This window comes from Cupriavidus sp. 10L43_2 (assembly GCF_056395265.1).
This window is the reverse complement of the sequence record NZ_JBFTJE010000013.1, coordinates 54386-166058: the sequence shown is the minus strand read 5'-3', so window position 1 is coordinate 166058 and position 111673 is coordinate 54386. Positions and strand designations below refer to the sequence as shown.

Sequence of the window (111673 nt, the reverse complement as noted above, 5' to 3'; positions counted from 1 at the left end):
CGGCGACGCGCGCGCGGCCCGGGGCGCCCTCGCCATCAACATTGCCTTCCCCCTGCGACTCGACCTTGGCCCGCCATTGCTGGATGCCGAGGTAGATCAGGTAGGCCGCGCCGATGGTCTTGACCACCACGAACGCCTCTTCGGAGGCCAGCAGCAGCGCGCCCAGCCCGCCGCCCGCGATCAGCAGGATGATCACCAGGCCCGTTTGCAGGCCCATGATCGTCGTCGTTGTCTTCTTCAGCCCGTACGAGAGCCCGTGGCTCATCGACAGCACGGCGCCCGACCCCGGCGAAATCGCGATCACCCAGCACGCGGCGAAATACGCCAGCCACACTTCCCAACGCATCTTGTTCTCCTTGGAACGTCAGTCAACTCACAGAAATCGGTCAGAACGGATGGAATCCGGTCAGGAACTGCTCCACCTGCTCGGCCTGCCGCGCGTCACGGGCGGCGTCGCCCGACTCGAGCACGACGGCCTGATACGCGCGCGTGCCGGACGCCACCAGCCGCGCGGTAAGCCGGCGCGGCGATTTGTCCTGCGGCGAGACGCCGGTTACGGTCAGCTCCACGCCCTCCAGCGCCACGGGCGGCTTGGCGGCCGACGTCACCGTGATCGCGCGCGTGCGCGCCGGGGCCTCGGGATGGGCGCCGAGGTTGGCCACGAGGCCGGCCTGCATCGACGCCAGCGCCTCGCGGCGCAGCGCGGCGTCATCGGCGGGCAGCGTGACCACGCCCACGGCGAACAGCGTGTCGTCGATGCGGGACGCTTCCATCGTCATCGGCAGCTTGCGCCCGGCAATCGCCACGTCACGCGCGGCGCTGGTCGGCTTGCCGGGATAGAGCGCGGCGTACCGGCCATCGTCGGACAGGATGGTGCGCCAGTCATAGCGCGGCGAGCAGCCGGCCAGCGCCGCCAGCAGCACGAGGACAAGGGACGGCAGGATGGCGTGGGGAAGCGAACGGAGCGGTCGGCGGGGTTGGCGGAGCATGGAGAACATTCTTATCAGGCGACGGGGCTGACGGGTGCGTCTTTGACCACTCGCACGCCCGCTGGCGCAAGCCGGTATTATCCGGGAAGCCGCGCGCGACCGCTCGTCGCCGCATCGATTTTCTGCGAGTTTCGCCCCGAGTTTGGCCCCGTCTTCTATGCGTCCACGCCTGTCCACCCTTCGTGCCCTGCCCTGGCTCGCGGCCCTGCTGTTGGCCAGCGGCGCCGCCAACGCGGCGGGCCACCTGCCTGCCGTGACCGACGTGGCCGCCCAGACCGCCGCCGCCGCCAAGGCCGGCGAGCCGCTGGTGGTGCTGGTCAGCCTGCCCGGCTGCAGCTACTGCGAGACGGTGCGCCGCAACTACCTCGCGCCGCAGGCCGCCGCCGGCGAGATCGCCGCGCGGGAAGTGGACATGACCGCCGACACGCCGATGCGCGACATCGACGGCACCATGACCACCGCCAAGAAGTGGGCGCGTGCTCACAATGTGTCCGTGGCACCGACCGTGCTGTTCCTCGACGCCAACGGCCAGCCCGTGGCCAACGCGCTGCTGGGCTTGCAGGGCGATTTCTACGGCGCCTACCTGGAGCAGGCGCTGGACACCGCGCGCGCCAAGATCGCCCGGAAGTAGAATAGCGACGTTCTTCGACGATTTTCCGCCGATCCATCTCACGGGACTGCCTCCCATGTCTGACTCCACCGTCTCCACCGCACCGAAGCGCCGCCCGATCGTGCCGATCGCCGTCGCCGTGGTCATCCTCGCCGTGCTCGGCTTTTTCGGCTTCCGCGCGCTGGCGCCGGCCAGCACCGTACCCGCCGCCACCTTCACGCTGCTCTCGGGCGAAAAGGTCAGCACGGCCGACCTCAAGGGCAAGGTCTACCTGATCAACTTCTGGGCCACGAGCTGCACCACGTGCGTCAAGGAAATGCCCGACATGATCAAGACCTACCAGCAGTTCAAGGACAAGGGCCTGGACTTCGTGGCCGTGGCGATGAACTACGACCCGCCGATGTACGTCGCCAACTTCGCCAAGACCCGCGACCTGCCGTTCAAGGTGGCAATGGACTCCGACGGCACGGCCGCCAAGGCCTTCGGTGACGTGCAACTCACCCCGACGACCTTCGTGGTCGACAAGAACGGGAAGATTCTCAAGCGCTACGTCGGCGAGCCCGAATGGGAGTCGCTCCACAAGCTGCTCGACGGCGCGCTGGCCAGCGCGGCCTGAAGCGCCCAAACGTCCGCCGTCGGCGGACATCGCTGACTGACAGAAGGCACCCCATGTGGGTGCCTTTCTTTTTTTGCGATCGGCTGCGCCCGCTCAAGTCGGATTCACTCCAGTTTGGTCAAGCTGATGCCCTCGCCGCCGCGGGCGGTCACCAACCATGGTTGATTCGTTATAGAATCAATTCTGATCAAATAAAGGGTCATGACGCCGAACTACAAGAAGCCTTTCAGCCAGTTTGTAAAAAAGGCGCATAGGCCACTTCAACTGACCATCGAGGATGAAGTGGAAGTCGTTTGCAACAACCCGGAAGTCGGCCAAGCGAAAGTGGCGGATCTGGCGGGGATCTGGGTCCATAAGTTCAAGTTCAACCGCCAGGAATACTTGATGGCCTACCGGCCGCCCACTGAAGCGCAGAAAGCTGCCGGCATCGACATTGAACTGTTGCTGATTGATTTTTACCAAGTGGGCTCGCACGAGAATTTCTACGCCGAGTTGAAGATGTATCTGAAAGCAGAGAGGAAATCGTGAATATTGCAACCGCAGAAGAACTGATGAGGCATCTTGGCGAGATGCCTGCGCAGGAGCGGCTGAAGTTTTTCGCCATGGTCGGTCAACGTGCGTTCCGCGACGAGAATCTGAGCCACGAGGAGGTCTTCGGCCACCTGGCAGAGGACGACTTCACGGCAGCCGAAGCGGCGGAATATCTTGAGATCTCGATGGCCACCTTCCGCCGCTTCGTGCGCGATGGGAAGCTGACTTCGCATGCAACGGTCGGCCGTAGCCAGTTATTTTCCGTAGCGGATCTGAAGGCATTCAAGCGGCAACGCAACGCGATCAAGGGCTGATTCCCCAGGGCGCCGGCGAATTGCGCCCAGCACCGCACTCTTGTGTTGTGGGGCCCTCACGACCCGCTTGCCTCCCCAGGCTGTATGGATATACAGTGAGCGCCAGAATTTTCTCAGCCGCCCCTGCCCCTGCCCGTGTCCCCGGATCCTGTTCTCGAAGCCGACGCCCCCGACGTCCCTGCTGACGTCCCTGCCTACCTGACCCGCCTGAACCCGGAGCAGCGTGCGGCGGCGTCGCATGCCGGGGATGCGCCGCTGCTGATCATTGCCGGCGCCGGCTCGGGCAAGACCAATACGCTGGCGCATCGCGTGGCGCACCTCGTGCTGGGCGGGGCCGATCCGCGGCGCATCCTGCTGCTCACGTTCTCGCGCCGGGCTGCCGCCGAGATGGGTCGCCGTGTGGAGCGCATCGTCGATCAGGCGCTGGGCACCAGTACCGGGGCGGGCCGGGCCGCGCTGCAATGGTCGGGCACCTTCCACGCCATCGGCGCGCGGCTGCTGCGCGAGTACGCCGAAACGCTGGGGCTGGCGCCCACCTTCACCATCAGCGACCGGAGCGACTCGGCCGACCTGATGCACGTGGTGCGGCACGACCTCGGCCTCTCGGAGCAGACCTCGCGCTTCCCGCGCAAGGAAACATGCCTCGCGATCTATTCGCGCGTGGTCAACACCCAGCTCCCGCTGGAAGTGATCCTCAAGACGCAATTTCCCCGCTATGCGATGTGGGCGGACGCGCTCAAGGCCCTGTTCGCCGGCTACGTGGCCGCCAAGCAGAAGCAGCAGGTGCTCGACTACGACGACCTGCTGCTCTACTGGGCGCAGGCGCTGATCGAGCCGTCGCTGGCGCAGGACATGGGCGCGCGCTTCGACCACGTGCTGGTGGATGAATACCAGGACACCAATGCCTTGCAGGCGTCGATCCTGCTCGCGCTGAAGCCGGACGGGCGCGGCCTGACCGTGGTCGGCGACGACGCCCAGTCGATCTACGCGTTCCGGGGCGCCACCGTCCGCAACATCCTCGATTTTCCGCAGCATTTCTCGCCGCCCGCGCATCAGGTGACGCTGGCGCAGAACTATCGCTCCACCCAGCCGATCCTGGCCGCCGCCAACGCTGTGATCGGGCTGGCCGCAGAGCGGTTCACCAAGGATTTGTGGTCGCTGCGCGAGTCGGCCGAGAAGCCGGGCGTGGTGGTGGTCAACGATGAAGCCGATCAGGCGCGCTACGTGGTGGAGCAGGTGCTGGCGCGGCGCGAGGCCGGGCTGACGCTGATGGCGCAGGCCGTGCTGTTCCGCGCGGCCGACCACAGCGCGCAGGTCGAGATCGAACTGGCCCGCCGCAACATCCCGTTCGTGAAGTTCGGCGGCCTGAAATTCCTGGAATCGACCCACGTCAAGGACGTGATGGCCGTGGTGCGATGGCTGGAGAATCCGCGCGACCGCATGGCCGGCTTCCGCACCCTGCAGTTGCTGCCCGGCGTGGGCCCGAAAACCGCCGCGCGCGTGCTGGAGGGGCTGGAAGCGGCCACCGAGCCGCTGCTGGCGCTGGAGGCCTTCGAGCCGCCGCCCGCCGCCGCGCCGGCCTGGGCCGAGCTGATCGCGCTGGCGCGCGGGCTGATGGCGCCCACCTCGCCGTGGCCGTCGGAGTTCGAGCAGGTGGTGGCGTGGTACCTGCCCCATCTGGAGCGGATTCACGACGATGCCGCCGCGCGGCAGGCCGATCTCCAGCAGATCGAGCGGATTGCGGCCACCTATGCTTCGCGCGAGCGCTTCCTGACCGAGCTGACGCTCGATCCGCCGAGCGCGTCCAGCGATGAATCCGGCGTGCCGTCGCGCGACGAGGACTACCTGATCCTGTCCACGATCCATTCGGCCAAGGGCCAGGAGTGGAAGGCGGTCTACGTGCTCAATGCGGTGGATGGCTGCATGCCGTCCGACCTCGCCACGGGCACCACGGAAGAAATCGAGGAAGAACGCCGGCTGCTCTATGTGGCGATGACGCGCGCCAAGGACCACCTCGACATCGTGGTGCCGCAGCGCTTCTACGTTCATCAGCAGGTGGGATTTGGCGACCGCCACGTCTACGCGTCGCGCACGCGCTTCCTGCCGAACCGGGTGATGCCGAACTTCTACAGCCGGTCCTGGCCGCCCCCGCCGATGCCCGGCGACGCGCCGACCAAGGCCCCCCTGCCCCAGGTGGACCTGGCCAGCCGCATGCGCGATATGTGGAAGTAGCCGGCCGGGATCAGACGAGTTCGATGCCGGCCTGCCGCACCACGTCCAGCAAGGCGCCGTCGCGCAGCAGCGCGGCCACGGCCTCGATGTCATCGGTCATATAGCGATCCATCGCCAGGAACGGCACGCGTGTCCGCACGAAGTGGAACACGGCGCGGCCCGCCGGCGCCAGTTGCTCCACAGCGCCGGCCAGTTCGGCGGCCTGGCACGCGGCCAGCAGCTCGATGGCGAGGATGTACTGGTTGTTATCGAGGATGCGGCGCGCGTTGCGGGCCGCGATCAGCCCCATGCTCACCACGTCCTGGTTGTCGCCGTTGGACGGCACGCTCTGGATGCTGGCCGGGCTGCAGATCGTCCGGTTCTCGGCGATCAGCGCCGTCGCCGGGTACTGCGCGCCAGCAAACCCGCACGACAGCCCCTCGTTGGCGGCCGCCAGGAAGGCCGGCAGGCGGTTGTTCAGGTGCGGGCTCAGCAGCCGGTTCAGGCGGCGCTCGGACACCACGCCCAGCTGCGTCGCGGCGATGGCGAGGAAGTCCATCGCGAACGCCACCTGCTGGCCGTGGAAGTTGCCGCCGTGGAACAGCGCGCCATCATCGAAAAACAGCGGGTTGTCGTTCGACGAATTGAGTTCACGCTCGACCACCGTGGCGCAATGGTCCAACGTGTCACGCACGGCGCCGAGCACCTGCGGGATGCAGCGCAGCGTGTAGGCCTTCTGGATAAAGACGCCGGTGCCGGTGTTCTTCTCGTCGCCGGCGCGCGTCTTCATCTCGGCGGACAGCTCGCCATGACCGGCCAGCCGGTCGGAATCGGCCAGCAGCGCGCGCATATTGGCGGCGGAGCGGATCTGGCCCGGGTGCGGCTTGGCGATGTCGTGGCCGTGGGCCATGAAGGCATCGGCGGAAGCGGACAAGCCCTCCAGCGCAAGCGCGGCGATGATCTCGGCCTGCGTGATCTGGGCGCGCAGCGTCTCCAGCAGCAGGCAGGACACGCCGGTCATGGCCGAGGTGCCGTTGATCAGCGCCAGCCCTTCCTTGTAGGCCAGCGCGATCGGGGCGATGCCATGCTCGCGCAGCACCTCGGCAGTGGGCGCGGTGCCGCCATCGGCGGTCAGGACCTTGCCTTCGCCGATCAGCGTGATCGCCACGTGCGAGAGCGGCGCGAGGTCGCCGCTGGCGCCGAGCGAGCCCACCTGCGGCACGGCCGGCGTGATGCCGGCGTCCAGATACTTCAGCAGTTGTTCGATGACCAGCGGGCGCACGGCCGAGTAGCCGCGCGAGAGCGCGTTGGCGCGCGCCACCATCATCGCCCGCACTTCGTCGCGCGAGAACAGCGGGCCGACGCCGGCGCAGTGGCTGCGCAGCAGGTTTTCCTGCAGCGCGCGGCCGTGCTCGATATCGACCCAGTTATGGACCAGCTCGCCGAAGCCGGTGGAGACGCCGTAGATCGGCACATTGGCCGACGCTACCTGCTCGAAGCGCGCGCGGGCTTCGCCCACCTTGTCGAGCACGGCGCCCGGCACTCGACCGGGGCGGCGGCCACGCGCCACGTCGACAACGGCGGGCGCGGTAAGGTGATGGCCGTCGATGTCGGCGGCAGGCAAGGCGGAGCGGGTGACTTCGGACATGGGGCGGATCAGCAATCACAGGGGCGCACGAGGCGAAGGGCCCCGAGTGTACCAAGCCCGTTACAGTCCGTAGCGCTTGATCTTGTCGTACAACGTGGCCTTGCCGACCTGCAGCAGATCCGCCGCCTGGCTCACCGCGCCGCCGGTGCGCGCGAGCGTATCGGCGATCACGGCGCGCTCGTAGTGCTCCATGCGCTCGCGCAGCGGTGCGGAGTCGTCCGCGACGTCCGGCTTGCCGCTCACGCCTTCGGGCACGCCCAGCACCAGCCGGTCCGCCGCGTTGCGCAACTCGCGCACATTGCCGGGCCACGGGCGCTGCATCAGTGACTGGCGCTGCATCTCCGAGAGGATCGGCGCGGGGCGCTGGTAGCGCACGGCCGCCACCAGCATGAAGTGCTCGAACAGCGGCACGATGTCCTCGCGGCGGTCGCGCAGCGGCGGCAGCGGAATCGTCACCACGTTGAGCCGGTAGAGCAGATCCTGGCGGAAGGCGCCCTGCGCTACCAGCCCCTCCATGTCGCCCTTGGCCGCCGCCACGATGCGCACGTCGATCGGCACCGAGGTGTTCGAACCCAGCCGCTCCAGCGTGCCCTCCTGCAACACCCGCAGCAGCTTCACCTGGAGCGCCAGCGGCATGCTCTCGATCTCGTCCAGGAACAGCGTGCCGCCCGACGCATGCTCCAGCTTGCCCACGCGGCGCTTGCCCGCGCCGGTGAAGGCGCCGGCCTCGTGGCCGAACATCTCGCTCTCGAAGATCGCCTCGGGCACCGCGCCGCAATTCAGGGCGATGAAGGGCGCGTCGCGCCGGGTGGACAGCGCGTGGAGGCTGCGCGCCACCAGTTCCTTGCCGGTGCCGGTTTCGCCGTTGATCATCACCGGCACATCGGTGGGCGCCACGTTGGCGATCAGGTCGCGCACGCGCGCCATCGCCGCCGAGCGGCCGATGATGCGCGTGCCCGCCGCCGGGCCCGCCAGCTGGCGGCGCAGCGCCACGTTCTCCAGTTCCAGCGCGCGGCGCTCGAGGGCGCGGCGCACGGTGTCGGTCAGGCGGTCGGCCCCGAACGGCTTCTCGATGAAGTCGTAGGCGCCCTCGCGCATGGCCTGCACGGCCATCGTGATGTCGCCGTGGCCGGTGACGAGGATCACCGGCACGCCGGGCGCGGCGTTGCGGCAGTGGTGCAGCAGGTCGAGCCCGCTCGCGCCGCCCAGCCGCACATCGGTCACCAGCACGCCGGGAAAGTCGGCGCTGAGGTGCGGCATGGCCGCCTCCGCCGAGGGCAACGCCAGTACCGCGAACCCGGCCAGTTCCAGGCTCTGCGCCGTGGCCTGTCGCACCAGCGGCTCATCCTCCACAAACAGCACGCGCAATCCGTCTTGCATCGCCATCCCTTATTCCTGCTTGCCTTCTCAGGCAGTGGTGGCGGGCTGGTACGCCCGCCGCAAAGTCACCACGAATTCAGCGCCGCCGCCATCCGCGTTCTGCGCCGCCAGCTGGCCGCCGAACTCGCGCACGATCGACGAGGAAATCGCCAGCCCCAGCCCGAGCCCCTGGCCGATCTCCTTGGTGGTGAAGAACGGCTCGAACAGGCGCGGCAGCACATCGGGCGCAATGCCGGGGCCATTGTCGCGCACGGACACGCTCACCGCCTCGGGGGCGACGTACACCGTAATGTCGATGTGGCCGGCCTGCCGCGCTTCCGGTCCCTCGCCGGCAATCGCGTCCAGCGCATTGCCGACGAGGTTCAGCAGCACCTGCTCCAGCTTCAGTTCGTCCGCCCAGACGGCGATCTCGGCGCCGTCGGCCCCTTCGGTCTCATCGCCCTCCAGCCCGCGCACGGTCAGCCCCACGCCGGCCAGGCGCGGCGCCATCAGTTGCAGCACGTGGTCGATGGCCGCGCGCACGCGCACGGCGTGGCGCCGGGGCCGCGCCTTGCCGGCGAACAGCTTGAGCTGGCCGGTGATCTTGCCCATGCGGGTAGTGAGATCGGCGATGGCGCCGAGGTTGCCGGTGGCGGCGTCCAGCTGGCCGCGCTCCAGCAGCACGCGGGTGTTGTCCGAGAACGTGCGCAGCGCGGCCAGCGGCTGGTTCAGCTCGTGCGTGATGCCGGCGGCCATCTGCCCCAGCGCGGCGAGCTTGCTGGCCTGCACGAGTTCGTCCTGCGTGGCGCGCAGCTCGCCTTCGGCGCGGGTACGCTCGGCCACCTCGGCTTCGAGCTGTTCGTTGATCGCCATCAGGTCGGCCGTGCGGGCCTCCACGCGGCGTTCGAGTTCGTCATAGGCCGCTTCGAGCATGCGGCGGCTGTATTGCATGTCGCGCGCGCGCTGGCGGCGCTGGCGCAGGTTCACCAGCAGCAGGCCGACGCAGGCGTAGGCCAGCGCCGCGCCCACGGTGGCGCCGCGCGCGCTGGCCAGCACCGGGTCCAGCGGCGCCATGACCTGCATGGTCCAGCCGGCCGGACCGACATCGCGGCTGATCTCCAGATAGCGGTCGCCCCGGTCGGCGGTGAGCCCGATGCCGCCGGCCGGGCTGCCGGCCTCGCCATCGGCGCCCAGCCGCACCAGCCGCGCGTTCTCGCCCAGCACGGTGTCGCCGAGCCAGCGCGTGACCGGCGAATCCAGCGCCAGCAGCGGCAGCGGCGTGACCGCCTGATCGTGGTACTGGCGGGTGTTGTGCAACTCGGCCTGGAGTTCGGGCGGCAGCGTGCGCAGCGTGCGGTACTGCCAGGCCGGCACGGATGAGAGGAAGATCACGCCATGGTCGTCGGCCACCATCAGCGGCTCCGCCCGGCCCGCGCCGGCGCGCTGGAACCACTCCAGGTTCAGCTTGACCACGGTCACGCCGATGACCTTGCCGCCCGACTCGATCGGCTGGGCGATGTAGTAGCCCGGTTCGTCGCTGGTGATGCCGATGGCGTAGAAGCGGCCCACCTCGCCCCGCGCCGCGCGCTGGAAGTACGGCCGGAAGCGGTAGTCGGTGCCGACGAAGCTGCCCGGCTCGCCGTGGTTGCTGGCAGCCAGCGCCATGCCATTGGCGGCAATCACATAGGTGGCGGAGGCGCGCGCGCGCCGGTTCACATCGACAAGATAGTCATTGACCGCGGCAATCCGTGCGGGGTCCTGGGGGGCGGCCAGCAGCCCGCGCACCGAGGGATGCAGGGAAACCAGCGCGGGGAGGAATTCGTAGCGGTCGAGGGTGGACTCGAGCGTGGCGGCGTAGCGCTCGGCGCGCATGGCCGTGGATTGCTGCAGCGCGGAGATCCCGCGCTGCACCGACAGCAGCCAGGTCAGCCCGCAGAGCAGCAGCAGGCCGGCCAGCAGGGCGCCGGCAAAGCCATACCAGCGCGGGCCGGGTCCGGGCGCATGCACGGAACCCGGCGCCGCAGGGTCATGTACGGCTAGAAAATCGTCGGAATGAGGCATCGGCGCGCACGAAGGGTCTCGCGCCGATGATACCCGTTGCCGGGACAGGTCAGCGGGCCGCGTCGGCCAGTCCGACGGTGTCATCTTCGCCACGCAGCACGCGGTTCAGGCGGGCACGATCCAGTTCCTTTTCCCAGGCGGACACCACCACGGTGGCCACGCCGTTGCCGATGATGTTGGTCAGCGCGCGGCATTCGCTCATGAAGCGGTCGATGCCGAGGATCAGCACCATGCCGGCCACCGGGATGGTCGGCACCACGGCCAGCGTCGCCGCCAGCGTGATGAAGCCCGAGCCGGTCACGCCGCTGGCGCCCTTGGACGTCACCATGGCCACGGCCAGGATCGTCAACTGCTGGAGCAGCGTCAGCTCGATGCCCGTCGCCTGGGCGATGAAGACCACCGCCATCGTCATATAGATATTGGTGCCATCCAGGTTGAACGAGTAGCCCGTGGGCACCACCAGCCCCACCACCGACTTCGAGCAGCCCAGGCGCTCCATCTTCTCCATCAGGTGCGGCAGCGCGGCCTCGGAGGAGCTGGTGCCCAGCACGATCAGCAACTCTTCCTTGATATAGGCGACGAAGCGGATGATCGAGAAGCCCGTGAACTTGGCCACGGTACCCAGCACCACCAGCACGAACACGATGGCCGTGAAGTAGAACGTGCCGATCAGCTTCAGCAGCGGCACCAGCGAGCCCAGGCCGTACTTGCCGATGGTGAACGCCATGGCGCCGAACGCGCCGATCGGGGCCACCTTGGTGATCACGTGGACGATGTGGAAGAACACCTTCGAGACCTGGTCCACCATCTCATGCACGATCTTGGCGCGGTCGCCCAGCACGGCCAGGGCCGAGCCGAAGAACAGCGAGACCAGCAGGATCTGCAGGATGTCGCCATTGGCGAACGCGCTGAAGACCGTGTCCGGGATGATGTGCATGAAGAACTCGGTCGTGCTCTGGCCGTGGGCCTTGGACACGTATTGCGAGATCGACTTGGTGTCCAGCGTGGCCGGATCGATGTTGAAGCCCACGCCCGGCTTGAGCGCGTGCGAGGCCAGCAGGCCGATCAGCAGCGCGAAGGTCGAGACGATCTCGAAATACAGCAGCGCCTTGCCGCCCACGCGGCCTACCTTCTTCATGTCGCGCATGCCGGCGATGCCGGACACCACGGTACAGAAGATGATCGGGCCGATGATCATCTTGATCAGCTTGATGAAGGCGTCGCCCAGGGGCTTCATCTCCACGCCTGTGTCGGGCCAGAAATGGCCCAGCAGGATGCCCACGGCAATCGCGAACAGCACCTGCACGTACAGGATCTTGTAGAAGGGTTTCCTCATGATGTCGTCCTCGGTGTTTTTTGACCGGTGCCGGGCGCTCGGGGCGCCCGCTATGCACGCCTGGCGGATTGCGGCGCGTCTGAAGGTAACTATTTGCAACAGACGTGCCACCGAGGCACTTGTCCGCAAGCCATTGATTTGGAATGACTTTCGATTTTCCGGACGGCCGACGGGTCCGGCTTTCCGGAATTCCGGACCGGGCCGCTCCGGGTTTCCGGAAGCCGATGCGACGTGGGGATCGCCTTGCAAGGGCATATCGCATCACATTTAGCCAAATCGGCCGATGCAGCGGGGCCCGATCGCCCGCCCCATTCCGGAAATCCGGGCAGCCCCGCATGGCGGAACGCGGAGTCTGACGACGTATAATTCCGTGCTTCCCTAACGCCATCGACGCATCCGCCCCCGCGAGCGCGCCCGAGCATGAGCAGCTACTACCAACACCACGTCTTCTTTTGCCTGAACGAGCGCGACGACGGCAAAGCCTGCTGCACCGACCACAATGCCAAGGCGATGCAGGAATACGCGAAGAAGCGTTGCAAGCAGCTTGGCATTTCCGGCGCCGAAGGCCGCGTGCGGATCAACAAGGCCGGCTGCCTGAACCGGTGTGAACTCGGGCCCGTGCTGGTGGTCTACCCCGAGGCCGTCTGGTACACCTTCGTCGACGAGCAGGACATCGACGAGATCATCGACAGCCATCTGGTGAACGGCAAGCCGGTCGAACGCCTGATGCTCGACCGCTGATCCGCCTCCGCCGTGCCCGCCGGGTCCGCCCGGTTTTTTTGTTGCCCGGTTTTTTTGTTGCCCGTCTTCGTCCCGCTTTCACTCCTGCTCCTGCCACCATGAACGCGCATACCCAGGTCACCACGATTCCCGGCCCCGTCGGCGCCATCGATATCTCGATCGACCTGCCGCAGGGCATGCCCGTGCGCGGCCTGGCGCTGGTGGCGCACCCGCACCCGCTGTTCGCCGGCACCAAGGACAACAAGGTGGCGCAGACGCTGGCGCGCACCTTCGTCGCCCTCGGCTACGCCACGGTGCGGCCGAACTTCCGCGGCGTGGGCAACTCGGCGGGCGAGCATGACCAGGGCATCGGCGAGCAGGACGACCTGCTGGCCGTGGTGGACTGGATGCGCACCCAGACCGCGTGGTCCCCGGACGCCGCCACGCTGCCGCTGGCGCTGGGCGGGTTCTCGTTCGGCAGCTTCGTGCAGACGCACGTGGCGCGGCGGCTGGCCGAGGCCGGCACGCCGGCGCAGCGCCTGGTGCTGGTGGGAACCGCCACCAGCCGCTGGGACGTGGCGCCGGTGCCGGCCGACACCATCGTCATCCATGGCGAGCAGGACGAGACCGTGCCGCTGGCCAGCGTGCTGGACTGGGTCCGGCCGCAGGAACTCCCGATCATCGTCATTCCTGGCGCCGACCATTTTTTTCATCGCAAGCTGCATCTGATCAAGCAGCTTGTCGTCAACGCGTGGGACCGGTGATCCGTCCCGTCCGCGCAACCCTCATCCGTTGGAATTCGCACCTATGAACAGAGCCACGCCGCGCTTCGCGTCCGCCCTTGCCCCCGTCGCTATTGCCGTTACTGTCGCGCTCGCCGCCCCTRCCGCCGTGCTGGCGCAGGGCGTGCCGACCCCGCAGGTCGCCGCCAAGTCCTGGATGCTGTACGACGTGACGAGCGGCCAGGCGCTGGCCTCGCAGAACGCGGACCTGCGCATCGAGCCGGCCTCGCTGACCAAGATCATGACGGCCTACCTGGCCTTCCAGGCGGTCAAGGAAAAGCGCCTGACGATGGACCAGACCGTGGTGCCGACCAACGTCGTGCTGAAGGTGAAAAGCGACGAATCGCGCATGTTCATCGAGCCGAACAAGCCGGTCAGCGTGCAGGACCTGCTGATGGGCCTGATCGTCCAGTCCGGCAACGACGCCGCGCTGGCGCTGGCCGAGGCCGTGGGCGGTTCCGAGGAAGGCTTCGTGGCGATGATGAACCGCGAGGCCCAGCGCATGGGCCTCAAGGGCACGCACTTCACGAACACGGACGGCATCCCCGACCCGGAGCACTACACCACGGCGGTGGACCTGGCCACGATGACCACGCGCCTGATCAAGGACTTCCCCGAGTACTACGGCATGTACTCGCAAAAGGAGTTCACCTATAACAAGATCAAGCAGCCGAACCGCAACCGCCTGCTGTACATCGACCCCACCGTGGACGGCGTGAAGACGGGCCACACCAAGTCGGCCGGCTACTGCCTGATCTCGTCGGCGCAGCGCCCGCTCGCCAACGTGCCGAACGGCAACCGCCGCCTGGTGTCGATCGTGATCGGCACCACCAGCGAGCAGGTGCGCACGCAGGAAAGCCTGAAGATCCTGAACTACGGCTTCCAGTTCTTCGACACCCTGCGCCTGTACGACAAGGGCCAGGTCCTGGCCACGCCCGAGATCTACAAGGGCGCCGCCGGCACGGTCAAGATCGGCGTGTCCAACGAGACCTTCGTCACGGTGCCCAAGGGCACGGGCAGCCGCCTGAAGCCGGTGCTGGAGCGCCAGGAACTGCTGCTGGCCCCGATCGCGGTCGGCCAGCAGGTCGGCACGGTCAAGCTGATGGACGGCACCACGAAGGTGGGCGAGTTCCCGGTGGTGGCGCTCGAGGACGTGCCCGAGGCCGGCTTCTTCGGCCGCCTGTGGGACACCATCCGCCTCTGGTTCAAGCGCAAGTAATCCGCACACACGCGAGAGCACGAACATGACGACCGATTCGAACGATGGTCAGCAGCCCGGCGGCATTCCGCCGCAGGCCTCGCTGATCGAGTACCCGAGCGACTTCCCCATCAAGGTCATGGGCGCGATGCAGGACGGCTTTGCCGAGGCGATCGTGACCCTGGTGCAGGACTTCGACCCGAACTTCCACGCCGGCAAGATGGAGATGCGTCCGTCGCGCAACGGCAATTATCTGGGCCTGACCGTGACGGTCTGGGTGACCAGCCGGGAACAGCTCGACGACCTGTACCGCGCGCTGACGTCGCATCCGATGGTGAAGGTGGTGCTGTAAGCGCATGAACGCCATCACGCTCAAACCGGGCAAGGAAAAGTCCCTGCTCCGCCGCCACCCCTGGGTGTACGCCACCGGCATCGCCTCCACCGAAGGCCGCTGCGAGACCGGCACCACGGTGGTCATCCGCGCCGCGGACGGCCGTTTCCTGGCACGCGGCGCCTACAGCCCCGAGTCGCAGATCCGCGCACGGGTGTGGACGTTCGACGAGAACGAGCCGGTCGACCACGCGCTGTTCAAGCGCCGCGTGGCCGCCGCGGTGGCCCATCGGCGCCAGTGGGTGCGCGATACCGACGCGGTACGGCTGATCTTCGGCGAGGCGGACCGCCTGCCCGGGCTGGTTGTCGACTATTACGGCAGCGGCGACAAGGGCCAGCTGGTCTGCCAGTTCAATTCGGCCGGCGTGGAGCAGTGGAAGGAGGCGCTGGTGCAGGCGCTGGTCAAGGAGACCGGCTGCCCGAATGTCTACGAGCGCTCCGACGCCGCCGTGCGCCAGCGCGAGGGCCTGCCGCTGGTGACCGGCGTGCTGGCTGGCGCCGAGCCGGACCCGGAGCTGTCCGTGACCGAACACGGCGTGCGCTACTACGTGGACGTGCGCAACGGCCACAAGACCGGCTTCTACGTCGACCAGCGCGACAACCGCAAGCTCGTCGGCGATCTGGCCGAAGGGCGTGAGGTGCTGAACTGCTTCTGCTACACGGGCGGCTTCTCGCTGGCCGCGCTGCGGGGCGGCGCCACGGCGGTGACGTCGATCGACTCGTCGGGCGAGGCGCTCAAGATCGCCGCGAACAACGTCACGCTGAACGGCTTCGACGCTGAACGGGCGACCTGGCTCGACGCCGACGTGTTCAAGACGCTGCGCGAGTTCCGCGCCGAGGGCCGCCAGTTCGACCTGATCGTGCTGGACCCGCCCAAGTTCGCCCCGTCGGCGCAGCACATCGACCGCGCCGCGCGCGCCTACAAGGAAATCAACCTTGTCGGCATGCAACTGCTGCGGCCGGGCGGCCTGCTGTTCACGTACTCGTGCTCAGGCGCCATCAGCATGGAGCTGTTCCAGAAGATCGTGGCTGGCGCGGCCACCGATGCCCGCTGCGACGCGCGCATCCTGCGCCGGCTCTCGGCGGGCACCGACCATCCGATGTCGGCGGCCTTCCCGGAAGGGGAATACCTGAAGGGCCTGCTGCTCGAGAAGGTGTGACAGGGGCCGAGGGCGCCCGGGCACCCCGGTATAAACCCTCGGTTTTGACTTCTGACGGTCATATTCACCGTCTATGCTTCGTCTCGCGGTGAGGCATTGGCAGGTGTCTCACTGCCTCTTCTTATCAGTCTTCGTGGTAATTGCCCCGCCTACCCGGCGGGGCATTTTTTTGTCCGTCTCTCCTGGCGGAATGGAAGCGGGCCTCTAGGCCGGGCGGCCGTCCGGGCGGCGCCATCCGGAGCGAAAGTCCCTATAATCGAACGATCGTTCAATTTGCGACCCGATCAGAGGAGACCCCATGCCCGCCGCCACGACCTTGCCGCCGATCCTGCAGAACCTGGCCCTGCCCGTCATCGCCTCGCCGATGTTTATCGTCAGCTATCCGGAACTGGTGCTGGCGCAGTGCAAGGCCGGCATCGTCGGCTCCTTCCCCGCGCTCAACGCACGCCCGGCGGAGCTGCTCGACGAATGGCTCACGCAGATGCAGGAAGACCTGGCCGCGTTCCAGGCCGCGAACCCGGGCAAGCGCGTCGGCCCGATCGCCGTGAACCAGATCGTCCATGCGTCCAACGCGCGGCTGGAGCACGACGTGAAGGTCTGCGTCGACCACAAGGTACCCATCTTCATCACCTCGCTGCGCGCGCCGGTCAAGGAAATGATCGATGCCGTGCACAGCTATGGTGGCATCGTGCTGCACGACGTGATCAGCCTGCGCCACGCCGAGAAGGCCATCGAGGCGGGCGTGGACGGCCTGATCCTGGTGGCGGCTGGCGCCGGCGGCCATGCCGGCATGCTGTCGCCGTTCGCGCTGGTGGGCGAGGTGCGCAAGATCTTCGACGGTCCCATCGCGCTGTCCGGCTCCATCGCCACCGGCGACGCCGTGCTGGCCGCCCAGGCCATGGGCGCCGATTTCGCCTACGTGGGCACGCGCTTCATCGCCTCGCAGGAAGCCCACGCGAGCGCCGAGTACAAGCAGTCGATCACCAGCGCGGCGGCCTCGGACATCGTCTACACGAACCTGTTCACGGGCGTGCACGGCAACTACATCCGCGAGAGCATCAGCAATTCGGGGCTCGACCCGGACAACCTGCCCGTGGCGGACAAGACCAAGATGGACTTCTCGAGCGGCAGTTCCAAGACCAAGGCGTGGAAGGACATCTGGGGCGCTGGCCAGGGCGTGGGCCAGATCGAGGACATTGCCACGGCCGGCGAGATCATCGCGCGCATGAAGGAAGAGTACGACGCCGCGCGCGCTCGGCTCGGACTGGTACGATAGGGGCGTTTTTTCGCCCCCGCTCCTTTTCGCCCCTTCCTTTGCACCCGACCGACTCCGAACGCCCCGCCGGCGACACCCGCCGGCCCCGCTCCCCAGGCAACGCCAGCGACGCGCTCACGCACCGTGAGCGCGTGATCCGGGCATTCTGGGTCACCTGCGGCGTCGTGTCGCTGGTGCTCGGCTTCATCGGCATTTTCCTGCCGCTGCTGCCCACCACCCCGTTTGTCCTGCTGGCGGCCGCCTGCTTCGCGCGCGGCTCGGAGCGCTTCCACGACTGGCTGATCTCGCACCCGCGCTTCGGCCCGCTGGTGCGGGACTGGCAGGCGCATCGCAGCATTCCGCTGCGCGCCAAGTGCCTGGCGCTGTCGATGATGTGGATTTCGATGGGGACCACCGCCTGGCTGCTGCGCGGGCGGCCGGTGTCCTCGCTGACGCTGCTGGCGGTGGGCACCGCCGTGACCATCTGGATGGTGCGGCTGCCGACCCGGCCCCGGGGTGGGTATGGTGAGGCGGCGGAGCCGCCCCAATCCCCTCAGTCGTAACTGCGCGCGTCCTCGATCACCTTGCCATCCTGCGGCAGCGACCCTGCCGCCACGAAGCGCACCTCGCCGCGCAGGCGCATGACGTCGCGGATCGAATCGGCAATGGCGTGCGCCAGTCCGTCGTCCTCGCGCGTGGCGTCGCAGTGCAGCGTCATGGTGTCCGCGCCGACCATGCCGGTCACCACCAGCCTTGCGGCGCGGATCTCGGGATGGCGGCGCACCACATCCGCCACCTGCCCGGGATGGACGAACATCCCCTTGACCTTGGTGGTCTGGTCCGCGCGCCCCAGCCAGCCCTTGAGCCGGATATTGGTGCGCCCGCATGGGCTGGCGCGGTGCGAGGAGTCGCTGACGATGGCCGACAGGTCTCCCGTGCCGAAACGGATCAGCGGATAGTCGCCGTTGCCGAGCACCGTCACCACGACCTCGCCGGTCTCGCCCTCGGGCATCGGCTGCGTGCCGCCCGGCTCGACGATCTCCACCAGCACGCCTTCATCGACCACCCAGCCGTCGCCGCCCTCGGTTTCGTAGGCGATCAGCCCCACGTCGGCGGTGCCGTACATCTGGCGCACGGTCACGCCATGGTCCTGCAGCCATGCGCGCAGCGGCGGCGGGCAGGCTTCGCCGGTGACTAGCGCCTTCGACAGGCTCGCGCACGGCAGCCCCAGCTCGGCGCCCCGCTCGATCAGCAGCTTCAGGAACGATGGCGTGCCGGCATAGGCGGACGGCTGCAGCGCCGCCATGGCCTGCACCTGCGATTCGGTCTGGCCGACGCCCGCCGGGAACACGCAGCAGCCCAACCGGTGTGCGCCCGATTCCATCATCATGCCGGCCGGCGTGAAGTGGTACGAGAAGGTGTTGTAGACCAGCTCGCCGGCGCGGAAACCGGCCGCGAACATGGCGCGCGCGATGCGCCACCAGTCATCGGCATGGCCGTCCGGCTCATGGATCGGCCCCGGAGACTGGAACACATGCCGCAGCCCGCCGATGGGCGTAGCGTTGAGGCCACCCAGCGGCGGCGCGGTGCGCTGGCGGGCGGTCAACTCCGACTTGCGCGTCACCGGCAGCGCCGCCAGCGCGGCGCGGGAGGTGAGGTCGCGCGGGTCCACATCGCACAGCACCTCGGCGAAGTAAGGCGCGTGGGCCTGCGCGTGCGCCACCTGGCGCGCGAGGGCGGCCAGCAGCGCGGCCTCGCGCTCGGCCGGCGTGCGCGTTTCCAGCGAATCGAAATAGTCAGCCATGGTGCGGGAGGGGTAGGAATTCAGGCCAGCCAGCGCTTGCGGCGCCGATAGCTCTTCACATCGCGGAACGACTTGCGCGCGGCGCCATCGGCATCGTTGGCGGCCACGCCCAGGTAGAACTCCTTGACGTCCTCGTTGGTGCGCAGCGATTCGGCCTCGCCGTCCATGACCACGCGGCCGTTCTCCAGGATGTAGCCGTAGTCGGCGTAGCGCAGCGCCACCATCGTGTTCTGCTCGGCCAGCAGGAAGCTGACCTTCTCACGCGTGTTCAGGTCGCGCACGATCTCGAAGATCTCCTCGACGATCTGCGGGGCCAGGCCCATGGAAGGCTCGTCGAGCAGGATCATCGCCGGCTTGGCCATCATCGCCCGCCCGATCGCACACATCTGCTGCTCGCCGCCCGAGGTGTAGCCGGCCTGGGACTTGCGCCGCGTCTGCAGGCGCGGGAAGTAGGTGTAGATCTTCTCCAGCTCGTGGCGCGTGTCTGCGCGCGACAGCCCGCGCGTGTAGGCGCCCGTGAGCAGGTTTTCCTCGATGGTCAGGTGGGCGAAGCAATGGCGCCCCTCCATGACCTGGATCACCCCGCGCTTGACGAGGTCGTTGGGCGTGAGCTGGTCCACGCGATTACCGCGATATTCGATGGAGCCCTTGGTCACGTCGCCGCGCTCGGCGTGGAGCAGGTTCGAGATCGCCTTGAGCGTGGTGGTCTTGCCGGCCCCGTTGGCGCCGAGCAGCGCCACGATGCGGCCCTCGGGCACCTCCAGCGAGACCCCCTTGAGCACCAGGATCACGTGGTCGTAGATGACTTCGATGTTGTTGACGGATAGCAGGGACATGGATGGACACCTCAAATGCCGCTGGTTTTGCGCTCCCCTCTCCCGCTTGCGGAAGAGGGGAGACAACCGCAGGCCGCGCTTACGACTTCGCGCAGGCCGGCGTAATGCCCTTCTCCTTCGCGTACTGCGCCGCGTTGGCCTTGAACAGCGGGTGGATCAGCGCCTTGTTGCCCTCGATCCAGTCAGACACCACCACCCACTTGGCGCCATCCCACTGCTGGATCTTCACCTTGCCGGAGCCCTCGTGGTTGTCGCAGCTCGTCTTGATCTCGGGCAGCAGGCCGGTGGCGCCCAACTGCTGCAGGCGCGCGTTGGTCACGTTCAGGTTCTCGAAGGCCCAGCGCATCTGGTCGCCGGACATCATCTTGCCCTTGCCGAACTTGTCCTGCGCCACGCGGATCGCCTCCACGGTCACCACGGCCGCCGAAACGCCGCGGTTATAGAGCACCGAGCCGACCTTGTTGCGGTCCTGCATATTGCCCTTGCCGGCGCCGTACACCACCTTGTCGATGTCGGCGATCAGCGGCACGTTGCGGCCCGCCACGTTCCACGTCGCGCTCATGTAGCCCTTGGCGGCGTCGCCGGCCGGCACGGTGTCTTCCTCGGAACCAGCCCACCAGGAGCCGATCATCTTGTCGCGCGGGAAGCCCACCTTCTGCGCCGCCTTCAGCGCGGTCTGGTTCATCACGCCCCAGCCCCAGAAGATCACGTAGTCCGGATTCTCCTGGCGGATCTTGAGCCACTGGGCGCCCTGCTCGTTGCCGGGGTGCGCCACCGGAATCTCCACCAGGTTGAACTTGTTCAGCCGCGCCTCCGCCTGCAGGGCGACGATCGGCTCCTTGCCGTAGGCCGAGTCGTGGTACAGGTAGACGATCTTCTTGCCGTTGAGCGAGCCGCCGCTCTTGGTGGCCAGGTACTTGACGATGGCCGACACCTGCATCTGGTACGTGGTGACCAGCGGGAACGCGTACGGGAACACCGAGCCGTCCACGGCGTCCGTGCGGCCGTAGCCCATCATCACCAGCGGCACCTTGTCGGCGGCGGTCTTGTCGACCAGTGCGTAGGAGATGCCGGTGGACATCGAGTGGTACGCGGTGCCCTTGGTCGTCGCGTTCTTCGACTTGAGCCGCTCGTAGCACTCCACGCCCTTGGCGTTGTTGTACTCGGTCTCGCACTCTTCCCAGCTCAGCTTCACGCCGTTGATGCCGCCATCCTTGAGGTTGACGTAGTTCAGGTAGTCGATGAAGCCGCCGTAGAACGACTGGCCGTTGGCGCCGTAGGGCCCCACGCGGTAGCTCGGCAACGCCACGAACTGCTCGTTGGCCTGCGCCAGCGCCGGCAGCGACGGCGCCAGCAGCGCCGCCGCCACACCAACCACCAGGGCGGCGCGCTGCACATTGCGAATCAGGGTTGTCATGACAGTCTCCTTGACCTTTCGCCTCGTAGACGGGCGTTGTTATGGGCTACGACGATGAATCAATGCGGGAACGGCCAGAGCCGCAGCTTCTCCTTGGCGATCTGCCACAGCCGCGCCAGCCCGTGCGGCTCCACGATCAGGAAGAAGATGATCAGCGCGCCGAACACCATCAGCTGGATGTGCGACACCGTGGCGTTCGTGAACGGCAGGTGCAGCAGCGCGGCCAGGCCGGGCAGCACGTTGTCGAGGAAGATCGGCAGCAGCAGGATGAACGCGGCGCCGAGGAAGGAGCCGAGGATGCTGCCCACCCCGCCGATGATGATCATGAACAGGATGCGGAACGAGAGGTCGAGCGAGAAGCCGTCCGGCTCCACCGAGCCGAGGTAGCAGAACGCATAGAGCGCGCCGGCCACGCCGCAGTAGAACGAGCTGACCGCGAAGGCGAGCAGCTTGGTGCGCATCAGCGGAATGCCGATGACCTCGGCGGCCACGTCCATGTCCCGCACGGCCATCCAGGCGCGGCCGGTGGCCGAGCGCACCAGGTTCTTGGCGACGAAGGCCAGCACCGTGACGAAGGCGAGCACGAACAGGTACTTGCGCACCGGGGTGTCGATGGTGAAGCCGAACAGGTCCAGCCGCTGCGCCGTGATCACGCCCGACGAGCTGTTGTTCGACAGCCAGGGAAACTTGGTCAGCGCCCAGACCACGAAGAACTGCGCCGCCAGCGTGGCCACGGCGAGATAGAAGCCCTTGATCCGCAGCGAGGGCAGCCCGAACGCCACGCCCACCAGTGCCGCCGACAGCCCGGCCAGGAGGAAGGTGGCCAGCACCGGGATGCCTTCGATCCGCAACTGGAAGTTGTACGCCGCGTAGGCGCCCACGGCCATGAAGGCCGCCGTGCCCAGCGAGAGCTGGCCGGCATAGCCGGTCAGGATATTCAGCCCCAGCGCCGCGAGCGAGAAGATCAGGAACGGGATCAGGATCGCGTTGAACCAGTATTCCGAGGCGGTGAACGGCACCGCGACGAAGGCCACTGCCATCAGCACGGCAAAACCGATGCGGTCCTGGCGGATCGGGAAGATCTGGCTGTCGGCGATGTAGCTGGTCTTGAACTGCCCGGCTTCACGATAGAGCATGGTGTCGGTCTCCGGACGGGTTACACGCGGTCGATGTGCTTCTCGCCGAACAGCCCTTCGGGCCGCACCAGCAGGAACAGCAACGCGAATACATAGGGGAACCAGCCTTCGATGCCGCCGAAGTTGCCGCCGAACATCGCCTGGAACACGGGCGGGATGTAGATCTCGGCCAGCTTCTCGGAGGCGCCGATGATCAGCCCGCCGACGATGGCCCCCGGCACCGAGGTGAAGCCGCCCAGGATCAGCACCGGCAGCGCCTTGAGCGCGGTCAGCGTCAGCGCGAACTGCACGCCGTTGCGCGAGCCCCAGAGCATGCCCGCCACCAGCGCCACGAAGCCGGCCACGCCCCAGACGATCGCCCAGATGTGCTGGAGCGGAATGCCGAGCGAGAGCGCCGCCTGGTGGTCATCCGCCACCGCGCGCAGCGCCCGCCCCACCTTGGTGTACTGGAAGAACAGCGCCAGCGCGGCCACCAGCACGGCGGCAATCGCGGCGGCGGCCAGGTCGAACTTCGAGATAACGATGTTGAAGCGGGTGAGGATGGCCTCGATCGGCTCGTCCACGATGCCGAGGTTGATCGGCCGCACCTCGTTACCGAACAGCAGCGGCCCGAGCCCCTCCAGGAAGAACGACAGCCCGATGGTCGCCATGAACAGCGTGATCGGCGGCTGGTTGACCAGCTTTCGCAGCACCAGCCGCTCGGTGCTGATGCCCACGATGATCATGACCACGAAGGCGCCGATGAACGCCGCCCACATCGGCATGCCCTTGTCCATCAGCCCCACCACGGCCAGCGCGGCGAAGTAGACCATCGCCCCCTGCGCGAAGTTGAACACGCCGGACGCCTTGTAGATCAGCACGAAGCCCAGCGCCACGAGCGAGTACATCAGCCCGGAGAGCAGCCCGCCGATCAGGATTTCGAAGAAGAAGGTCATGATGGGGTCCGATGCTCAGTGCGAGGTGCCGAGGTAGGCGCGAATCACGTCGGGGTTGGCCTTGACCTCCTCGGGCGTGCCGTCGCCGATCTTCTTGCCGTAGTCGAGCACGACCACGCGGTCGGAGATGTCCATGACCACGCCCATGTCGTGCTCGATCAGCACGATGGTGGTGCCGAACTGCTGGTTCACGTCGAGGATGAAGCGGCACATGTCCTGCTTCTCTTCCACGTTCATGCCGGCCATGGGCTCGTCCAGCAGCAGCATCGACGGCTCCGCCGCCAGCGCGCGCGCCAGCTCCACGCGCTTCTGCAGGCCGTACGGCAGGCGCCCCACCGGGGTCTTGCGGATGGCCTGGATCTCGAGGAAGTCGATCACCTCCTCCACCTTGTGCCGGTGCCGGATCTCCTCGGCGCGCGCCGGGCCCCACCACAGCGCGTGCGCGAACAGGCCGGTGCGGAACTGGGTGTTGCGGCCGGTCATGATGTTGTCCAGCACGGTCATGCCCTTGAACAGCGCGATGTTCTGGAACGTGCGCGCGATGCCCTGCCGCGCGGCGGCGGTCGGATGCATCTGGCGCCGCTCCTCGCCCCGGAACACGATGCGGCCCTGCTGGGGGTGATAGACGCCGTTGATCACGTTCAGCATCGAACTCTTGCCGGCGCCGTTCGGGCCGATGATCGCGCGGATCTCGTGCTCGCAGACATCGAACGAGATGTCGGTCAGCGCCTTCACGCCGCCGAACGCGAGCGAGATGTTCTGGAGGTCCAGGATCACGTCGCCGCGCGTGCGGGTGTGCAGGGTGGAGTCCGGCTCCAGCGCGTCGCCGGTGCGGAGCCCCTCGTGCTGCACGCCATCGGCGTGCCCCGGCGCGGTGATCGTGCCTGCCGGCGCCATCGTGCCCGTGGCGTCCACGCGCCATGCCATCTGCGTCATGCCATTCCCCTGTTCATGCCGCGCGCGCGCCGCCCGTGGGCGGGAAACGCTTGACGTCCACCAGCTTCAGCGTGGCCGAGACACTGCCCTCGCGACCGTCCTCGAACTTCACGCGCGTCTCGATGAACTGCTCGGGCTTGCCCGCGTACAGCGCCTCGACCAGCACCGCGTATTTCTCGGCGATAAAGCCGCGCCGCACCTTGCGCGTGCGCGTCAGTTCGTCGTCGTCCGGGTCCAGCTCCTTGTGCAGGATCAGGAAGCGCGCCACCTGCGAGCCGGCCAGCATGGCGTCCGCCGCCAGGTCGGTGTTCACCTGTTCCACGCATTCGGCGATCATCGCGATCACTTCCGGCTGGGCGGCCAGGTCCACGTAGCCGGCATAGGCCAGGTGGCGGCGCTCGGCCCAGTTGCCCACCGCATCGAAATCGATGTTGATGAAGGCGCAGACCGATTCGCGGTCCGTGCCGAAGGCCACCGCCTCCTTGATGTACGGGAAGAACTTGAGCTTGTTCTCGATGTACTTCGGCGCGAACATCGACCCGTCGGCCAGCTTGCCGACGTCCTTGGCGCGGTCGATGATCTTGAGGTGGCCGTCGGCGTCGATCACGCCGGCGTCGCCGGTCATGAAATAGCCCTCGTCGTTGATGGCCTCCCGCGTGGCGTCGTCACGCTTGTAGTAGGACTTCAGCAGCCCCACGCCGCGCACCAGCACCTCGCCGTTGTCGGCGATGCGGATCTCCATGCCCGGCGCGGCCGGGCCGACCGAGTCGAACTTGACCTGCCCGTCCGGCTGCAGGCACACGTAGGCGCAGGTCTCGGTCTGGCCGTAGAACTGCTTCAGGTTCACGCCGATGGAGCGATAGAAGCGGAACAGGTCCGGGCCGATCGCCTCGCCAGCGGTGTAGCCCACGCGGATGCGGCTCATGCCGAGCACGTTGCGCAGCGGGCCGTAGATCACCCATTCGCCCAGCGCGTAGCGCAGCCGGTCCGCCAGTGGCACCGGGCGCTTGTCGAGGATGTCCGCGCCGCAGCGGCGCGCCACGCCCATCGCCCAGTCGTACAGGCGGCGCTTGACCCAGCCAGCGTCCTCCATGCGGATCATCACCTGCGTCAGCAGCCCTTCATAGATGCGCGGCGGGGCGAAGTAGTAGGTGGGGCCGATCTCGCGCAGGTCCGTCATCACGGTCTCCCGCGACTCCGGGCAGTTCACCGTGAAGCCCGCGACCAGCGCCTGCGCGTACGAGAACAGGTTGTCGCCCACCCAGGCCATCGGCAGGTAGGAGAGCACGTCGTCGGCGGGGCCGAGCTTGTCGAACTGGCAGCCGTTGCGCGCCGCGCCGATCAGGCCGCCGTGCGAATGGCAGACCCCCTTGGGCTTGCCGGTGGTGCCGGAGGTGTAGAGGATGATCGCGGTGTCATCGGGCTGGCCGGCCTGCACCTGCTCATCGAAGAATCCGGGGTGCGCGGCATCGTACTCGCGGCCGATCTCCTGGAGGCGTTCGTAGGAGAGCAGCGAGGGATGGTCGTAGTCGCGCAGGCCGCGCGGGTCTTCGTAGATCAGATGGCGCACGGCGCGGCCGCGCGCGGCGAGCTGGGCCTCCACCTCGAGCAGCTTGTCCACCTGCTCCTGGTCCTCGACCACGGCGAACTCGATCTCGGCGTCTTCCAGTACATAGACCATCTCGTTGGCGATGGCGTCCTGGTAGAGCGGCACCGGCACGCCGCCGAGCGCCTGCGCGGCGGTCATCGCCCAATAGAGACGCGGGCGGTTGTCACCCACCACGGCCAGGTTCATGCCCCGCCGGAACCCAAGCGCGGCCAGCCCGCAGGCGAGCGCGCGGACCTCGCGCGCGGCTTGCGACCAGCTATATGTCTGCCAGATGCCGAGATCCTTCTCGCGATGGGCCGGATGGTCCGGCCGCTGCGTGGCGTGCGCCAGCAGGCATCGCGGGAAGGTCGTTGCCGACGATTCCTGCATCGCTGTCTCCTCTCCCCCAGGGGGCGTAGGGGCCACGCCGGGTATCAAGCCGCCGGACCGGTCGCTATACTGGGCGCCAAGCGGCGCTTCTCGCACCGCATCATGCCGCCAAGCCTTGTGACATCAGGCCGGGCCGGTTCCGTAGTGATCGTAAGATAGCCGATGCCATCCCCCCGGGTTGTCACGCCGATGACAATTCCGGGTTAATCCCTACGGGAGCACCGAGTGGCGATTTCCCATGATTTCATCGACCGTTGCGCCTGGGCCGTGGACCTCAGCCCGGCCCAGCGCGAGCGTGTCAAACGCGTGACTACCGTGCGCGAGTACAGCCAGGGCGACTATGTCTGCCACAAGGGCGACCTGGCCGAACACTGGCTGGGGGTGGTGGAAGGCATCATCAAGATCACCACGGTGTCGCCCTCGGGCAAGTCAGTGACCTTCACCGGCGTGCCGACCGGCGGCTGGTTCGGCGAAGGCGCGGTGCTGAAGTCGGAAATCCGCAAATACGACGTGATGGCGCTGCGCCGCTCGCGCATCGCGTTCATCCCGCGCGAGACTTTTCAGTGGCTGCTGGATACCAGCCTGCCGTTCACGCGCTTCCTGCTGATGCAGTTCAACGAGCGGCTCGGGCAGTTCATTGCGGCGGTGGAGTACGAACGGCTGCTGGACATCGATTCGCGCGTGGCGCGCGCGGTGTCGTCGCTGTTCAACGAACACCTGTATCCGGGGCTGGGGAATACGCTGGAGATCTCGCAGGAGGAGATCGGCCTGCTCGCCGGCATCTCGCGGCAGCGCGCCAACCAGGCGCTGAAGGTGCTGGAACAGCAGGGGCTGGTGCGGGTGGACTACGGGGTGATCGAGGTGCTCGACCTGGAGGGATTGCGGCAGTACGGGGAGTGAGTCCCCCTCCCGCTGGGGAGAGGGGGCAAGGCTATCGACTTACTTGCTGTACACGTAAACCCCACGCCCGGTCTTGCGGCCGAGGTAGCCGGCGGCGACCATCTCGCGCATCAGCATCGCCGGACGGTACTTCGGATCGGCGAACTCGGTGTAGAGCACTTCCATCACCGCCAGCATCGTATCCAGGCCAATCATGTCCGCCAGCGCCAGCGGCCCGATCGGATGATTGCAGCCCAGCTTCATCCCCTCGTCGATTTCTTCCGGCGACGCCAGGCCCTCGCCCAGCACGCAGAACGCCTCGTTGATCATCGGGCAGAGAATGCGGTTCACCACGAAGCCCGGGCTGTTCTTCACCGTGATCGGATACTTGCCCAGCCGCTTGGCCAGCGCTTCGACGTCCGCATGCGTGGCATCGCTGGTCTGCAGGCCGCGAATCAGTTCCACCAGCGCCATCATCGGCACCGGGTTGAAGAAGTGCATGCCGATGAAGTGGTCCGGGCGCGAGATCGCCGCAGCCAGCTTGGTGATCGAGATCGACGAGGTGTTCGACGCCACGATCACGTGCGCGCCGACGATGCTGTCGATCTGCTTGAGAATCTTGAGCTTCAGCTCATGGTTCTCGGTGGCAGCCTCGATGACGATATCGGCCTTCTTGAGGTCGTCGTAGGCGGTGCTGCCGTGGATGCGTGCCAGTGCCGCCGCCTTGTCGGCCTCGGTCGCCTTCTCCTTCTTGATCAGCCGGTCCATGCTGCCGGCCACCGTGGCGATGCCCTTCTGCACGGCGGCGTCGCTGATATCGACCATCACCACGTCCAGGCCAGCTACTGCGCAGGCCTGGGCGATGCCGTTGCCCATCGTGCCGGCACCGACGATGCCTACTGTCTTGATTGCCATGTCGAACTTCCTTGTGTCGTTACGTGTATCCGGGAATGAAATCGGGACCGATCAGGCCGGCAGCTTCGCCAGCGCCGCGATTACGCGCTCGGCGTGCTCCTTGAGCACGGCCATGTCCTGCTGCTCGCGCGCATGGCCGCGAATCGGCTGGTCCGCGTAGCGCGGCACGATGTGGAAATGGATGTGCGGCACGGTCTGCCCCGCCGCCACGCCGTTGAACTGGGTGATGACCATGCCGTCCGGCTGGAAGGCCTCGCGCACGGCACGCGCCACGCGCTGCGTGGACTTGATCGCCGCCGCCGCGCCGGCCTCGGACAGGCCGAACAGGTCCACTGCCTGCTCCTTCGGCACGACCAGCGCGTGGCCGTCGGTCTGCGGCATGATGTCCATGAACGCGATGGTGTCCGCGTCCTCGTAGATCTTGAAGCACGGGAGTTCGCCACGCAGGATGCGGGCGAAGATGTTCTGGTTGTCGTACATGGGATCAGGGCCCTCCTTCTGCGTGGCTTGGACCCGCGCAAGGATGACGCGCGGCAACCTTCGAGTGTAGCGCAGCGCGCGCCTACACAACGTCTCCATCAATGGGAATCGTAGTTCGATGAAATCAACGTCCTTGCTGATCTTCCGCAGCAAGTGAACGTTCACGCATTTTCAGTGCCCCGGTCAGCGTTTAAGGTGCAATGCCATGGCAACCGAGGGATTCATCGATGGCACACGCGATCGGCCGTACTGCAGGGTGGAAGGGAACGCTTCGTCTGGCGCTGCTGGCGGGGCTGTGCCTGCCGCTGACAGGGTGCACCGAAGACCAGATGGGACTGGACATTCTTGGATACAACCATACCGACCGCAGCATCTACAGCTTCGGCTGTCAATGAGTATGGCGGCGGCTACTTGGGAGCACACACCGGTGGTGGAAAATTTACGTGTTGCATGAGCATTCCGCGTGCCTACAAGCCAGGCATGACGGTAACCGTCTGGTGGAGCGATTGGGGTGGGGAAAACGCCATGGAGCGCGTCGTGGAAGTGCCACGGTATGGCCCGGATGAAGGCGGACATTTTGCCGTGCATTTCCTGCGTGGCGGCGAGGTCAAGGTGTTCGTCACCATGATGGGCCTCGGGCATCCGGACTATCCGCTCAAGGGTGAGGATGCCGAACTGTGACAAAGACTCTATCCATGCCTGCCAATACGCGTCATCGCCGCGAAACGAAATGGTTCCCCTCAGTCTGGCGTCTTTGCCTATTGGCCGGGCTGTGCTTGCCACTGACAGGATGCATCGAAGACCAGATGACGTTGAATCTGGTGGGCTACAACCATACCGACAGGAGCATCCACCGCTATGGCGTCAATGAATATGGGGGCGGTCACCTGCAAGCGCACCGGGGCGGTGGAGGGTTCACCTGCTGCATCAGCATCCCACGCGCCTACAAGCCCGGCATGACGGTAACGGTCTGGGGGAGCGATTGGGATGGAGAGAACGCCATAAAGCGCGTCGTGGAAGTGCCACGGTATGGCCCCGACGAGGGCGGCCGGTTCGCTGTCCATTTCCTGCGCGGCGGCGAGGTCAAGGTGTTCGTCACCATGATGGGCCTCGGGCATCCGGACTATCCGCTCAAGGGTGAGGATGCCGAACTGTGACAAAGACTTCGTCCATGCCTGCGAATGTCCGGTATCGCCGCGAAACGAAATGGTTCCCCTCAGTCTGGCGTCTTTGCCTATTGGCCGGGCTGTGCCTGCCACTGACCGGGTGCACCGAAGACCGGATGACGTTGAATCTGGTGGGCCACAACCATACCAACAGGAGCATCTACAGTTTTGGCGTCAACGAATATGGCGGTGGCTACCTGGGAGCACACCGCGGCGGCGGGGGACATACCTGTTGCATCAGCATTCCACGCGCCTACCGACCTGGGATGACGGTCACTGTCTGGTGGAGTGACTGGGGTGGGGAAAACGCCATGGAGCGCATTGTGGAAGTGCCACGGTATGGACCAGATGAAGGCGGTGCATTTGCCGTGCATTTCCTGCGCAGCGGGGAGGTCAAGGTGTTCGTCACCATGATGGGCTACTGGCATCCCAACTATCCGCTCAAGGGTGAGGATGCCGAACTGTGACAAAGACTTCGTCCATGCCTGCCAATACGCGTCATCGCCGCGAAACGAAATGGTTCCCGTCAGTCTGGCGTCTTTGCCTATTGGCCGGGCTGTGCCTGCCACTGACCGGATGCACCGAAGACCAGATGACGTTGAATCTGGTGGGCTACAACCACACCGACAGGAGCATCTACCGCTTTGGGGTCAACGAGTATGGCGGTGCGTACTTGGGAGCACATCGTGGCGGCGGAAAATTCACCTGTTGTACAAGCATTCCACGCGCTTACAAGCCGGGTATGACGGTAAAGGTCTGGTGGAGCGATTGGGGTGGAGAAAACGCCATGGAGCGCGACGTGGAAGTGCCACGGTATGGCCCCGACGAGGGCGGCCGGCTCGCTGTCCATTTCCTGCGCGGCGGCGAGGTCAAGGTGTTCGTCACCATGATGGGCCTCGGGCATCCGGACTATCCGCTTAAAGGCGACGAAGCCAAATTGTGAAGTACATCCGAGCCTGAGCAATATGCCATACAACCTTACGATACCTGCACCGATGCCTGCGAATGGACAGCGCGAACTTTCGCTACGAGAAACGATGCAGCGAGCGCGGGTAATGGCCTGTGTTTTCAAGCGGGACCCGGCGCAGTGCCAGGGCCAGGTGTTTGTCAGTCTGTTCTTCGATGGCACGGGCAACAACAAGGATTGGAAGGAGCCCGGGCTTGGCTGCACACAGGCCGAGGCGAATAAGCACAGCAATGTCGCGCGCCTGTATGACGCTCGCGTGGTGGCCCCGGAGGATGGCATCTTCGGCTACTACATTCCCGGCGTGGGAACGCCATTCGAGCAAATTGGCGACTATGGCGGTCCGCTCGGTTTGGGGGCGGGACTTCGGGGCGCGAATCGCATTCACTGGGCGATTCTCAGTGTGCTTGACTCGGTTCATTTGAATTTGACTGGAACCCGCATGCTCCCAGATCACGTGATGAGAGCCGTCGTATCAGGCATGAGCTATGACCCGAATGATCCCATGCGCAAGCTCGCGTTCAAGACCTGGGAGAACAAACTGGCGAAAGTGGTGGCAGACCGCGAGCGCAAGGTCACGCGGATCAATGTCGCGGTGTTCGGATTCTCTCGCGGCGCCGCCGCAGCCCGCGCATTCGCCCATTGGCTGTTCGAATTTCTTGCGCAGAAAGATGGCGTCTACCGGCTGGCTGGCATACCGATTCGCATCCACTTCATGGGCCTGTTCGATACGGTCGCTGCAGTCGGCATCCCCGACGGCATTCCGGGCGCCGACGGCCATGGTTCCTGGGGTGCCCATATGGCCATCCACCCCGCCATCGAACAATGCGTGCATTTCATCGCCCTGCACGAACAGCGCGGCAGCTTTCCGCTGGAAATGGCGCGTGGCAAGCAGGTGGCTTACCCCGGCATGCATTCAGACGTGGGGGGCGGCTACCGGCCCGGTGATCAAGGCAAGGCGATGCCGGATTGGGGATTGTCACCGCAGTTATCGCAGATACCGCTGATCGACATGCACCACGCGGCGCTCGTCGGCGGTGTGCCGCTGTTGTCATCCGATGAAATCCAGGAGGACCCCGGCCTCGCCCGGGCCTTCCATTGCTCCCCGGACCTGATCGCCACCGTCAATGACTTCTATGCGACCTGTGGCATCGCGCCAAGTGCCACCGGCAAGCCGGCAACGCAAGCCTTCCTCGAGGCGCATACCCATCAGTACCTGCAATGGCGCAGCGGCCTGCACTTGCCGGGCCAGGCGCTGGAGCGACGCCGCTTCTACCAGCGGGCGAGAAAGGACCCCGACCAGATCGACCTGCGTGAAGGGGCCGAGGACTTTGCCACCCACCACCGAAGCTTGCGCGTGGCGATGCGTCCGCCTATTCCCGCAGGAGGCCGCGTAGGCCCGAGCATCGCCAACGCGCCGCGCGTGGATGCCGCCACGGCTCGCCTGCTGGCAGCACTGGAAGCGCCGGGCGCCCTGCCACCAAGCGTGCACAAGCTCATGGACGACTACATCCACGACTCGCGGTGCGCGTTCCGACCCACCGGAAAGATGGAGTCCACGGCGCGGACAAACGGCTACTTCCGCTACCGCACCTTCTTCTAGCGTTGCGTCGGCTGCCTGCATCCACTCCTACATGTTGCGCCGATACTGCCCGCCGACCTCGAACAGCGTGTGCGTGATCTGCCCTAACGAGCACACGCGCACGGCGTCCATCAGCACTGCGAACACGTTCTGGTTGGCGATCACGACCTGGCGCAGCCGCTCCAGCATCGCCGGGGCGTCCGCCGTGTGGCCCTGCTGGAATTCCGCCAGGCGGTTCAGCTGGCTCTGCTTCTCCTCCTCGCTCGAACGCGCCAGCTCCAGCTTCTGCGGCGTCGGGTCCCCTTCCGGATTGCGGAACGTGTTCACGCCGATGATCGGCAGCGTGCCGTCGTGCTTCAGCTGCTCGTAGTACATCGACTCCTCCTGGATCTTGCCGCGCTGGTAGCCGGTTTCCATCGCCCCGAGCACGCCGCCGCGCTCGGCGATGCGCTCGAACTCCTGCAGCACGGCCTCTTCCACGAGGTCGGTCAACTCCTCGATCAGGAAGCTGCCCTGATTCGGGTTCTCGCACTTCGCCACGCCCCATTCGCGGTTGATGATGAGCTGGATCGCCAGCGCGCGGCGCACCGATTCGCCGGTCGGCGTGGTGATCGCCTCGTCATAGGCGTTGGTATGCAGCGAGTTGCAGTTGTCGTAGATGGCGATCAGCGCCTGCAGCGTGGTGCGGATGTCGTTGAAGTCGATTTCCTGCGCGTGCAGCGAGCGTCCCGACGTCTGGATGTGGTACTTGAGCTTCTGGCTGCGATCGTTGGCGCCGTACTTGTCGCGCATCGTCACGGCCCAGATGCGGCGCGCCACGCGGCCCAGCACGCTGTACTCGGGGTCCATGCCGTTCGAGAAGAAGAACGACAGGTTCGGCGCGAAGTCGTCGATATGCATGCCGCGCGCGAGGTAGGCCTCCACGTAGGTGAAGCCGTTCGAGAGCGTGAACGCGAGCTGGGAGATCGGGTTCGCGCCGGCCTCGGCGATGTGATAGCCCGAGATCGACACCGAGTAGAAATTGCGCACCTGATGGTGGACGAAGTACTCCTGGATGTCCCCCATCACCTTCAGCGAGAACTCGGTGGAAAAGATGCACGTGTTCTGGCCCTGATCCTCCTTGAGGATGTCTGCCTGCACCGTGCCGCGCACGTTCTGGAGCACCCAGGCGCGGATCTTCGATTCCTCGTCGGCGGTCGGCTCGCGGCCGTTGTCGACGCGGAACTTGTCCAGCTTCTGGTCGATGGCGGTGTTCATGAACATCGCCAGGATGGTCGGCGCGGGTCCGTTGATGGTCATCGACACGGACGTGCTCGGGCTGGTCAGGTCGAAGCCGTCGTAGAGCACCTTCATGTCGTCGAGCGTGGCGATGCTGACGCCCGAGTTGCCGACCTTGCCGTAGATGTCCGGGCGCAGGTGCGGGTCTTCGCCGTAGAGCGTGACCGAGTCGAACGCGGTGGAAAGGCGCTTGGCGTCCATCCCTTCCGACACCAGCTTGAAACGGCGATTTGTGCGGAATGCATCACCCTCGCCAGCGAACATGCGGGTGGGGTCCTCGCCCTCGCGCTTGAACGCGAACACGCCGGCCGTGTACGGGAAGCTGCCCGGCACGTTCTCGCGCATCAGCCATTTCAGGATCTCGCCGTCGTCCTCGAAGCGCGGCAGCACCACCTTGCGGATCTTGGTGCCGGAGAGCGTGGTGGTCACCAGCCCCGTGCGGATCTCCTTGTCGCGGATCTTCACCACGTATTCGTCGCCGCTGTATGCCTGCTGCATCTGCGGCCACATCGCCAGCAGCTTGCGCTCCACGGCGCCGAGCGCGGCGTCACGGTCGGCGGCCAGCGTGTCCAGCGCGGCGGTATCGCCGCTGGCGTCGGACTGCTTCAGCATCGCCCCGGCGGCACGCAGTTGCTGGCGCTCGCGCGCCAGCCGGCTCTGCTCGGCCACGCGGCGATGGTAGGCGCGCACGGTGTCGGCCAGCTCGGCCAGATAGCGGCTGCGCGCCGGCGGCACGATCACGTTCTGGCCAGTCGAGATCCGCCCGCTGGTGGCCGGCAGCACGCCGGGCTTCAGCGCCAGGCCACGCTCGGCCAGGGCGGCGGCCAGCCCCTGATAGAGCATCGTCACGCCGTCGTCATTGAAGCGCGACGCCTGCGTGCCATAGACCGGCATCTCGTCGGGCTTGCTGTGCCACTGCTCGCGGTTGCGCTGCACCTGCTTGGCCACGTCGCGCCAGGCGTCCTGCGCGCCCTTGCGGTCGAACTTGTTGATGGCGACGAAGTCGGCGAAGTCGAGCATGTCGATCTTCTCGAGCTGGCTCGCCGCGCCGAACTCGGGCGTCATCACATAGAGCGACAGGTCCACGTGCGGCACGATGGCCGCATCGCCCTGCCCGATCCCGGACGTCTCCACGATCACCAGATCGAAGCGCGCCGCCTTGCAGGCGGCAATCACGTCCGGCAGCGCCTGGGAAATCTCCGAGCCGGCCTCGCGCGTGGCCAGCGAGCGCATGAAAACGTGCGGATGGTTGATCGCGTTCATGCGGATGCGGTCGCCCAGCAGCGCGCCGCCGGACTTGCGCCGCGACGGGTCGATCGAGATCACCGCGACCGACAGCGCGTCCTGCTGGTCCAGCCGGAAACGGCGGATCAGCTCGTCCGTCAGCGACGACTTGCCGGCACCGCCCGTCCCCGTAATGCCGAGTACCGGCGTGGTGGCGGTCTTCGCCTGAGCATGGAGGGTCTCGACCAGCGCCGGGTCGGCGCGGCCGTTCTCGAGCGCGGTCATCAGCTGGGCCAGCGCGCGGCGGTCGCCGCCGGCCACGGCATCGAGCGAGGTGGGCGCGTAGCGGGTCAGGTCGATGTCGCAGCGCTGCACCATGTCGGCGATCATGCCGGCCAGGCCCATGCGCTGGCCGTCCTCGGGACTGTAGATGCGCGCCACGCCGTAGGCCTGCAGTTCGCGGATCTCGTCCGGCACGATCACGCCGCCGCCGCCGCCGAACACCTGGATGTGCTCGCCGCCGTGCTCGCGCAGCAGATCGATCATGTATTTGAAGTATTCGACGTGCCCGCCCTGATAGCTGGAGATGGCGATGCCCTGGGCGTCTTCCTGCAGCGCGGCGGTCACCACCTCGTGCACGGAGCGGTTGTGCCCCAGGTGGATCACCTCGCAGCCGTGGGACTGGAGGATGCGCCGCATGATGTTGATCGAGGCGTCGTGGCCATCGAACAATGACGCGGCGGTCACAAACCGCACCTTGTTGGTCGGCGAAGCGGGCGTGGTGGGCGAAATGGGGCCCTTGCCCGTGGCTGCGCGCGGCTTGGGCGCCGCGGTCCTGCTCACATCGGAAAGATCAGTCATTGTCTCCACCGCTCGGATATGTGGCTGGCGTGCCACGCGCCGGCGGTTCTGACGACCGCACTGACGGGGCCGGACGATTATATGACGTTTACGTTAACGTAAGGCAAGGCGGGCAGGAAGGCTGCGCGCCGAGGGTCATGGCGGCATCCTCGCATGGCGGGAGGGATTGGACTAGCGGGGTTGGCCCGGATGGATCGCGGCAGGCACTTGCCCGCCGCGCGGCGTTGCGGAGGCTCAGGCGTGGATCTGCGGGCAGTCGCCGAAGGCGTCCGTCTTGCGGGCGCGCCACCGGCGCAGCAGTTGCCGGGCGATGGCGGCGGCACGTTGGAGCGAGAGCGGCGCGGGGGTCTCGGCCAGTTGGAAGCGGGCCAGCAGCGACTCGCCCGACAGCCAGACCTGCGCGCCCTCGGGTAGCGCGAAGATGTCGCCCGGCCGCAGCCAGATATCGGCGGCCTGCCCTTCGATGGTCAGCCACAGCCGGCCTTCGAGCACGGCAACGCTCTGGCCATGCCGGACACGCCAGCTCACGGGCTTGCCCGGTTCATCGAGTTCAAAGGTCCTGAGTTCACGCATGGGGGTCTCCTCGTTCTGCCCGACGGAGCGGCGTCGAAGGACAACGCGGACGCCTCCGCCACGCTTCCATTATTCATGGCGAGGATTACAATCCCATGCACAGTTCCGAACAGTTTTCGATGAACTGTTCAGTAGTTTTTGCTGACAGTTCGCCGCCACCCCCCGCCGCCCCCGCCATGAAGCTCGTCCTCGACCCCTCCACCGGTGTACCGCTGACCGAGCAGATCGTGCTCGCCGTCAAAGCCTGGATCAGCTCGCGCGAGGCACTGCCCGGCGCCCGCCTGCCATCGATCCGCCAGTTGGCCGCCGAACACAACATCAGCCGCTTCCCGGTTATCGAGGCCTATGACCGACTGGTCTCCCAGGGGCTGCTCGATTCCCGCCAGGGCTCGGGCTTCTATGTGGCGGACAGCACGCTGGCCGGCCGCAGCGGCCGGGGCTGGTCCGACCCGAGCCTGGCCGAAGACCTGTCGGTCCATATCATCGACCAGTTCCACCACCCCAGCGGCGCGCTGAAGCTGGCTGGCGGCTTCGTGCCCGAGGAATGGCGCGATGTGGAGGGGCTGACGCAGGCCATCCGCCATATCACCCGGCATGACATCGACAGTGTGATCCACTACGCCACGCCGCTCGGCCACCCGGAGCTGCGCAAGCAAGTGCTCACGCGCGTGCGGCAGGTGGGCGTGCAGGCCGAGCTGTCGCAGGTGCTGATCACCACTGGGGCCAGCCAGGCGCTCGACCTCGTCGTGCGGCACCTGCTCAAGCCTGGCGACACCGTGTTCGTCGAAGACCCCGGCTACTACAACCTGTTCGGCCTGCTGCGGCTGCACGGCGTGCAGCTGGTGGGCGTGCCGCACACCCCGAACGGCCCCGACCCGGAAGCCTGCGAGCGCCTGCTGCGCGACCACAAGCCCAAGCTGTTCTTCACCAACAGCATTCTCCAGAACCCCACTGGCTCCACGCTGACGCCCCCGGTGGCGTTCCGCCTGCTCGAACTGGCGCGCAAGCACAACTTCCGCTTCGTCGAGGACGACATCTTCTCGGACTTCCAGCTCACGTTCACCGACCGGCTGGCCACGCTCGATCAGCTCGAGCACGTCATCTATATAGGCRGATTCTCAAAGACCGTGTCGGCGGCGCTGCGCGTGGGCTACCTCGTGGCCGACAAGGCGCTGGTCAAGGACCTGATCGACGTGAAGGTGTTGACCAGCGTGGCCGGCTCGCATTTCGCCGAAGCCGTGACGGCGACAATGCTGGAACGCGGCGCCTATCGCAAATATGTGGAGCGGCTGCGCGTGCGCACCCGCGAGGTCACCGCCGATGCGGTGAAGATCCTCGGCGAGAGCAACTGGGACGTGTTCTGCGAGCCGGCGGGCGGCAACTTCCTGTGGGCCCGGCCGCGCGGCATGGCCGACTCGCGCGACCTCGTCACGCTCGGCGAGCAGTACGGGATCGCGCTGGCGCCGGGGCACTTCTTCCGCCCGGCCGGCGAGACCACGCCCTGGGTGCGCATCAACTCGGCCTATGCCGGCGAGGCGCGCTCGCGCGCGTTCCTGGCCGATGCCGGATCGCGAGACAGCTAGGCCTCCGCGTCGCCGCCGTGGTTGTGCAGCACGGCGTTGCGGCGCGAGTAGGCGAAGTAGACCACCAGCCCGAGCGCGAGCCAGCACAGGAAGGCGACCCACGTCAGCCATTGCAGGTGCGCCATCAGGAACAGGCAGAACCCCACCGCCAACAGCGGCACCACGGGCACGCCGGGGCAGTGGAAGCCGCGCGGCAGGTCCGGCCGGGTGCGGCGCAGCACCAGGATGGCAATCGAGATCAGCGTGAAGGCTGCCAGCGTGCCGATATTGATCAGCTCGGCCAGCACGTTCAGCGGCACAAAGCCGGCGATGGCGGCGAAGATCAGCCCGACCGTCCAGGTGGCGACGAACGGCGTGGCGTGCACGGGATGGACGGCCGAGAGCGCCTCGGGCAGCAGCCCATCGCGCGACATCGCAAAGATGATCCGCGTCTGCCCGTAGGTCATGACGAGGATCACCGTGGTCATGCCGAGGATGGCGCCGAGATCGACAAACCCCGCCACCCAGTTCTGCCCGGCGTACTGGAGCGCCAGCGACACCGGGTGATCGACCCCCGCGAACTTCGCGTACGGCACGATGCCGGTCATGATGGCGGCCACCACCACATAGAGAATGGTGCAGACCGCCAGCGAGCCGATGATGCCGATCGGCAGGTCCCGGCGCGGGTTGCGCACCTCCTCCGCCGCCGAAGTCACCGCGTCGAAGCCGATGAAGGCGAAGAACACCAGCGCGGCGGCGTTGAAGATGCCGGTCATGCCGAACGGCGCGAACGGCTCCCAGTTGACCGGCCGCACATGCCACACGCCGACGACGATGAACAGCAGCACCACGCTGACCTTGATCGCCACCATCACGTTATTGAGCCGCGCCGACTCGCGCACGCCGTAAGACACCACCCAGGTAATCGCCAGCATGATCAGCACGGCCGGCAGGTTCAGCATGGTCTCCACACCGGGCACCGCCCCCGGCGCCGCCGTGAGCGCCACGGGTAGCCGAATCCCGAATCCGGCCACCAGCGACTGGAAGTACCCCGACCACCCCACCGACACCGCCGACGTGGCCAGCCCATATTCGAGCAGCAGATCCCACCCGATCATCCACGCCACGATCTCCCCCAGCGTCGCGTAGCTATAGGTATAGATCGACCCCGACACTGGGATGGCCGACGCAAACTCGGCATAGCAAAGCGCCGCAAACCCGCACGCCATCGCCGCGATCACGAACGACACCGTCAACGCCGGCCCCGCCGTGAGCGCCCCGGTCCCCGTCAACACGAAGATCCCGGTGCCGATGATGGCGCCAATCCCCATCATCACCAGATCCACAGGCCCGAGCACCTTGCGCAACCCGTCGTGCGCGCTGACCTCGAGCATGGCATCGATGTTCTTGGTGCGAAACAGACTCATGGCGAGGGCTCCGACGGGGGTGGGTCAGATCATTGTTGTGCTTGGGGACGGTTTGGGGAAGGGGAATATCGGCTGGGTCTCTCGCACGCATTGACTCCCTCTGATGACATTTTCAACATTTCAGTGCGTTGCGCTATGTACTATTGGCCCATGCTGACCCTTGACACAGACGACTTCAAGCTTCAAATCAGGCCGGTTTCCGCGCGGCGTGAAGAGCCGGGAGGCCCCTATCTCGAATGGATCGATGTCCGGATCGACTTGACTGCCCCGGGCATTCGCGCCGAGGGGGCATGGAGTGTCATGCCTGGGGAATTGCGGCAGTTTCAACAACAGCTGGAGACCATGCAAACCCAACTCCAGGTGGGACAAACAGCCGAGTTGGCAGGTGTTGAAGCTGGCTTTTCGCTGATATTGCGAACGCTTGATCAAGGGCAGATCATTGGCGACTGGCGGTTTCAGCCAGCACCACCCGTTGGCGCATGGATTACAGGGCAATGTGGGCTGGATCAGTCCTTCCTAGGCGAACTTCTGCGAGGGATCGACGCGCTTCTGTCCTTTTCTGGTTGAGCCATCTAGGCTGCCTCAATAAGAAACTGCGGAGTCCACACACCCGCCATTCCGCACTTCTCACCATCACTTCGCCACCGGCATCATGCAGCGCGTGTAGAACCAAGCCAGCCTCAGGCCACTGCAACATTTTCGTTACGAACCCGCGCGGTTTGAGATATCTCAAATGTGTCTGGCCGTTGAACAGCTAGCGTCGATCCTCCTTTTCTGACAGGAGGTAGGTTGCAATGGCTCAGTTGGACGAGATGGAAGGCGTGCGCGTAGTCCTGAGCGCGCCGCAGTTGGCTGCGGTGCTTGCGCATCGCTCGATCAGCCCCGCTGAAACGATGAGCAACCGCCTGTGGGGCGGCCTGGACATCGTCGGCGGCGTGCTGGAGATGGTCGGTGCCGGGGTGCTATGCATCGCACCGGAGCCGACCGGGGTCACCAAGGCAGGTTGCATCGCCTTTGGCATGCATGGCGCCGACACCGCCTGGCGGGGCATGCGGCAGGCATGGCCCGGGCGCGACACGGCAACCCTGACCCAGCGGGGCGCCGCCAAGCTGGCCCACACAATGCGGGCGCCGCCCGATATGGCCAACAACATCGGGCTGTCGCTGGACATCGGCGTAGGCTTCGGGCTTGCGGGGATGTTGAAGGCCGCGCGGGTGGCGAGCATTACGCTGGGGCGCATCAATTTGATGCAGCATGAAGCGAAAACTGCGGGCGGCTTGGGCGGGCATACGATCCTGAAACACATCGGGCAAACTGAAGCCCAATTGCGCGCCCGTTTGGTACGGGAGTCGAAGCGGGGTAGGGTATCGACATTCACCAATCTGCACACTGCCGAATGGGCGATTTCCGACGTCATGCGTCGGGAGCAAAATCGAATAGCGGGATGGGCCGCCACCGGAAAAGGCCGACTGGTCCTCACATCTAGCTTGGGGAAACCTGTAGGGAAAGTGCTGTTTCGGAATTCAGGCAAGATGCATGACGCCACTAGCGTTACTGTAGTGCTGGAACCCGTCAGCTACAACGACATGCCGTTCTATATAGTGACGGCCTATACCGGACTTTGACTCCAGATGGCGACACCCAAATACCCTCAACTTTGGCACCTTATCATCGGCTACTTTAACGAGGACGCGGACATGTGGGGAGAAAATATCGAGGAAATCGTCGAGACCTACATGCGTCAATCGGATCCTGACATGCGCAAGAGCGTGATGCGCGAGATAGAAAACATAAAGGCAGACCACCCTTTCGATCTGGATGCAGCGTTTGAGAATCTGTTTGGCGGTGAGCCTGACCCGGCGTTATGGGGTTACACCACGCAATCATTCCTGAATGAGATTGCAAGGGTGCTTCGACAATAAAAAACGGCAGGGTCAAAATCCTGCCGTTTCGCACTTCTACGACCTTTCCCTACACCCTCACTTCGCCACCGGCATCGTGAATTCGGCGCCCTTGCCGATACTGTCGGGCCAGCGCTGCATGATGCTCTTGTAGCGCGTGTAGAACCGCACGCCTTCCTCGCCGTAGGCGTGGTGGTCGCCGAACAGGGAGCGCTTCCAGCCGCCGAACGAGTGCCAGGCCATGGGGACTGGAATTGGCACGTTGATGCCCACCATGCCCACCTGGATCTGGCGCGAGAACGCGCGGGCGATGCCGCCGTCGCCGGTGTAGCACGACACGCCGTTGCCGAATTCGTGGCGGTTGATCAGGTCCACGGCTTCGGCGAAGTCGTGCACGCGCACCACGGACAGCACCGGGCCGAAGATCTCTTCCTTGTAGATCGTCATGTCCGGCTTCACGTGGTCGAACAGCGTGCCGCCGACGAAGAAGCCGCCGTCGTGGCCGTCCACCTTGTGGCCGCGCCCGTCCGTGACCAGCGTGGCGCCTTCGGCCTCGCCCTTGGCGATGTAGCCCTCGACCTTGGCCTTGTGCACGCCAGTCACCAGCGGGCCCATTTCGGCGTCGGCGTCCATGCCGTTGCGGATCTTCAGCGCGCGGGCGCGTTCGGCTAGGCGCGGCACGAGCTTGTCGGCCACGTCGCCCACCGCCACCGCGACCGAGATCGCCATGCAGCGCTCGCCGGCGGAGCCGTAGGCGGCACCGATCAGCGCGTCCACGGCCTGGTCCAGGTCCGCGTCCGGCATCACCACGAGGTGGTTCTTGGCGCCGCCCAGCGCCTGCACGCGCTTGCCGTGCTTGGTGCCTTCCGTGTAGATGTACTCGGCGATCGGCGTGGAGCCGACGAACGACAGCGCCTGCACGTCCGGGTGGGCCAGCAGCGCGTCCACGGCGGTCTTGTCGCCCTGCACCACGTTGAACACGCCATCGGGCAGGCCGGCCTGCTTGAGCAGGTCGGCGATCAGCAGGCTTGGCGAGGGGTCGCGCTCGGACGGCTTGAGCACGAAGGTGTTGCCGCAGGCCAGCGCCACCGGGAACATCCACATCGGCACCATCACCGGGAAGTTGAACGGCGTGATGCCGGCCACCACGCCCAGCGGCTGGCGCAGGTTCCAGTTGTCGATGCCGCCGCCGATGTTGTCGGTGAAGTCGGTCTTGAGCAGGTTGGGGATGCCGCAGGCGAACTCCACCACCTCGATACCGCGCGTGACCTCGCCCTTGGCGTCCGAAAACACCTTGCCGTGCTCGCGCGTGATCAGCGCGGCCAGGTCGTCATGATGCTTGTCCAGCAGTTCCTTGAACTTGAACAGGATGCGCGCGCGGCGCAGCGGGGCCAGTTCGGACCATGCCGGAAACGCTGCCTTGGCGGCGGCCACGGCGGCACCGACGTCTTCGGCGCTGCCCAGCGCCACGCGCGCAGCCACCTCGCCGGTGGCGGGGTTGAATACCTCGGCGAAACGGCCGGTACCCTCGGCGGCGGCGCGGCGGACGCTACCGCCGATGTAGTGATGGATTTCGGCGATCTGCCGGTTTTCAGCGATGTTCACTGCGTCTTCCTCTCAGTCTGTCTTGGCGAGCCCCTGTACGGGCTTATTGCACGTCGTTCAGCACTTGCCTGACGGTATCGAACAACTGGTCGATCTCTGCCTCGGAAATGATCAGCGGCGGCGAGAACGCCAGGATGTCGCCGGTGTAGCGCACCAGCACGCCGCGCTCGAGGCATTTCAGGAAGGCCTCGTAGGCGCGCGCGCCCGGTTGGCCGGGGCGCGACTCCAGCTCCACGCCGGCCACCAGCCCCAGGTTGCGGATGTCCTTCACATGCGGCGCACCGCGCAGGCCATGCACGGCCGACTCGAACTTCGGCGCCAGTTCGGCGGCACGGCCGAACAGGTTGTCACGCTGGTACAGGTCCAGCGTGGCGATGGCCGCCGCGCACGCCAGCGGATGGCCGGAATAGGTATAGCCGTGCAGCAGCTCGATGCCGTTCGGCGCCCCGGCGTTGACCACGGTGTCGTGCACGTCGCGGCGCACAGCCACGGCGCCCATCGGCACAGCGGCGTTGTTGATGGCCTTCGCCATCGTGATCAGGTCCGGCGTCACGTTGAAGCGCTCGGCGGCGGTGGCGGTGCCAAGGCGGCCGAACGCCGTGATGACCTCATCGAAAATCAGCAAAATGCCATGCTTGCTCGTGATCTCGCGCAGCTTCTCGAGATAGCCGACCGGCGGCACCAACACGCCTGCCGAACCCGCCAGCGGCTCGACAATCACGGCGGCCACGTTCGAGGCATCGTGCAGCGCGATGATGCGCTCGAGTTCATCGGCCAGATGGGCGCCCCACTGCGGCTGGCCCTTCGAGTACGCAGCCTCGGCGATGTTCAGCGTGGCCGGCAGGTGGTCCGTGCCCGGCATCAGGTTGGCCGACCAGGTCTTGCGATTCGGGCCGATGCCGCCCACGGCCATACCGCCGAAGCCCACGCCGTGGTACCCGCGCTCGCGGCCGATGATGCGCGTGCGCTGGCCTTCGCCCCGCGCGCGGTGGTAAGCCAGGGCGATCTTCAGCGCCGTATCGACCGACTCCGAACCCGAGTTCGTGAAGAAAATGCGATCCAGCGTCTTCGGCATGATCGCGGCCAGCTTGGTGGCAGCCTCGAACGAGAGCGGATGGCCCATCTGGAACGGCGGCGCGTAGTCCAGCGTGGCGGCCTGCCGGGCGATGGCATCGACGATCTCCTTGCGGCCATGGCCGGCGGCCACGCACCAGAGGCCGGCACAGCCGTCCAGGACCTTGCGGCCGTCGTGGGTGGTGTAGTACATGCCGCTGGCCGAGGCCAGCAGGCGCGGGGCGGCCTTGTACTGGCGATTGGCGGTGAACGGCATCCACAGGGCATCCATATCGGGGATCACGGTCTTGGCGGCGTCCATACTTTCTCCTCAGCAATCAGGGGTAGGGGGCGCGGAGCGAAGCGCCCCGGCACGGATTCCGGCAACTCTACCGGCGCGGTCGGGCCGCACGAATATACGGTCGGGAGATCGCTGCCTTACCGTACAGTGTAGACAGCCTCGACTGTACAGATAGCGGATTGGGGCGCGAAGCCACGCGGCGGCCCCGATCGACGGTGATACGGCGCTTCACCGCTGCACCGCACCAATGGGAAAGGTGCCCGGTCGCGCGGCGTGGCAGCCAGTACACTGTACAGGTTTCGCGCCCTGTCGAGTGCCTGATGCTTAACCTGAACCTCGTCCGCAGCCGCCGTGGCGGCGACACCCTGACCGAACAGATCGTGGCCGGCATCGTCGCGCTGGTGGACCGCCGCGCGCTGCGTGCCGGCACCCCCCTGCCCTCGGTGCGCCGCTTTGCGCAGCAGCACAACGTCAGCACGTTCACGGTGGCGGAAGCCTACGGCCGGCTGACCGCGCTGGGCTACCTCGCGGCGCGCCCCGGCTCCGGCTACACGGTGGCGCACCGCCACGCGCCGGCCGGCCATGCCCGCGCGCCCCACTGGGAGGCGCCGGGGCTCAACGCCGCCTGGCTGCTTTCCGATGTGTTCGCCGACCATTCCGTGCCGATCAAGGCCGGCGCGGGCTGGCTGCCGGGCGACTGGCTCAACGAGGAAGGGCTGCACCAGGCCATGCGCAGCGCCGCGCGCGTGCCGGCCGCGCAGGTCTCGGGCTACGGCCATCCCTATGGCTTCGCGCCGCTGCGCGAGCACATCGCCGCGCATATGAGCCAGTACGGCATGCCGGTGCAGGCGCAGCAGGTGGTGCTGACCCAGGGCGCCACGCAGGCGCTGGACCTCGTGGTGCGCACGCTGCTGCGCCCTGGGGACACGGTCCTCGTGGAAGCGCCCTGCTATTGCAATCTATTGCAGATCCTGCGGCTGGCCGGGTTGCGCGTAGTGGGCGTGCCGCGCACGGCGGCCGGGCTCGATACCGACGCGCTCGAAGACACCATCCGCCAGCACACCCCGCGCGCGCTGTTCGTCAACACGGTGTTGCAGAACCCCACCGGCGCCAGCCTGACGAGCATGAACGCCTTCCGCGTGCTGCAACTGGCCGAACAGCACCGGCTGCTGGTGGTGGAGGACGATATCTACCGCGAACTGGCTCCGGCCGGCTCGCCGATGCTGGCGGCGATGGACGGCCTCTCGCAGGTGGTCTACGTGAACGGATTTTCGAAGACCATCACGCCGTCGCTGCGCGTGGGCTACCTCGCGGCGAGCCCGGATCTGGCGAAGGCTTTCGCGCGGACCAAGATGGCGGTGGGACTGACCTCGTCCGAGGTCACGGAGCGACTGGTGTATTCCGTACTGACCAGCGGCCACTATGGCCGCCACGTGGCGGCTTTGGCCGAACGGCTACGCGCGCAACAGGATCGCGTGACGGAAAAGATGGAAGCGCACGGGCTGGAGGTGCTGCTGCGGCCCGAAGGGGGGATGTTCGCCTGGGCGCGGCTGCGGGGCGACGACGCGCCGCCCGCAAGCCGCCTCGCCACGCTGGCGCTGGACCACGGCATCTGGCTGGCACCGGGCTCGTACTTCGAGCCCGATGAGACCGATTCCCCGTGGATCCGCTTCAACGTGGCGACGAGCGACGCCCCGGCATTGTGGACATTCTTCGAGGCCTGCCGCGCCGGCCAACTGCCGCGCGCGGCCTAGCCTGAGACGCCTCAGAAGCGGTAACGCACGTACCCGGTGTAGAAGTTGCTGCCCGGGTTCGGCCCCTTGATGCTGGCGTTGGAGATGTGCTGGAAGCGGAAGCCCGCTTCCGTGTTGGCATTCTTGCCGAAGCCCACGCCGATACCGACCATGTCGGAGAACTGGAACGCCGTGCCCGAACGGTGTTCGTCGGACGTGCCGGTGTGGGACTGCACGCGCAGCCCCACCGACGCCTCGGCGAACGGCACGAAATAGCCACCGCGCTTTTCCACGCGCAGGATCGGCGATACGCCAAACTCGAACAGGTTCTGCTGGTTGGTGCCGCTACGTGCATCCCATCCGGCGACGTTGAATTCGCCCTGCAGGCGGAACAGCCAGCCTTGCGGATTGCCGTACTGGATCGGGGTGTTGAAGTTCAGCCCGAGTTCGTATTTGTTGATGTTATGGCCGGGATCACGGCCATAGGCCACGTGCACGGCGGGATGGCTCCAGCCAACCAGTTCCTCGGCGCTGGCGGCCGACGTGGCGCCCGCGGCCAGCGCGGCAACGGCAAGAGTCCGGGTGATAAACAGGGTACGAGCGGAGAGGGCGGAATGCATGCGGCGTTCTTGTTGTTCTGTCTTCATGAGGAGGACTACGAAGAGAGATGGCTCGACAACACAACTCGGCGCGATTGACGGACCCTGCCCGCTTCCGAGAAGGAACGCGGGCGATCAGGCCCAGAGTCGCTCGACCAACCAGCTCGCGGCAACGCAAATTCCGAGCCAGACGGCGAGGCAACCTGCAATAAATCGGTACGTCATTGTGGAAAGGGACTTCTGAGGGGGTCTTGGAATGGAAATGTGCGCGGATTATACATCCATCCGTGAATGTATGTTTGCCTCGAACTCTGCCGAGTCAAACACTGCGCAGTCAGACCATGCCAAAAGTCCTCAGTTCGCCATAATGCCAGTGAGCGGCGAACCGTGCACTGTGCCGAGCGCGGCGGATCGTACAACACACTGTTCCCCCGACGCACACAATCTGTGCCGATAACGACGCCCGTCAGCCGCGCAGGAACGGCAGCACTTCCGCAAGTAGCTGTTCCGGCACTTCCTCCGCAATATAGTGACCGCTCGGCAAGGCATGACCCGTCACCCGGCGGGCCACCTTGCGCCACTCCTCCAGCGGCTGGAAGCACTTGCCGACCGCACCGTCGGCGCCCCACAGGGCCAGCATTTCGCACTCCACCTGGCGTCCGGCCTCGGCGTCGGCGCGATCATGCTCCAGGTCGATGCCGGCGCTGGCGCGATAGTCCTCGCACAGGCCGTGGGCGGCGCCGGGCAGCTTCAGGCAGCGCAGGTACTCGGCCAGCGCGGCCTCGGTGAACGGGGCGAGGCCGGCGCTGCGCGAGCCCATGGTCTGGCGCAGGTAGAGGTCGGGGTCGGCCTCGATCAGCGTTTCGGGGAACGGGGTGGGCCGGATCAGGAAGAACCAGTGCCAGTAGGCGCGCGCGAAGGCTTCCGAGGTCTGGGCATACATCGCCAGCGTCGGGGCGATGTCCAGCGTGACGAGCTTTTCCACGGCCTGCGGGTGGTCGAGCGCCAGCCGGTGCGCCACGCGTGCCCCGCGATCATGCGCCAGCACGCGGAACCGCTCGAAGCCGAGCGCCCGCATCACCGCCATCTGGTCGGCCGCCATGGTCCGCTTGCTGTAGTTCGCGTGATCCGGCAGGCCGACGGGCTTGTCGCTGTCGCCATAGCCACGCAGGTCCGTGGCCACCACCGTGAAATGCCGGGCCAGCTCGCCAGCCACCTTGTGCCAGATCACATGCGTTTGCGGATGGCCATGCAGCAGCAGCAGCGGCGGGCCCTCCCCGCCGACCACGGCGTGAATCGCCACGCCCTGGCTGTCGATCCGGTGTGTTCTGAATCCTTCAAACATCGGCTGTCTCCTTGGTCCTTGATGCGTCGATGCGTCAATGTGGCAAGCCGTGCCATGGTAGTCGCCGCGCATGGGATGCGCATCGGCGGGCAGTGTAATCGCGGAATCCATCGCTATAATTGCGCGAACCGAACTTCATTCGTGCGCTCGATTCACGAATTGCCGCCACCCATGGACACCTTCTCGGATCTCGCCTTCTTCGTCCTGCTGGTCAAGCGCGGCAGCCTCGCCGGCGCGGCGCAGCAGCTTGGCGTCACGCCCTCGGCCGCCAGCAAGCGGCTGGCGGCGCTGGAGGCGCGGCTGGGCGTGCGACTGCTCAACCGCACCACGCGCCGGCTGTCGGTCACGCCCGAGGGCGAGTCCTACCTGGCCCAGGGCGGGCGCATCCTGGCCGAGCTGGAGGAACTCGAACAGGGCCTCGGCGGCAGCCGGGTGGCGCCGCGCGGGCTGCTACGGGTGAACGCGACGCTCGGATTCGGCAGGCGCCACATCGCCCCGCTGGTCAGCGACTTCCTGCAGGTCTATCCCGATGTCGAAGTCCAGCTGCAACTGACCGACCGGGCGATGAACCTTGCCGAGGAAGGCTACGACGTCGGCATCCTCCTCGGTGACCTRCCCGATGCGCGGCTCAACGCCCGCCTGCTCGCGCCGAACCGCCGGCTGCTGTGCGCGTCGCCGGCCTACCTCGCGCGGCACGGCGAGCCGGCCTCGCCGCGCGCATTGCAACAGCATCGTTGCATTGTGATCCGCGAGAGCGAATCGGCCTACGGCACGTGGCATCTCCAGTCGGCCGGCCGGCAGGAGACCGTGAAGGTGCGCGGCCATGCCGCGACCAACGATGGCGAGGCGGCGGCGAACTGGGCGCTCCAGGGGCATGGCATCGTGCTGCGTTCGGAGTGGGAGGTGGCGCCGCTGCTGCGCTCGGGCCGGCTGCGGCAGGTGCTGGCCGACTGGGCCTCGCCGCCGGCGGACATCTACGCCGTGTATCTCACGCGCGACAAACTTTCGGCCCGCGTGCGTGCCTTTGTCGACTTTCTGGCCGAACGGCTCGGCGCGTACGAGCAGACCGCGCCCTATCACGGCTGGTAGCCGGCGCGGCTACCCCTGCCGGCGGCAGGGTGGCGGGTGACCGGGCGCGCCATGACTGGTACGCTTGGGCAGCGCCCCCCAAACCACTCCAGACTCCCTCCCGACATGCACACGCACGATCTGTCCGCGTGGACCCATTCCCACGTCTTCAATGCCGGCAATCCGGCAGCCGAGCGCAGCACGCGCCTGGTCATGTGGATCACGCTCGCCACCATGGTGGTGGAGATTGCCGCCGGCCTCTGGTTCAACTCGATGGCCCTGCTGGCGGACGGCTGGCACATGAGTTCCCACGCGCTGGCGATCGGCCTCTCGGCCTTCGCCTACGCCGCCGCGCGCCGGCTGGCCAACGATGCCCGCTTCACCTTCGGCACGTGGAAGATCGAGGTGCTGGCGGCCTTCGCCAGTTCCATCGTCCTGCTGGGCGTGGCCGCGCTGATGATCGCCGGCTCGGTCGAACGGCTATTCACCCCGCAGGCCATCCACTACCAGGAGGCGATGGCCGTCACCACCATCGGCCTGCTCGTGAACCTGGGCTGCGCGTTCATCCTCGGCGGCGCGCACCATCACGGGCACGATCATGGCCATGCGCATGCGCACGATCACCACGGACATGCCGATCACCATCATCACGACATCAACCTGCGTTCGGCCTATATCCACGTGATTGCCGATGCGGCCACCTCGGTGCTGGCCATCGTGGCGCTGGCCGGCGGCTGGTGGCTGGGCTGGAGCTGGCTCGATCCGGTGATGGGGCTGGTGGGCGCGGCGCTGGTCGGTCGCTGGGCGATCGGGCTGATGCGGCAGAGCGGCACGGTGCTGCTGGACCGCGAGATGGACCACCCTGTTGTGGACGAAGTGCGAGAGGTGCTGGCCGAGTTCCAGCACGGAGAAGACGGCACGCGCGTGACCGACCTGCACGTCTGGCGCGTGGGCCGCGAGCAGTTCGCCTGCATCGCCAGCCTGGTCACGCACGACGCCACGCTCACGCCGCAGCGCGTGCGGCAGGCGCTATCGATCCATGAGGAGCTGGCCCACGTGAGCGTGGAGATCAGCCTGTGCGATGACGGGGCACCGCGCCGGGCGGCCCGTCATCGTCATCCGCACTAGTCGAAACCCGTCGAATTACGGCAGCAGCAGGATGGCGCCGGTGGTCTCGCGGCGCTCGGCGGCCTCGTGCGCGCGGGCGACCTCGGCCAGGGGGAAGCGGGCGCCGATCTCCACCTTCACCTGGCCGGTGGCGATGGCATCGAACAGGTCCTTCGCATTGGCGCGGAAGCGGGCCGGGTCCGCGTTGTGCGGGAACACCGAGGGCCGGGTCAGGAACAGGCAGCCCTTCTTGTTCAGGATTTCCGGCTCGATGGCCGGCGCCGGGCCGGACGCCCCGCCGTACAGCACCACCAGTCCGAAGGTCTGGGCGCAATCGAGCGAGCCCATGAAGGTGTCCTTGCCCACGGCGTCGTAGACCACGGTCACGCCCTGGCCGCCGGTGGCGTCGCGCACCTGCTTGACCCAATCCGCCTGCTTGTAGTCGATGGCGATGTCGCAACCCGCCGCGCGGGCGCGCTCGCACTTGGCCGGGCCGCCGGCCGTGCCGATCACGCGCGCGCCGAGCGCCTTCGCCCAGCCGGCCAGGATCTGGCCCACGGCACCGGCGGCGGCGTGGACCAGGACCGTGTCACCGGGCTTCACGGCGTGCGTGTGGCGCACCAGATATTGGGCGGTCATGCCCTTGAAGATCACGGCGGCAGCCTGCTCGTCGCTGAGGTTGTCGGGCAGCTTGACCAGCTTGTCCGCCGGCACGTTGCGCGCTTCGGCGTAGGCGCCGAGGCCGGCGTTCATGTACGCCACGCGATCGCCCACGGCGATGTCCGTCACGCCCGCGCCCACCGCCTCCACCACGCCGGCCGCCTCGTGGCCGAGCCCCGTGCCCACCGGCAGCGGATAGGTGCCGCGGCGCTGGTACACATCGATGAAGTTGAAGCCGATGGCGGTATGCCGCACGCGCGCCTCGCCGGCCGCCGGCGCCGGCAGCTCGACCGGCGTGAGCTGCATCACTTCGGGCGCGCCGAATTCCTGGAGGCGGATGGCACGGACAGTGGTCGTCATGGGGTCTCCCTGGTCAGGCTTGCAGAATTGGAGCCCCGATTATTGTCGCTTTTGTAAAACCTTGCCGAAGGCGGGCCAATCAAGGAAAAACCATCAGGTCAGCACCGCGCACATGCACAACGCGCTGGTGTTGCGCAGGCGCTGGAATTCCTCACTCTCGAGGACTTCTGGGGGCAGCTTGGAGGCGTGGATCAGCGAGAAACCGTAGCGGGCGAAGTAGCTCGGGCAACTCGAGGTCAGGAGCACCGCGCGGCGCGTGCCGTTGGCGCGGGCACGCATCATCACCGCGGTGACGAGGTGGCTGGCCACGCCCTGGTCGCGCCATTCGCGCAGCACGGCCACCGAGCGGACGATGGCCGTATCGCCGAAGCGCTCGGCGCAGGCGCAGCCGACCAGCTCCGACTCCATCAGGGCCACGTGGAACTCGCCCACCAGACGCGGCAGCTCGTCCACCGGCAGGTTGCAGCGCTCGAGCACTGCCGCGATGGCAGGCATATCCGACGGCTGCGCCGCACGCACTCGCAGATCTTTAATCATCGGGAGCCTCTGTTTCTCTCATCGTCTGGGGACGGAAACGCCATGGAAGCCCTGCATGGTGAACCCTGCCTCACGTGCTGACACTTGGTGCACGCGCGGCAAAACATTATCGCAATCGGGGCGCTATATCCACAGGGAAACTCCGCGTTGCGGCGTACTCAACGCTTGCGGCGTATCTGCCTGCGGAACGAGCATGAAATGCGCCAGCGGCTCGGCGTTATCCGCCAAATGCCCGGCAGAAAATGATAGTCCTTCCAGATGACAGATTGGTCAGATCCGGCGAAGGCAATGAACGAGGGAGAACAGGAGGGAAAGCAGGAGGGAAAGCAGGAGGGAAAACGGCAGGAAGGAGATGGAGGCGGGGATACGGAATCGAACCGTCGTAAACGGCTTTGCAGGCCGTCGCATCACCACTCTGCCACCCCGCCCCGGAGTCTGGACGCCCTGGCGGGCGCCTTGCATTCAGTGTCCGGGGCGCAGTGTAGCCGAAGATCTGGAACTCTGCAGAGCGCCTGCCTGCCTGCCTGCCGTCTAGGCGTGGGACTCGCCCAGCTCGCCCATCGCGGATTGCAGGTAGTTCTGCACGCCGACCTTGCGCACGAGTTCCAGCTGCGTCTCGATCCACTCGATGTGGTCCTCGGTGTCCGAGAGGATATCGGTCACCACATCGCGCGACACATAGTCGCTAATCGACTCGAAGTACTTGATGGCATCCTTGCAGCTCGTCTGGGACAGCAACTCCACCTTCAGGTCGCCGCCGAGCATCTCCTCGACGTTCTCCCCGATGAGCAATTTGTCCAGATCCTGGAGGTTGGGCAGGCCGTCGAGCATCAGGATGCGCTCGATCAACTTGTCCGCGTGCTTCATCTCCTCGATGGACTCCTCGTACTCATGCTTGCCCAGCGCGCTCAACCCCCAGTGCCGATACATGCGCGCGTGCAGGAAATACTGATTGATCGCGGTCAGCTCGTGACGCAGCTGGCCGTTCAGTAACTGGATGGCTTTCTTGTCGCCTTTCATGACATTGACCCCAAAACGCCTGCACACCACGGTGGACGATTTTCATGTTAATAGCCGAGGCTAGAAGATCAAGCATACATAGGGAAAATCGCGTTAATAAATCCCTTGCCAGACGGGGCTTTACGACACGATGCGGATGATTTTGCGGATGATTGCGATTCCGATTCAGCTACCTTTCGGCACGCGCGAACATAATCCCCAATGTAAAAGGCGCCTCCCTAGGAAAGCGCCTTCGTGCCGATCCGGAAGCGGTTATTCGCCGCTCGCGCGATAGCGGTTACGCAGATCGCGGATCAGGTCGTGGTTACGCAGCACCCCCTGGTACTGGCGCTCGATCAGCGCGCGGATGTCGAAGCTCAGGTCGGTTTCCTGGAGCGCATCGCCATACTTCTTCTTGGCGACGTCTTCGCCCTTCTCGGTTTCCTCGAGGATGGCGAGGTCCGTGCGGTCGGCCACCGCGCTGCGCAGGCTCACCCAGCCGCGATGCAGCGCACCGGCCACGCTGCCGTGGTCCTCGGGCTTGCCGCCGAGGGCCATCACCTGGCTCTGCAACTCGCGCACCGCCGCGCCGCACTCGGTGGCACGGCTTGAGAACAGCGTCTTCAGTTCCGGATTCTTGGCGTCCTCGGCCGCCTTGCGGAAGCCCTCCTCGCCATCGCGCGAGACTTCGATCAAATCGTTCAGTACGGAAACGTTGTTGTCAGCCATTGTTGGACTCCTCTCACATCGGAGGCGCGCCGTGAGGCCACGGCGGCACATCGCGTGGAACATCCCGCGCCATGCCGAGCATGGCGCGGACCTTATATCCACGATAGGAGAGTGGACCCGGACAAGCTGTCGGGAGGCTGCGCAAGCGGTTGTCGGCCTTCGCCTACACCCGCTGAATCAGTCCAGCAGGTGACCCATGCGGGACCGCTTGGTGGCGAGGTATTTCTCGTTTTCGGCGTTGGCGGGCACGATGTGACGCATCTGCTCCGTCACGGCCAGGCCGGCGTCTTCGAGCGCCCGGATCTTGATCGGGTTGTTGCTCATCAGGCGGACCGACTTCACACCCCACTGGCGCAGCATGTCCGCCGCGAACGCGTAGGTGCGGCCGTCGATGGCCTGGCCGAGCGCGAGGTTGGCGTCGACCGTGTCCAGCCCACCGTCCTGCAGCGCATAGGCGCGGATCTTGTTCGAGAGGCCGATGCCCCGGCCTTCGTGGCCGCGCAGGTAGAGCAGGATGCCGCGGCCTTCCTCGGCAATCTTCTGCATGGCGAGGTCGAGCTGCTCGCCGCAGTCGCAGCGGCACGAGCCGAAGACGTCGCCGGTCAGGCATTCGGAATGCAGGCGGACGAGAACGTTCTCGCCCGAGATGTCTCCCATGGAGAGCGCCAGGTGTTCGGTGCGGCTGTCCACGCCCTGGAAGGCATGGGCGGTGAATTCGCCGTAGCGGGTCGGCAGCCGTGCGGAGCCGATCAGCTCACTTTCTAGGTCTTTCATATTCCTGTGATCGCGGGGGGCGCCGTGGGGCCCGGGCGCGCATGATGCGGGCCGGGACAGGCGCACTGCGCGCCACCCTAAGGGGGCTGTGGCGCGCGGCATGCCGGCAAGGATACCGCGAAACGCCTCTCGCTATAGGTATCGCTACAGGTACCCCTATGCCGAGCGGGCACTCTCGGGCGACGGCGGGGTCGCCTGACGAGTGCCCCTTAGGACGCTTTCGCGCCGCCTGCGCTCAGGCGGGAATGCGCATCGCGTCCGGCCGTTGCCACCAGCGATGCTGGCCCACGGCATCGAGGAATTCCCGATGCCGCGCCGGGTCCTCGGTCTTGGCGATCACCACGCCCGGCCCCGCGAAGCCGCCGGCCAGCCCCGCGCAGCGCGCGGCCTCGGCCACCATCACGGCGCCCGAGCCGCCCGCGCCCACGGCCTTGCAGTGCTTGTAGGCCTCCTTGATGAACAGCAGCGCGTCCGGATCCGGCTCGGCGGGGGGCTTGGCCACGTCGGGCACGTACACCGCATCGAACAGCACCGAGCCGACCGACGACAGCGCATGGTCCACCGGCAGCGCCGCGCCCTTCGCCGTAGTCACGCTCGCCGCGCGCGGGCCGATGATCTTGAGATTGGCGCGCGCCGCCTCGGCCAGCTTCCTGAGCGAGGCGATGGCCGCGTCGTCCACGCCATCGTTGACCAGCACGGCGATGTTGCGGCCCGTGATGTCGCCCTTTGGCTGGGCGTCCAGGCTCAGCGCGGGCGAGGCCGGTACGCCGTAGTCGTTGATCTGCACGTTCGGCCCGACCGGCTCGACGGGAATCCCGAGCTTCTGCGCCACGCGCTCCGCCAGTTCCACGGCGATATGGTGGATCTGCCCCACCACGCGCGCCCGGATGGCGGGGTCGAAGACCTTTGAGAGTTCGAACGCGTACGCATCGACGATCTGCCTTTTTTCGACGTCGGACTGGCTGCGCCAGAAGAGATTGGCCTGCGAGAAATGATCGGCGAAGGTCTGTGCGCGCATGCGCACCTTCACCGCGCCRTCCTCGGCGGCGGCAGCGAAATGCCGGTAGGCGTCGGCATCGCCGGCCAGGAACGGGCAGCCGCCGCTGACCGAGTTCGGCTGGTAGCTCTCCTTACCCTGCACCACGGTCTGCCGGCCGAAGCCGTCGCGCTGGTTGTTATGCACGGGGCAGAGCGGGCGATTGATCGGAATTTCATGAAAATTCGGCCCGCCGAGCCGCGTGAGCTGGGTATCGGTGTACGAGAACAGCCGCGCCTGCAGCAAGGGATCGTTGGTGAAATCCATGCCCGGCAGGATGTGGCCCGGGTGGAACGCCACCTGCTCGGTTTCGGCGAAGAAGTTGTCCGGGTTGCGGTTCAGCACCATCCGCCCCACGCGCCGCACCGGCGCCAGTTCCTCCGGAATGAGCTTGGTCGGGTCCTGGAGATCGAAGCCGAACTTGAGCATGTCGGTCTCCGGCACCAGCTGCACGCCGAACTCGTATTCGGGAAACTGGCCCGCCTCGATCGAATCGTAGAGGTCGCGCCGGTGGAAATCGGGGTCCTTGCCGTTGATCTTGACCGCCTCATCCCAGACCAGCGAATGCGCGCCGCCCACCGGCTTCCAGTGGAATTTGACCAGCGTGCCCTGCCCCTCTGCATCGACAAAGCGGAACGTATGCACGCCAAACCCCTCCATCGTGCGGAAACTGCGCGGGATGGCGCGGCCGGACATGGTCCACAGCACCATGTGCATCGACTCGGGCTGGAGGGACACGAAATCCCAGAACGTGTCATGCGCCGACGCGGCCTGCGGGATCTCGTTGTGCGGTTCCGGCTTCACGGAATGGACGAAATCCGGGAACTTGATGCCGTCCTGGATAAAGAACACCGGGATGTTATTGCCGACCAGGTCGAAGTTGCCCTGCCGCGTATAGAACTTGGTGGCGAAGCCGCGCACATCGCGCGCCAGATCGGCGGAGCCGCGCGAGCCGGCCACGGTCGAAAATCGCACGAACACTGGGGTCTTCTGGCCAACCTCGGTGAACAGCGCGGCGGTGGTCACGTCAGCCAGCGACTCGGTCAGCTCGAAATAGCCATGGGCAGCCGCGCCGCGCGCGTGGACTACGCGCTCGGGAATGCGCTCGTGGTCGAAGTGCGTGATCTTCTCGCGCAGGTGGAAGTCCTCGAGCAGCGTGGGGCCGCGCAGGCCGAGCTTGAGCGAGTCGTCGTCCTGCGGAATCTGGAGGCCCTGGTTCGTGGTCAGCGTGCGGTCACGGTTCGAGACGAGATTGCCGACCGAGTCCGAACCCAGCTGCTTTGGCCGCTCGGCCAGCCGGTCCGCCACGGCGCGCTCGTAGCTGCCGTCGTTGTTGTTGCCGATGCCTTGTGGCTTGGGCGGCGTGGTGTCGCCTTTCTTGCCGGGTGGCTGGGCGGCGGACGGTGCGGTCTTTTTCGTCATGTGGGGTCCCTCGGTGGCGTTCGGTGGCTGGGTATCGCGGATTGGAGCCGATTGGAGCCTATGGCTTCCGCAGATACCGTGCCACCGGGGGCTCGGCGCGCACCGGCTCCCCGCCAGGCCGCGCCACGTCTGGCAAGCCGGGATTGGGGGCGACAAAAAAAAAGCCACGGTGCGTGCACACCGTGGCTTCCTTTTACATCCGGCTTGTAAAACCGCTTGCCGTGTCTTGCTCTCCGGGCGGCGGCCCCGCCTTATTCCACCGTCACCGACTTAGCCAGATTCCGAGGCTTGTCCACGTCCGTCCCGCGTGCGCAGGCCGTGTGGTAGGCCAGCAGTTGCAGCGGCACCGTGTGCAGGATCGGCGACAGCGCGCCGTAGTGCTCGGGCAGGCGGATCACCTGGATGCCATCGGACGACTGGATATGCGTGTCGGCATCGGCAAACACGTAGAGCCGGCCGCCGCGCGCGCGCACTTCCTGGATGTTGGACTTCAGCTTCTCCAGCAGCGCGTCGTTCGGCGCCACGGTCACCACCGGCATCGCCTCGGTGACCAGCGCCAGCGGGCCGTGCTTCAGCTCGCCGGCCGGGTAGGCTTCCGCGTGGATATATGAGATTTCCTTGAGTTTCAGCGCGCCTTCGAGGGCGATCGGGTAGTGCAGGCCCCGGCCCAGGAACAGCGCGTTCTCGCGGCGCGCGAAGTCTTCCGACCAGGCGATGATCTGCGGCTCCAGCGCCAGCACGCCATGCAGCGCCACGGGCAGGTGGCGCAGGTTGGTCAGCGCGGCTGCCTCTTCTTCCTCGGTCAGCCGGCCGCGTACCTTGGCCAGCGCCAGCGTCAGCATGTACAGCGCGGCGAGCTGGGTCGTAAACGCCTTGGTCGAGGCCACGCCGATCTCGGTGCCGGCGCGCGTCAGGAAGCGCATCTCGGTCTCGCGCACCATCGCGCTGGTCGCCACGTTGCAGATGGCCAGCGTGTGGGTGTGGCCGAGGTCGCGGGCATGGCGCAGGGCGGCCATCGTGTCGGCGGTCTCGCCCGACTGGGAAATCACCACCACCAGCGCGCGCGGGTTCGGCACGGTGTCGCGGTAGCGGTATTCGCTGGCCACTTCCACCTGGGTCGGGATCTTCGCCACGGACTCGAGCCAGTACTTGGCCGTGCAGCCCGAGTAGTAGCTGGTGCCGCAGGCCAGGATCAGGATGTTGTCGATGTCGGGAAATACCTCGGCCGCCTTCTCGCCGAACAGTTCGGGCGCGATGGCGACGATGCCTTCCAGCGTGTCGCCCAGCGCGCGCGGCTGCTCGAAGATTTCCTTCTGCATGAAGTGGCGGTACGGGCCCAGCTCGACGGCTGCCGCGTGGGCTTCCACCACGCGCTCCTCGCGCACGACTTCCACGTCGTTCACGTCGCGGATGGTGGCGCCGGCACGGGTCAGCTCCACCACATCGCCCTCTTCCAGATAGACGATGCGGTTGGCGGTGCCGGCCACGGCCAGCGCGTCGGAGGCCAGGAACGATTCGTTCTCGCCCAGCGCCACCACCAGCGGCGAGCCGGCGCGCGCGCCCACCACCACGTCCGGGTTGTCCTTGGCCACCACGGCAATCGCGTAGGCGCCGTGCAGGCGCTTGGTCACCACGCGCACCGAGCCGAACAGGTTGCCGCGCGTGGCGCTGCTCGGGTAGGTGTAGGCCTGGTGGATCAGGTGGGCGACCACCTCGGTGTCGGTCTGCGACTCGAAGCCGTAGCCCACGGCGCGCAGTTCGTCGCGCAGCGGCTCGTAGTTCTCGATGATGCCGTTGTGCACCAGCGCGATGGTCTCGTCCGAGAAATGCGGGTGGGCGTTGACCGTATCGGGCTTGCCGTGCGTGGCCCAGCGCGTGTGGGCGATGCCCAGCGTGCCGGCCAGGCCGGACGACTGCGTCTGCGTGTCCAGATCGGCCACGCGCGACACGGTGCGCGCGCGCTCGAGCATCTCGTCGCGCACGATGGCCACGCCGCACGAGTCATAGCCGCGGTACTCCAGGCGACGCAGGCCTTCGATCAGGACCGGAACGATATTGCGCGTGGAAACCGCGCCGACGATGCCACACATCTTGTGAACCCCCCGTTTGGGTTGCCTCGCGCCGCGCGCCGCAACCCGCTGAATGATGATGGCCGGCCCTCCCCGGGCCCGGCCTGACTGACGTTGACTGACTTAGCTTACTGCTTCGGCTGCTTCACCGGGCGCTGCCATGCGTCCAGCGTCATCTGCTTGGCCCGCGAGAGCGTGAGCTTGCCGGCTGGCGCGTCCTTGGTCAGCGTGGTGCCCGCGCCGATCGTGGCGCCACGGCCCACCGTCACCGGCGCCACCAGCTGCGTGTCCGAGCCGATGAACGCGTCGTCCTCGATCACCGTGCGGCTCTTGTTCACGCCATCGTAGTTGCAGGTAATGGTACCCGCGCCGATGTTGACGCGCTGGCCCACCGTGGTATCGCCCACATAGGCCAGATGGTTGGCCTTGCTGTGATCCCCGACCTGGCTGTTCTTCACCTCGACGAAGTTGCCGATATGCACATCCTCGCCCAGCTCGGTGCCGGGGCGCAGCCGCGCGTACGGCCCGATCCGGCCCGCCGGCCCGATCTTTGCTTCCTCGATGTGACAGAACGGTTGCACGCGTGCGCCGGCGCCGATGGTGGCATTCCGGATCACGCAATGCGCGCCGATGTGCACGCCATCGTCCAGATGCACGCGGCCTTCGAACACGCAGCCGACGTCGATGGTCACGTCGCGTCCGCACGTAAGCTGGCCGCGCACATCGATGCGCGCGGGGTCCAGCAGCGTCACGCCGGCCTCGAGCAGGCGCTGTGCGAGGTTGCGCTGGTGAATGCGCTCCACCTCGGCCAGCTGGACCTTGCTGTTGACGCCCAGCGTCTCCCACAGGGCCGCCGGCTGGGCGGAGACGATCTCCACGCCCTCGGTGGCGGCGCGCTCGATGGTGTCCGTGAGGTAGTACTCACCTTGCGCGTTGTTGTTGCCCAGCGTGGCAAGCCAGCGGCGCAGGTGGCCGGTCGGGCAGACGATGATGCCGGTGTTGATCTCGCGAATGGCGCGGATCTCGTCGCTGGCATCCTTCTGTTCGACGATGCGCACGATGTTGCCGGCGGCGTCACGTACGATGCGGCCGTATCCGGTAGGATCGGGCATCTCGACGGTGAGCACGCCCATGCGCTCGGCGCCGGCCGCATGGACCAGGGCCTCGAGCGTGGCGGCGGTGGTCAGCGGCACGTCGCCATAGAGCACCAGCGTGGGCTGGTTGTCATCGAGCATCGGCAGCGCCTGCATCACGGCGTGGCCGGTGCCAAGTTGCTGGGTCTGGTCGGCAAACGCCACGTCCGGCGCAGCCACGGCCTCGCGCACGTGCTCCGCACCGTGGCCAACCACCACGACGAGGCGCGACGGCGAAAGCGTGCGCGCGGTGTCGAGCACATGGGCGAGCATCGGCCGCCCGGCAACCGGGTGCAGGACCTTGGGCAGGGCGGAATTCATCCGTTTTCCCATCCCTGCGGCAAGAATGACGATATTCACAAGGAGGTCCCTAAGTGAGTGTGTCTGATAATAAGCGCGAAAACCCGTACCAAGCGATCTCTTCAATCCCTCCAAACCCTTGTCAGGACTGGGCTGGCGGGCGATCTGCGAGGCGGGAAAACATGCGCGGCGATTTTAGCATGGCGCCTTGCGCCCGACCGCCGGTGGTTTCCGTTTTTCACATTTGGCGACGGCGCATTTTTGCAGGATTTGCAGCATTTACCGTCGTCCTGGCGCTGGGTGGCTGTAACGCCATGAAACTCGGCTATCAGCAGGGTGACCGGCTCGCCTACTGGTGGGTAGACCGCTACGTGGATGTGACGGACGACCAGGAGCCGCCCACCCGCGAGGCCATCGCCCGGTTCTTCTCCTGGCACCGCCGCGCCCAGCTCCCCGAGATCGCCAACGTGCTGACGCGGGTCAAGAGCGAGGTGGCCGGCCCGGTGGACGCGTCGATGGTGCGCCACGCGCGCGAGGACACCCAGCGGCTGGGCCGCCAGGCCTTCGAGAACGCCATACCCGACCTGGCCGACCTGATGCTGACGCTGACGCCGGAGCAGATCCAGCGCATGGAATCGAAATTCAACGAAAGCAACGCCAAATATCGCAAGGAATTCCTGAAATCGGACCCGCAGGCTCGCTCGAACGCCCGTTTCGACAAGGTCATGGACTACGCCAAGCTGGTCTACGGCAAGTTCTCGGACGATCAGGCGCAGAAGATCCGCGCCGCGATGGGGCCGTACATGCAGGGCGCCGACGCCCGCTATGCGGAGCGCGTGAAGCGGCAGCAGGAATGGCTGGGGATTGCCCGGGAGGTCTCGACGACCCATCCGCCCAAGTCGCAAGTGGAGGACATGCTGCGCAAGTACGCCGACCACTGGCAGCGCCCGGCGGCCGAGCGCGCGCAGATCCGGCAGGCTAACGAGGCCGGGGTGGACCTGACCGTGACCATCGCCAACCTGACCACGCCGGAACAAAAGGCCCACGCGGTGGACCGCTTCCAGAAATGGATCGACGATACCCGCGCGCTGATGCGCGAGGCGGGTCCGTCGCAGGCGTCTAAATAAGAGGGGTGGCCGGGGTATCGGCGCTGGGTGCCTTCTCGGCCAGCTTGTCGAAGCGGACGAACTCCATCCGGTTCGGCTCGGCGCTGCCGGTGAAGGTCAGCGCCTGCTGGGTGAAGGTGGTCTCGCCGAACAGCGAGGCCTCGTCCACCTTGGCCAGGCCGGTGGCCAGCCCGGTGAACGGGAACAGGTCGGTATCGGCCAGGTGGGACGGCACCACGTTGCGCAGCGACGCGAAGATATTGTCGATGCGGCCCGGGTTCTCGCGCTCCCAACCCTGCAGCATCTCGCTGACCTTCTTGCGCTGCAGGTTCTCCTGCGAGCCGCACAGGTTGCAGGGGATGATCGGGTAGGCCATCGCCCGCGCGTAGGACGCAATGTCCTTTTCCGCGCAATACGCCAGCGGCCGGATCACGATGTGCTGGCCGTCATCGGTCGACAGCTTGGGCGGCATCGCCTTCATCTTCCCGCCGAAGAACATGTTCAGGAAGAAGGTCTGGACGATGTCGTCCCGATGGTGCCCCAGCGCAATCTTGTTGGCGCCCAGCTCCTTGGCCGTGCGGTAGATCACGCCCCGGCGCAGCCGCGAGCACAGCGAGCAGGTGGTCTTGCCCTCGGGCACCTTCTCCTTGACGATCGAATACGTATCCGCCTCGACGATCACATATTCCACCCCGGTGGACTTCAAATACTCGGGCAGGATGTGTTCCGGGAAACCTGGCTGCTTCTGGTCCAGGTTCATCGCGATCAGCTTGAAGTGGATGGGCGCGCGCTTCTGGAGCGCCATCAGGACCGACAGCATGGTGTACGAGTCCTTCCCGCCACTCATGCAGACCAGCACAGTGTCGCCGTCCTCGATCATGCCGAAGTCGCCGATGGCTTTGCCGGCCAGCGACTGAAGGCGGGTTTCGAGGCGATAGAAGTTAGCGGAGTGACTCATAAGACATACCTGATGCGGGGCGCGGGCCTTGGGAAGCCCGTCGGATGGCCCTGTCGGACGGGCCCGTATTCTACTTGACGTGGAACACCTCGACGCCGACCGAATCGCAGTCCGGGTAGACATCGGGCTTTTCCGTGGAAACGCGCACCGCGCGCACCTTCGGATGCTTCAGCATGGCACGTGCCACGTCATCGCACAGGGTTTCCTGCAGGTGGATGTGGCCCTGGGCCATGCGCGCGGCCACGGTACTGCGCATGAAGTCGTAGTCCACCACTTCCTCGAGCTTGTCGGCCTGCGGCGTGCTCTGGTCCAGCGGCACGAACAGGTCGATATTGACCAGCACGCGCTGCTCGCCCTTCTTCTCGAATTCGTGCACGCCGATATTGATCTGCACTTCATAGTTGCGCAGGAACATGCGGCGGCAGCCTTGCAGGCTGGGGTGGGAAAGCGCGGCGAAGGTCATGGTGGGGCGTCGGGCAGGTGCTGCGGTAAATCGGAAAATGCTTAAAAACGACCGGGGATTGGGATCACTCGGTCAGGAACATCACGTCGCGGGCCAGCGGCATCAGGTGCTGGCCGCCATCGACATACAGGGTGGTACCGGTCACGGCGTGGGCGCCAGCGAGGTAGGCCACGGCCTGGGCGATGTCGTCCGGCGTGGACGACTTGCCCAGCGGCGTCATGCCGTGCGCGCGGACGAAACCGGGGTCGGACTGGTCGCCGGACACCAGCGTGATGCCGGGCGCCACGCCCACCACCCGCAGCCGGGGCGCCAGCGCCTGGGCCAACTGCACCGTGGCGGTCTGCAGCGCGGCCTTGGACAGCGTGTACGACAGGAAGTCCGGATTCAGGTTGTTGAGCTTCTGGTCGAGCAGGTTGATCACCACGCCGCGCTGGGCGGTCTGGTTGCCATCGGCGCCAAGCGCCTTGTGCATCTCACGCGCCAGCAGCAGCGGCGCGGCCACGTTGGTGCGCATATGGGTGTCGAGCGAGGCGTAGGAGAAGCTCGTCGCCACGTCGTACTGGAACAGCGAGGCGTTGTTGACCAGACAGGTCGGTACGCCCAGCGCGTCGGCGCAGGCCGCGACCAGCTTGCTGGTAGCGGCTTCGTCGGACAGGTCGGCCTGCAGCACGGCGGCGCGGCGGCCCAGGCCGCGGATCTGCGTGGCGAGGGTCTCGGCTTCGTCGCGCGAGCGATTGCAGTGGATCGCCACGTCCCAGCCTCGCGTGGCAAGTTCCAGCGCGATGGCACGGCCCAGGCGGCGCGCGCCGCCGGTCACGAGGGCGACGCCGCGCGCGGCGGCAGGGTGGGCGCCGGAGGCGCCAGCAGTCAGGGAATCTGGCATTGCTACAATTCGCGGTATGCAGAAAGTCGCTAGTCTACCCCTTCCCCCCGCCGACGCGCTGGACGCCTCCGCGGCCCTGACCACCTGTATTGGCGACGCCATCGAGGCCGCCGGCGGCTGGATTGGCTTCGATCGCTACATGGCGCTGGCGCTCTACGCCCCCCGGCTCGGCTATTACAGTGGCGGCGCCGCCAAGTTCGGCCGCGATGCCCGGGACGGCAGCGACTTCATCACCGCCCCCGAGTTGACCCCCTTCTTCGCCCGCACGCTGGCCCGCCAGTTCGCACCGCTGATCGCCCTGGACCTGCCGCGCGTGCTCGAATTCGGCGCCGGCACGGGCCGCCTCGCGGCGGACCTGCTGCTCGCCCTGGAAACCGAAGGTGCGCTGCCCGAGACCTACCAGATCCTCGAATTGTCGGGCGAGCTGCGCGTACGCCAGCAGGAAACGCTGGCCGCCCGCGCGCCGCACCTGGCTAGTCGCGTGCAGTGGCTGGACGAGCTTCCCGCGCAGTTCGAAGGGGTCATCGTCGGCAACGAGGTGCTGGACGCCATGCCAGTGCGCCTGTTCGCGCGCCTGGACGGCCGCTGGCACGAGCGCGGCGTGGCGCTGGCCGACGGGAAGTTCACGTTCGAGGACCGTCCGCTGGCAGACAACGCCTTCCCCGACGCGCTACGCGCGCTGCCGGGCGACCACGACATGGTCACCGAGACCCATGCCGAGGCCGAAGGCTTCACGCGGGCGGTGGGCGCCATGCTGACGCGCGGCGCGGCGTTCTTCATCGATTATGGCTTCCCGGCGGCCGAGTACTACCATCCGCAGCGCGCCGAAGGCACGCTGATGTGCCACTACCGCCACCACGCGCACCCCGATCCGTTCCTGTATCCCGGGCTGCAGGACATCACCGCGCACGTCAATTTCACCGGCATCGCCGAGGCGGCGGTGGACGCCGGGCTGTCCGTGGCCGGCTTCGCCTCGCAGGCGCGCTTCCTGATGAACGCCGGGATCACCGAGTTGCTGATGGAGCTGGACCCGACCGACGCCCGCGCCTTCCTGCCCCATGCCAACGCGGTGCAGAAGCTGCTGTCCGAGGCCGAGATGGGCGAGCTGTTCAAGGTGATCGTGCTGACGCGCGGTCTGGACGACGCGCTGCCGCTGGCAGGCTTCGCACGCGGCGACCGCGTTCACGCACTCTGAGGAACAGCCGCCATGCTGCGCTGGACATTCACCATCTTCCTCTGCGTGATCGTGCTGTCGGCCTCGCTGCCGTGGCTGCAGAAGATCGGCCTGGGCAGGCTGCCCGGCGACGTGCGCTTCCGGCTGTTCAAGCGCGAGTACGTGCTGCCGTTCGCCTCGACCATCCTGCTGTCGCTGATCGCGCTGGCGATTGGGAAGCTGCTGTAGGCGTAGCCCTTCAGTCGGGCTCCGCGCCCAGCCCCAGCTTCTCCGCCACCGCCGCGATGCGGGCCTTGTGCACGCGTTCCTTGATCAGGTCCGGCCGGTCCGCGCAGGCCTTGGCGATGGCGCCGGCATCGACCGAGGCCGCCGCTGCCCGTGCCGCCATCAGGCGTTCGGTCTGCGGATAATCCCGATCCTCGAAACCTAGCCGACCACGCGCGTCGGCCTCGCAGGCCGTCAGGGCCTCCGCGAAGCGGTCCGGCTTGCGCAGCGCGTCGCAGCGCTCCACCAGCCGGGTCAGCGCGGCGGCGCCGAATTCCATCGATCGATGGATGTTGCCGTGCTCGCGCGCCACCAGCACCGCCAGGTCGCGGCAGTCGTTCGGCACGCGCAGCCGCTCGCAGACCGCTTCGAGCAGCTTCACGCTGCGCTGTTCATGGCCGATGTGGCGCGGCAGCACGTCTGCCGGCGTGGTGCCCTTGCCGAGGTCGTGGACCAGTGCCGCGAAGCGGATCGGCAGCGACGCGCCGGTCGCGGCTGCATGATCGACCACCATCATCACGTGCACGCCCGTATCCACCTCGGGGTGATACTCGGCGCGCTGCGGCACGCCCCAGAGCCGGTCCAGCTCGGGCAGCAGCCGCGCCAGCGCGCCACATTCGCGCAGCACGTCGAACATCCGCGACGGCTTCGCCTCCATCAGCCCGCGCGCCAGTTCCTGCCACACCCGCTCCGGCACCAGCGCGTCGACCTCGCCCGCCTCGACCATCGCGCGCATCAGCGCCACGGTCTCGGGCGCCACGGAGAAGTCATGGAAGCGCGCCGCGAAACGCGCCGCGCGCAGGATGCGCACCGGGTCTTCGGCGAAGGCATCGGAGACATGACGGAACAGCCGCGCGTCCAGATCGCGCTGGCCGCCGTACGGGTCGATGATCGGCCCGACGAGCTGGCCGGCATCGTCCACGGCCTGCGCCATCGCGTTGACGGTCAGGTCGCGCCGGACCAGATCATCCTCGAGCGTGACGTCGGGCGCGCAGTAGAACGCGAAGCCCTTGTACCCCGCCGCCGTCTTGCGCTCGGTACGCGCGAGGGCGTACTCCGCCTTGGTGCGCGGATGCAGGAAGACCGGGAAGTCCTTGCCCACGGGCTTGTAGCCGGCCGCCTCCATCTCGGCCGGCGTGGCGCCGACGACCACGTAGTCGCGGTCCTGGCTCGGCTTGCCCAGCAACTGGTCGCGGATGGCGCCGCCCACGGCATAGACCTGCATGAAATTCCTAGTGATGGATGATGATGGCGTCCGGATGGTCCGGCACGGTGCGGTACGGCTCGTCGTCGGCCAGGAAATCGCGTTCCTCGCGCGCGGCGGCGATCCATTCTTGCATGGCCGGCAGCGCGAGGATGAAATCGGCGTATTGCTTGGCCGTCTCGGGCAGGTGGATGCCGTAGGTGGCGAAGCGCGAGACCACGGGCGCGTAGAACGCGTCCGCCACCGAGAAGGTGCCGAACAGGAACGGGCCCTCGGCGCCGAAGCGTGTGCGCAGGTCGGTCCAGATCGTGGCGATGCGCTCCACCTCGCGCTGCACGGCCACGTTCCAGCCGCAGCCGGGCAGCACGGCAGTCACGTTCATCGGCAACTGGTTGCGCACGTTGGCGAAGCCCGAATGCATCTCGGCGCAGACCGAACGTGCCAGCGCGCGCGCGGCGGGGTCAGCCGGCCAGAGCGCCTTCTCRGGGAAACGYTCSGCCASGTATTCCGAGATCGACAGCGAATCCCAGACCGTGACGTCGCCATCCACCAGCGTCGGCACCTTGCCGGCCGGCGAGTACTGGGCGATCTGCGCCGCGAAGCCGGGCGTGCCCAGCCGCACGGGAATCTCCTCGAACGCGATGCCAGCCTGGCGCAGCAGCAGCCAGGGGCGCAGCGACCAGGACGAGTAGTTCTTGTTGCCGATGACGAGTTTCATCGCGATTCCTTGGGGGGCGGGGGGGAGGGAAAATGGCCTGAACCGATGATTCTAGCGAGTGGGCCGCGCCGCCTCCAAATGAATTGCGCTCGCAAGGCTGTGAGCGCAAGTCACATCGGCGTCAGAGGGAGCGATGTTGGGGGTCAGCGGTGCACGCTCTCCCGCATGGCCTGGAGCGCCGCCTCGCGGTTGCGGCCACCCAGCACATCGGTCATCACGGACTCCAGGCTGGCCGGTTCCAGGCCGAGTTCAGCCGACATCGGCGCGTGCAGCACGTTGTCCAGGCGCATCGAGTCGAGGTTGTCGCGCGACATGACCGGGCCGCCGGGCATGTGTTCGAGCACGGCCGCCTGCACGCGCGCCAGCGCATCGGGCAGCGCGATGACCGGGCGCGGATGGCCCGACGCCCGCCCGGCGAAGCGCACCAGTTCCTCGAGCGTGTAGACCTGCGGCCCACCCACCTCGTAGACCTGGCCGACCGTAGCCGGGTTGACCATCGCGCGCAGGAAGGCCTCCACCACATCCATCACGAACACGGGCTGGAAGCGCGCCTGGGCGCAGGCCAGCGGCACCACGGGGGCCATCTGCTGCATCTGGGCGAACAGGTTCAGGAAGTGGTCGTCCGGGCCGAACACGACCGACGGCCGCATGACGGTCCAGTCGAGCCCGCTCTCGCGCACCATGCGCTCGCCCTCGCCCTTGCTGCGCAGGTACATCGACGGCCCCTGCGCGTCCGCGCCGAGCGCGCTCATATGGATCAGCCGGCGAACGCCGGTGCGCTGGCAGGAGGCCACGATCTGGCGCGGCAGGTCTACGTGCGCGGCGGCGAACTGGGGGCCATATGGGTCGCCCCGGTCGCCATGCAGTACGCCGACGAGATTGACGACGATGCCGTCCACGCCGACCGAGCCAATGGCGTCGTCCAGCGCGGCGGCGTCGGCCAGGCCCAGTTCGCAGACTTCCACGCGCGGCAGCAGCAACAGGTGCTGGGCGTGCTCGGCACGACGCGAGCCCACCAGGATGCGCTCTGGCGCGATGGGACTGTCGGGATTGGTGGCGGGATTGCGCGGCACCCCTGAGGCGGAGGCCGCGCCGGCAAGGCGGGAGACGAGGTGGCTGCCGATGAATCCGGCGCCACCGATCACGAGGACATTACTGGTCAGCATGGTGGGCTCCGTGACGGTCACGTAACGCTGGCATCTCTCGATGCGCGCCCGGAGTCACGGCGCCTCCTGCTGGCCCCGCTACATCAAGGCAGGCTGGTGGTCGTGACCGAGGACGGCGCGACCGTTCCCAGGCGGTCTTTGAGAGACTGGGGCCGGCCGCTCATCAATGCAGCATAGTACGTAGCGTTGGAAAGCACATTCTTGACATAAGTTCGCGTTTCCGTGAACGGAATCGTCTCTGCAAAGATCGCGCCTTCTACCGGCCGGGAGAGGCTGCTGCGCCAGCTCTTGGGCCGTCCCGGGCCAGCGTTGTAGCCCGCCGAGGCCAGCGTCCACGAGCTGTCCAGGTCCGTCAGCACCATGCTCATGTAATTTGTACCGAGCAGGATGTTGATATTGGGGTCACTCATCATCGACGGCGAGAAGTCGGTCATGCCGATCTTGCGCGCCACGAACTTGGCCGTGGCCGGCATCACCTGCATCAGGCCATGCGCGCCGGCCGAYGAGCGCGCGTTCATGATGAAACGCGATTCCTGGCGGATCAGGCCATAGGCCCAGGCCATGTCCAGGCCCACGTCGTCGGTGGCCCGCTGCATGATGTCCCGGTACGGCATGACGAAACGCAGCGAGAAATCGTGCTCCGCCTTGGTGCGGTCGGCCGTGTTGACGGTGCGGTCGAGCAGTTCGATCTTGCGCGCGTACTCGGCGGCGGCCAGCAGTTCGCGGTCGCTCATGCTGCGCAGCTCCCAGTTCCACTCGCGATTGCCTTCGAAGCGCAGGTTCAGGTCATAGAACTTCTGCGCGCGCACGAAGCCGGGCCGCGTGCGCATGGCCATCGCCTCGGCATCGGAGACCGTGGTGCGCGGCGGCAGCGTGATGCGGTTGCCGAGTTCCTCGGTGGCAAGCTGGCCGTAGAAGTTGAACTGGCCAGCGATGGTCTGGAACTGCGTCTGCGCGTCCGCGGTGCGGCCATCGGCCTTGAGCGCGCGGGCGTACCAGTAGATCCACGCCGGGTCCTTGGCGCGCATCTCGGGGCGCATCAGCTCCACAGCCTGGCGCACCTGCTTCCAGTCGCCCTGGCGCAGCGCGGCGCGCACGCGCCATTCCTGCGATTCATCGGACAGCCACTGGTTGCCGCCCAACGTCATCTGGTTCTTGTAGTAGCCGGCGGCCTCGGGCATCAGCTTCTTGGCCGCGTACTGGCCGATCACGCCCCAGCCGGCGCCCTGCTCGTCGCGCGACAGCGTGCCGCCCGAGGCTGTCAGGTAGGCCGCAGCCTGGGCCGGATCGTTGCGGGCCATCTTGACGACGGTGGCCAGCGTGTCGCTATCGACCCGTGCATCGGGCACGGTCGCGGCGATCCTTGCCGCCAGCGTCGTGAAATTCAGTTCGAGCGCCTGGCGTGCCTGGAACGCCACGTCGCTGCGCTGGATCTGCTGGCTCTGCGCCAGATAGCTGATCAGGTCGACGCAGCCCTCGCCGTAATAGCGCGGGTCCGCCAGCACCGCGCGCGAATCGGCGGCCACGTTCTTGCCCTTGAGCGCACTCGACAACAGCGCGTAGCACTCCACCTGCGTGTCGTCCTTCAGCACGAACTGTGGGTATTCGACGTCGAAGTTGGCCCAGTCGCGCTTCTTGCCCAGCACCAGCAGCCAGTCATTGCGCATGCGGTCGGCAATCGCCTCGCCCTGGTAACGCTTCAGGAACACGCGCACCTGCTCGTCGGGCGCGTCGATGCGGGCCAGGCCGCTGGCATCGAACAGCTGCGGCTTGATGCGGAAATACTCCACATACGACGGAATCGGATAGTCGACCAGCGTGGCCGAGATGGCGGCCGTGCGGTCCACATCGTTCTTGCGGGCAGCCTCGCGCAGCGCGACAAAGGCATCGTCCGGATTGCTGGGGATGGTCAGCGCGGCCGGCTGCGGCGCCGGGCGCTTCTGGGCGTAGGCCGGCGTGGCCAGCAATGCACCTGTCAACGCCCCCAGTCCTGCCAGCCACGCGGCGCGTTGCGCACGGCGCAGATATACTCCCTTCGGCATTCTTGCTATCCCTTGTTGGTCCGCGCGCGGCGCCGGGGTACCCGGTCGCGCCCCGCGCGTGTTGGTATTCGGATGTCGATCCATCGATCGATCGCGGTGCCGGCCATTATTGCACGCCATGCAGCCTGAACAGGCCCCAGACAACGGGGCAGAAAACCTGCCATTCCTCGAAGAGCGCCGCGCGCTGCGCCGGCGGCTGCTCGCGCTGCGCGCCAGCCTGCCGGATCGCGCCGAGGCCGACGCGCGCATCGGTGCCGCCCTGGCGCCCCTGCTCGAACGCCTGGGCGCGCGACGCGTGGGCTTCTATTGGCCGATCCAGGGCGAATTCGACGCACGCGCCGTCATCGTGCAATGGCTGGCCGGCATGCCGGGCCGCCAGGCCGCGCTGCCGGTGGTCACCCGCCCCGGCACGCCGCTGGACTTCCACGCCTGGACGCCCGAGACGACAATGCGCGCCGGCCACTACGACATTCCCGTGCCCGATGGCACCGAGGCCGTGTTGCCCGACGCGCTGCTCATTCCCTGTGTCGGTTTCAGCCGCGATAAGTTCCGCCTCGGCTACGGCGGCGGCTTCTACGACCGCACGCTGGCGGCCCTCGCAGAAACGCCGGTGTCCATCGGCATCGGCTTCGCGGCCTGCGAGATTCCCTTGCAGGCGCAGCCACACGACCTGCCGATGGACTGGATCGTCACCGAAGGCGGCGCGTTCTAAGCGTCCTCCTCGGCTAGCAATTCGTCCACCAGCGCACGCATCTTGCGCCAGTGCGACCCCTCCCAGAACACCCGCCGGCAGTGCGGGCAGGTGACAAAGCGCGTGTGCCGCGCCAGCACGCCCTCGGGTACGCGGCCGTCCACTTCCGACTTGTCGATCCGATGCAGTGGCACATTGCAGTCCAGGCACAGCGAGAACGGACGCGCACTGCGGGCCAGGTCGAGCCGCCGGAAGACCTCGCGCACCTGGAGCGCCGACTTGATCGCCCGTACATAGCAGCCGTGCGTCACGCCGCGCCGCTTGAGCAGTTCGCGGTCGCGCGTGAGCACGATGCGGCCCTCCTCGGCGGCAATCCGCGCGATCTCGCTGTCTTCGAAATGGTTGTCGTAGAGGGTATCGAAGCCGGTCATGCGCAGCAGGTGCGCCAGGCCGCCCAGATGGGCATCGGCAACGAAACGGGTCTCGCGCAGTGGCTGATCGCGCACGCGGAGCAGGGGCGAGATGTCGAAGGCTTCGAAGGTGGGATAGACGGCCACGCGGTCGCCGTCCTGCACGGGGCGGTCGAATGCCACCGATTCGCCATTGACCAAGATCAACTCCACCTCGGTGTGCGGCACGCCGAGCGCCTCGATCATGTGCTTGACCGTGGCCGCGCGGGCGCAGGGCACGACGATGTCCTGGTGGCGTCGGGTGCGCGCCAGGAAATCGTTCAGCTCCTCGTAGAAGCGGAAGGTGGCGGTGACGGTGGCGGGAACCATGGGGCGCAGTATGCCCCCATGACCCCGTCCGATGGAAGTTACAGCTTCAGCCGTTCCCAGACCGCCTTGGTGGCGCCGGCGGCGTTGAGCGTGTAGAAGTGCAGGCCCGGCACGCCGGCGGCCAGCAGGCGGTCGCAGAGCCCGGTCACCACGTCCAGGCCGAACGCGCGGATGGACTCCCGGTCGTCGCCGAACGACTCCAGCCGCTTGGCCACCCAGCGCGGCACTTCGGCACCGCACATTTCCGAAAAACGCATCAGCTGCGAGTAGTTCGTGATCGGCATGATGCCCGGCACGATCGGTACGTCCACGCCCAGCGCGCGCACTTCGTCGACGAAACGGAAGTAGGCGTCGGCGTTGTAAAAGTACTGCGTGATCGCCGAATCGGCGCCCGCGCGGACCTTGCGGACGAAATTGTCGAGGTCGTGGCGCGGCGACTTCGCCTGCGGGTGGTACTCGGGGTACGCCGCCACCTCGATGTGGAACCAGTCGCCGGTCTCGGCGCGGATGAATTCCACGAGTTCGTTGGCGTATCGGAATTCGCCGATTTCGCCCATGCCGGACGGCATGTCGCCCCGCAGCGCCACGACATGGCGGATGCCGCCGTCGCGGTACGTCTTCAGGATCTGGCGGATGCTGTCGCGCGTGGAACCCACGCACGAAAGGTGCGGCGCGGCCTCGATGCCATCACGCTGGATCTCCAGCACGGCGTCCAGCGTGCCCTGCTGCGTGGTACCGCCGGCGCCGAACGTCACCGAGATGTACTTGGGTTGCAGCGGAGCCAGCTGCGCGCGCGTGTTGCGCAGTTTCTCCGTGCCTTCCGCCGTCTTCGGCGGGAAGAATTCGAAGCTGTAGTAGCGGTCTGTCATGCGAATAAAGTCTCAGTCGCGGTCGCCGAGCAACAGGCTCGACAGCACCCACGAGATCACGCTGTACAGGATGGAGCCCAGCAGCGCGGCGCCGAAGCCCTGCACCACGAAGCCCGACAGCAGGTTGCCGACGAACAGGAACAGCAGCGCGTTGATGACGAAGATGAACAGGCCCAGCGTCAGCAGCGTGACCGGCAGCGTCAGAATGACCAGGATGGGCCGGATCAGCGTGTTGACGAGGCCCAGCACCAGCGCGGCGATCATCGCCGAGCCGAACCCGCCCAGCGAGATGCCGGAGATGACGCTTCCGACCAGGAACAGCGAGGCGGCATTGATGATCCAAACGGCCAACAGTCTCATTGCGACTCCTTTTCCAGGTTGCCTGTCGATTTCCCCCCTCCCCCGCGAACGGGAGAGGGGGGGGACACCTCCCGCCGATCAATAGCGGTAGTGGTCAGCCTTGTACGGGCCTTGCTTCTGCACGCCGATGTAAGCGGCCTGCTGCTCGGTCAGCTCGGTCAGTTGCGCGTTCAGCTTCTTCAGCTGCAGGCGCGCGACCTTCTCGTCCAGGTGCTTCGGCAGGGTGTACACGCCCACCGGGTACTTGCCGGTGTCACGCTCGGCCCACAGTTCGATCTGGGCGATGGTCTGGTTGGCGAACGAGCTGCTCATCACGTACGACGGGTGGCCCGTGGCGCAGCCCAGGTTCACCAGGCGGCCCTTGGCCAGCAGGATGATCTTCTTGCCGTCCGGGAACACCACGTGGTCCACCTGCGGCTTGATCTCGTCCCACTGGTACTTTTCCACCGAGGCGATGTCGATCTCGTTGTCGAAGTGACCGATGTTGCAGACGATGGCCTGGTCCTTCATCTTGGCCATGTGGTCGTGCGTGATGACGTGGTAGTTGCCGGTGCAGGTGACGAAGATGTCGCCGTGCTCGGCGGCGTAGTCCATGGTCACCACGCGGTAGCCTTCCATGGCAGCCTGGAGCGCGCAGATCGGGTCGATCTCGGTCACCCAGACCTGGGCCGACAGCGCGCGCAGGGCCTGGGCGCTGCCCTTGCCCACGTCACCGTAGCCAGCCACCACGGCCACCTTGCCGGCGATCATCACGTCCGTGGCACGCTTGATGCCGTCCACGAGCGATTCCCGGCAACCGTACAGGTTGTCGAACTTGCTCTTGGTCACCGAGTCGTTCACGTTGATGGCCGGGAACTTCAGTTCGCCGCGCTGTGCCATCTGGTACAGGCGGTGCACGCCGGTGGTGGTTTCCTCCGTCACGCCACGGATGGCGGCCAGGTTACGGCTGTACCAGCTCGGGTCCTTGGCCAGCTTTTCCTTGATGGCGGCGAACAGGTAGGTTTCTTCCTCGCTGGTCGGCTTGGCGATCAGCGACGCGTCCTTCTCGGCACGGGCGCCCAGGTGCAGCAGCAGCGTGGCGTCGCCGCCGTCGTCCAGGATCATGTTCGGCGTGCTGCCGTCGGTCCAGTCGAAGATGCGGTGCGTGAAGTCCCAGTATTCCTTGAGCGACTCGCCCTTGAACGCGAAAACCGGCACGCCGGACGCGGCGATGGCGGCGGCGGCGTGGTCCTGCGTCGAGAAGATGTTGCACGAGGCCCAGCGCACGTCGGCGCCCAGTGCCACCAGCGTCTCGATCAGCACGGCGGTCTGGATGGTCATGTGCAGGGAACCGGCGATGCGGGCGCCCTTGAGCGGCTGCGCGGCGGCGAATTCGTCACGGATGGCCATCAGACCCGGCATTTCGGTCTCGGCGATGGCGATTTCCTTGCGGCCCCAGCCGGCCAGGCCGATATCGGCCACGAGGTAGTCTTGCTTGAGTTCGGTCACAGCGTTCATGTTTCACTCCGGTGAAGAGTGGCACGCAGGTGACGAGGGGGGACAACGGCCGCATCCCGCGCGAATTGCGGAACGGGCGGATAGGTCGACTCGCCTCCGTGCGGACCACGGATCAGCGAGCGCCGTTGAAACATTCCGAGCCTGGCGGATGAGGGCCATCCGTTGCAACGCTCCTCGGAGTGGCGGTATTGTAGCGTGCCTGTCCGCGCCTGCGGCGCGAGAAACGGACTTTTTTCCCGTCTATTCCTCTTCCAGCCTCCCTGCCATCCTGCCCGCCCACATGCTTTCCACGCCACCCCGCACGCTGACCATCGCCGGTTCCGACTCCGGCGGCGGTGCCGGCATCCAGGCCGACCTGAAGACTTTCAGCGCACTCGGCTGCTTCGGCATGAGCGCGATTACCGCCATCACGGCGCAGAACACGCTCGGCGTGACCGGCGTGCACGCCATTCCAGCCGACATGGTGGCCGCCCAGATCGATGCCGTCGCCACGGACATCGGCGTGGACGCGGCCAAGACCGGCATGCTCGGCACGGCCGCCATCGTCGAGGCCGTGGCCGATGCGGTGGACCGCCACGGTATCCGCCAACTGGTGGTGGACCCGGTGATGATTTCCACGTCTGGCGCCACGCTCTCGGACGACGCCACCAGCCAGGCCATGGTGCGGCTGCTGTTCCCGCGCGCGCTGGTGGTCACGCCCAACCTGCCGGAAGCCTCCTACCTGCTCGGCCGCCGCATCGCGCGCCGCGCGGACATGGAGACCGCTGCCGCCGACCTGCTCGCGCTAGGCTGCCAGGCCGTGCTGCTCAAGGGCGGCCATCTGGAAGATGATCGGGACGATGGCCCGCACGGCCGGGGGCTCGACGACCTGCTGATGCTGGCCGATGGCACGGTGCGCGTGTTCACCCATCCGCGCATCGACACGCCGAACCTGCACGGCACCGGCTGCACGCTGGCGGCCGCCATCGCTGCGCAACTGGCCCGTGGCGACGCACTCGCCGATGCCATCAGCACCGCGCTGGACTACGTGGCGCAGGCCATCGCCGCCGGGGCCCGGCTGCGCATCGGGGCCGGGAACGGCCCGCTGAACCATGCCTTCGCGCCGCGCGCGCTGGGTTGAGGACCGACCATGCAGACTTTGAGCGATATCGACCTGCGCACCGATCCGGCCGCGGCCCGCTATATCAAGGAGGAAGTCGTCCAGGTGACGTTTGCCGCAGAGCCCGGCGAGCTGGTGAGCCGGGAAGGCCCCAACCGCTACCAGCCCGGCGACGCCATCGTGACCGGCGCCACGGGCGACCGCTGGGTGGTCTCGCGCGACCGCTTCGACGCGCGCTACCTGCCGGTGGACGGCGGTGGCTGGCGCAACCGGCCGGTGCCGGTGCTGGCGAAGGAGATGACGGTGCCGTTCGCCATCGCGCGCTCGGCCGGCGGCGATGTGCTGACCGGCAAGGCCGGCGACTGGCTGATGCAATACGCGCCCGGCGACTATGGCATCACCGAGCGCGCGCGCTTCCTGGCGGTGTACCGCCGGATGGAGGATTAGTTGCCGCCGGCCAGCTGCACGAGCTTGAACGCGGCGCGGGCCACGCACACCACGGTGCCGGCCGCGTCACGCGCCTCGCCTTCGCAGAAGGCGATCTTGGCGCCGCGCCGGATGCAGCGCGACTCGAAGGTCAGTTCACCGCGCGCGGCGGCCAGGAAGTGCGTGGACATGTCGATGGTGATCACGCCCACGTCGAGCGGCGAGTAGGACCGCGCCGCGCCGCTGAGCGTGAAATCGAGCACGGCCATCAGCGTGCCGCCGTGCACATCGCCCCGGCTGTTCACGAGCGCCGGGTTGGCCGGCAGGCGCGTGCGGCACCTCCCCTCTTCCATATGTTCCGGCTGCAGGCCCAGATGCCGCATCAGCGGAATGTCGATGCCGAAATACGGCTTTTCCGGGGTGCCAGGGGCGACGGGCTTGATCTCGTTCACGGCTGTTTCCTCTCTGCTCCGGGTTCCGTATGGCGGAACCTCGATCCATTGTGTTCGGTGGAGCGGAGAGGATATGCGGATTTCAGGGGCCGTGCCAGCCGGCTGGGCGGTCAGCGCCCAAACAATGCGGTGAGCGAGGCCACCGCCGCCGGCACGTCGCTGGCCTCGGTCACCGCGCGCACCACGGCGGCGCTGCCGACGCCCACGTCGAGCACTTCGCGCAGATTGCTCCCGTTCACTCCGCCGATGCCCACCAGCGCGGGCACCACCGGCTGCATCAGCGCCACATAGGCCCGGAAGCGGCCCATGCCCTGCGGCGCGGTCGGCATGACCTTGGTCGTGGTCGGGAAGATCGCCCCGAGCGCCAGATAGCTGGGGCCGATGGCGGCCACGCGCAGCATCTCGGCGTAGCCGTGGGTGGACACGCCCAGACGCAGCCCGGAGGCGCGAATCGCCTCGAGATCGGCCTCGTCGAGGTCTTCCTGACCCAGGTGGATGCCGTAGATGCCGCTGTCGCCACCCATCGCCGCATGGTGGTCGAGCGCCACGCGCCAGTGATCGTTGATGAACAGGCGCGATGCCTGCCCCTTGGCGGCCTTGGCGGCGCGGGCCACTTCGGCCTTGACCGCCGCCGCGTCGTCCGACTTGAAACGCAACTGCACGGTCGGCACGGCCAGCGGCACCAGCCGCTCGATCCACTCCGCGCTCGGCACTACCGCGTACAGGCCGAGGTCCGGCGGGCACGGCGCGAAGGGCTTGGGCGATGCGTCGGGCGAGGCCAGCGCGGCGTGGCGCACGCGTGGGAAGCGGGCGAAATCGGTCGGCCAGTCCTGGCGGCCCGGCTGCCACGCGCGGGCGATGCACAGCGCGTCGTGGGCCGGGAAGTGCAGCGCCAGCGCCGCCAGCAGCACGGCCACGAAGGCCGGCGGGTGCGGCGTATCGCCGTCGTCGTCATCGGCCTGGGCGGGGGCATCCAGCACCCAGGTGCCCATCGGCGAACGCACGGTGTCGATCCAGCGGCCGCCTTCGCGGTCGGTCTCGATCAGCACCGCGCCGGCTGCGGTCAATTGGGCGATGGCGTCCGCCGTGGCTTCGCCATCGCCCAGCACGACGTCGTGGCGGCGCGGCGCGGCCGGGGCGTTGGCCAGTGGCCATGCACGCCACGGGGCGTCGTCATGGCCGAAGGTGGCGCCAAAGCGGGAAATCAGGGTGTCGAACAGCGCGGAGTCGATGGCCGCGGCCACGCCGGGGCGCGTCATGCGCGGTCCTCCGCGCCTTCGGCGTGCCAGAACGGCATGCCGACCACCGGCGTGCTGGCCTGCGCCACGTCGCGCTCGGGCATCGGCCCGGCCAGATAGGCGGTGCGGCCGGCCTCCACGGCCAGCGCGAATGCGCGGGCCATGTTCACCGGGTAGGCGGACTGTGCGACGGCGGTGTTCAGCAGCACGCCGTCATAGCCCCACTCCAGCACCTGCGCCGCATGCGACGGCAGGCCCAGCCCGGCATCGACGATCAGCGGCGTGTCCGGCAGGCGGTCGCGCAGCGTGCGCATGGCCAGCGGATTGGCGGCGCCCCGGCCCGTGCCGATCGGCGCAGCCCACGGCATCAGCGCCTGGCAGCCCACGTCCAGCAGGCGGCGGCACAGCACCAGATCCTCGGTGCAGTACGGCAGCACCTTGAAACCTTCCTTGATCAGCGTCTCGGCCACGGCGGGCATGTTCAGCGTGTCCGGCTGAAGCGTGTAGTCGTCGCCGATCAGTTCCAGCTTGATCCAGTCGGTCTCGAAGACCTCGCGCGCCATCATCGCCGTGGTGATGACTTCCTGTGCCGTGAAGCAGCCGGCGGTATTCGGCAGCACCGGCACGCCCAGATCGCGCAGCATCTGCCAGAACGCCTGGCCGCCGAGCGTCTGGCCATCACCGCCGCCCACCGCACTCTGGCGGCGCAGCGCCACGGTGATCATGGCGGGACGGCTGGCTTCCACGGCCGCCTGCAGCGTGGCCGGCGACGGATAACGCGCGGTGCCGAGCAGCAGGCGCGAGGCGAAGGATTCGCCATAGAGCACGAACGGGTCGCGCAGGGTTTCAGCGGGTTCGAAAGTCATGATGGATCAGCCTCCCGTCACGGGTTGCACGAGGTCGATGTGGTCGCCCGCCGCAAGCGGCGTGGCGGCATGGGCGGTGCGCGGCACGAACTGGCCGTTGACCGCCGCGGCGAACGGGGGCGCGATGGCAGCCGCTGTCACCGCGTCCGCCAGCGTGGCGGCCTCGGGCAGGTTCAGCAGCTTGCCGTTGAGCATAATTTCCATGATCTGGGCGGGTTCTGGGCGTGTTCCTAATGCAGCAGGCTGCCCAATCCGGGCACCGCCGTGCCGCGCACGTGGGCGGGCTCCTCGACGGACTGGATCAGGCCCGGCCAGCGCAGCGACGCCGGCACCGCGTGCGCGGCCGGGTCGCCGGCCAGCAACGCGCGCACCACGGCGCAGGCGGCCTCGGTCACGGCCGGCGCAATCAGCCAGCCATGCCGGTACAAGCCATTCACACGCACCACGCGCGCCTGCTGGTCCACGCGGATCGCCGGCAGGTGGTCCGGCCGCGTGGGCCGGCGCTGCACGTTCAGCTCCAGCACGCGGGCCTCGCCGAACGCGGGGTGCAGCGAGTGCGCCGCCGAGAGCAGTTCCAGCGCGGAACGCACGCTCATCGGCGAGTCGTCCTCGCTCTCGATTTCGGTCGCGCCGATCACGTACAGGTCGTTCGGCTTGGGCGCGATATAGATGGGGTAGCGCGGATGCAGCAGGCGGATGGGCCGATGCAGCTTCACGTCGGGCGCGTGCACGCGCACCACCTCGCCGCGCAGGCCGCGCAGGCCGGGCTTGACCACGCCGGGCTCGGCCGTTGGGTCGCACCACGCGTCGCGCGCGCCCAGGCCGCGGCAGTCCAGCACCACGTTGGCGCGGATGTCGAACTGGGGCAGCAGGTCGATATCGACATCGCCAGCCTCCCAGATGCAATGCACGCCTTCCTTGACCGCGCAGTCGAGCAGCGCGCGCAGCGCGCCACGGTTGTCCAGCTGGCCTTCGCCCTTGAGCAGCAGGCCCTGCGGGAAGCGCCCGGCCAGCTCCGGCTCCACGGCAGCCACGCCGGCGCCGTCGAGCACGGCCAGCCGCTCCCGCACCAGTTCCGGCGGCGCCACGGCGCGCATGCGGCCCGTGAACAGCGACACCTCGCTGCGGTCCCGCGCGTGCCAGACCACCAGCGTGCCGTCTTCCTGGAAGAACACGGGCTCGGGCAATTCCTGGATCCAGGCACGCCACAGGTCAACGCTGGCCATGCCGAGATCGACGATACGCCGCTCCGCGATGGCCGACTCGGCCAGCGGGGCAAGCATGGCGGCGGCCACATGGGCGGCCGCGCCGGTGCCGTCGGGGCCGCCACGCTCGACCAGCGCCACGCGGGCACCGGCACGCACCAGCAGCCAGGCGCACAAACGCCCGGCCAGGCCGGCGCCAAGAATGGCGACATCGAAGGACTTTACTGCTGTCATGGGTGTATTCGCCGCGGGCGCCCGGGTGGGGGTGGCGCCGCGCGGTCTCCAGTTGAATTACGAGTAAATCTTCGAGCCGGACTTCACGAACTCGATCGATTTCTCCTCCATGCCGCGCTCGGCTGCGGGCAGCGATGCCGCGTAGTCGCGCACTTCCTGGGTGATCTTCATCGAGCAGAACTTCGGGCCGCACATCGAGCAGAAATGCGCGATCTTGGCGCCCTCGGCCGGCAGCGTGGCATCGTGGAACGAGCGCGCGCGCTCCGGATCGAGGCCCAGGTTGAACTGGTCTTCCCAGCGGAACTCGAAGCGGGCCTTGGACAGCGCATTATCGCGCAGCTGCGCGCCCGGCCAGCCCTTGGCGAGGTCGGCGGCGTGGGCGGCAATCTTGTACGTGATGATGCCCTCGCGCACGTCTTCCTTGTCCGGCAACCCCAGGTGCTCCTTGGGCGTGACGTAGCACAGCATGGCCGTGCCCATCCAGCCGATATTGGCCGCACCGATGCCGCTGGTGATGTGGTCGTAGCCGGGGGCGATGTCCGTCACCAGCGGTCCGAGGGTGTAGAACGGGGCCTCGTAGCAGTGCTTGAGTTCCTCGTCCATATTGGCCTGGATGCGCTGGAGCGGCACGTGGCCCGGGCCTTCGATCATCACCTGCACGTCATGCTCCCACGCCTTGGCGGTCAGCTCGCCCAGGGTGCGCAGTTCGCCGAACTGGGCGTCGTCGTTGGAGTCCGCGATGCAACCCGGACGCAGGCCGTCGCCGAGGCTGAACGACACGTCGTAGGCCTTCATGATTTCGCAGATCTCGTCGAAGTGCGTGTACAGGAAGTTTTCCTTGTGGTGCGCCAGGCACCACTTGGCCATGATCGAGCCACCGCGCGAGACGATGCCCGTCACGCGGTCGGCCGTCATCGGCACGTAGCGCAGCAGCACGCCGGCGTGGATCGTGAAGTAGTCCACGCCCTGCTCGGCCTGCTCGATCAGCGTGTCGCGGAACATCTCCCAGGTCAGGTCCTCGGCGATGCCGCCGGTCTTGTCCAGCGCCTGGTAGATCGGCACCGTGCCGATGGGCACCGGCGAGTTGCGCAGGATCCACTCGCGCGTCTCGTGGATGTGCTTGCCGGTGGACAGATCCATGATGGTGTCAGCGCCCCAGCGGATCGACCAGACCATCTTTTCCACTTCCTCGGCCAGCGAGGAGGTCACGGCCGAATTGCCGAGGTTGCCGTTGATCTTGACGCGGAAGTTCCGGCCGATGGCCATCGGCTCCAGTTCCGTGTGGTTGATGTTGGCGGGGATGATGGCGCGGCCGGCGGCGATTTCCTTGCGCACGAACTCCGGGGTCATGTCCTCGGGGCGCAGCGGCAGGTTCGCGCCGAGCGCGTTGCCCGGATGCTGGCGCAGCAGGGCCTTGTACTCGGGCTTGTCGTAGAGCGCCTGGAGGTTCAGCGACTCGCGCAGCGCCACGTATTCCATTTCCGCCGTGATGATGCCCTGGCGCGCGTAGTGCATCTGCGACACATTGGCGCCCGCCTTGGCACGGCGCGGGTTGGTCAGCTGGGCAAAGCGCAGGTGCGCCGTGGCCGGGTCATTGGCGCGGTCGCGGCCATATTCGGACGACAGGCCCGACAGCACCTCGGTGTCGCCGCGCTCCTCGATCCAGCGGGTGCGCACGCCGGGCAGGCCGGACTTCAGGTCGATATGGATGTCCGGGTCGCTGTACGGGCCCGAAGTGTCGTAGACGGGGATCGGCGGATTCGCCATCTCGCCCTTGTCGGTGCGCGTGGACGTCTGCAGGATCGTGCGCAGCGGCACGCGCAGGTCCGGACGGCTGCCGGTCAGGTAGGTCTTGCTGGAAGCCGGGTAGGCGAATTTCTGGTCGAGATCGCTCTCGAGCGATTCAAACGATGCGGCGGGGGCAGTGCGGGCCATGGGTGTCGTCCTCTCTCTTGCGGGGGATGGACGAAACCAGGAGCCCTGTGAGCCCGCTACGCGGCAGAGCCGGCGGCGAGGTCCCGTTGCGGGACAGGAGCTGTTCGGTATTCAGTGAAACTTCCCACGCCGGTACTAGCCGGATCGGGTTCGAAGGGACTCTCTCAGCCGCACGGCCCATCCGTACGGCACCCCTGTTTCATCCAACGGGGTGAATTTAAGCACAAGCCCCCGCCCGGCGCCACCCGGAATTTCGTTGCGACTGCCGTGCATGATGGTATCGACTGGATATCGACTGACCAATGCTGCGCTGCACGATGGCCGACGATGTGGACGTCCCAGCGCATTTGCCCGGGGAATGCGCGCGTTTCCCGAACGCGGCAGTTGCCGTACCATCGGCCGTACCATCGACGCAGCCCGCCCCATCTCCAGGAGCCGCCATGTCCGATTCCAGCGCAGCGACCCACGCCGTGTTCAATCAGGTGCCGGACCTCTCCGGCTACAACCTGTTCGAGACCGACCCCGGCCTGCGGGCCGCGCTGGAACGGCTCGGTGGCGGATGGCACGCCGGCGCGCTCGGGGCCTTCGGCGCCCGGCTCGGGGAGCCTGAGGTGCAGGCCTGGGCCGCCGACGCCAACCGCCTGACGCCGGAACTCCACACCCACAGCCGCACCGGCGAGCGCATCGACGCGGTGACCTTCCATCCATCCTGGCACGCCCTGCTCGGGCTGCTGCGCGGCCAGCAGTTGCAGGCGCTGCCCTTCGCCCAGCCGCGCCCCGGCGCCTGGGCCGCGCGCACGGCCGGCTACTTCCTCCAGGCCCAGGTGGAGTCGGGCTCGCTCTGCCCCACCACCATGACGCTGGCCAGCATTCCGGTGCTGCGCAAGGAACCCGCGCTGTTCCGCGACCTCGAACCCCGGCTCTATGCCGCCGAGCACGACGCCCGCGACCTGCCCTGGCGCGACAAGACCGCCGTGATGATCGGCATGGGCATGACCGAGAAGCAGGGCGGCTCCGACGTACGCGCCAACACCACCGTCGCCCTGCCCATGCGCGGCGAGGGTCGGGGCGCCGAATACGCGCTGACGGGCCACAAGTGGTTTTTCTCCGCGCCGATGTGCGACGCCCATCTGGTCGTGGCGCGCATGGGTGGCCCCGAGGGGCCGCTCTCGTGCTTCTTCGTGCCACGCTTCCGTGACGATGGCAGCAAGAACCCGATCGAAATCCAGCGCCTCAAGGACAAGCTCGGCAACCGCTCCAACGCGAGCAGCGAGGTCGAGTTCCGGGGCGCCACGGGCATCCTGATCGGCGAGGAAGGCCGCGGCATCCCCACCATCATCGAGATGGCCACCAACACCCGGCTCGACTGCGTGATCGGCAGCGCGGCCCTGCTGCGCGCGGCGCTGGTGCAGTCGCTCCATCACGCGCGCCACCGCATGGCGTTCGGCAAGCTGCTGGCCGACCAGCCGCTGATGCGCAACGTGCTGGCCGACCTCGCCCTGGAGTCCGAGGCCGCCACGCAGATGATGATGGCCCTCGCCCATGCCTTCGAGCATGCCGACGACGACCCGCTCGCCGCCGCGTGGAAGCGCGTGGTCACGCCGGCCGCCAAGTTCTGGATCTGCAAACGTGCGCTGGAAGCCACTGGCGAGGCCATGGAGGTCTGGGGCGGCAACGGCTATGTCGAGGAAGGCCCGATGGCGCGGCTCTACCGCGAGGCGCCGGTCAATTCGATCTGGGAAGGCTCGGGCAACGTGATGTGCCTGGACGTGCTGCGCGCCCTGCAACGCAATCCCGACGATGGCGCGCGCGTGCTGCAGGACCTCGCCCGCCTCTCCCACGGCCATGCGGCGGTGCGTGCCGAGTTGGCCTCGCTGCAGGGCATGCTGCGCGAGCCTGCCGATCAACTCGAAGCGAGCGCGCGCCGCTTCGCACAGGGGCTGGTGCTGACCGCGCAGGCGGCGCTGATGATCGCCCATGCGGACCCGGAATCGGCCGAACTGTTCGTCGCCAGCCGGCTCGGGCGGCAGCACGGGCGCGTGTTCGGGACGTTAGATGCCGATCCCGTCACATTGCAGCGCGTGGCGGATCGGGCGTGGCCGGCTTGATGGCGGAACTGCCCGTTTTTGTCCGGAAATCGCACTAGGAAATGGCGCAGCGCATCAAAAGCCGCTTCAGGGGTAGCGAGGGGCGCCGTAAACGTTGAGGCGACGGGCTACGAGCCTGCCTGCATTCCAGTCGCCACTCCGAGCACTGCGACAAAGCATGTGCCGTCCACACCCCATGAATATCAGTCAACGCCTGCTTCTCACGCTGTCCCTCGCCGTGTTCGCCCTTATATCTGTCGGCTTCGGCGGCATCTGGCAACTCAATCGATCCGAAGACCGCCTCGAATACTTCAACGACAACACGCTCGCCAGCGTACGGCACCTGAACGGCGTCTATGACGCCGTGGCGTCGATGCGCGTGTTGCTGCATCGCCACGCGATGACCGACGACAACGTCGCCAAGCAAGAGGCCGAGGTCTCGCTCGACAAGGCCAGCAAACGTTTCGACGAACTCATCGCCACCTATGAGCGCGAAGACATCTCCGACGACGCCGACCGCAAGCTGCTGGAGGCGGACCGCGAGGCCGCGAAACAGTATCGTGCCGAATTCGCCACTTTCCTCGATCGCTCCAATAACAACGACTACGCGGCCACGCAGAAGATGCTGACCGACGGCACGCTGAATGCGTCGTATCGGGCACTTCGCAAGGCTATCGACACGCACGTCGAATACAACACCAAGATGGGCGACGCCGCCGTGGCCGAGAACAAGGCCCAGCACACCCACGTGGTGCGGCTGTTCCTGGTCGTCATCGCGCTCGTGGTGGGCTTCATCGTCTTCATGGCCGTGTCGCTCTATCGGCGCATCAAGCACAGCCTGGCCGACATCCAGGGCACGCTCGAGCACGTGAGCCAGACGCTGGACCTCGACCATCGCGCGCCGGTGGCGCGGATGGACGAGATCGGCCAGACCGCGCACGCCTTCAACGCGCTGATCGAGCGCGTGGCGCAGACCCTGCGCGAGGTGCGCCAGTCCACCGATTCGGTCGGCGTGGCCGCCGGGCAGATCGCGGCCGGCAATGTGGACCTGTCGTCGCGCACCGAGCAGCAGGCGGCGTCGCTCGAGGAAACCGCGTCGAGCATGGAAGAACTGACCACCACCGTGCGCCAGAACGCCGAGAACGCGCGCCAGGCCAGCTCGCTGGCGGCCAACGCCGCCGAGGTGGCCGACGCCGGCAACCAGGCGGTGCAGCAGATGGTGGACACGATGGGCGCCATCAGCGGCAGCTCCGAGCGCATCGCCGAGATCACCAACCTGATCGAGGGCATCGCCTTCCAGACCAACATCCTCGCGCTGAACGCCGCCGTGGAAGCCGCCCGCGCCGGCGAGCAGGGCCGTGGCTTCGCGGTCGTGGCCGGCGAGGTGCGCAGCCTGGCGCAGCGCTCGTCCAGCGCCGCCAAGGAAATCAAGGAGTTGATCGAGGCCTCGGTGAACACCGTGCGCACCGGCTCGACCCAGGCCCACGGCGTGGGCGGCACGATGACCGAGATCCGCCAGGCCGTGAAGCGCGTGTCGGACATCATCTCGGAGATCGCCGCTGCCTCGCAGGAGCAGAGCGCCGGCATCGAACAGGTGGGCCACGCGGTGGGCCAGATGGATCAGGTCACGCAGCAGAACGCSGCGCTGGTCGAGGAAGCCGCCGCCGCCGCCCAGTCCCTGGACGAGCAGGCCGGCAAGCTGCGCGACTGCGTGGGGCAGTTCCGGATGGCCGGCTGACGTTCGACCGGCTTCAGTCCGCCGCCACGCCAGCGACCGACTCGCGGATACGCAGCGTCACGCGCGGCGCGTAGCGGATCAGGTCGTGCGCGCGCTCGCCGATCATGATGGCGGGCGCGTTGGTGTTGCCGCCGACCAGCGTCGGCATGATCGACGCATCGACCACGCGCAGCCCCTCCACGCCGCGCACCCGTAGCTGCGGGTCCACCACCGCCAGCGGGTCCATGCCCATGCGGCAGGTGCCCACGGGGTGGTAGATCGTGTCCGCCTGGCGGCGGATCAGCGCGCGCACGGCGTCATCGTCGCTGCCATCGAGCCGCAGGTCCGCCGAATACAGCTCCCGGCCGCCAAACGCGGCCAGCGGGGGCTGGTCGAAAATGGCGCGCACGATGCGCAGCCCGGTGACCATCCCTTCCATGTCTTGTGGATCGGACAAGTAGCGCGGATCGATGGCCGGCGCCTCGCGCATATCCGCCGACACCAGCCGCACCACGCCCCGGCTGCGCGGGCGCAGCAGGCAGACATGGCAGGAATAGCCATGCCCGCGATTGACGCGGCGCATGTGGTTGTCCGCCATCCCCACCACGAAATGCAGTTGCAGGTCCGGCTCGTCGAGGTCCGGGCGGCTGCGCACGAAGGCGCCCGCCTCGGCGAAATTCGACGTCATCATGCCGGCGTTCTCGCGGCGGTAGCGCCGCATCTCGGCCAGCAGCCGCCAGGCCCCGGCCAGCGAGATCCCGAACAGCGCCGTGGCCGCCACGCGCTTGTGCAGGATGATGTCGAGATGGTCCTGGAGGTTCTCGCCCACGCCGGGCAGGTCGTGCACCACGGCCACGCCGTGCCCGCGCAGGTGCGCCGCCGGGCCGATGCCGGACGCCATCAGCAGCTGTGGCGAGCCGAACGTGCCGGCGCTGACGATGACCTCGCGGCGCGCGCGCAGCACCACTTCCACCCCATCGCGCCGGGCCAGCACGCCCACGGCGCGCCGCCCTTCGAACAGGATCCGCAGCACCTGCGTGCCGGTCAGCACATGCAGGTGCGAGCGCCCGCCGTTGCAGGCGCGGTCGCGCACGTTGCCGCCGTGCAGGTAGGCGCGCGCGGCGTTCCAGCGCTCGCCGTTGTGCTGGGTCACCTGGTACCAGCCGGCGCCCTCCTGCTCGTCGCCATTGAAATCGTCATTGCGGGGCAGGCCGGCAAGTTCGGCGGCATCGAGGAAATGCTGGCCGAACGGGTTGGGCGAACAGAGGTCGCTGACGTGCAGGGGGCCGGTGCCGCCGTGCAGTGGATCGTCGTCGTGACCGGCCACGCGGGCGTTGCATTCGGCGCGGCGGAAAACGGGCAGGACGTCGTCCCACGACCAGCCGTCGCAGCCGGCGGCGGCCCAGCCGTCGTAGTCAGCCGGGCGGCCCCGCATATAGATCATGGCGTTGATCGACGATGACCCGCCCAGGCCCCGGCCGCGTGGCTGGTAGCCGCACCGGCCGTCCAGCGCGGCCTGCGGCACGGTCTCGTAGCCGTAGTTGCGGCGGCCGGCGCGCGGCAGCATCGCACCGCAGCCGGCGGGTGTGCGCACCAGCACATGGTGATCGTGGCCGCCGGTTTCGATCAGGCCGATGGAGTCGGTGCCGCTGTCGGCCAGCCGGCCGGCGAGCGCGCAGCCGGCCGAGCCGGCCCCCACGACGAGATAGTCAAAGATCGCTTCCATCTGTCTCCTCGCCTGCCTGTGTCCCCGGGCCACCGCGAAAATCCAGTGTAGGCGCTGGGGCCGGCGGAATGAAGCCGGGCGACTACCGGCAAAAGACCGCGGCCGGTGCACGCGGCGTTTGGGGGCCGTCCTCCATTGCGGGAACGGGGCGGCTGGCTTATGGTGCGCGATGGTGCGCGGGCCTTGCGCCCTTCCCATGCAGCCCCCTCGGACAGCCAGGAGACCGCCAGATGAGAGAAGTTCCCGCCATGTCATCGGTGTTCGACGCCATGCGCGCGGCGTCGCGGCATGACCAGACCCCGCCGTGGGATATCCGCGCGGACCGCCTGCGCCGGCTGCGGCAACTGGTGAAGACCCACCACGACGCCATCGCCGCCGCCATCAGCGCCGACTTCACCAACCGGCCGCCGCAGGAAACCGCGCTGCTGGAGGTGTTCCCGAGCCTGGCGGGTCTCGATGACGCACTGCGGCACGGCCGGCGCTGGATGCGCGAGCGCCGCGCCCGCACCGGCCTGTGGTTCCTGCCGGGGCGCTCGCGCCTGATGCCGCAGCCGCTGGGCGTGGTGGGCGTGGTGGTGCCGTGGAACTATCCGCTCTACCTGACCGTGGGGCCGCTCACTGGCGCGCTGGTGGCCGGCAACCGGGCCATGGTCAAGCTGTCCGAATACACGCCGCGGTTCTCGGCCCTGTTCGCCCAACTGGTGCAGGCCACCTTCGCGCCGGATGAGGTGTCGGTCATCAACGGCGATGCCGAGGTAGCCGCCACCTTCAGCGCCCTGCCGTTCGACCACCTGCTGTTCACCGGCTCGACCCACGTCGGCCATCACGTGATGCGCGCCGCCGCCGCCAACCTGACGCCGGTGACGCTGGAGCTGGGCGGGAAGTCGCCGGCCATCATCGGCCCCCATGCCGATTTCGACCACGCCGTGGAGCGCATCGTGGTGGGCAAGCTGCTCAACGCCGGCCAGACCTGCATCGCCCCGGACTACGTGCTGGTGCCGGAGGACCAGCGCGACCGCTTTGCCGAGGCCGCGCGCCGCTGCGTGAACCGCCTCTATCCGGACCTCGCCCGCAACCCCGACTACACCAGCATCATCAGCCCGCGCCACTTTGGCCGGCTGGTGTCGATGATCGACGCCGCGCGCGCGGCTGGCGCCGGCGTGGTGCCGCTGACCGATGCCACGCCGGACGCCGACGCGCGCCGCCTGCCGCCCGTGCTGCTGACGGACGTGCCCGGCGATGTGATGGCGATGCAGGAGGAGATTTTCGGGCCGGTGCTGCCCGTGGTGACCTATCGCACCGTGGACGAGGCCATCGGCTTCGTCAATGCGCGGCCCCGGCCGCTGGCGCTCTATCTGTTCGACCGTCGCCGCGACGTGGTGGACCACGTGATGCGCCAGACCGTGGCCGGCGGCGTCACCATTAACGACACCCTGTTCCACATCGCCCAGGACGACCTGCCCTTCGGCGGCGTGGGCCCGAGCGGCATGGGCGTGTACCACGGCCGGGCCGGCTTCGAGACGTTCTCCAAGCTCAAGCCGGTGTTCCATCAGGCCGGGCTGAACGGTGCCGGCCTGCTGCGGCCGCCTTACGGCAAGCGTTTCGCGTCGATGCTGAAGCTGTTGCTGCGCTGAATCGGGTCCGCTCGGGGACGATCGGCGGCGCTCAGGCCGCCAGCATCGGCTTGCCGAGCATGCGCGACAGCACCGCCTCGGGCGAGTGAGTGTGGTCGCTGATGGCTGCCGGGTCGAGGTAGATGGTCTGCTCCATCATCGCCCGGCCGCGCAGGGCGGCGTGGAGCAACTGGTCGCTGAACACGATCCAGGTCGCACCGGGCGGGAACTGGAACTCCTGCTGCGGCACGGTCTTCTGGTAATCCAGGTCGGCCTTGGCCAGGTCGTGCAGCTGGAGCATGCGGTGGTCGTACTCGGACCGCGTGCGCTTGGTGATGTGGAGCTGCTTCATCAGCCACGCCTGCCCCGGCCACATGCCATGCGTTTTCGGCACGAAGCGGGCGGCGAAATCCGCGAACGGCTCGCCCACGCGCCACACACGCGGCGCGGCGGGGTCGATGTTGTGGAACACGCGCAGCAGGCGCTTGCCCAGCATCGGATTGGACGGAAACGAGTCCACGTGCAGGCGGGTGTCGTCCTTGCGCCAGCTCACCGGGCGGCCGGCGATCTCGCTGGGCCGCAGCGACGTGCCTGCGCGCGTCATATGCGTCACATATTCGGGGAACAGCGTGTGGATCAGCGTCTCGCTGGAATCCGCATAGCGGCGGATCAGCGCGTAGAGATCGGCCAGATCCTGCTCACTGCCCGCGGCGCCGCGCACGGCGCGGTCATCGGCGCGCAGGTTGATGTTCTTCGACTTGCCATCGGACCAGCGGGCATCCAGGAAGCGCTCCTCGCCCGGCTGGAAGCGGAAATTCAGGTTCGGGAAGTACAGCACGGCGCCCTGCTCGAGCTGGCGGCGCAGGTCGGCGCGCACCTCGGGGGTGACGTCGGGCGCCCATTCGGTATAGGGCTGCGTGCGGATCAGGTTCAGCGGCGTCGTCATGGTCTTGGCGTGGAGGTCCGGTTGAGCGGGATTCTACTCCGCGCCGCAGCGGGTGCCACGTGGCGCCCAGATAACAAAAAACCCCGCGGGTCCCGAAGGACCGGCGGGGTTCCTGACTGCCGGACGGCCGATTACAGGCCGGCGGCGGCGCGCAGCACGGCGGCCTTGTCGGTGGCTTCCCACGAGAACTCCGGCTCCTCGCGGCCAAAGTGGCCGTAGGCGGCGCTCTTTTCGTAGATCGGACGCAGCAGGTCCAGCATCTGGACGATGCCCTTCGGGCGCAGGTCGAAATGCTCCTGCACCAGTTCGGCGATCTTCTCGTCCGAGATCTTGCCGGTGCCTTCCGTGTACACGGTCACGTTGATCGGGCGGGCCACGCCGATGGCGTAACTGACCTGCACCTGGCACTGGCGCGCCAGGCCGGCGGCGACCACGTTCTTGGCGACGTAGCGGGCGGCGTAGGCGGCCGAGCGGTCCACTTTCGACGGGTCCTTGCCCGAGAACGCGCCGCCACCGTGCGGCGAGGCGCCGCCGTAGGTGTCGACGATGATCTTGCGGCCGGTCAGGCCGCAGTCGCCCTGCGGGCCGCCAATCACGAAGCGGCCGGTCGGGTTGACCAGGTACTTGGTGTCCTTGAGCATCGCGGCCGGCAGCACCGGCTTGATGATTTCTTCGATCACGGCTTCGCGGATCTGGGCCTGGGTGATGTCCGGGGCGTGCTGGGTGGACAGCACGACGGTATCCACGCTGTGCGGGCGGCCGTCGAGGTAGCGCACGGTGACCTGCGACTTGGCGTCCGGGCGCAGCCAGGACAGGCGGCCGTCACGGCGCAGCTGCGACTGGCGCTCCACCAGACGGTGTGCGTAGTAGATCGGGAACGGCATCAGTTCGGGCGTCTCATCGCACGCGTAGCCGAACATCAGGCCCTGGTCGCCAGCACCCTGGTTCAGGTAGTCGTCCGAGGCGCGGTCCACGCCCTGGGCGATGTCCGGCGACTGCTTGTCGTACGCCACCAGCACGGCACAACCCTTGTAGTCGATGCCGTAGTCGGTGTTGTCGTAGCCGATGCGCTTGATGGTGTCGCGGGCGACCTGGATGTAGTCCACGTTGGCCGTGGTGGTAATTTCACCGGCCAGCACCACCAGACCGGTGTTGCAGAGCGTCTCGGCCGCCACGCGGGCGTACTTGTCCTGGGCCAGGATGGCGTCCAGGACGGCGTCCGAGATCTGGTCAGCAACTTTATCGGGATGGCCTTCGGAGACAGATTCCGAAGTGAACAGGAAGTCGTTTGCCACGAGCTTGTTTCTCCAAGGTTAGCCAAGATTGGCTGTGAGTCGGCTATTGCGTGCCACCCTCGGGAAACGATGCGGCGACGCTTTAGCGGTATTTTCAGACCGCTCTGGAGAGAGCGGCATCGCCCCGCAAGTTGTCAGTTAACTCGGCGATACAGGCTATTATACGCGCCTGCCGCGTGCGCTGCAGTACTCCGGCGCGGCGCGCCGCACAGTGCACCGCGCGCACGGAGGCAGCAGGACGTGTAGCCGGTACGATACCGTGCCTGCCTCGCGCGCGATTCCCCGTCGACAAGCCTTTTTTGCCCGTATTTCCACGTTTGGCCCCATGACCTTTATCTTCTGGCTCATCTCCCTCCTGCCCCTGCGCGTGCTGCACGCCATCGGCGGCGCGCTGGGCCTGCTCGCGGCGCGGCTACCGGGCCGCTACGGCCAGCGCCTGACCGAGAACTTCCGCCACGCCTACCCGGACGTCACCGACGCCATGCTGGCCGAGGCCGCGCGCGCCACGGGCCGCCTGATCCTGGAAATGCCGTACTTCTGGAGCCGCAAGACGCTGGACGCCGCGCTCTACAACTTCGACGACTCGCTCTGGCCCACGCTGAACCGGCTCCAGATGCAGGCCAACGGCATCATCATCCTGACCCCGCACCTGGGCTGCTTCGAAGTGCTGCCGCAGTCGCATGCGGTGCATCGGCCCGTAACCGTGCTGTTCAAGCCGCCGCACCAGCAGTGGCTGCGCGACTTCGTCGAACGGATGCGAAGCCGGCCGGGCATCTCGATGGCGCCTGCCACGCCGCGCGGTGTGCGGATGCTGGTCAAGGCGCTCAAGCGCGGCGAGGCCGTCGGCATCCTGCCCGATCAGGTGCCGAGTGCCGGAGACGGCGCCTGGGCGCCGTTCTTCGGCAAGCCGGCCTATTCGATGACGCTGGTGCACCGCCTGCACCGCCTGACCAACGCGCCGGTGGTGATGATGTTCGCCGAGCGCCTGCCCAAGGGCGCCGGCTATGTCGGCCATATGCGCCTGGTGGGCTGTGGCGGCGTGCTGGCCGCCGAGGTGGAGGCCGCCGCCGCCCAGATCAACCGCGCGGTCGAGGAGTCGATTGCGATGGTGCCCACCCAGTACCTCTGGGGCTACAACCGCTACAAGCAGCCCACCGGCGCCCCGCCGCCCCCCGACCTGACCAGCCAGCCGCAGGCGGCCCCCCAAGACATCATCCAATGAGCCGAATCTTTACCTGGCTCGGCATCGGCCTGCTGACCGTGCTGGGCAAGTTGCCGTATCCGTTCGTCGCGCGCTTCGGCGAAGGGCTGGGCGGCCTGCTTTACCGGATTCCGAACGGCCGCCGCGAGGTGGTGCGCGCCAACCTGCGGCTCTGTTTCCCGGAAAAATCCGAGGCCGAGATCGACGAGATGTCGCGCGAGACCTTCCGCCACATCTTCCGCAGCTTTGCCGAGCGCGGCATCTTCTGGACCGGCAGCGAGGCGCAGATGCGCCGCTGGGTGCAGATCGACGACCAGGCCAACCTTGTGGCGCTGGACGGCAAGCCCCATATCCTCGTGACCATGCACCTCTCGGGCGTGGAGGCGGGCGCGATCCGGCTGACCATCCACCTGCGCGACCACGTGGGCCGCTCCGGGGCTTCGCTGTATACAAAGCAGAAGAACGCGCTGTTCGACGATTTCCTGAAGCACGCGCGTGGCCGCTTCGGCGCCAACATGATCTCGCGCAACGACAGCGCGCGGAACATCCTGCGCTGCCTGAAGAAGGGCGAGGCGCTGCAACTGATCGCCGACATGGACTTCGGCGAGCGCGACTCGGAATTCGTGCCGTTTTTCGGCGTGGAGGCGCTCACGCTGACCTCCGTGTCGCGGCTGGCGCGGCTGACCGGCGCCAAGGTCGTGCCGATCTATACCGAGATGCTGCCCGACTACAAGGGCTATGTGCTGCACATCCTGCCCGCCTGGGACGACTACCCCGGCGACAGCGTGACCGACGACACGCGGCGCATGAACGCCTTCTTCGAGGACGCCATCCGCCCGCGCGTGACCGAGTACTACTGGGTGCACAAGCGCTTCAAGCATCGGCCACCCGGCGAGCCAGAGATTTACTAGCTACAATCCGAGCCATGAAACTCCAGTTCACCAAGATGCACGGCGCCGGCAACGACTTCGTCGTGCTGGACGGCATCCACCAGACGCTCGACCTGACCGAGGCCCAGTGGCGCGCGCTCGCCAGCCGGCACTTTGGCGTGGGCGCGGACCAGATCCTGATCGTCGAGAAATCGACGCGCCCGGACGTGGACTTCCGCTACCGGATCTTCAATGCCGATGGCGGCGAGGTGGAGCATTGCGGCAACGGCGCGCGCTGTTTCGTGCGCTTTGTCACGGACAAGGGCATGACCGACAAGCGCTCGGTGCGCGTGGAGGTGATGAACGGCGTGATCACGCTGACCCTGCAGGACGACGGCCAGGTCACGGTGGACATGGGCGCGCCCGAGCTGACGCCGGCGCGCGTGCCGTTCCTCGCCGAGGGCCTGCCGACACGCCGCGAGGGCGACGACACGCTCTATGGCCTCGAAGTGAACGGCCGCACGGCGTGGATCACGCCGGTGTCGATGGGCAATCCGCACGCGGTGCAGGTCGTGGACGATACCGAGCAGTTCCCGGTGCTCCAGGACGGCCCGGTGATCGAACACCATCAGACGTTTCCGAAGCGGGTGAACGCCGGCTTCATGCAGATCGTGGACCGCAGCACCGTGCGGCTGCGCGTGTTCGAGCGCGGCGCCGGCGAGACGCTGGCCTGCGGCACGGGCGCCTGCGCGGCCGTGGTGGCCGGCATCCGGCGCGGTCTGCTGGACTCGCCGGTCAAGGTCCACACCCATGGCGGCGACCTGACCATCGCCTGGAACGGCGCGGGCCAGCCCGTGCAGATGACCGGCCCGGCGACCACCGTGTTCGAAGGCACTATTGACCTCGCCGCACTGAACGCGTGACTATGGGGGCTCCGCAGGCCACGCCACCGGAGACCCCATGACGCTGGACGATTTCCGCATCACCAGTAGTAAAAAATTCAATCTGGCCGATTTCGACCCGCACAGCAAACCGCTGTCGCAGGGCGACAAGGCCGCCGACCTCGCGCGGCTGGAGGCCCTCTCGGGCGAACTCGACGCGCTCCAGGACATCTTCTACGCCGAGCACCGCCGCAAGGTGCTGGTCATCCTGCAGGGCATGGATACCAGCGGCAAGGACGGCACCGTGCGCTCGGTCTTCCGCAGCTTCGATCCGCTTGGCATCCGCGTGGTGAGCTTCAAGGCCCCTACCGCCGAGGAACTGGCGCGCGACTACCTGTGGCGCGTGCACGCGCAGGTGCCCCGCGCCGGCGAGATCGCGCTGTTCAATCGCAGCCACTACGAGGACGTGCTGATCACGCGCGTGCATGGCTGGATCGATGAGGCCGAGTGCGAGCGCCGCTACAAGCAGATCCGCGCGTTCGAGTCCCTGCTGACCGATACCGGCACGACCATCGTGAAGTGCTTCCTCCATATTTCGAAGGACGAGCAGAAGGAACGGCTCGAGGCGCGTATCGCCGATCCGCAGAAACACTGGAAGTTCGACACGCAGGACCTGGCCGAGCGCAAGTTCTGGAAGGAATACCAGGACGCCTACGCCGCTGCCATCGCGGCCACGGCCACGCCGAGTTGCCCCTGGTATGTCGTGCCGGCCGACTCGAAGACCCACCGCAACCTGATGGTGGGCGAGATTGTGGCGGCCGTGTTCCGGCAGCTCAAGCCGGCATACCCGCCGCCGAAGCCGGAACTGGCGAAGCTAAAGGTGGAGTAGGCGCCGGGGGTCAGTCGCTGCCGTTGCCGCGATGCACATCGTGGGTGACGAACGGCCGCTCGGGGCCGGGCATCGCCAGCCATTTGGGGTGCTTGAGCGTGTCGCGGATATCGTCGAGCCCGCTCGCCCAGTGCTCGTGCATCGTCAGCAGGCCGAACTGGTAGTCCTTGGCGCTGCCCTCGAACGACTTGTCGCGGTAGATCAGCTGGATCACGTTACGGCGCGCGTCGCAGGCATGGTCGGCGGCGCGCTTGTACCAGGGGTCGTCGCGCTTGGAAGCCGGCACCAGTGCCATCAGCTCACTCAGCATGCGGCGATAGTTCTGCTGCTCGCGCATCACGTCCGTGATGGCGCGCGTGCGGCTGGAATACTGGATGTCCTTCTGGCGCTCGGCCACGTCGAGCAGATTGTGCGGCAGCTTGCCGCGCGCGCTCCAGAGGTCCACCTGGAAGATCAGGGCGTCCCGGCGCGGCTGGGCGGTCAGCACCTCCTGGAGCGGCGTGTTCGAGACCAGGCCGCCATCCCAGTAATACTCGCCATCGATCTCCACGGCCGGGAACCCGGGCGGCAGCGCGCCGGACGCCATGAAGTGCTCGGCGCGCAGCCGCTGGCGCGTGTTGTCGAAATACGCGAAATTACCCGTGCGCACGTTCACGGCACCCACCGAGACGCGCATCTCCTTCGGATGGTTGATGCGGTCGAAATCGGCAAAACGCTCCAGCGTGGCCTTCAGCGGGGCGGTGTCGTAGTAGCTGGCACGGCCCGGGTCTTCGCCACGGCCCCAGAGATCGGCGATGCCGCGTGGCGAGAAGAAGCCGCGCTGGCCTTCGATCATCGCGCGGGCGGCGTTGAGGCTGTCGAACCAGATCCGCATCGGCTCCGGCCACGTGGGTGCGGTCTCCGTCAGCAGCTCCAGCGGCAGGCCGGGCAGCCACGGCTGGGCGCAGATGTATTCCCAGAACGCGCGCAACTGCGTCACGCGGGTTTCAGGCGGATTGCCGGCGATGACCGCCGCGTTGAGCGCGCCGATCGAGATACCGGCGATCCAGTTCGGATGAATRCCGCCTTCGGCCAGGCCCTGGTAGACACCGGCCTGGTAGGCACCGAGCGCGCCGCCGCCTTGCAGCACCAGCGCGCGGATCGCATAGGCTTCGTGGGCGGGGCCGTCGCCCGGCAGCGCATCAGGGGCGCAGTGGTCGCTCACTGCGGCGCGCTTGGGCGCCTTGGTGCGCTTCGCCCGGGCCGGCGTGGCCGTCGATGCGGAATCCTGCGGTGGCGCGCCCTGTTCGCCCAGTTCGCGCCCGATTGCCTGCTTGGTCGCCTGTTTTACCTGCTGTTGCCGCTTGTCCGCCACGCCATGCTCCCTCGAAGTTGAGCCGGGGCGCCCCATGGCGCCCGCTCCGGCGCGTCAGACGCCGTACGTCTGACGATAGGCCGCCACGGCCGCCCGGGAGTTCCCGAGCGCGGGGTCGTTCGACGCGTCGAGGTAGGCCAGCAGGTCCTTGAGGCTGGCGATCGAGATCACGGGCACGCCGTATTCGCGCTGCACGTCCTGCACGGCCGAATGCGTGCCGATGTTGTCGGCGGTGCCGCTCTTTTCCATGCGGTCCAACGCGATCAGCACGGCGGCCGGCTCGGCGCCGGCGGCGCGAATCAGCTGCATCGACTCCCGCACGGAGGTGCCGGCCGAGATCACGTCATCGATGATCACCACCTTGCCCTGCAGCTTGGCGCCGACCAGCGTGCCGCCTTCGCCATGGTCCTTGGCTTCCTTGCGGTTGTAGGCAAACCCCACGTCCCGGCCCATGCCGGCCAGCGCCACCGCCGTGGCCGAGGCCAGCGTGATGCCCTTGTAGGCCGGCCCGAACAGCACGTCGAACTCGAGGCCCGAGTTGAGCAGGGTTTTCGCATAGAATTGCGCCACCTGACCCAGCATCGCGCCCTGATTGAACAGGCCGGCGTTGAAGAAGTAAGGCGACTTGCGGCCCGCCTTGGTCACGAACTCGCCAAAGGACAGCACGCCCGCATCGAGCGCGAAGCGGATAAAGGTCTGGCTGAGGTCGTCCGGCGTGGTCTGCTGCGTCATCTTTTCTCTCTGAATTTCAAAATTTCCCGAGATGTTACGGATTATCAGCGCCAACCTCAACGGCATCCGCTCCGCGGCCAAGAAGGGCTTTTTCGAGTGGATGGGCAAGCAGGACGCGGACATGATCTGCGTGCAGGAACTGAAAGCCCAGGAAGCCGACATGACCGAGGCGTTCCTGGCGCCACATGGCTACCACGGCTTTTTCCACTATGCCGAGAAGAAAGGTTACAGCGGCGTGGGCCTGTACACGCGCCACAAGCCCGAGCGGGTGGTCACCGGCTTCGGTGTGCCCGAGTTCGACGCCGAGGGTCGCTACGTGGAAGTGCAGTATCCGCACCTTGCGGTGATCTCCGTCTACGTGCCGTCCGGCTCCAGCGGCGAAGAACGCCAGCAGGCCAAGTTCCGCTTCATGGAGGCGTTCCTGCCCCACCTGCTGCAACTGAAGGCCAGCGGGCGCGAGATCGTCTTGTGCGGTGACGTCAACATCGCCCACAAGGAAATCGACATCAAGAACTGGAAGGGCAATCTCAAGAACTCCGGTTTCCTGCCCGAGGAGCGCGCCTGGATTGGTGAACTGTTCGATAACCACGGCTATGTGGACGTCTTCCGCCAGCTCGACCAACGCCCGGACCAGTACACCTGGTGGAGCAACCGCGGCCAGGCCTACGCGAAGAACGTCGGCTGGCGCATCGACTACCACCTGACCACCGACAAGATCGCCGCCACGGCCCGCGCCTGCGCCATCTACAAGGACGAGAAGTTCAGCGACCACGCCCCGCTGTCGATCGACTACGATTTTCCGCTGTGAGACGGGCGCCCGGGCGGGATGCCGGGGCCGGCGCGCTCAGTTGGCGCGGATTTCTTCCAGCAGGTTCGGGTGGCGATCCAGCAACTTGAGCAGCTTTACCAGCGCCAGCGGCGGCTTGGTCCGGCCGGTCTCGTAGCGCGAGAACGCATTGACCCCGCCGCCGAAGATCTCGCCAGCCTCCCGCTGGTCGAGTTCCAGCTTGCGGCGCACCGACACGATGAACGCCGGATCGACGATAGCGGCGTTGACCTGCTTGTTGAAGGCAACCATCAACTGGCCGATCCGCTCATCTTCATCGAGATCAAGAACCCCTTCACCGCAGGCGGGACACCAGTCCGCCAGCACGCCTTCGATCACCATGGTTTCGCCGCGATAGTCGTAGGGCATGTCCTGCCGCTCCCTGACCAGTTCGGATCCTCCGCATTCCGGGCATCTCATATCCCGACTCCTTTTTCGAGGTGGTGCTCTTTACAGCACCTTGAATGACACAATCACCAGTTGCTCGATCACGCTGAGCTTCAGGTAGAGCGACCCATAGGGGGTGACGGGGTGGTAGACGTCCTGCCAGACTCGATGATCCGCGTGCGTTGTCATGCTCTTATACAAGTCGCTTCGCTCAAACCGCGCCAGGATGTCAATCACCTCCCTCCGACTCAACCCCATTGCCCGATAGCTCCGGGAAGCTGAGGTGGTGAACCGCAACCTCCCCTCCGTCACCAACGCCCTCACCACAGAGAGCTTGTAATGCGCTGACGATTTCTCCATGCAAAATTAACCTACTTGGTTATTACCTGCAAGCCCCGGAATGTGTCGGACCGCAACCGCCTCTCTCGCGTAAACCCTGCGCCCGCCCCCTAACCTCGCTACAATGCAGGTTCGCTGCCCCGTTGGGCAGGCGACTTTTCGCATTTTCAGAGTGAGTCAGCCATGGTTTTCAAAGTGTTCGTCGATGGTCAGGAAGGCACCACCGGTCTCCGGCTGCTGGACTACCTCTCGGGTCGCTCCGATGTGGAGCTGCTGCGCATTGCCGATGACAAGCGCAAGGACCCGCAAGAGCGAGCACGCTTCCTGAATGCCTCGGATGTCTCGTTCCTGTGCCTGCCGGACGTGGCCTCGCGTGAGGCCGTGTCGCTGGTGACCAATCCCAATACCTGCGTGATCGACGCCAGCACGGCGTTCCGCACCACCGACTCGTGGGCCTATGGCCTGCCCGAGCTGACCCGTGGCCAGCGCGAGAAGGTGCGCGCCAGCAAGCGCATCGCGGTGCCGGGCTGCCACGCCAGCGCCTTCGTGCTGGCCGTGCGTCCGCTCGTGGAAGCGGGCCTGATGCCGGCCGACTACCCGGTGTCGGCGTTCTCGCTGACCGGCTACAGCGGCGGCGGCAAGAAGATGATTGCCGAGTTCGAGGCGGGCGGGAATCCGCGTCTCGATAGCCCGCGCCCCTACGCGCTGAGCCTCGAGCACAAGCACCTGCCCGAGATGCGCGTGCAGGCCGGCCTGGCCCAGGCGCCGATCTTCAACCCGATCGTCGGCAACTTCCTGAAGGGTCTGGCCGTGACGGTGCCGGTGTTCCCGGCGCTGCTGTCGCGCAAGGCCGATGCCGAGGCCATCCTCGACATCTACCGCAAGCATTACGAGGGCGAGCAGTTCGTGCGCGTGCATCCGTTCAATAGCGATGCCAACCTCGACGGCGGCTTCTTCGACGTCCAGGCCAGCAACGACACCAATCGCGTGGACCTGTTCGTGTTCGGCAATGGCGAGCGCCTGAATCTGGTCGCACGCCTGGACAACCTCGGCAAGGGCGCCGCCGGCGCGGCCGTGCAATGCATGAACGTGCATGTGGGCGCCGACGAGGCGACCGGGCTGACCGCCTGACGCGTCACCAACCCGTCGCACAATAAGAAAAGCCGGCTTCGCGCCGGCTTTTCGCTTTCCTGGGATCCGGCTGGCCTAGCTGCCGGTCTTGACCAGCGTCGCCTTCAGCGCCACGCCGATATACGCCGCGCCCTTGGCGCAGACGTAGGTGGTATCGCTGGAGGTCTCGTCGTCCTTCCAGTTGCTGCGGATCTCCATCACCGCATTGCTGCCGCCCTGGGCCGCGCGCTGCTGGAGGTCCTGCACAGCCTGCACGAACACCGTTTCGCACAGCTGGGCATCCGTCAGCACCGGGCCCTCCTGCACCTTGTTCACCGGCCGGCGCACGCGCTTCACCGTCTTGTACAAGGTGGGATCCGTGGCGCCCTCAAGCCGGTTGAAGCCGAACAGCAGCTTCGTGTTCGGGTCGATGCGTTCCTTGGCGGCCTGGCTAGCCAGTGCCTGGTCGATCGGCATCGTCAGCAGCGTGTCGGCGGCGCTGGCCACGCCCGACGCGCCCGCAGCCACCAGCGCGGCCGCTACCAGGCCGCAGCGCAATCCAGTCCTCATGGTCTTTCTCCCTGATCAAGGTTGAGAATCTCAGCGCGCCAAAGCCTGTTGCAGGGGCGTTGACGCCACTTTTCCATCCTACAGGAATCGCCGATAACCTGAGTCGACGGCCGTCTTTACTTTTTTAGTGGACGCTGGCTGTCGTCGTCGCCGGCATCGACCGGGGCACCGCCCAGGTTAGCCATATTGGGCGTGTGGGCGGGCAGCTTCTCCATCGGCATGTTCATGGCGCGGGCGTAGAGCGGCATCACCTCGCCCATGTGCGCCTCAAGCACCGCGATGCGGCTGCGGCCGGACGGGTGCGTGGACTTGAACTCGTCGCCCATCTCCAGCACCGTGCCCATCTTGCGCCACAGTGTGACGGCGGCGCGCGGGTCGTAGCCGGCGCGGGCGGCGATGTCCATGCCAATCAGGTCCGCCTCGGTTTCCTCGAGCCGCGAAAACCGCAGCGACACGAGCCGGGCATTGTTGCCGATATCGAAATTGCCGAGATTGCCGAAGCCGGTCAGCTGGGACACCACGTTGGCGCCAAGATTCGAGATCTCGGACTGCGCCGCGCGCTGCCGGGCGTGTTCCTCCAACGCGTGGGCGATCTCGTGGCCCATCACCATGGCCACTTCGTCGTCGGTGAGCTTGAGCTGGTCGAGCAGGCCGGAGTAGACCGCCATTTTGCCGCCGGGCATGCAGAACGCGTTGACCAGCTTCGACTCGATCAGGTTGATCTCCCACGCCCAGCGGCCGGCGCGTGGGTTCCACAGCACGGTCTCGGGCAGCAGCCGGATGCCGATCTCGCGCAGGCGCTTCACCTGCGGGTTGTCGTCGCCGGCCAGCGTGTGCTTGGCGATGGCTTCCTGCTTGATCTGTTCGTACTCGCGGGCAGCTTGCTGGTCGATGACTTCCATCGGCACGATCGTGCGCACGCGCGAGTAGCGGCGCTCCACGCGCACGCCGTCGTCGGGCGCGGCTACCAGGGCCACTTCCTGCGCGATGGCCGGCACGGTTGCGCACGCGGCGCAGGACCAAGCCAGCCAGGTCAGCCATCCCGGGCGCCGGGGCGTGCGGCACGGTGGCAACGGCGATTCGTTCGACGCGATCAGGGTCACGGCAGGGCTCGGCGCGATAAGGGTCGACAAACGGCGTCGAATCGATGAGTGGGGACGCAAACGGTGATGCAATAATACATCCATGACGTTCCAAGACTACCTCGACATTTTCCGCAATCGCCGCATCGGCGCCATGCTGACGCTGGGCTTCGCGTCCGGGCTGCCGCTCGCGCTGACCTCGGGCACGCTCCAGGCCTGGATGACCGTGGAGGGGCTCGACATCAAGACCATCGGCTTCTTCTCGCTGGTCGGGCAGGCGTACATCTTCAAGTTCCTGTGGGCGCCGCTGATGGACCGCTACACGCCGCCCCTGCTGGGCCGGCGGCGCGGCTGGCTGCTGGTGACGCAGCTCGGGCTGGTGGCCAGCATCGCCGCCATGGCGTTCTGCCCGCCGCGCGAGGCGCTCTGGGCGCTGGCGGCGCTGGCCACGCTGGTGGCGTTCCTGTCGGCGTCGCAGGACATTGTGTTCGATGCCTACAGCACCGACGTGCTGCGCCCGGCCGAGCGCGGCGCCGGCGCAGCGGTCAAGGTGCTCGGCTACCGGCTGGCGATGCTGGTCTCGGGCGGGCTGGCGCTGTACCTGGCGGACCGCGTGCTGGGCTGGTCCAGCATGTACCTGCTGATGGCGGCGCTGATGTCGGTAGGGCTGCTGACGCTGCTCTGGGCGCCCGAACCGGACGTGCCGGCGCGCCAGCCGCGCACGCTGGAGGAGGCCGTGGTCGGCCCGCTGCGCGACTTTTTCGGGCGCCAGGGCGCGTGGTGGCTGCTGCTGCTGATCGTGCTCTACAAGCTGGGCGATGCCTTCGCCGGCAGCCTGTCCACCACGTTCCTGATCCGGGGCCTGGGCTTCGATCCGGGCGAGGTGGGCATCGTCAACAAGACGCTGGGTCTCGCGGCCACGATCATCGGCGCGCTGTTCGGTGGGTCGCTGATGGTGCGGCTCGGGCTGTACCGGTCGCTGATGCTGTTCGGCATCCTGCAGGCGGTGTCGAACCTCGGCTACTGGGTGCTCTCGGTCACGCCGCCCCATATCTGGAGCATGGGTGCGACCATCGCCATCGAGAATATCTGCGGCGGCATGGGCACGGCGGCCTTCGTGGCGCTGCTGATGACGCTCTGCAACCGCTCGTTCTCGGCCACGCAGTACGCGCTGCTGTCCGCGCTGGCGTCGATCGGCCGGGTCTACGTGGGGCCGACCTCGGGCTATATGGTCGAAGCCTGGGGCTGGGCGCCCTTCTACCTCGGCACCGTGGTGGCGGCCGTGCCCGGCGTGGCCCTGCTCTGGGCGATGCGCGGCACGGTCCACCGCTACGAAGCCCAGGCGCGCGAGCCGGCCAAGGAGCCGGGCGTCCCTCGTCCGGCCTGATCGGCCTTATTCCTTGTAGTAAACGATCTGGTGCGACGAGGCCAGCAGCACGCCGCTGGCGCTCCAGATCTGCGCGCTCTGGTCGAAGAAGCCCTGGCGGAACACCTGCGCCCGCGCGCTGCCGAGCACGTGGCTGTCGCCCAACTCGGCCAGCGTGGCCGCATCGGCATGGAAATAGGTCGTGATCGACACCGTGCCGGCCGGCACAAAGCCGGCGCGCTTGAGGAAAATGCGCGGATAGAAGGCGTCGCACCAGGCCGCCACGGCGGCGTAGTCGGGCGTGCGGGCCGGTTCGTCACGCAGCCAGAACTGGGTCAGGCTGTCCGGATGCTCGGTGCCGACGGCGGTTGAGGGCTTGGCGCCGCGCACCGCGCGCATGTCGTAGCTGCCGATCCAGCGCACCGGCGCGAAACCGCCCATGCCGGGCAGGGTGTCAGCGGGCGGCACATCGGGCATGACGGCTTCGCCGCTGCCCCAGGTCTCGCGCCGCACGGCGAAGACCGCGCTGCCGGTGGTCGTCACCTCGCCGTTCTGGCGCAATTCCAGATGCCAGTGCTGGGTGGACCGGTTGGTCCGCGACGGACGCGCCTCGATCTCGAACGGCCCCTCGGCAATCGGCCCGGCGAAGTTCACCGTCAGCGCAATCGGATCGCCCAGCCGCTCGGGATGGCTCAACGCCGCCTGGAGGAGCGTGGCCGCCGTCATCCCGCCGAACGGGCCAATCATGTTCCAGTAGGCCTGGCTGGTATGACCCAGGAAGCGGTGCTCGCCGGCTGGCTCCAGCGCCAGGGCGAGGTCGAACGGATGTTGCGAGTCGGTGTGGGGCGCTTGGGTCATGGCAGAAAATAGTACGATCGTTCGGTAATCGTCGTACGGTATGCCCACCCGGCCCCCGCGTCAAGCCGGGTTCACACCGCGCAAACCCGGTACACCGCCAGGCTGCCGCGCCAGTTCTCGCCCCAGTTCACGGTCACGCCCTCGTGCATCACCACGCGGTCCAGCACGCGCAGGCCCACCTTGGGCGCCAGCCCCTCGAAGTCGCTGATGGTCAGCACACGCACGTTCGGCGTGTTGTACCACTGGTACGGCAGCGCTTCCGACACCGGCATGCGGCCCCGGAACACCGACAGCCGGTGCGGCCAGTAGCCGAAGTTCGGGAACGAGACGATGCACTCGCGTCCCACCCGCAGGGTGTCGCGCAGCACCTGGGCCGTGTTGTGGATGGTCTGGAGCGTCTGGGACAGGATCACCGTGTCGAAGCTCCGGTCCTCGAACAGCGCCAGCCCGCCCTCCAGGTCCTGCTGAATCACGTGCACGCCCTTCTGGGCGCAGGCCAGCACGCCTTCGTCGCGGATTTCGATGCCATACGCCTGCACGTCCAGTTCGTCCTGGAGCACGCGCAGCAGGCTGCCATCGCCGCAGCCGGCGTCCAGCACCGTGGAGTTGGGCTCGATCCAGCGCGCAATCGCGCGGAAGTCGGGCCGCAGCGCGAGGATATTGGGGTTGGCGGAGGCGTTCATGCGCCGATCTCCTCGGCAATGCGTTCGTAGTAGGCGCGCATCAGGTTGTGGTAGCGCGGATCGTCGAGCAGGAAGGCGTCGTGGCCGTGCGGGGCGTCGATCTCGGCGTACGAAACCGGCCGCTTGTTGTCGAGCAGCGCCTTGACCAGCTCCCGGCTGCGGTTCGGCGCGAAGCGCCAGTCGGTCGTGAAGCTCGCTACCAGGAAGCTGGCCTGGGTGTGGGAGATCGCGCGCTTCAGGTCGCCGCCGTAGGCCAGCGCCGGGTCGAAGTAATCGAGCGCGCGGGTGATCAGCAGGTAGGTGTTGGCGTCGAAGTACTCCGCGAACTTGTCGCCCTGGTAGCGCAGGTAGCTTTCCACCTGGAACTCGACGTCGAACGAGAAGCGGATGTCCTCGGACTTCAGCGAGCGGCCGAATTTCTCGGCCATGTCCTCGTCGGACAGGTAAGTGATATGGCCGATCATGCGCGCCACGCGCAGGCCGCGCTTCGGCTTGACGTTGTGCGCGTAGTAGTTGCCGCCGTGGAAGTCCGGGTCCGACAGGATGGCGCTGCGCGCCACCTCGTTGAAGGCGATGTTCTGCGCCGACAGCTTGGGCGTGGACGCCACCACGATGCAGTGGCGCAGCCGGTCCGGGTACATCAGGCTCCAGGCCAGCGCCTGCATGCCGCCGAGGCTGCCGCCCATCACCGCGGCGAACTGCGTGATGCCGAACGCGTCGGCCACGCGCGCCTGGGCGTTGACCCAGTCCTCCACCGTCATCACCGGGAACAGCGCGCCGTAGGGCTGGCCGGTGGCCGGGTTGGTGCTCATCGGCCCGGTCGAGCCGAAGCAGGAACCAAGGTTGTTCACGCCGATGACGAAGAAGCGGTCGGTATCGAGCGGCTTGCCGGGGCCGACCATGTTGTCCCACCAGCCGATGTCGCGCGGATTGTCCGCCGCGATGCCGGCCACGTGGTGCGAGGCGTTGAGCGCGTGGCACACCAGCACGGCATTCGATGCCGCCGCGTTGAGCGTGCCGTAGGTTTCCACCATCAGGTCATAGCCGGCCAGCTGGCTGCCGTTGCGCAGCGGGAGCGGCTCGGCGAAGTGCATGCGCCGGGGCGTGACAACGCCGACGGAGCCGGCGGCGAGGTCGGCCTCCGGTACGGCGGCAGGAATAGCAACATCTGTCATGGAGGGGGCCCGCGGCGAGCGGGCATAAAAAAACCCGACTGGCAGTTGCGTGTGTCGCAGCCAAGTCGGGCATGTCGCGGTGTCCCGCGCGTCGGCGCCATATCGTGGATTGCTCCCGCGAGGCACCGACCCAACCTCTTTAGCCGCATTTATAGTGGCAGCCGGCGGTCATCCTGAGATCCCCGTTGGCTGCCGCGCGCCCGCAAGCCAGTCATCAAATCGGCGCGACGCGGCCATTATAGTGCAGTTCCCGGGTGCGCTGCTGGCCGCGTGTGACGCGCCCCCGGTCCTCCCGCTGGTTCAGCCCAGCAGGATCCGCAACTGGGCGTCGATGTTCTCGCCCGGCGCCTTGCGGAAGCCGCTCTTCACGTAGCGGTGCCACTGGCCCTGCACAGCCGCCGTGATCAGCGCCACGCGCACCGGGATGTCGGCGTCGGCCGGGAAGGCGGCCTGCGTGACGGCCACCTTCAGGCACTGGCGCAGCGACGCCTCGATCCGGTCCACCATCTGGTTGATGCGTTCCTGCAGCCGTTCGTGCTCGCCCACCAGCGCCTCGCCGGTCAGCACGCGCGTCATGCCGGGGTTCTTCTCGGCAAACGACAGCAGCATCCGCACGATGGCCTGCACCTGGCGCAGGCCATGCTCCTCCTGCGTGGTGATCTGGTTGATCAGCCCGAACACGGTCTGCTCGATAAAGCCGATCAGGCCCTCGAACATCTGCGCCTTGCTGGCGAAATGGCGATACAGCGCGGCTTCCGAGACCGACAGCCTGGCGGCCAGCGCCGCCGTGGTGATCTTTTCCCCGCGCGGATGCTCGAGCATGCCGGCCAGGGTCTGGAGGATCTGGATGCGCCGCTCGCCAGGGCGCGGGCGCTTGCGCGCGGGCCCTTCGGCGGTCTGGATGGCGGTGGCGGCCATCAGCGGCGGCGCCTCCGGCTGGCTTTCAATGGTTTGCGTCATGACCCGGTTCTCCGTATTCGTCGTAGGAGTTGATGCATCGATTGTACTTTTATGTCCACATAGCCGGGCCGATTCACCACGCGCGCCCGTACGCGCGGGGCATGGTCGGGCAACTGCTGCGGCGCCGTGCCGTATTGTGCGCCATCCACGCCAGGTGGCGGAAGCTGCGCTTCGGCGGCCATCATCGTGACCGATCTTTCCTGGGCGCCGTGGCCCACGTGCTGGCGGTCCTCGGCGGCCAGCGCGGTGCGCGTGGCAGCATCGGCCACCGCGCCCGGCACGGCGGCATCGACCGGGACTGGCGCGGCCGCCGGCACCGGCTGGGGCCGCGACGGCGCCAGCGTGCGCAGGTAGCCCGTCACCCAGGCGGTGCGGATCCCCGTGCCCGCATAGTGTTTCAGATGCGACAGCGTGTCTTCCACCAGCACCGCGCGATGGGGCGCCACGCCGGTGCGCGCCAGCAGCCGGCGCAGCATGCGGCGGTCAGGCTTGGGCCGCAGATGGCCGTGCACCCACATATCCTCGATGGCCACCACGCGCTCGAAGCAGCGTTCGATGCCGGCAATCGCCATGACCGCCCGGGCGTAGTCGCGCGGCGCGTTGGTGACCAGGATTTTGCGCCCGGGCAGCCGGCGCAGCGCGGCGGCCAGCCCGCGCCGCACGCGCACCATCTCGGCCAGGGCCGGGAAGTCGTGGGCTTCGTGCAGGAAATCGGCCGCATCCACGCCATGGTGGCGGATCATGCCGAGCAGGGTGGCGCCGTAGCGCTGCCAGTACTCCACCCGCACGCGGCTGGCGGTGGCCTCGTCGGACCCGAGCACGCGCGCCACATAGGCGGTCATGCGCCGGTTGATGGCCGGGAAGATCGCGTGGGAGGCGTCGTGCAGGGTGTTGTCGAGATCGAACAGCCAGACGATATCGCCCGACTGGTCGCCCGCTGGCCGGCGCACCCGAGGATGCCGGGGGCGTTGCCGCGCGGCGGGAGTCGATGCCTCCGACGGGCGCGCGTGTGCCACGCCGCGGCGCTGGTGAGGTTGTCTGAGGAACACGCCGGGCTGCAGGGGGATGACTGGTGGGAGGGGTGCGGGCGCGGCGGCGTCAATCCGCCCCTGCGCCCGCAAATCCGGCTCAGTGCGAGCGGATCATCGTGCCGAACGCCTGCTCGGTCAGGATTTCCAGCAGCAGCGAGTGCTCGATACGGCCGTCGATGATGTGGACCGAGTGCACGCCGCTCTTGGCGGCATCCAGCGCGGACGAGATCTTGGGCAGCATGCCGCCCGAGATCGTGCCATCGGCGAACAGTTCCTCGATCTCGCGCGCGGACAGGTCGGTCAGCAGGTTGCCCTTCTTGTCCATCACGCCCGGGATGTTGGTCATCATCACCAGCTTCTCGGCCTTGAGGATCTCGGCCATCTTGCCGGCAACCACGTCGGCGTTGATGTTGTACGCCTGGCCGTCGTCGGAGAAGCCGATCGGGGAGATCACCGGGATGAACGCGTCATCCTGCAGCGCCTTGACCACGGCCGGGTTGATCGCCTCGATATCGCCCACGTAGCCGATGTCGATGAAGGTGCCGGGCTTTTCGCGGTCCGGCATCTGCAGGCGCTTGGCGCGGATCAGGCCGCCGTCCTTGCCGGTCAGGCCCACAGCCTGGCCGCCGTACTGGTTGATCAGCATGACGATGTCCTGCTGCACCTCGCCGCCGAGCACCCACTCCACCACTTCCATGGTTTCTTCGTCGGTGACGCGCATGCCCTGGATGAACGTGCCGACCTTGCCCACCTTCTTCAGGGCTTCGTCGATCTGCGGCCCGCCGCCGTGCACCACCACCGGGTTCATGCCCACCAGCTTCAGCAGGATCACGTCGCGCGCGAAGCCGTGCTTGAGCTTCTCCTCCGTCATCGCATTGCCGCCGTACTTGACCACGATGGTCTTGCCGTGGAACTTGCGGATATAGGGGAGCGCCTCGGCGAGGATCTCGGCCTTGAGGGAGGGGGCGATGGCGGCAACCGTGGTGGTGGCCGGCCCAGGATTGTCGGCGTTCATGGCAAGGGACATCCGTTGGAATCAGCAGGTATCATGGCGAATCCGTCCGCCGGACTGGCTTTGACGGGCAGGCGCCGATTTTACAAGAAACCGCGCGGCACGCGCGAAGACGACAAGAACCTGATCCCCGGCACGCCCGATGCCGCCCCCGCAATGAGCCTCGATCCCGCCGAATTGCAGGCCGTGCGGCCCTATCTGCTGCGCTTTGCCCGGTTGCAGCTGCGCGACGAAGCGCTCGCCGAAGACGCCGTTTCCGAGACCCTTTTGGCCGCGCTGGAACACCCGGAGCGCTTTGCAGGCCAGTCAGCGCTGCGCACGTGGCTGGTCGGCATTCTCAAGCACAAGATCGTCGATATCCTGCGCAGCGGCAAGCGCGAGGTGCGCCTGGCGCTGGCCACCGGCGACGATGGCGAGCCGCAATCGGAGCAGGACGCCTTCGACGCGCTGTTCACGCGCAACGGCCACTACCAGCATCCGCCCTCCGACTGGGGCGACCCCGACCGCACTTTCGAGCGCCGCGAGTTCTTCGAAGTGCTGCAAACCTGCGTCGACCGACTGCCCGCCAAGTCCGCGCGGATTTTCATGATGCGGGAATGGCTCGAACTGGAGACCGAAGAAATCTGTCAGGCCTTGCAGATCAGCGCGACCAACGCATGGGTGATGCTGTACCGCGCCCGCATGCGGCTGCGCGAATGCCTGGAAGTGAAATGGTTCGGCAACCGTGGTGCGAATACAACAGCCGCCCCCGCCGCGCCGTCGCGCTCACCCCACCCCTCTATATAGATAGGCCGAATTCGTCTCATGTCCGAACCCCGCCGCCGCCTGCTGCCGAACTGCGAGGAAATCCATCACCTGACCATGAAGGGCATGGACCAGCCCCTGACGTGGGGGGAGCGGCTGCGCCTGCGCGGCCATCTGGCCATCTGCGCCACGTGTACCCACTTCAGCGGGCAGATGCGGATGATGCGCGAGGCGATGCGGCGGCTTGGGCAGGATGGTGGCGACGGACCCGGCCCGAGGCCATGACCGATCCATCGACCATCCAGACCGGCCAGCTACGCCCCGTGGAGCGGTGCAGCCGCTGCGGCGCGGCCTTCGTCTGCGGCTACGTGGCCGGACTGCCCGAATGCTGGTGCGCCAGCCAGCCACTGCTGCCGGCGCGGCAGATCGTGGCAGGCCAGCACTGCCTGTGCCCGGATTGCCTGAAGGCCCGGCGGGACGCCTCGCAAAACACTTGAAGCCCTAAAAATTCCGCTCGACGAATGGCATAACCGGACCCATCCGGTTTAATATTCGCCACATGAATAGCCTACGCGGAATCGACCTCAATCTGCTCGTGGTGCTCGAAGCACTGTTTGCCGAGCGCCATATCTCGCGCGCCGCACTGCGGCTGCAACTGAGCCAGCCGGCGGTCAGCCATTCGCTGGCGCGGCTGCGGCAACTGCTCGACGACCCCCTGCTCGTGCGCGGCCAGGGCGGGCTCGTGCTGACGCCCCGCGCGCATGAACTGACTGCCCCGCTGGCCGAGGCGCTGGCGCAGGTGCGTATCCTGCTCGGCCCGGGCGGCTTTCAGCCGTCCATGGCGCGCCGCACCTTCCGCGTGGCGATGTCCGATTACGGCGCACTGGTGGTGCTGCCCCGGCTGCTGCGCACGGTGCGCAAGGCCGCGCCGAACATCGACCTCGTGGTCACGCAAGCCAGCCGCGAGACCATGACGGCGCAGGTGGCCGACGGCGAACTCGACATTGCTTTGGGCGCCTTCACCTACCAGCCGGAAGGCGTGCGCACGGCGGTGCTGTTCGACGATGACTTTGCGTGTGCGGTGGATGCGGCCACGGTGCGCGACACCGGCCGGCTCGATCACGTGGCCTATCTGGCGCGCTCCCACGTGCTGGTAAGCGCGGCGAGCGAGCGCGGGGAGCTGATCGACGCTACCGTGGCGCGCCTGGGCGGTCGCCGCAAGATTGCGTGCACGGTACCGCACTGGAGCGTGGCGCCGGCACTGATCGCCGGGACCAATATGGTCCTGACGGCGGCGCGGCGTACGCTGGCGACGCTGGAAGATCCGCGCCTGACCATTTTCGAGGCGCCGTTCTCGATTCCCGGCTTCAGCTACAGCATGATCTGGCCCGAGCGGGCCGAGGCCGATCCGGGCCACACCTGGCTGCGTGAGCGGGTGCTGCAGGCGGCGGCAGCGCCGGAATCGGAAGCGGAGGCGGCGATCAGCCTGCGCGGCTGATCCGCGTCTTAGTGCTTGTGATCGCCGTGGCCGGCGGCGCCTGCCGTCGGCGCGCCGGCGGTCAGGTCGCGCACCTGCGCCTTGACCTGCTGCTCGACGATCTTGCCGTTCTGCTCGATCTTCAGCGTCAGCGGCACGGTATCCCCGGCCTTGAGCTGGGACTTCAGCCCCATCAGCATGATGTGATAGCCGCCCGGCTTGAGTTCCACGTCCTGCATCTGCGGCAGGTCCAGCGACGGCACCTGGCGCATGCGCATCACGTTGTTCTCCATCTTCATCTCATGCAGCTCGGCAGCAGCCACGGGCGACGACACGCCCACCAGCTTTGCGGACGCATGCGCGTGCAGCGTCATGAACGCGCCGGACGCCGACTGCGCCGGCACCGTGCCGCGCACCCAGGCATTGCTCACGTCGACCTGCGCCAACGCGTGTGCGCTGCCCAGCAGGCCGGCCAGGGCCAGGGTGACGATCGAGGCGGCGCGCGGCGCGCGAAAACGGGCTTGCATCGGTAACATCTCCACGAAGTCGACGGAATCGACGGGATCAACGAAATTCAACGAAAGGCGGCTATTAGACCATGGCGCCCCCGAACCTGCCGGGCATGGCAACCGCGTAGTCTGGCAGCGCCGCGGGCCGGCCTGAATGCGGCAAGGTGTCGCACGCCGGGTCGCCGCCGCCGCGCGGCATGGCGGCATTGCTACACTGCCGGCATGCCGCCCTCCCCGCCCCTTACCGCACCGCCGACTCCCGCTGCCTCCGTCGCGCCGGCTCCCGCCCCAGCCATGCCGGGCGGGGCGCCCCAGCGCCACGGCCTGGTGAGCCTGCGCCGCCTGTGCTGGCTGCGCTGGGCGCTGCTGGCGGGGCAGGCGCTGCTGCTGGTGTCGTGCGAGTCGGTGGCCGGCATCCACCTGCCCTACAAGCCGCTGCTTTACCTGTTCGCCGCGCAGGCCATCTTCAATGTGCTGACGGTGGTCCGCCTGCACTGGCACGGGCAGCAGAACACGGTGCCGTCGGACGCCGAGCTGATGGCCCAGATGATCGTGGACCTGACCGCGCTGTCGGCCATCCTGTTCTACACCGGCGGCGCCACCAATCCGTTCGTCTCGTTCTACCTGCCCGGGCTGGCCATCGCATCGGCCATCCTGCCGTGGCGCTTCGTCTCGGCGCTCGCGCTCTATGCGCTGGCGTGCTATTCGCTGCTGCTGCTCGAATACGTGCCGCTGCACCTG

At 67.1% G+C, this 111673-nt stretch carries 110 protein-coding genes, 1 tRNA gene and 2 riboswitches (2 of these 113 cut by a window edge); of the genes, 47 read left to right on the top strand and 64 right to left on the bottom strand.

All coding sequences use genetic code 11. From position 1 onward, the window contains the following. Positions 1–346, bottom strand: the 5' portion of a protein-coding gene (locus AC1DEL_RS18860; protein WP_441644587.1) for a LysE family transporter. It extends 314 nt beyond the left edge of the window; 346 of the gene's 660 nt are visible here — the first part of the coding sequence; its start codon is at positions 344–346; its stop codon lies beyond the left edge, outside the window. A gap of 40 nt (positions 347–386) precedes the next feature. Then, positions 387–989, bottom strand: a complete 603-nt coding sequence (locus tag AC1DEL_RS18855; RefSeq protein WP_441591376.1) for a hypothetical protein — start codon at positions 987–989, stop codon at positions 387–389. Positions 990–1146: 157 nt separating this feature from the next. On the opposite strand from AC1DEL_RS18855, the gene AC1DEL_RS18850 reads away from it, so the two are divergent. From AC1DEL_RS18850 to AC1DEL_RS18830, 5 genes are all read left to right on the top strand, one after another. Then, the gene (locus tag AC1DEL_RS18850) at positions 1147–1620 is read left to right on the top strand and encodes a thioredoxin fold domain-containing protein (protein WP_477105991.1); all 474 of its coding nucleotides are present in this window, start codon (positions 1147–1149) and stop codon (positions 1618–1620) included. A gap of 55 nt (positions 1621–1675) precedes the next feature. Next, entirely contained in the window at positions 1676–2215 is a 540-nt protein-coding gene (locus tag AC1DEL_RS18845; protein ID WP_092291578.1) for a TlpA disulfide reductase family protein, read from the top strand. A 201-nt stretch (positions 2216–2416) separates the two neighbouring features. Beyond that, complete coding sequence (locus AC1DEL_RS18840) at positions 2417–2743, top strand: type II toxin-antitoxin system RelE/ParE family toxin (protein WP_250025020.1); 327 nt, start codon at positions 2417–2419, stop codon at positions 2741–2743. After that, positions 2740–3060, top strand: a complete 321-nt coding sequence (locus tag AC1DEL_RS18835; RefSeq protein ID WP_477125875.1) for a helix-turn-helix domain-containing protein — start codon at positions 2740–2742, stop codon at positions 3058–3060. The genes AC1DEL_RS18840 and AC1DEL_RS18835 overlap by 4 nt, the downstream gene beginning before the upstream one ends. A gap of 135 nt (positions 3061–3195) precedes the next feature. Beyond that, positions 3196–5292 carry an ATP-dependent helicase gene (locus AC1DEL_RS18830; RefSeq protein ID WP_177219857.1) on the top strand — a complete coding sequence of 699 codons (2097 nt, stop codon included), beginning with the start codon at positions 3196–3198 and terminating at the stop codon, positions 5290–5292. Positions 5293–5302: 10 nt separating this feature from the next. On the opposite strand, the gene cmdF is transcribed toward AC1DEL_RS18830, so the two are convergent. From cmdF to AC1DEL_RS18810, 4 genes are read right to left on the bottom strand one after another with little or no spacing between them, the layout of a single operon-like run. Beyond that, positions 5303–6919, bottom strand: coding sequence for a tyrosine 2,3-aminomutase (gene cmdF, locus AC1DEL_RS18825; RefSeq protein WP_441644581.1), 1617 nt, complete (start codon positions 6917–6919; stop codon positions 5303–5305). A gap of 60 nt (positions 6920–6979) precedes the next feature. Next, positions 6980–8299: a sigma-54-dependent transcriptional regulator gene (locus AC1DEL_RS18820; RefSeq protein WP_092292109.1), complete on the bottom strand. Its 1320-nt coding sequence runs from the start codon at positions 8297–8299 to the stop codon at positions 6980–6982. Positions 8300–8326: 27 nt separating this feature from the next. Further along, a complete protein-coding gene (locus AC1DEL_RS18815; protein ID WP_092291568.1) occupies positions 8327–10339 on the bottom strand; it encodes a sensor histidine kinase in 2013 nt (670 codons plus the stop codon). Positions 10340–10388: 49 nt separating this feature from the next. Then, on the bottom strand, positions 10389–11675 hold the full coding sequence (locus tag AC1DEL_RS18810; RefSeq protein WP_092291566.1) for a dicarboxylate/amino acid:cation symporter: 1287 nt from the start codon (positions 11673–11675) through the stop codon (positions 10389–10391). A 420-nt stretch (positions 11676–12095) separates the two neighbouring features. Between AC1DEL_RS18810 and AC1DEL_RS18805 the strand changes: the two genes are divergently transcribed. From AC1DEL_RS18805 to AC1DEL_RS18775, 7 genes are all read left to right on the top strand, one after another. Continuing rightward, entirely contained in the window at positions 12096–12416 is a 321-nt protein-coding gene (locus tag AC1DEL_RS18805) for a (2Fe-2S) ferredoxin domain-containing protein (protein ID WP_092291564.1), read from the top strand. Positions 12417–12514: 98 nt separating this feature from the next. Further along, the gene (locus AC1DEL_RS18800; RefSeq protein WP_092291562.1) at positions 12515–13159 is read left to right on the top strand and encodes an alpha/beta hydrolase; all 645 of its coding nucleotides are present in this window, start codon (positions 12515–12517) and stop codon (positions 13157–13159) included. A 43-nt stretch (positions 13160–13202) separates the two neighbouring features. Next, positions 13203–14396 carry a D-alanyl-D-alanine carboxypeptidase family protein gene (locus AC1DEL_RS18795; protein ID WP_477159146.1) on the top strand — a complete coding sequence of 398 codons (1194 nt, stop codon included), beginning with the start codon at positions 13203–13205 and terminating at the stop codon, positions 14394–14396. Between the two features lie 25 nt (positions 14397–14421). Next, a complete protein-coding gene (locus AC1DEL_RS18790; protein WP_477106947.1) occupies positions 14422–14727 on the top strand; it encodes a YbeD family protein in 306 nt (101 codons plus the stop codon). 4 nt (positions 14728–14731) lie between these two features. Then, positions 14732–15925: a class I SAM-dependent rRNA methyltransferase gene (locus tag AC1DEL_RS18785; protein ID WP_092291555.1), complete on the top strand. Its 1194-nt coding sequence runs from the start codon at positions 14732–14734 to the stop codon at positions 15923–15925. Between the two features lie 298 nt (positions 15926–16223). Continuing rightward, positions 16224–17201 (top strand): NAD(P)H-dependent flavin oxidoreductase, encoded by a 978-nt coding sequence (locus AC1DEL_RS18780; protein WP_441591379.1) that lies wholly within the window; start codon positions 16224–16226, stop codon positions 17199–17201. 134 nt (positions 17202–17335) lie between these two features. Continuing rightward, positions 17336–17743 (top strand): YbaN family protein, encoded by a 408-nt coding sequence (locus AC1DEL_RS18775; protein ID WP_477125889.1) that lies wholly within the window; start codon positions 17336–17338, stop codon positions 17741–17743. Here AC1DEL_RS18775 and AC1DEL_RS18770 read toward each other — a convergent pair. The 7 genes from AC1DEL_RS18770 to AC1DEL_RS18740 all read right to left on the bottom strand — a co-directional run bounded on the left by AC1DEL_RS18770 (position 17734) and on the right by AC1DEL_RS18740 (position 26222). Beyond that, the gene (locus tag AC1DEL_RS18770; protein ID WP_441644578.1) at positions 17734–18984 is read right to left on the bottom strand and encodes a phenylacetate--CoA ligase family protein; all 1251 of its coding nucleotides are present in this window, start codon (positions 18982–18984) and stop codon (positions 17734–17736) included. The genes AC1DEL_RS18775 and AC1DEL_RS18770 overlap by 10 nt on opposite strands. A 20-nt stretch (positions 18985–19004) precedes the next feature. Beyond that, positions 19005–19820, bottom strand: coding sequence for an ABC transporter ATP-binding protein (locus AC1DEL_RS18765; protein WP_092291549.1), 816 nt, complete (start codon positions 19818–19820; stop codon positions 19005–19007). Positions 19821–19899: 79 nt separating this feature from the next. Next, positions 19900–21237, bottom strand: a complete 1338-nt coding sequence (locus AC1DEL_RS18760) for an ABC transporter substrate-binding protein (protein WP_092291547.1) — start codon at positions 21235–21237, stop codon at positions 19900–19902. Positions 21238–21296: 59 nt separating this feature from the next. Further along, on the bottom strand, positions 21297–22373 hold the full coding sequence (locus tag AC1DEL_RS18755; RefSeq protein ID WP_092291545.1) for a branched-chain amino acid ABC transporter permease: 1077 nt from the start codon (positions 22371–22373) through the stop codon (positions 21297–21299). Positions 22374–22393: 20 nt separating this feature from the next. Next, positions 22394–23308: a branched-chain amino acid ABC transporter permease gene (locus tag AC1DEL_RS18750; RefSeq protein ID WP_092291543.1), complete on the bottom strand. Its 915-nt coding sequence runs from the start codon at positions 23306–23308 to the stop codon at positions 22394–22396. Positions 23309–23323: 15 nt separating this feature from the next. Continuing rightward, positions 23324–24244: an ABC transporter ATP-binding protein gene (locus tag AC1DEL_RS18745; protein WP_092291541.1), complete on the bottom strand. Its 921-nt coding sequence runs from the start codon at positions 24242–24244 to the stop codon at positions 23324–23326. Positions 24245–24257: 13 nt separating this feature from the next. Continuing rightward, positions 24258–26222: an AMP-dependent synthetase/ligase gene (locus AC1DEL_RS18740; RefSeq protein WP_477112733.1), complete on the bottom strand. Its 1965-nt coding sequence runs from the start codon at positions 26220–26222 to the stop codon at positions 24258–24260. Between the two features lie 231 nt (positions 26223–26453). Between AC1DEL_RS18740 and AC1DEL_RS18735 the strand changes: the two genes are divergently transcribed. After that, positions 26454–27122 (top strand): Crp/Fnr family transcriptional regulator, encoded by a 669-nt coding sequence (locus AC1DEL_RS18735; protein ID WP_092292105.1) that lies wholly within the window; start codon positions 26454–26456, stop codon positions 27120–27122. 39 nt (positions 27123–27161) lie between these two features. Here AC1DEL_RS18735 and AC1DEL_RS18730 read toward each other — a convergent pair whose 3' ends face one another. Beyond that, a complete protein-coding gene (locus AC1DEL_RS18730) occupies positions 27162–28016 on the bottom strand; it encodes a 3-hydroxybutyryl-CoA dehydrogenase (RefSeq protein ID WP_441591381.1) in 855 nt (284 codons plus the stop codon). A 51-nt stretch (positions 28017–28067) separates the two neighbouring features. Continuing rightward, a complete protein-coding gene (locus AC1DEL_RS18725; protein ID WP_092291535.1) occupies positions 28068–28496 on the bottom strand; it encodes an HIT family protein in 429 nt (142 codons plus the stop codon). Between the two features lie 227 nt (positions 28497–28723). On the opposite strand from AC1DEL_RS18725, the gene AC1DEL_RS18720 reads away from it, so the two are divergent. The 6 genes from AC1DEL_RS18720 (at position 28724) to AC1DEL_RS18695 (ending at position 32229) form a co-directional block, all read left to right on the top strand. Next, positions 28724–28891 (top strand): hypothetical protein, encoded by a 168-nt coding sequence (locus AC1DEL_RS18720; protein WP_477125892.1) that lies wholly within the window; start codon positions 28724–28726, stop codon positions 28889–28891. Continuing rightward, positions 28842–29177, top strand: a complete 336-nt coding sequence (locus AC1DEL_RS18715; protein ID WP_441644573.1) for a DUF3304 domain-containing protein — start codon at positions 28842–28844, stop codon at positions 29175–29177. Before AC1DEL_RS18720 ends, AC1DEL_RS18715 begins: the two co-directional genes overlap by 50 nt. Positions 29178–29191: 14 nt before the next feature. Further along, positions 29192–29653, top strand: a complete 462-nt coding sequence (locus AC1DEL_RS18710; protein ID WP_454756759.1) for a DUF3304 domain-containing protein — start codon at positions 29192–29194, stop codon at positions 29651–29653. A 125-nt stretch (positions 29654–29778) separates the two neighbouring features. Beyond that, on the top strand, positions 29779–30129 hold the full coding sequence (locus AC1DEL_RS18705; RefSeq protein ID WP_222944701.1) for a DUF3304 domain-containing protein: 351 nt from the start codon (positions 29779–29781) through the stop codon (positions 30127–30129). Between the two features lie 14 nt (positions 30130–30143). Continuing rightward, positions 30144–30605 carry a DUF3304 domain-containing protein gene (locus tag AC1DEL_RS18700; RefSeq protein WP_477105989.1) on the top strand — a complete coding sequence of 154 codons (462 nt, stop codon included), beginning with the start codon at positions 30144–30146 and terminating at the stop codon, positions 30603–30605. A gap of 94 nt (positions 30606–30699) precedes the next feature. Continuing rightward, positions 30700–32229 (top strand): T6SS phospholipase effector Tle1-like catalytic domain-containing protein, encoded by a 1530-nt coding sequence (locus tag AC1DEL_RS18695; RefSeq protein ID WP_477125874.1) that lies wholly within the window; start codon positions 30700–30702, stop codon positions 32227–32229. Between the two features lie 27 nt (positions 32230–32256). On the opposite strand, the gene icmF is transcribed toward AC1DEL_RS18695, so the two are convergent. Both icmF and AC1DEL_RS18685 read right to left on the bottom strand, forming a co-directional pair. Further along, positions 32257–35571, bottom strand: a complete 3315-nt coding sequence (gene icmF / locus AC1DEL_RS18690) for a fused isobutyryl-CoA mutase/GTPase IcmF (RefSeq protein ID WP_477125873.1) — start codon at positions 35569–35571, stop codon at positions 32257–32259. Positions 35572–35805: 234 nt separating this feature from the next. Beyond that, the gene (locus AC1DEL_RS18685) at positions 35806–36144 is read right to left on the bottom strand and encodes a DUF2917 domain-containing protein (protein ID WP_092291522.1); all 339 of its coding nucleotides are present in this window, start codon (positions 36142–36144) and stop codon (positions 35806–35808) included. Positions 36145–36320: 176 nt separating this feature from the next. Here AC1DEL_RS18685 and AC1DEL_RS18680 point away from each other — a divergent pair, with 176 nt between their 5' ends. Beyond that, positions 36321–37727, top strand: a complete 1407-nt coding sequence (locus AC1DEL_RS18680) for an aminotransferase-like domain-containing protein (RefSeq protein ID WP_477159145.1) — start codon at positions 36321–36323, stop codon at positions 37725–37727. Here AC1DEL_RS18680 and AC1DEL_RS18675 read toward each other — a convergent pair. Further along, positions 37724–39133 (bottom strand): amino acid permease, encoded by a 1410-nt coding sequence (locus tag AC1DEL_RS18675; protein WP_477125872.1) that lies wholly within the window; start codon positions 39131–39133, stop codon positions 37724–37726. The two genes, AC1DEL_RS18680 and AC1DEL_RS18675, sit on opposite strands and share 4 nt — an antisense overlap. A 150-nt stretch (positions 39134–39283) precedes the next feature. On the opposite strand from AC1DEL_RS18675, the gene AC1DEL_RS18670 reads away from it, so the two are divergent. The 3 genes from AC1DEL_RS18670 (at position 39284) to AC1DEL_RS18660 (ending at position 41055) form a co-directional block, all read left to right on the top strand. Continuing rightward, positions 39284–39700 (top strand): WapI family immunity protein, encoded by a 417-nt coding sequence (locus tag AC1DEL_RS18670; protein ID WP_144199060.1) that lies wholly within the window; start codon positions 39284–39286, stop codon positions 39698–39700. Between the two features lie 227 nt (positions 39701–39927). Beyond that, positions 39928–40758, top strand: coding sequence for an RNase A-like domain-containing protein (locus AC1DEL_RS18665; protein WP_441591388.1), 831 nt, complete (start codon positions 39928–39930; stop codon positions 40756–40758). Positions 40759–40764: 6 nt separating this feature from the next. Further along, positions 40765–41055 (top strand): contact-dependent growth inhibition system immunity protein, encoded by a 291-nt coding sequence (locus tag AC1DEL_RS18660; RefSeq protein WP_144199064.1) that lies wholly within the window; start codon positions 40765–40767, stop codon positions 41053–41055. A 57-nt stretch (positions 41056–41112) separates the two neighbouring features. Here the strand turns inward: AC1DEL_RS18660 and AC1DEL_RS18655 are convergent, their stop codons facing one another. Together AC1DEL_RS18655 and aptA are read right to left on the bottom strand one after the other, a co-directional pair. Beyond that, positions 41113–42639: a CoA-acylating methylmalonate-semialdehyde dehydrogenase gene (locus AC1DEL_RS18655; RefSeq protein WP_477125871.1), complete on the bottom strand. Its 1527-nt coding sequence runs from the start codon at positions 42637–42639 to the stop codon at positions 41113–41115. Positions 42640–42682: 43 nt separating this feature from the next. Beyond that, complete coding sequence (gene aptA, locus AC1DEL_RS18650; protein WP_092291512.1) at positions 42683–44014, bottom strand: omega-aminotransferase AptA; 1332 nt, start codon at positions 44012–44014, stop codon at positions 42683–42685. A gap of 299 nt (positions 44015–44313) precedes the next feature. Between aptA and AC1DEL_RS18645 the strand changes: the two genes are divergently transcribed. Continuing rightward, entirely contained in the window at positions 44314–45747 is a 1434-nt protein-coding gene (locus AC1DEL_RS18645) for an aminotransferase-like domain-containing protein (protein ID WP_477125870.1), read from the top strand. An 11-nt stretch (positions 45748–45758) separates the two neighbouring features. On the opposite strand, the gene AC1DEL_RS18640 is transcribed toward AC1DEL_RS18645, so the two are convergent. Both AC1DEL_RS18640 and AC1DEL_RS18635 read right to left on the bottom strand, forming a co-directional pair. Continuing rightward, positions 45759–46346: an acyloxyacyl hydrolase gene (locus AC1DEL_RS18640; RefSeq protein WP_255370706.1), complete on the bottom strand. Its 588-nt coding sequence runs from the start codon at positions 46344–46346 to the stop codon at positions 45759–45761. Between the two features lie 445 nt (positions 46347–46791). Beyond that, positions 46792–47670 (bottom strand): alpha/beta fold hydrolase, encoded by an 879-nt coding sequence (locus tag AC1DEL_RS18635; protein ID WP_092291506.1) that lies wholly within the window; start codon positions 47668–47670, stop codon positions 46792–46794. A 171-nt stretch (positions 47671–47841) separates the two neighbouring features. On the opposite strand from AC1DEL_RS18635, the gene AC1DEL_RS18630 reads away from it, so the two are divergent. Together AC1DEL_RS18630 and dmeF are read left to right on the top strand one after the other, a co-directional pair. After that, complete coding sequence (locus tag AC1DEL_RS18630; protein WP_092291504.1) at positions 47842–48759, top strand: LysR family transcriptional regulator; 918 nt, start codon at positions 47842–47844, stop codon at positions 48757–48759. Between the two features lie 105 nt (positions 48760–48864). Continuing rightward, positions 48865–49866, top strand: coding sequence for a CDF family Co(II)/Ni(II) efflux transporter DmeF (dmeF, locus tag AC1DEL_RS18625; protein ID WP_092291502.1), 1002 nt, complete (start codon positions 48865–48867; stop codon positions 49864–49866). Between the two features lie 15 nt (positions 49867–49881). Here the strand turns inward: dmeF and AC1DEL_RS18620 are convergent, their stop codons facing one another. From AC1DEL_RS18620 to glmU, 9 genes are all read right to left on the bottom strand, one after another. Further along, the gene (locus AC1DEL_RS18620; protein WP_441591391.1) at positions 49882–50865 is read right to left on the bottom strand and encodes a quinone oxidoreductase family protein; all 984 of its coding nucleotides are present in this window, start codon (positions 50863–50865) and stop codon (positions 49882–49884) included. 93 nt (positions 50866–50958) lie between these two features. After that, entirely contained in the window at positions 50959–51402 is a 444-nt protein-coding gene (locus AC1DEL_RS18615) for a GNAT family N-acetyltransferase (RefSeq protein ID WP_477125869.1), read from the bottom strand. Positions 51403–51755: 353 nt separating this feature from the next. Continuing rightward, positions 51756–51830 (bottom strand) — tRNA-Cys (locus AC1DEL_RS18610). 103 nt (positions 51831–51933) lie between these two features. Next, entirely contained in the window at positions 51934–52422 is a 489-nt protein-coding gene (gene bfr / locus AC1DEL_RS18605; protein WP_441591392.1) for a bacterioferritin, read from the bottom strand. A gap of 252 nt (positions 52423–52674) precedes the next feature. Further along, the gene (locus AC1DEL_RS18600) at positions 52675–53130 is read right to left on the bottom strand and encodes a PA2169 family four-helix-bundle protein (RefSeq protein ID WP_092291494.1); all 456 of its coding nucleotides are present in this window, start codon (positions 53128–53130) and stop codon (positions 52675–52677) included. Positions 53131–53307: 177 nt separating this feature from the next. Next, positions 53308–53904, bottom strand: a complete 597-nt coding sequence (gene ribA, locus AC1DEL_RS18595) for a GTP cyclohydrolase II (protein ID WP_092291492.1) — start codon at positions 53902–53904, stop codon at positions 53308–53310. Between the two features lie 235 nt (positions 53905–54139). Continuing rightward, positions 54140–56362, bottom strand: a complete 2223-nt coding sequence (locus AC1DEL_RS18590) for a catalase (protein ID WP_092291490.1) — start codon at positions 56360–56362, stop codon at positions 54140–54142. Between the two features lie 251 nt (positions 56363–56613). Next, positions 56614–58452, bottom strand: coding sequence for a glutamine--fructose-6-phosphate transaminase (isomerizing) (gene glmS, locus AC1DEL_RS18585; RefSeq protein ID WP_441591394.1), 1839 nt, complete (start codon positions 58450–58452; stop codon positions 56614–56616). Between the two features lie 107 nt (positions 58453–58559). Further along, positions 58560–59924, bottom strand: coding sequence for a bifunctional UDP-N-acetylglucosamine diphosphorylase/glucosamine-1-phosphate N-acetyltransferase GlmU (glmU, locus tag AC1DEL_RS18580; RefSeq protein WP_092291486.1), 1365 nt, complete (start codon positions 59922–59924; stop codon positions 58560–58562). A 254-nt stretch (positions 59925–60178) separates the two neighbouring features. On the opposite strand from glmU, the gene AC1DEL_RS18575 reads away from it, so the two are divergent. Beyond that, positions 60179–60991 (top strand): DUF6279 family lipoprotein, encoded by an 813-nt coding sequence (locus AC1DEL_RS18575; protein ID WP_477105373.1) that lies wholly within the window; start codon positions 60179–60181, stop codon positions 60989–60991. On the opposite strand, the gene ttcA is transcribed toward AC1DEL_RS18575, so the two are convergent. The 3 genes from ttcA to AC1DEL_RS18560 all read right to left on the bottom strand — a co-directional run bounded on the left by ttcA (position 60984) and on the right by AC1DEL_RS18560 (position 63274). Continuing rightward, positions 60984–61928 carry a tRNA 2-thiocytidine(32) synthetase TtcA gene (ttcA, locus tag AC1DEL_RS18570; RefSeq protein WP_441591396.1) on the bottom strand — a complete coding sequence of 315 codons (945 nt, stop codon included), beginning with the start codon at positions 61926–61928 and terminating at the stop codon, positions 60984–60986. The genes AC1DEL_RS18575 and ttcA overlap by 8 nt on opposite strands. A 70-nt stretch (positions 61929–61998) precedes the next feature. Then, the gene (locus tag AC1DEL_RS18565) at positions 61999–62391 is read right to left on the bottom strand and encodes a dihydroneopterin aldolase (RefSeq protein WP_092291480.1); all 393 of its coding nucleotides are present in this window, start codon (positions 62389–62391) and stop codon (positions 61999–62001) included. 64 nt (positions 62392–62455) lie between these two features. Next, entirely contained in the window at positions 62456–63274 is an 819-nt protein-coding gene (locus tag AC1DEL_RS18560) for an SDR family oxidoreductase (RefSeq protein WP_092291478.1), read from the bottom strand. 16 nt (positions 63275–63290) lie between these two features. Here AC1DEL_RS18560 and AC1DEL_RS18555 point away from each other — a divergent pair, with 16 nt between their 5' ends. Together AC1DEL_RS18555 and AC1DEL_RS18550 are read left to right on the top strand one after the other, a co-directional pair. Continuing rightward, positions 63291–64469, top strand: coding sequence for a class I SAM-dependent methyltransferase (locus AC1DEL_RS18555; RefSeq protein ID WP_477125868.1), 1179 nt, complete (start codon positions 63291–63293; stop codon positions 64467–64469). Between the two features lie 12 nt (positions 64470–64481). Further along, positions 64482–64676 (top strand): DUF2905 domain-containing protein, encoded by a 195-nt coding sequence (locus AC1DEL_RS18550; protein WP_092291474.1) that lies wholly within the window; start codon positions 64482–64484, stop codon positions 64674–64676. A gap of 10 nt (positions 64677–64686) precedes the next feature. On the opposite strand, the gene AC1DEL_RS18545 is transcribed toward AC1DEL_RS18550, so the two are convergent. The 4 genes from AC1DEL_RS18545 to AC1DEL_RS18530 all read right to left on the bottom strand — a co-directional run bounded on the left by AC1DEL_RS18545 (position 64687) and on the right by AC1DEL_RS18530 (position 69842). Then, a complete protein-coding gene (locus AC1DEL_RS18545) occupies positions 64687–65937 on the bottom strand; it encodes a multifunctional CCA addition/repair protein (RefSeq protein WP_477106968.1) in 1251 nt (416 codons plus the stop codon). A gap of 7 nt (positions 65938–65944) precedes the next feature. Continuing rightward, complete coding sequence (locus tag AC1DEL_RS18540) at positions 65945–66634, bottom strand: glutathione S-transferase family protein (RefSeq protein ID WP_477159144.1); 690 nt, start codon at positions 66632–66634, stop codon at positions 65945–65947. Between the two features lie 143 nt (positions 66635–66777). Further along, positions 66778–67800, bottom strand: a complete 1023-nt coding sequence (locus AC1DEL_RS18535) for a complex I NDUFA9 subunit family protein (protein WP_441591401.1) — start codon at positions 67798–67800, stop codon at positions 66778–66780. Positions 67801–67883: 83 nt separating this feature from the next. Further along, positions 67884–69842 (bottom strand): lytic transglycosylase domain-containing protein, encoded by a 1959-nt coding sequence (locus tag AC1DEL_RS18530; RefSeq protein ID WP_441591402.1) that lies wholly within the window; start codon positions 69840–69842, stop codon positions 67884–67886. A gap of 118 nt (positions 69843–69960) precedes the next feature. Here AC1DEL_RS18530 and AC1DEL_RS18525 point away from each other — a divergent pair, with 118 nt between their 5' ends. Further along, complete coding sequence (locus tag AC1DEL_RS18525; protein ID WP_454756750.1) at positions 69961–70554, top strand: 5-formyltetrahydrofolate cyclo-ligase; 594 nt, start codon at positions 69961–69963, stop codon at positions 70552–70554. Here the strand turns inward: AC1DEL_RS18525 and AC1DEL_RS18520 are convergent. The 4 genes from AC1DEL_RS18520 to ahcY form a co-directional block, all read right to left on the bottom strand. Continuing rightward, positions 70551–71312 carry a Mut7-C RNAse domain-containing protein gene (locus tag AC1DEL_RS18520; RefSeq protein WP_477125867.1) on the bottom strand — a complete coding sequence of 254 codons (762 nt, stop codon included), beginning with the start codon at positions 71310–71312 and terminating at the stop codon, positions 70551–70553. The genes AC1DEL_RS18525 and AC1DEL_RS18520 overlap by 4 nt on opposite strands. A gap of 38 nt (positions 71313–71350) precedes the next feature. Next, positions 71351–72181, bottom strand: coding sequence for a methylenetetrahydrofolate reductase [NAD(P)H] (metF, locus tag AC1DEL_RS18515; RefSeq protein WP_441591404.1), 831 nt, complete (start codon positions 72179–72181; stop codon positions 71351–71353). Positions 72182–72193: 12 nt separating this feature from the next. Further along, complete coding sequence (locus AC1DEL_RS18510; protein WP_092291458.1) at positions 72194–72541, bottom strand: phage holin family protein; 348 nt, start codon at positions 72539–72541, stop codon at positions 72194–72196. A 78-nt stretch (positions 72542–72619) separates the two neighbouring features. Then, the gene (ahcY, locus tag AC1DEL_RS18505) at positions 72620–74038 is read right to left on the bottom strand and encodes an adenosylhomocysteinase (protein WP_092291456.1); all 1419 of its coding nucleotides are present in this window, start codon (positions 74036–74038) and stop codon (positions 72620–72622) included. A 110-nt stretch (positions 74039–74148) separates the two neighbouring features. Continuing rightward, a riboswitch (S-adenosyl-L-homocysteine riboswitch) is annotated at positions 74149–74220 on the bottom strand. A gap of 98 nt (positions 74221–74318) precedes the next feature. Here ahcY and thiD point away from each other — a divergent pair. Together thiD and AC1DEL_RS18495 are read left to right on the top strand one after the other, a co-directional pair. Beyond that, on the top strand, positions 74319–75158 hold the full coding sequence (gene thiD / locus AC1DEL_RS18500) for a bifunctional hydroxymethylpyrimidine kinase/phosphomethylpyrimidine kinase (protein WP_092291454.1): 840 nt from the start codon (positions 74319–74321) through the stop codon (positions 75156–75158). Between the two features lie 9 nt (positions 75159–75167). Next, positions 75168–75584, top strand: coding sequence for a PGDYG domain-containing protein (locus AC1DEL_RS18495; RefSeq protein ID WP_092291452.1), 417 nt, complete (start codon positions 75168–75170; stop codon positions 75582–75584). Here the strand turns inward: AC1DEL_RS18495 and AC1DEL_RS18490 are convergent. The 6 genes from AC1DEL_RS18490 to thiC form a co-directional block, all read right to left on the bottom strand. Beyond that, a complete protein-coding gene (locus AC1DEL_RS18490; RefSeq protein WP_477125866.1) occupies positions 75581–76015 on the bottom strand; it encodes a PaaI family thioesterase in 435 nt (144 codons plus the stop codon). The genes AC1DEL_RS18495 and AC1DEL_RS18490 overlap by 4 nt on opposite strands. A gap of 110 nt (positions 76016–76125) precedes the next feature. Next, positions 76126–77274, bottom strand: a complete 1149-nt coding sequence (locus AC1DEL_RS18485; protein WP_477125865.1) for a thiamine phosphate synthase — start codon at positions 77272–77274, stop codon at positions 76126–76128. After that, positions 77271–78119, bottom strand: a complete 849-nt coding sequence (locus AC1DEL_RS18480; protein WP_092291446.1) for a thiazole synthase — start codon at positions 78117–78119, stop codon at positions 77271–77273. The genes AC1DEL_RS18485 and AC1DEL_RS18480 overlap by 4 nt, the downstream gene beginning before the upstream one ends. A gap of 6 nt (positions 78120–78125) precedes the next feature. Continuing rightward, positions 78126–78323, bottom strand: a complete 198-nt coding sequence (gene thiS, locus AC1DEL_RS18475; RefSeq protein WP_092291444.1) for a sulfur carrier protein ThiS — start codon at positions 78321–78323, stop codon at positions 78126–78128. A gap of 26 nt (positions 78324–78349) precedes the next feature. Continuing rightward, on the bottom strand, positions 78350–79558 hold the full coding sequence (locus AC1DEL_RS18470; RefSeq protein WP_454756747.1) for an FAD-dependent oxidoreductase: 1209 nt from the start codon (positions 79556–79558) through the stop codon (positions 78350–78352). Between the two features lie 57 nt (positions 79559–79615). Then, a complete protein-coding gene (gene thiC, locus AC1DEL_RS18465) occupies positions 79616–81493 on the bottom strand; it encodes a phosphomethylpyrimidine synthase ThiC (protein WP_092291440.1) in 1878 nt (625 codons plus the stop codon). Between the two features lie 104 nt (positions 81494–81597). After that, positions 81598–81699, bottom strand: a riboswitch (TPP riboswitch). Between the two features lie 234 nt (positions 81700–81933). Here thiC and AC1DEL_RS18460 point away from each other — a divergent pair. Next, positions 81934–83601 carry an acyl-CoA dehydrogenase family protein gene (locus AC1DEL_RS18460; RefSeq protein ID WP_477125864.1) on the top strand — a complete coding sequence of 556 codons (1668 nt, stop codon included), beginning with the start codon at positions 81934–81936 and terminating at the stop codon, positions 83599–83601. A gap of 175 nt (positions 83602–83776) precedes the next feature. Beyond that, a complete protein-coding gene (locus AC1DEL_RS18455) occupies positions 83777–85318 on the top strand; it encodes a methyl-accepting chemotaxis protein (protein WP_092291436.1) in 1542 nt (513 codons plus the stop codon). A gap of 13 nt (positions 85319–85331) precedes the next feature. On the opposite strand, the gene AC1DEL_RS18450 is transcribed toward AC1DEL_RS18455, so the two are convergent. Next, positions 85332–87023 (bottom strand): GMC family oxidoreductase, encoded by a 1692-nt coding sequence (locus tag AC1DEL_RS18450; protein WP_441591411.1) that lies wholly within the window; start codon positions 87021–87023, stop codon positions 85332–85334. 230 nt (positions 87024–87253) lie between these two features. Here AC1DEL_RS18450 and AC1DEL_RS18445 point away from each other — a divergent pair, with 230 nt between their 5' ends. After that, positions 87254–88657, top strand: coding sequence for a coniferyl aldehyde dehydrogenase (locus AC1DEL_RS18445; RefSeq protein ID WP_092291432.1), 1404 nt, complete (start codon positions 87254–87256; stop codon positions 88655–88657). 31 nt (positions 88658–88688) lie between these two features. Here AC1DEL_RS18445 and AC1DEL_RS18440 read toward each other — a convergent pair whose 3' ends face one another. Both AC1DEL_RS18440 and metK read right to left on the bottom strand, forming a co-directional pair. After that, positions 88689–89582, bottom strand: a complete 894-nt coding sequence (locus AC1DEL_RS18440) for a Kdo hydroxylase family protein (protein WP_477125863.1) — start codon at positions 89580–89582, stop codon at positions 88689–88691. 131 nt (positions 89583–89713) lie between these two features. Beyond that, positions 89714–90877: a methionine adenosyltransferase gene (gene metK, locus AC1DEL_RS18435; RefSeq protein WP_092291429.1), complete on the bottom strand. Its 1164-nt coding sequence runs from the start codon at positions 90875–90877 to the stop codon at positions 89714–89716. 325 nt (positions 90878–91202) lie between these two features. Here metK and AC1DEL_RS18430 point away from each other — a divergent pair, with 325 nt between their 5' ends. Genes AC1DEL_RS18430 through AC1DEL_RS18415 form a run of 4 tightly spaced genes read left to right on the top strand, consistent with a single transcriptional unit; the run spans position 91203 to position 94717 of the window. After that, on the top strand, positions 91203–92099 hold the full coding sequence (locus AC1DEL_RS18430) for a lysophospholipid acyltransferase family protein (protein ID WP_092291427.1): 897 nt from the start codon (positions 91203–91205) through the stop codon (positions 92097–92099). After that, positions 92096–92989 (top strand): lipid A biosynthesis lauroyl acyltransferase, encoded by an 894-nt coding sequence (locus tag AC1DEL_RS18425; RefSeq protein ID WP_092291425.1) that lies wholly within the window; start codon positions 92096–92098, stop codon positions 92987–92989. The genes AC1DEL_RS18430 and AC1DEL_RS18425 overlap by 4 nt, the downstream gene beginning before the upstream one ends. 14 nt (positions 92990–93003) lie before the next feature. Continuing rightward, positions 93004–93870: a diaminopimelate epimerase gene (dapF, locus tag AC1DEL_RS18420; RefSeq protein ID WP_092291423.1), complete on the top strand. Its 867-nt coding sequence runs from the start codon at positions 93004–93006 to the stop codon at positions 93868–93870. A gap of 37 nt (positions 93871–93907) precedes the next feature. Beyond that, positions 93908–94717 carry a polyphosphate kinase 2 family protein gene (locus AC1DEL_RS18415; protein WP_477125862.1) on the top strand — a complete coding sequence of 270 codons (810 nt, stop codon included), beginning with the start codon at positions 93908–93910 and terminating at the stop codon, positions 94715–94717. 10 nt (positions 94718–94727) lie between these two features. Here AC1DEL_RS18415 and AC1DEL_RS18410 read toward each other — a convergent pair whose 3' ends face one another. Both AC1DEL_RS18410 and pyrE read right to left on the bottom strand, forming a co-directional pair. After that, complete coding sequence (locus AC1DEL_RS18410) at positions 94728–96071, bottom strand: DUF3734 domain-containing protein (protein ID WP_477125861.1); 1344 nt, start codon at positions 96069–96071, stop codon at positions 94728–94730. Positions 96072–96125: 54 nt separating this feature from the next. After that, positions 96126–96803 carry an orotate phosphoribosyltransferase gene (gene pyrE, locus AC1DEL_RS18405; RefSeq protein WP_092291417.1) on the bottom strand — a complete coding sequence of 226 codons (678 nt, stop codon included), beginning with the start codon at positions 96801–96803 and terminating at the stop codon, positions 96126–96128. A gap of 31 nt (positions 96804–96834) precedes the next feature. Between pyrE and AC1DEL_RS18400 the strand changes: the two genes are divergently transcribed. Further along, a complete protein-coding gene (locus AC1DEL_RS18400) occupies positions 96835–97611 on the top strand; it encodes an exodeoxyribonuclease III (protein WP_477112749.1) in 777 nt (258 codons plus the stop codon). A 36-nt stretch (positions 97612–97647) separates the two neighbouring features. On the opposite strand, the gene AC1DEL_RS18395 is transcribed toward AC1DEL_RS18400, so the two are convergent. Both AC1DEL_RS18395 and AC1DEL_RS18390 read right to left on the bottom strand, forming a co-directional pair. Continuing rightward, positions 97648–98049 (bottom strand): type II TA system antitoxin MqsA family protein, encoded by a 402-nt coding sequence (locus tag AC1DEL_RS18395; RefSeq protein ID WP_092291413.1) that lies wholly within the window; start codon positions 98047–98049, stop codon positions 97648–97650. Positions 98050–98079: 30 nt separating this feature from the next. After that, the gene (locus AC1DEL_RS18390) at positions 98080–98376 is read right to left on the bottom strand and encodes a type II toxin-antitoxin system MqsR family toxin (protein ID WP_477125860.1); all 297 of its coding nucleotides are present in this window, start codon (positions 98374–98376) and stop codon (positions 98080–98082) included. A 162-nt stretch (positions 98377–98538) separates the two neighbouring features. On the opposite strand from AC1DEL_RS18390, the gene argC reads away from it, so the two are divergent. Beyond that, a complete protein-coding gene (gene argC / locus AC1DEL_RS18385) occupies positions 98539–99486 on the top strand; it encodes an N-acetyl-gamma-glutamyl-phosphate reductase (RefSeq protein WP_092291409.1) in 948 nt (315 codons plus the stop codon). Between the two features lie 75 nt (positions 99487–99561). On the opposite strand, the gene AC1DEL_RS18380 is transcribed toward argC, so the two are convergent. Then, positions 99562–100035 (bottom strand): excinuclease ATPase, encoded by a 474-nt coding sequence (locus tag AC1DEL_RS18380; protein ID WP_092291407.1) that lies wholly within the window; start codon positions 100033–100035, stop codon positions 99562–99564. 116 nt (positions 100036–100151) lie between these two features. Beyond that, the gene (locus tag AC1DEL_RS18375; RefSeq protein WP_477125888.1) at positions 100152–101072 is read right to left on the bottom strand and encodes a M48 family metallopeptidase; all 921 of its coding nucleotides are present in this window, start codon (positions 101070–101072) and stop codon (positions 100152–100154) included. A 148-nt stretch (positions 101073–101220) separates the two neighbouring features. Here AC1DEL_RS18375 and AC1DEL_RS18370 point away from each other — a divergent pair, with 148 nt between their 5' ends. After that, positions 101221–102504 (top strand): muropeptide transporter, encoded by a 1284-nt coding sequence (locus AC1DEL_RS18370; RefSeq protein WP_092291405.1) that lies wholly within the window; start codon positions 101221–101223, stop codon positions 102502–102504. 6 nt (positions 102505–102510) lie between these two features. Here AC1DEL_RS18370 and AC1DEL_RS18365 read toward each other — a convergent pair whose 3' ends face one another. From AC1DEL_RS18365 to argB, 6 genes are all read right to left on the bottom strand, one after another. Next, on the bottom strand, positions 102511–103341 hold the full coding sequence (locus AC1DEL_RS18365) for an acyl-CoA thioesterase (RefSeq protein WP_477106985.1): 831 nt from the start codon (positions 103339–103341) through the stop codon (positions 102511–102513). Positions 103342–103412: 71 nt separating this feature from the next. Further along, complete coding sequence (gene metW / locus AC1DEL_RS18360; protein ID WP_092291401.1) at positions 103413–104024, bottom strand: methionine biosynthesis protein MetW; 612 nt, start codon at positions 104022–104024, stop codon at positions 103413–103415. After that, positions 104021–105199, bottom strand: coding sequence for a homoserine O-succinyltransferase MetX (metX, locus tag AC1DEL_RS18355; protein ID WP_477125859.1), 1179 nt, complete (start codon positions 105197–105199; stop codon positions 104021–104023). Before metX ends, metW begins: the two co-directional genes overlap by 4 nt. A gap of 300 nt (positions 105200–105499) precedes the next feature. Further along, positions 105500–106159, bottom strand: coding sequence for a nucleoid occlusion factor SlmA (gene slmA, locus AC1DEL_RS18350; protein ID WP_092291397.1), 660 nt, complete (start codon positions 106157–106159; stop codon positions 105500–105502). Beyond that, positions 106156–107109 (bottom strand): pyrimidine 5'-nucleotidase, encoded by a 954-nt coding sequence (locus tag AC1DEL_RS18345; protein ID WP_477125858.1) that lies wholly within the window; start codon positions 107107–107109, stop codon positions 106156–106158. The genes slmA and AC1DEL_RS18345 overlap by 4 nt, the downstream gene beginning before the upstream one ends. Positions 107110–107287: 178 nt before the next feature. Then, positions 107288–108205: an acetylglutamate kinase gene (argB, locus tag AC1DEL_RS18340; protein WP_092291393.1), complete on the bottom strand. Its 918-nt coding sequence runs from the start codon at positions 108203–108205 to the stop codon at positions 107288–107290. 153 nt (positions 108206–108358) lie between these two features. On the opposite strand from argB, the gene AC1DEL_RS18335 reads away from it, so the two are divergent. From AC1DEL_RS18335 to AC1DEL_RS18320, 4 genes are all read left to right on the top strand, one after another. Further along, positions 108359–108988, top strand: coding sequence for a sigma-70 family RNA polymerase sigma factor (locus tag AC1DEL_RS18335; protein ID WP_441591620.1), 630 nt, complete (start codon positions 108359–108361; stop codon positions 108986–108988). Positions 108989–109006: 18 nt separating this feature from the next. Next, positions 109007–109231, top strand: a complete 225-nt coding sequence (locus tag AC1DEL_RS18330) for a zf-HC2 domain-containing protein (RefSeq protein WP_441591422.1) — start codon at positions 109007–109009, stop codon at positions 109229–109231. Then, the gene (locus AC1DEL_RS18325; protein ID WP_441591424.1) at positions 109228–109443 is read left to right on the top strand and encodes a cysteine-rich CWC family protein; all 216 of its coding nucleotides are present in this window, start codon (positions 109228–109230) and stop codon (positions 109441–109443) included. The genes AC1DEL_RS18330 and AC1DEL_RS18325 overlap by 4 nt, the downstream gene beginning before the upstream one ends. Positions 109444–109505: 62 nt before the next feature. Beyond that, entirely contained in the window at positions 109506–110444 is a 939-nt protein-coding gene (locus tag AC1DEL_RS18320) for a LysR family transcriptional regulator (RefSeq protein ID WP_092291387.1), read from the top strand. Positions 110445–110452: 8 nt separating this feature from the next. On the opposite strand, the gene AC1DEL_RS18315 is transcribed toward AC1DEL_RS18320, so the two are convergent. Continuing rightward, positions 110453–110950 carry a copper chaperone PCu(A)C gene (locus AC1DEL_RS18315; RefSeq protein WP_092291385.1) on the bottom strand — a complete coding sequence of 166 codons (498 nt, stop codon included), beginning with the start codon at positions 110948–110950 and terminating at the stop codon, positions 110453–110455. 276 nt (positions 110951–111226) lie between these two features. Between AC1DEL_RS18315 and AC1DEL_RS18310 the strand changes: the two genes are divergently transcribed. Next, positions 111227–111673, top strand: the beginning of a protein-coding gene (locus AC1DEL_RS18310) for an ATP-binding protein (protein WP_477125857.1). Its footprint extends 882 nt past the window's final position; the window shows 447 of its 1329 coding nt (coding positions 1–447); the start codon lies at positions 111227–111229; its stop codon lies beyond the right edge, outside the window.

Bases quoted from the DNA above. Each gene is read 5' to 3' on its own strand.
- AC1DEL_RS18710 (WP_454756759.1), top strand. From the start codon at position 29,192: ATGCCTGCCAATACGCGTCATCGCCGCGAAACGAAATGGTTCCCCTCA.
- AC1DEL_RS18785 (WP_092291555.1), top strand. From the start codon at position 14,732: ATGAACGCCATCACGCTCAAACCGGGCAAGGAAAAGTCCCTGCTCCGC.
- AC1DEL_RS18805 (WP_092291564.1), top strand. From the start codon at position 12,096: ATGAGCAGCTACTACCAACACCACGTCTTCTTTTGCCTGAACGAGCGC.
- AC1DEL_RS18725 (WP_092291535.1), bottom strand. From the start codon at position 28,496: ATGTACGACAACCAGAACATCTTCGCCCGCATCCTGCGTGGCGAACTC.
- AC1DEL_RS18760 (WP_092291547.1), bottom strand. From the start codon at position 21,237: ATGACAACCCTGATTCGCAATGTGCAGCGCGCCGCCCTGGTGGTTGGT.
- AC1DEL_RS18370 (WP_092291405.1), top strand. From the start codon at position 101,221: ATGACGTTCCAAGACTACCTCGACATTTTCCGCAATCGCCGCATCGGC.
- AC1DEL_RS18575 (WP_477105373.1), top strand. From the start codon at position 60,179: ATGAAACTCGGCTATCAGCAGGGTGACCGGCTCGCCTACTGGTGGGTA.
- AC1DEL_RS18365 (WP_477106985.1), bottom strand. From the start codon at position 103,341: ATGACCCAAGCGCCCCACACCGACTCGCAACATCCGTTCGACCTCGCC.
- AC1DEL_RS18470 (WP_454756747.1), bottom strand. From the start codon at position 79,558: ATGACAGCAGTAAAGTCCTTCGATGTCGCCATTCTTGGCGCCGGCCTG.
- glmS (WP_441591394.1), bottom strand. From the start codon at position 58,452: ATGTGTGGCATCGTCGGCGCGGTTTCCACGCGCAATATCGTTCCGGTC.
- AC1DEL_RS18315 (WP_092291385.1), bottom strand. From the start codon at position 110,950: ATGCAAGCCCGTTTTCGCGCGCCGCGCGCCGCCTCGATCGTCACCCTG.
- AC1DEL_RS18480 (WP_092291446.1), bottom strand. From the start codon at position 78,119: ATGACTTTCGAACCCGCTGAAACCCTGCGCGACCCGTTCGTGCTCTAT.
- AC1DEL_RS18675 (WP_477125872.1), bottom strand. From the start codon at position 39,133: ATGAGTCTGTTTCGCACCAAGAACATCGATGCCATGCTCGAGGTCAGC.
- AC1DEL_RS18635 (WP_092291506.1), bottom strand. From the start codon at position 47,670: ATGTTTGAAGGATTCAGAACACACCGGATCGACAGCCAGGGCGTGGCG.
- AC1DEL_RS18750 (WP_092291543.1), bottom strand. From the start codon at position 23,308: ATGACCTTCTTCTTCGAAATCCTGATCGGCGGGCTGCTCTCCGGGCTG.
- AC1DEL_RS18660 (WP_144199064.1), top strand. From the start codon at position 40,765: ATGGCGACACCCAAATACCCTCAACTTTGGCACCTTATCATCGGCTAC.
- AC1DEL_RS18325 (WP_441591424.1), top strand. From the start codon at position 109,228: ATGACCGATCCATCGACCATCCAGACCGGCCAGCTACGCCCCGTGGAG.
- ttcA (WP_441591396.1), bottom strand. From the start codon at position 61,928: ATGAGTCACTCCGCTAACTTCTATCGCCTCGAAACCCGCCTTCAGTCG.
- AC1DEL_RS18745 (WP_092291541.1), bottom strand. From the start codon at position 24,244: ATGACGCAGATGGCATGGCGCGTGGACGCCACGGGCACGATGGCGCCG.
- AC1DEL_RS18740 (WP_477112733.1), bottom strand. From the start codon at position 26,222: ATGCAGGAATCGTCGGCAACGACCTTCCCGCGATGCCTGCTGGCGCAC.
- AC1DEL_RS18550 (WP_092291474.1), top strand. From the start codon at position 64,482: ATGCTGCGCTGGACATTCACCATCTTCCTCTGCGTGATCGTGCTGTCG.
- cmdF (WP_441644581.1), bottom strand. From the start codon at position 6,919: ATGTCCGAAGTCACCCGCTCCGCCTTGCCTGCCGCCGACATCGACGGC.
- AC1DEL_RS18545 (WP_477106968.1), bottom strand. From the start codon at position 65,937: ATGCAGGTCTATGCCGTGGGCGGCGCCATCCGCGACCAGTTGCTGGGC.
- AC1DEL_RS18685 (WP_092291522.1), bottom strand. From the start codon at position 36,144: ATGCGTGAACTCAGGACCTTTGAACTCGATGAACCGGGCAAGCCCGTG.
- metX (WP_477125859.1), bottom strand. From the start codon at position 105,199: ATGACAGATGTTGCTATTCCTGCCGCCGTACCGGAGGCCGACCTCGCC.
- AC1DEL_RS18800 (WP_092291562.1), top strand. From the start codon at position 12,515: ATGAACGCGCATACCCAGGTCACCACGATTCCCGGCCCCGTCGGCGCC.
- AC1DEL_RS18400 (WP_477112749.1), top strand. From the start codon at position 96,835: ATGTTACGGATTATCAGCGCCAACCTCAACGGCATCCGCTCCGCGGCC.
- AC1DEL_RS18415 (WP_477125862.1), top strand. From the start codon at position 93,908: ATGACGCTGGACGATTTCCGCATCACCAGTAGTAAAAAATTCAATCTG.
- ahcY (WP_092291456.1), bottom strand. From the start codon at position 74,038: ATGAACGCTGTGACCGAACTCAAGCAAGACTACCTCGTGGCCGATATC.
- AC1DEL_RS18380 (WP_092291407.1), bottom strand. From the start codon at position 100,035: ATGAGGACTGGATTGCGCTGCGGCCTGGTAGCGGCCGCGCTGGTGGCT.
- AC1DEL_RS18525 (WP_454756750.1), top strand. From the start codon at position 69,961: ATGCAGCCTGAACAGGCCCCAGACAACGGGGCAGAAAACCTGCCATTC.
- AC1DEL_RS18520 (WP_477125867.1), bottom strand. From the start codon at position 71,312: ATGGTTCCCGCCACCGTCACCGCCACCTTCCGCTTCTACGAGGAGCTG.
- AC1DEL_RS18850 (WP_477105991.1), top strand. From the start codon at position 1,147: ATGCGTCCACGCCTGTCCACCCTTCGTGCCCTGCCCTGGCTCGCGGCC.
- AC1DEL_RS18695 (WP_477125874.1), top strand. From the start codon at position 30,700: ATGCAGCGAGCGCGGGTAATGGCCTGTGTTTTCAAGCGGGACCCGGCG.
- AC1DEL_RS18815 (WP_092291568.1), bottom strand. From the start codon at position 10,339: ATGCCTCATTCCGACGATTTTCTAGCCGTACATGACCCTGCGGCGCCG.
- metF (WP_441591404.1), bottom strand. From the start codon at position 72,181: ATGACAGACCGCTACTACAGCTTCGAATTCTTCCCGCCGAAGACGGCG.
- AC1DEL_RS18430 (WP_092291427.1), top strand. From the start codon at position 91,203: ATGACCTTTATCTTCTGGCTCATCTCCCTCCTGCCCCTGCGCGTGCTG.
- AC1DEL_RS18645 (WP_477125870.1), top strand. From the start codon at position 44,314: ATGCTTAACCTGAACCTCGTCCGCAGCCGCCGTGGCGGCGACACCCTG.
- AC1DEL_RS18460 (WP_477125864.1), top strand. From the start codon at position 81,934: ATGTCCGATTCCAGCGCAGCGACCCACGCCGTGTTCAATCAGGTGCCG.
- argC (WP_092291409.1), top strand. From the start codon at position 98,539: ATGGTTTTCAAAGTGTTCGTCGATGGTCAGGAAGGCACCACCGGTCTC.
- AC1DEL_RS18565 (WP_092291480.1), bottom strand. From the start codon at position 62,391: ATGACCTTCGCCGCGCTTTCCCACCCCAGCCTGCAAGGCTGCCGCCGC.
- AC1DEL_RS18615 (WP_477125869.1), bottom strand. From the start codon at position 51,402: ATGATTAAAGATCTGCGAGTGCGTGCGGCGCAGCCGTCGGATATGCCT.
- AC1DEL_RS18335 (WP_441591620.1), top strand. From the start codon at position 108,359: ATGAGCCTCGATCCCGCCGAATTGCAGGCCGTGCGGCCCTATCTGCTG.
- AC1DEL_RS18705 (WP_222944701.1), top strand. From the start codon at position 29,779: ATGACGTTGAATCTGGTGGGCCACAACCATACCAACAGGAGCATCTAC.
- AC1DEL_RS18330 (WP_441591422.1), top strand. From the start codon at position 109,007: ATGTCCGAACCCCGCCGCCGCCTGCTGCCGAACTGCGAGGAAATCCAT.
- AC1DEL_RS18840 (WP_250025020.1), top strand. From the start codon at position 2,417: ATGACGCCGAACTACAAGAAGCCTTTCAGCCAGTTTGTAAAAAAGGCG.
- AC1DEL_RS18395 (WP_092291413.1), bottom strand. From the start codon at position 98,049: ATGAGATGCCCGGAATGCGGAGGATCCGAACTGGTCAGGGAGCGGCAG.
- thiC (WP_092291440.1), bottom strand. From the start codon at position 81,493: ATGGCCCGCACTGCCCCCGCCGCATCGTTTGAATCGCTCGAGAGCGAT.
- AC1DEL_RS18820 (WP_092292109.1), bottom strand. From the start codon at position 8,299: ATGCAAGACGGATTGCGCGTGCTGTTTGTGGAGGATGAGCCGCTGGTG.
- argB (WP_092291393.1), bottom strand. From the start codon at position 108,205: ATGAACGCCGACAATCCTGGGCCGGCCACCACCACGGTTGCCGCCATC.
- AC1DEL_RS18320 (WP_092291387.1), top strand. From the start codon at position 109,506: ATGAATAGCCTACGCGGAATCGACCTCAATCTGCTCGTGGTGCTCGAA.
- thiS (WP_092291444.1), bottom strand. From the start codon at position 78,323: ATGGAAATTATGCTCAACGGCAAGCTGCTGAACCTGCCCGAGGCCGCC.
- AC1DEL_RS18390 (WP_477125860.1), bottom strand. From the start codon at position 98,376: ATGGAGAAATCGTCAGCGCATTACAAGCTCTCTGTGGTGAGGGCGTTG.
- AC1DEL_RS18510 (WP_092291458.1), bottom strand. From the start codon at position 72,541: ATGAGACTGTTGGCCGTTTGGATCATCAATGCCGCCTCGCTGTTCCTG.
- AC1DEL_RS18640 (WP_255370706.1), bottom strand. From the start codon at position 46,346: ATGCATTCCGCCCTCTCCGCTCGTACCCTGTTTATCACCCGGACTCTT.
- dmeF (WP_092291502.1), top strand. From the start codon at position 48,865: ATGCACACGCACGATCTGTCCGCGTGGACCCATTCCCACGTCTTCAAT.
- AC1DEL_RS18450 (WP_441591411.1), bottom strand. From the start codon at position 87,023: ATGGAAGCGATCTTTGACTATCTCGTCGTGGGGGCCGGCTCGGCCGGC.
- AC1DEL_RS18535 (WP_441591401.1), bottom strand. From the start codon at position 67,800: ATGCTGACCAGTAATGTCCTCGTGATCGGTGGCGCCGGATTCATCGGC.
- pyrE (WP_092291417.1), bottom strand. From the start codon at position 96,803: ATGACGCAGCAGACCACGCCGGACGACCTCAGCCAGACCTTTATCCGC.
- AC1DEL_RS18810 (WP_092291566.1), bottom strand. From the start codon at position 11,675: ATGAGGAAACCCTTCTACAAGATCCTGTACGTGCAGGTGCTGTTCGCG.
- AC1DEL_RS18855 (WP_441591376.1), bottom strand. From the start codon at position 989: ATGCTCCGCCAACCCCGCCGACCGCTCCGTTCGCTTCCCCACGCCATC.
- AC1DEL_RS18765 (WP_092291549.1), bottom strand. From the start codon at position 19,820: ATGTCCCTGCTATCCGTCAACAACATCGAAGTCATCTACGACCACGTG.
- AC1DEL_RS18445 (WP_092291432.1), top strand. From the start codon at position 87,254: ATGAGAGAAGTTCCCGCCATGTCATCGGTGTTCGACGCCATGCGCGCG.
- AC1DEL_RS18440 (WP_477125863.1), bottom strand. From the start codon at position 89,582: ATGACGACGCCGCTGAACCTGATCCGCACGCAGCCCTATACCGAATGG.
- ribA (WP_092291492.1), bottom strand. From the start codon at position 53,904: ATGAAAGACCTAGAAAGTGAGCTGATCGGCTCCGCACGGCTGCCGACC.
- AC1DEL_RS18845 (WP_092291578.1), top strand. From the start codon at position 1,676: ATGTCTGACTCCACCGTCTCCACCGCACCGAAGCGCCGCCCGATCGTG.
- AC1DEL_RS18555 (WP_477125868.1), top strand. From the start codon at position 63,291: ATGCAGAAAGTCGCTAGTCTACCCCTTCCCCCCGCCGACGCGCTGGAC.
- slmA (WP_092291397.1), bottom strand. From the start codon at position 106,159: ATGACGCAAACCATTGAAAGCCAGCCGGAGGCGCCGCCGCTGATGGCC.
- AC1DEL_RS18720 (WP_477125892.1), top strand. From the start codon at position 28,724: ATGGCACACGCGATCGGCCGTACTGCAGGGTGGAAGGGAACGCTTCGT.
- AC1DEL_RS18730 (WP_441591381.1), bottom strand. From the start codon at position 28,016: ATGGCAATCAAGACAGTAGGCATCGTCGGTGCCGGCACGATGGGCAAC.
- AC1DEL_RS18495 (WP_092291452.1), top strand. From the start codon at position 75,168: ATGCAGACTTTGAGCGATATCGACCTGCGCACCGATCCGGCCGCGGCC.
- AC1DEL_RS18755 (WP_092291545.1), bottom strand. From the start codon at position 22,373: ATGCTCTATCGTGAAGCCGGGCAGTTCAAGACCAGCTACATCGCCGAC.
- icmF (WP_477125873.1), bottom strand. From the start codon at position 35,571: ATGACTGATCTTTCCGATGTGAGCAGGACCGCGGCGCCCAAGCCGCGC.
- AC1DEL_RS18560 (WP_092291478.1), bottom strand. From the start codon at position 63,274: ATGCCAGATTCCCTGACTGCTGGCGCCTCCGGCGCCCACCCTGCCGCC.
- metW (WP_092291401.1), bottom strand. From the start codon at position 104,024: ATGAACGCCTCCGCCAACCCCAATATCCTCGCGCTGCGGCCCGACTTC.
- AC1DEL_RS18425 (WP_092291425.1), top strand. From the start codon at position 92,096: ATGAGCCGAATCTTTACCTGGCTCGGCATCGGCCTGCTGACCGTGCTG.
- AC1DEL_RS18620 (WP_441591391.1), bottom strand. From the start codon at position 50,865: ATGACGACCACTGTCCGTGCCATCCGCCTCCAGGAATTCGGCGCGCCC.
- AC1DEL_RS18790 (WP_477106947.1), top strand. From the start codon at position 14,422: ATGACGACCGATTCGAACGATGGTCAGCAGCCCGGCGGCATTCCGCCG.
- AC1DEL_RS18665 (WP_441591388.1), top strand. From the start codon at position 39,928: ATGGCTCAGTTGGACGAGATGGAAGGCGTGCGCGTAGTCCTGAGCGCG.
- AC1DEL_RS18600 (WP_092291494.1), bottom strand. From the start codon at position 53,130: ATGGCTGACAACAACGTTTCCGTACTGAACGATTTGATCGAAGTCTCG.
- AC1DEL_RS18780 (WP_441591379.1), top strand. From the start codon at position 16,224: ATGCCCGCCGCCACGACCTTGCCGCCGATCCTGCAGAACCTGGCCCTG.
- AC1DEL_RS18770 (WP_441644578.1), bottom strand. From the start codon at position 18,984: ATGGCTGACTATTTCGATTCGCTGGAAACGCGCACGCCGGCCGAGCGC.
- thiD (WP_092291454.1), top strand. From the start codon at position 74,319: ATGCTTTCCACGCCACCCCGCACGCTGACCATCGCCGGTTCCGACTCC.
- aptA (WP_092291512.1), bottom strand. From the start codon at position 44,014: ATGGACGCCGCCAAGACCGTGATCCCCGATATGGATGCCCTGTGGATG.
- AC1DEL_RS18700 (WP_477105989.1), top strand. From the start codon at position 30,144: ATGCCTGCCAATACGCGTCATCGCCGCGAAACGAAATGGTTCCCGTCA.
- bfr (WP_441591392.1), bottom strand. From the start codon at position 52,422: ATGAAAGGCGACAAGAAAGCCATCCAGTTACTGAACGGCCAGCTGCGT.
- AC1DEL_RS18670 (WP_144199060.1), top strand. From the start codon at position 39,284: ATGCTGACCCTTGACACAGACGACTTCAAGCTTCAAATCAGGCCGGTT.
- dapF (WP_092291423.1), top strand. From the start codon at position 93,004: ATGAAACTCCAGTTCACCAAGATGCACGGCGCCGGCAACGACTTCGTC.
- AC1DEL_RS18485 (WP_477125865.1), bottom strand. From the start codon at position 77,274: ATGACGCGCCCCGGCGTGGCCGCGGCCATCGACTCCGCGCTGTTCGAC.